Annotated in this window: 102 protein-coding genes and 14 pseudogenes (2 of these 116 only partly in view); 66 read left to right on the plus strand and 50 right to left on the minus strand. The window is 62.5% G+C overall.

Annotation, left to right across the window (positions count from 1 at the left end; genetic code table 11):
* A protein-coding gene (pdxA, locus tag QFZ33_RS11645; RefSeq protein ID WP_307027608.1) for a 4-hydroxythreonine-4-phosphate dehydrogenase PdxA crosses the window boundary here: on the minus strand, window positions 1-73 show its 5' end (the start). 2,294 nt of this gene lie to the left of the window's left edge; the window shows 73 of its 2,367 coding nt (coding positions 1-73); its start codon is at window positions 71-73; its stop codon lies off the left edge, out of view.
* A 195-nt stretch (window positions 74-268) separates the two neighbouring features.
* Between pdxA and QFZ33_RS11650 the strand changes: the two genes are divergently transcribed.
* The 10 genes from QFZ33_RS11650 to QFZ33_RS11695 all read left to right on the plus strand — a co-directional run bounded on the left by QFZ33_RS11650 (window position 269) and on the right by QFZ33_RS11695 (window position 10,385).
* Window positions 269-1,843: an ABC transporter substrate-binding protein gene (locus QFZ33_RS11650; RefSeq protein ID WP_307027610.1), complete on the plus strand. Its 1,575-nt coding sequence runs from the start codon at window positions 269-271 to the stop codon at window positions 1,841-1,843.
* 2 nt (window positions 1,844-1,845) lie between these two features.
* Window positions 1,846-2,781 carry an ABC transporter permease gene (locus tag QFZ33_RS11655; RefSeq protein ID WP_307027611.1) on the plus strand — a complete coding sequence of 312 codons (936 nt, stop codon included), beginning with the start codon at window positions 1,846-1,848 and terminating at the stop codon, window positions 2,779-2,781.
* A complete protein-coding gene (locus QFZ33_RS11660) occupies window positions 2,778-3,722 on the plus strand; it encodes an ABC transporter permease (protein WP_307027613.1) in 945 nt (314 codons plus the stop codon). The genes QFZ33_RS11655 and QFZ33_RS11660 overlap by 4 nt, the downstream gene beginning before the upstream one ends.
* A gap of 1 nt (window position 3,723) precedes the next feature.
* A complete protein-coding gene (locus tag QFZ33_RS11665; RefSeq protein ID WP_307027615.1) occupies window positions 3,724-4,665 on the plus strand; it encodes an ABC transporter ATP-binding protein in 942 nt (313 codons plus the stop codon).
* Window positions 4,658-5,491 (plus strand): ATP-binding cassette domain-containing protein, encoded by an 834-nt coding sequence (locus QFZ33_RS11670; RefSeq protein ID WP_307027618.1) that lies wholly within the window; start codon window positions 4,658-4,660, stop codon window positions 5,489-5,491. The genes QFZ33_RS11665 and QFZ33_RS11670 overlap by 8 nt, the downstream gene beginning before the upstream one ends.
* A 61-nt stretch (window positions 5,492-5,552) precedes the next feature.
* Window positions 5,553-6,542 (plus strand): aldo/keto reductase, encoded by a 990-nt coding sequence (locus tag QFZ33_RS11675; RefSeq protein WP_307027620.1) that lies wholly within the window; start codon window positions 5,553-5,555, stop codon window positions 6,540-6,542.
* A gap of 57 nt (window positions 6,543-6,599) precedes the next feature.
* Window positions 6,600-7,388, plus strand: a complete 789-nt coding sequence (locus QFZ33_RS11680) for an HpcH/HpaI aldolase family protein (RefSeq protein WP_307027622.1) — start codon at window positions 6,600-6,602, stop codon at window positions 7,386-7,388.
* 5 nt (window positions 7,389-7,393) lie between these two features.
* Window positions 7,394-8,656, plus strand: coding sequence for a sialidase family protein (locus QFZ33_RS11685; protein ID WP_307027624.1), 1,263 nt, complete (start codon window positions 7,394-7,396; stop codon window positions 8,654-8,656).
* A complete protein-coding gene (locus QFZ33_RS11690) occupies window positions 8,649-9,326 on the plus strand; it encodes an SDR family NAD(P)-dependent oxidoreductase (protein ID WP_307027626.1) in 678 nt (225 codons plus the stop codon). Before QFZ33_RS11685 ends, QFZ33_RS11690 begins: the two co-directional genes overlap by 8 nt.
* 327 nt (window positions 9,327-9,653) lie before the next feature.
* Complete coding sequence (locus QFZ33_RS11695; RefSeq protein ID WP_307027627.1) at window positions 9,654-10,385, plus strand: sulfite exporter TauE/SafE family protein; 732 nt, start codon at window positions 9,654-9,656, stop codon at window positions 10,383-10,385.
* A gap of 189 nt (window positions 10,386-10,574) precedes the next feature.
* On the opposite strand, the gene QFZ33_RS11700 is transcribed toward QFZ33_RS11695, so the two are convergent.
* The 7 genes and pseudogenes from QFZ33_RS11700 to QFZ33_RS11730 form a co-directional block, all read right to left on the minus strand.
* A complete protein-coding gene (locus tag QFZ33_RS11700; protein WP_307027629.1) occupies window positions 10,575-11,141 on the minus strand; it encodes a recombinase family protein in 567 nt (188 codons plus the stop codon).
* Between the two features lie 209 nt (window positions 11,142-11,350).
* On the minus strand, window positions 11,351-11,776 hold the full coding sequence (gene panD / locus QFZ33_RS11705; RefSeq protein WP_307027631.1) for an aspartate 1-decarboxylase: 426 nt from the start codon (window positions 11,774-11,776) through the stop codon (window positions 11,351-11,353).
* 95 nt (window positions 11,777-11,871) lie between these two features.
* Window positions 11,872-12,099, minus strand: coding sequence for a hypothetical protein (locus QFZ33_RS11710; protein ID WP_307027632.1), 228 nt, complete (start codon window positions 12,097-12,099; stop codon window positions 11,872-11,874).
* Between the two features lie 154 nt (window positions 12,100-12,253).
* Window positions 12,254-13,390, minus strand: a complete 1,137-nt coding sequence (locus QFZ33_RS11715) for a bifunctional 2-methylcitrate synthase/citrate synthase (protein WP_307027634.1) — start codon at window positions 13,388-13,390, stop codon at window positions 12,254-12,256.
* A 28-nt stretch (window positions 13,391-13,418) separates the two neighbouring features.
* Window positions 13,419-14,324, minus strand: a complete 906-nt coding sequence (prpB, locus tag QFZ33_RS11720; protein ID WP_307027636.1) for a methylisocitrate lyase — start codon at window positions 14,322-14,324, stop codon at window positions 13,419-13,421.
* A gap of 2 nt (window positions 14,325-14,326) precedes the next feature.
* On the minus strand, window positions 14,327-15,847 hold the full coding sequence (locus QFZ33_RS11725; RefSeq protein WP_307027638.1) for an MmgE/PrpD family protein: 1,521 nt from the start codon (window positions 15,845-15,847) through the stop codon (window positions 14,327-14,329).
* Window positions 15,816-16,497, minus strand: a pseudogene (locus QFZ33_RS11730) (GntR family transcriptional regulator). The gene QFZ33_RS11725 and the pseudogene QFZ33_RS11730 overlap by 32 nt, the downstream one beginning before the upstream one ends.
* A gap of 366 nt (window positions 16,498-16,863) precedes the next feature.
* Between QFZ33_RS11730 and QFZ33_RS11735 the strand changes: the two are divergent.
* The 13 genes and pseudogenes from QFZ33_RS11735 (at window position 16,864) to QFZ33_RS11795 (ending at window position 26,365) form a co-directional block, all read left to right on the plus strand.
* Window positions 16,864-17,289, plus strand: coding sequence for an SRPBCC family protein (locus QFZ33_RS11735; protein ID WP_307027643.1), 426 nt, complete (start codon window positions 16,864-16,866; stop codon window positions 17,287-17,289).
* Window positions 17,290-17,361: 72 nt separating this feature from the next.
* Window positions 17,362-17,550, plus strand: a pseudogene (locus QFZ33_RS11740) (IS982 family transposase); the annotation flags it as partial.
* 247 nt (window positions 17,551-17,797) lie between these two features.
* Entirely contained in the window at window positions 17,798-18,103 is a 306-nt protein-coding gene (locus QFZ33_RS11745; RefSeq protein ID WP_307027645.1) for an acyl-CoA dehydrogenase family protein, read from the plus strand.
* A 216-nt stretch (window positions 18,104-18,319) separates the two neighbouring features.
* On the plus strand, window positions 18,320-19,609 hold the full coding sequence (locus tag QFZ33_RS11750) for an NADH:flavin oxidoreductase/NADH oxidase (protein WP_307027647.1): 1,290 nt from the start codon (window positions 18,320-18,322) through the stop codon (window positions 19,607-19,609).
* A 33-nt stretch (window positions 19,610-19,642) separates the two neighbouring features.
* Window positions 19,643-20,569 carry an alpha/beta hydrolase gene (locus QFZ33_RS11755; protein WP_307027649.1) on the plus strand — a complete coding sequence of 309 codons (927 nt, stop codon included), beginning with the start codon at window positions 19,643-19,645 and terminating at the stop codon, window positions 20,567-20,569.
* 114 nt (window positions 20,570-20,683) lie between these two features.
* Window positions 20,684-21,532 (plus strand): MBL fold metallo-hydrolase, encoded by an 849-nt coding sequence (locus tag QFZ33_RS11760; RefSeq protein ID WP_307027651.1) that lies wholly within the window; start codon window positions 20,684-20,686, stop codon window positions 21,530-21,532.
* Window positions 21,533-21,612: 80 nt separating this feature from the next.
* Complete coding sequence (locus QFZ33_RS11765; RefSeq protein WP_307027653.1) at window positions 21,613-22,371, plus strand: alpha/beta fold hydrolase; 759 nt, start codon at window positions 21,613-21,615, stop codon at window positions 22,369-22,371.
* A gap of 43 nt (window positions 22,372-22,414) precedes the next feature.
* Window positions 22,415-22,852 carry a nuclear transport factor 2 family protein gene (locus QFZ33_RS11770; protein ID WP_307027655.1) on the plus strand — a complete coding sequence of 146 codons (438 nt, stop codon included), beginning with the start codon at window positions 22,415-22,417 and terminating at the stop codon, window positions 22,850-22,852.
* The gene (locus tag QFZ33_RS11775; protein WP_307027657.1) at window positions 22,845-23,765 is read left to right on the plus strand and encodes an alpha/beta hydrolase; all 921 of its coding nucleotides are present in this window, start codon (window positions 22,845-22,847) and stop codon (window positions 23,763-23,765) included. Before QFZ33_RS11770 ends, QFZ33_RS11775 begins: the two co-directional genes overlap by 8 nt.
* A 44-nt stretch (window positions 23,766-23,809) precedes the next feature.
* The gene (locus QFZ33_RS11780) at window positions 23,810-24,403 is read left to right on the plus strand and encodes a CGNR zinc finger domain-containing protein (RefSeq protein ID WP_307027659.1); all 594 of its coding nucleotides are present in this window, start codon (window positions 23,810-23,812) and stop codon (window positions 24,401-24,403) included.
* 154 nt (window positions 24,404-24,557) lie between these two features.
* Complete coding sequence (locus tag QFZ33_RS11785; protein WP_307027661.1) at window positions 24,558-25,274, plus strand: flavin reductase family protein; 717 nt, start codon at window positions 24,558-24,560, stop codon at window positions 25,272-25,274.
* A 309-nt stretch (window positions 25,275-25,583) separates the two neighbouring features.
* Entirely contained in the window at window positions 25,584-25,892 is a 309-nt protein-coding gene (locus tag QFZ33_RS11790) for a hypothetical protein (protein ID WP_307027663.1), read from the plus strand.
* Window positions 25,889-26,365 (plus strand): hypothetical protein, encoded by a 477-nt coding sequence (locus QFZ33_RS11795; protein ID WP_307027665.1) that lies wholly within the window; start codon window positions 25,889-25,891, stop codon window positions 26,363-26,365. The genes QFZ33_RS11790 and QFZ33_RS11795 overlap by 4 nt, the downstream gene beginning before the upstream one ends.
* Before the next feature lie 184 nt (window positions 26,366-26,549).
* Here QFZ33_RS11795 and QFZ33_RS11800 read toward each other — a convergent pair whose 3' ends face one another.
* From QFZ33_RS11800 to QFZ33_RS11820, 5 genes are all read right to left on the minus strand, one after another.
* Entirely contained in the window at window positions 26,550-27,158 is a 609-nt protein-coding gene (locus QFZ33_RS11800) for a glycoside hydrolase family 3 N-terminal domain-containing protein (RefSeq protein ID WP_307027667.1), read from the minus strand.
* Window positions 27,070-28,347, minus strand: a complete 1,278-nt coding sequence (locus tag QFZ33_RS11805) for a PucR family transcriptional regulator (RefSeq protein ID WP_307027669.1) — start codon at window positions 28,345-28,347, stop codon at window positions 27,070-27,072. The genes QFZ33_RS11800 and QFZ33_RS11805 overlap by 89 nt, the downstream gene beginning before the upstream one ends.
* Window positions 28,344-29,792, minus strand: coding sequence for a phytoene desaturase family protein (locus QFZ33_RS11810; protein WP_307027671.1), 1,449 nt, complete (start codon window positions 29,790-29,792; stop codon window positions 28,344-28,346). The genes QFZ33_RS11805 and QFZ33_RS11810 overlap by 4 nt, the downstream gene beginning before the upstream one ends.
* Window positions 29,789-31,738 (minus strand): DUF3556 domain-containing protein, encoded by a 1,950-nt coding sequence (locus tag QFZ33_RS11815; protein ID WP_307027673.1) that lies wholly within the window; start codon window positions 31,736-31,738, stop codon window positions 29,789-29,791. The genes QFZ33_RS11810 and QFZ33_RS11815 overlap by 4 nt, the downstream gene beginning before the upstream one ends.
* Before the next feature lie 119 nt (window positions 31,739-31,857).
* Window positions 31,858-33,354 (minus strand): class I adenylate-forming enzyme family protein, encoded by a 1,497-nt coding sequence (locus QFZ33_RS11820; RefSeq protein WP_307027675.1) that lies wholly within the window; start codon window positions 33,352-33,354, stop codon window positions 31,858-31,860.
* A gap of 1,037 nt (window positions 33,355-34,391) precedes the next feature.
* On the opposite strand from QFZ33_RS11820, the gene QFZ33_RS11825 reads away from it, so the two are divergent.
* From QFZ33_RS11825 to QFZ33_RS23945, 13 genes and pseudogenes are all read left to right on the plus strand, one after another.
* Complete coding sequence (locus QFZ33_RS11825) at window positions 34,392-35,096, plus strand: TetR/AcrR family transcriptional regulator (RefSeq protein WP_307027677.1); 705 nt, start codon at window positions 34,392-34,394, stop codon at window positions 35,094-35,096.
* A gap of 128 nt (window positions 35,097-35,224) precedes the next feature.
* Window positions 35,225-36,481, plus strand: coding sequence for an acyl-CoA dehydrogenase family protein (locus QFZ33_RS11830; RefSeq protein WP_307027679.1), 1,257 nt, complete (start codon window positions 35,225-35,227; stop codon window positions 36,479-36,481).
* Between the two features lie 79 nt (window positions 36,482-36,560).
* A complete protein-coding gene (locus tag QFZ33_RS11835; protein ID WP_307027681.1) occupies window positions 36,561-37,763 on the plus strand; it encodes an acetyl-CoA C-acetyltransferase in 1,203 nt (400 codons plus the stop codon).
* Entirely contained in the window at window positions 37,760-39,886 is a 2,127-nt protein-coding gene (locus QFZ33_RS11840; RefSeq protein ID WP_307027683.1) for a 3-hydroxyacyl-CoA dehydrogenase NAD-binding domain-containing protein, read from the plus strand. The genes QFZ33_RS11835 and QFZ33_RS11840 overlap by 4 nt, the downstream gene beginning before the upstream one ends.
* Window positions 39,883-40,857, plus strand: a complete 975-nt coding sequence (locus QFZ33_RS11845) for a quinone oxidoreductase family protein (RefSeq protein ID WP_307027685.1) — start codon at window positions 39,883-39,885, stop codon at window positions 40,855-40,857. Before QFZ33_RS11840 ends, QFZ33_RS11845 begins: the two co-directional genes overlap by 4 nt.
* 219 nt (window positions 40,858-41,076) lie before the next feature.
* Window positions 41,077-41,325 (plus strand): annotated as a pseudogene (locus QFZ33_RS11850) (FCD domain-containing protein); the annotation flags it as partial.
* 90 nt (window positions 41,326-41,415) lie between these two features.
* A complete protein-coding gene (locus QFZ33_RS11855) occupies window positions 41,416-42,306 on the plus strand; it encodes an enoyl-CoA hydratase/isomerase family protein (protein ID WP_307027687.1) in 891 nt (296 codons plus the stop codon).
* Window positions 42,307-42,323: 17 nt separating this feature from the next.
* On the plus strand, window positions 42,324-43,166 hold the full coding sequence (locus QFZ33_RS11860) for an SDR family oxidoreductase (RefSeq protein WP_307027689.1): 843 nt from the start codon (window positions 42,324-42,326) through the stop codon (window positions 43,164-43,166).
* Window positions 43,167-43,618: 452 nt separating this feature from the next.
* On the plus strand, window positions 43,619-44,539 hold the full coding sequence (locus QFZ33_RS11870; RefSeq protein WP_307027691.1) for an alpha/beta hydrolase: 921 nt from the start codon (window positions 43,619-43,621) through the stop codon (window positions 44,537-44,539).
* Between the two features lie 45 nt (window positions 44,540-44,584).
* Window positions 44,585-45,178, plus strand: a complete 594-nt coding sequence (locus QFZ33_RS11875) for a CGNR zinc finger domain-containing protein (RefSeq protein WP_307027693.1) — start codon at window positions 44,585-44,587, stop codon at window positions 45,176-45,178.
* A gap of 520 nt (window positions 45,179-45,698) precedes the next feature.
* The gene (locus QFZ33_RS23935) at window positions 45,699-46,571 is read left to right on the plus strand and encodes a glycoside hydrolase family 3 C-terminal domain-containing protein (protein WP_373427264.1); all 873 of its coding nucleotides are present in this window, start codon (window positions 45,699-45,701) and stop codon (window positions 46,569-46,571) included.
* Window positions 46,544-46,917: pseudogene (locus QFZ33_RS23940) on the plus strand (glycoside hydrolase family 3 protein); the annotation flags it as partial. The gene QFZ33_RS23935 and the pseudogene QFZ33_RS23940, both read left to right, overlap by 28 nt.
* 67 nt (window positions 46,918-46,984) lie before the next feature.
* A complete protein-coding gene (locus QFZ33_RS23945) occupies window positions 46,985-47,440 on the plus strand; it encodes a fibronectin type III-like domain-contianing protein (protein ID WP_373427265.1) in 456 nt (151 codons plus the stop codon).
* Between the two features lie 520 nt (window positions 47,441-47,960).
* On the opposite strand, the gene QFZ33_RS11885 is transcribed toward QFZ33_RS23945, so the two are convergent.
* Complete coding sequence (locus QFZ33_RS11885) at window positions 47,961-48,113, minus strand: hypothetical protein (RefSeq protein ID WP_307027695.1); 153 nt, start codon at window positions 48,111-48,113, stop codon at window positions 47,961-47,963.
* 91 nt (window positions 48,114-48,204) lie between these two features.
* A complete protein-coding gene (locus QFZ33_RS11890) occupies window positions 48,205-49,878 on the minus strand; it encodes a PucR family transcriptional regulator (protein WP_307027697.1) in 1,674 nt (557 codons plus the stop codon).
* A 2,123-nt stretch (window positions 49,879-52,001) separates the two neighbouring features.
* Here QFZ33_RS11890 and QFZ33_RS11895 point away from each other — a divergent pair.
* Complete coding sequence (locus QFZ33_RS11895) at window positions 52,002-52,538, plus strand: hypothetical protein (protein WP_307027699.1); 537 nt, start codon at window positions 52,002-52,004, stop codon at window positions 52,536-52,538.
* Window positions 52,539-52,727: 189 nt separating this feature from the next.
* A complete protein-coding gene (locus QFZ33_RS11900; protein ID WP_307027701.1) occupies window positions 52,728-55,091 on the plus strand; it encodes a PAS domain-containing hybrid sensor histidine kinase/response regulator in 2,364 nt (787 codons plus the stop codon).
* On the opposite strand, the gene QFZ33_RS23950 is transcribed toward QFZ33_RS11900, so the two are convergent.
* Window positions 55,058-55,564 carry an MFS transporter gene (locus tag QFZ33_RS23950; protein ID WP_373427266.1) on the minus strand — a complete coding sequence of 169 codons (507 nt, stop codon included), beginning with the start codon at window positions 55,562-55,564 and terminating at the stop codon, window positions 55,058-55,060. The genes QFZ33_RS11900 and QFZ33_RS23950 overlap by 34 nt on opposite strands.
* A 207-nt stretch (window positions 55,565-55,771) precedes the next feature.
* Here QFZ33_RS23950 and QFZ33_RS11905 point away from each other — a divergent pair, with 207 nt between their 5' ends.
* Window positions 55,772-56,668, plus strand: a complete 897-nt coding sequence (locus QFZ33_RS11905; RefSeq protein ID WP_307027703.1) for an AraC family transcriptional regulator — start codon at window positions 55,772-55,774, stop codon at window positions 56,666-56,668.
* A gap of 45 nt (window positions 56,669-56,713) precedes the next feature.
* Here the strand turns inward: QFZ33_RS11905 and QFZ33_RS11910 are convergent, their stop codons facing one another.
* Window positions 56,714-57,085, minus strand: a complete 372-nt coding sequence (locus QFZ33_RS11910) for a tautomerase family protein (RefSeq protein ID WP_307027705.1) — start codon at window positions 57,083-57,085, stop codon at window positions 56,714-56,716.
* A 146-nt stretch (window positions 57,086-57,231) separates the two neighbouring features.
* On the opposite strand from QFZ33_RS11910, the pseudogene QFZ33_RS11915 reads away from it, so the two are divergent.
* A pseudogene (locus tag QFZ33_RS11915) lies at window positions 57,232-57,621 on the plus strand (IS21 family transposase); the annotation flags it as partial.
* A 27-nt stretch (window positions 57,622-57,648) separates the two neighbouring features.
* Here the strand turns inward: QFZ33_RS11915 and QFZ33_RS11920 are convergent.
* Window positions 57,649-59,004, minus strand: a pseudogene (locus QFZ33_RS11920) (IS256 family transposase).
* Window positions 59,005-59,062: 58 nt separating this feature from the next.
* Here QFZ33_RS11920 and QFZ33_RS11925 point away from each other — a divergent pair.
* Together QFZ33_RS11925 and QFZ33_RS24075 are read left to right on the plus strand one after the other, a co-directional pair.
* Window positions 59,063-59,414, plus strand: a pseudogene (locus QFZ33_RS11925) (IS21 family transposase); the annotation flags it as partial.
* Between the two features lie 1,095 nt (window positions 59,415-60,509).
* Window positions 60,510-60,881, plus strand: a complete 372-nt coding sequence (locus QFZ33_RS24075) for a response regulator transcription factor (RefSeq protein ID WP_444861226.1) — start codon at window positions 60,510-60,512, stop codon at window positions 60,879-60,881.
* A gap of 37 nt (window positions 60,882-60,918) precedes the next feature.
* On the opposite strand, the gene QFZ33_RS11935 is transcribed toward QFZ33_RS24075, so the two are convergent.
* The 3 genes from QFZ33_RS11935 to QFZ33_RS11945 all read right to left on the minus strand — a co-directional run bounded on the left by QFZ33_RS11935 (window position 60,919) and on the right by QFZ33_RS11945 (window position 65,628).
* Window positions 60,919-61,833: a LysR substrate-binding domain-containing protein gene (locus QFZ33_RS11935; protein WP_307027708.1), complete on the minus strand. Its 915-nt coding sequence runs from the start codon at window positions 61,831-61,833 to the stop codon at window positions 60,919-60,921.
* A 208-nt stretch (window positions 61,834-62,041) separates the two neighbouring features.
* Complete coding sequence (locus QFZ33_RS11940) at window positions 62,042-63,433, minus strand: MFS transporter (protein WP_307027709.1); 1,392 nt, start codon at window positions 63,431-63,433, stop codon at window positions 62,042-62,044.
* A gap of 383 nt (window positions 63,434-63,816) precedes the next feature.
* Complete coding sequence (locus tag QFZ33_RS11945) at window positions 63,817-65,628, minus strand: helix-turn-helix domain-containing protein (protein WP_307027712.1); 1,812 nt, start codon at window positions 65,626-65,628, stop codon at window positions 63,817-63,819.
* Between the two features lie 167 nt (window positions 65,629-65,795).
* On the opposite strand from QFZ33_RS11945, the gene QFZ33_RS11950 reads away from it, so the two are divergent.
* From QFZ33_RS11950 to QFZ33_RS11985, 8 genes and pseudogenes are all read left to right on the plus strand, one after another.
* Entirely contained in the window at window positions 65,796-66,530 is a 735-nt protein-coding gene (locus tag QFZ33_RS11950; RefSeq protein ID WP_307027714.1) for a 3-hydroxyacyl-CoA dehydrogenase family protein, read from the plus strand.
* Entirely contained in the window at window positions 66,443-66,730 is a 288-nt protein-coding gene (locus tag QFZ33_RS11955; protein WP_307031780.1) for a 3-hydroxyacyl-CoA dehydrogenase family protein, read from the plus strand. The genes QFZ33_RS11950 and QFZ33_RS11955 overlap by 88 nt, the downstream gene beginning before the upstream one ends.
* Before the next feature lie 87 nt (window positions 66,731-66,817).
* A complete protein-coding gene (locus QFZ33_RS11960; protein ID WP_307027716.1) occupies window positions 66,818-68,839 on the plus strand; it encodes an acetoacetate--CoA ligase in 2,022 nt (673 codons plus the stop codon).
* 52 nt (window positions 68,840-68,891) lie between these two features.
* Complete coding sequence (locus tag QFZ33_RS11965) at window positions 68,892-70,091, plus strand: acetyl-CoA C-acyltransferase (protein ID WP_307027718.1); 1,200 nt, start codon at window positions 68,892-68,894, stop codon at window positions 70,089-70,091.
* 6 nt (window positions 70,092-70,097) lie between these two features.
* Complete coding sequence (locus QFZ33_RS11970; RefSeq protein ID WP_307027720.1) at window positions 70,098-70,964, plus strand: 3-hydroxybutyryl-CoA dehydrogenase; 867 nt, start codon at window positions 70,098-70,100, stop codon at window positions 70,962-70,964.
* Between the two features lie 355 nt (window positions 70,965-71,319).
* A pseudogene (locus QFZ33_RS11975) lies at window positions 71,320-71,532 on the plus strand (malate synthase A); the annotation flags it as partial.
* 95 nt (window positions 71,533-71,627) lie between these two features.
* Window positions 71,628-72,260, plus strand: coding sequence for an oxidoreductase (locus QFZ33_RS11980; RefSeq protein ID WP_307027722.1), 633 nt, complete (start codon window positions 71,628-71,630; stop codon window positions 72,258-72,260).
* Between the two features lie 746 nt (window positions 72,261-73,006).
* Entirely contained in the window at window positions 73,007-73,432 is a 426-nt protein-coding gene (locus tag QFZ33_RS11985; RefSeq protein ID WP_307027724.1) for a hypothetical protein, read from the plus strand.
* A gap of 242 nt (window positions 73,433-73,674) precedes the next feature.
* On the opposite strand, the gene QFZ33_RS11990 is transcribed toward QFZ33_RS11985, so the two are convergent.
* A complete protein-coding gene (locus QFZ33_RS11990) occupies window positions 73,675-74,928 on the minus strand; it encodes an MFS transporter (protein WP_307031782.1) in 1,254 nt (417 codons plus the stop codon).
* 88 nt (window positions 74,929-75,016) lie between these two features.
* On the opposite strand from QFZ33_RS11990, the gene QFZ33_RS11995 reads away from it, so the two are divergent.
* On the plus strand, window positions 75,017-75,595 hold the full coding sequence (locus tag QFZ33_RS11995) for a TetR/AcrR family transcriptional regulator (RefSeq protein ID WP_307027726.1): 579 nt from the start codon (window positions 75,017-75,019) through the stop codon (window positions 75,593-75,595).
* Between the two features lie 57 nt (window positions 75,596-75,652).
* Here QFZ33_RS11995 and QFZ33_RS24080 read toward each other — a convergent pair.
* The 5 genes and pseudogenes from QFZ33_RS24080 to QFZ33_RS12015 form a co-directional block, all read right to left on the minus strand.
* Window positions 75,653-75,859 (minus strand): annotated as a pseudogene (locus QFZ33_RS24080) (IS5/IS1182 family transposase); the annotation flags it as partial.
* Window positions 75,860-75,874: 15 nt separating this feature from the next.
* Window positions 75,875-76,386, minus strand: a pseudogene (locus QFZ33_RS24085) (IS5/IS1182 family transposase); the annotation flags it as partial.
* 281 nt (window positions 76,387-76,667) lie between these two features.
* A pseudogene (locus tag QFZ33_RS12005) lies at window positions 76,668-76,859 on the minus strand (transposase); the annotation flags it as partial.
* A gap of 173 nt (window positions 76,860-77,032) precedes the next feature.
* Window positions 77,033-77,326, minus strand: a complete 294-nt coding sequence (locus QFZ33_RS12010; protein WP_307027728.1) for an antibiotic biosynthesis monooxygenase family protein — start codon at window positions 77,324-77,326, stop codon at window positions 77,033-77,035.
* A gap of 26 nt (window positions 77,327-77,352) precedes the next feature.
* Window positions 77,353-78,054 (minus strand): SDR family oxidoreductase, encoded by a 702-nt coding sequence (locus tag QFZ33_RS12015; RefSeq protein WP_307027730.1) that lies wholly within the window; start codon window positions 78,052-78,054, stop codon window positions 77,353-77,355.
* 180 nt (window positions 78,055-78,234) lie between these two features.
* Between QFZ33_RS12015 and QFZ33_RS12020 the strand changes: the two genes are divergently transcribed.
* From QFZ33_RS12020 to QFZ33_RS12030, 3 genes are all read left to right on the plus strand, one after another.
* Window positions 78,235-78,768: a TetR/AcrR family transcriptional regulator gene (locus tag QFZ33_RS12020; protein WP_307031784.1), complete on the plus strand. Its 534-nt coding sequence runs from the start codon at window positions 78,235-78,237 to the stop codon at window positions 78,766-78,768.
* A 207-nt stretch (window positions 78,769-78,975) separates the two neighbouring features.
* The gene (locus QFZ33_RS12025; protein ID WP_307027732.1) at window positions 78,976-79,149 is read left to right on the plus strand and encodes a hypothetical protein; all 174 of its coding nucleotides are present in this window, start codon (window positions 78,976-78,978) and stop codon (window positions 79,147-79,149) included.
* A gap of 1,089 nt (window positions 79,150-80,238) precedes the next feature.
* Window positions 80,239-80,556, plus strand: a complete 318-nt coding sequence (locus tag QFZ33_RS12030) for a hypothetical protein (protein WP_307027734.1) — start codon at window positions 80,239-80,241, stop codon at window positions 80,554-80,556.
* A gap of 560 nt (window positions 80,557-81,116) precedes the next feature.
* Here the strand turns inward: QFZ33_RS12030 and QFZ33_RS12035 are convergent.
* The 4 genes from QFZ33_RS12035 to QFZ33_RS12050 all read right to left on the minus strand — a co-directional run bounded on the left by QFZ33_RS12035 (window position 81,117) and on the right by QFZ33_RS12050 (window position 84,579).
* Entirely contained in the window at window positions 81,117-81,458 is a 342-nt protein-coding gene (locus QFZ33_RS12035; protein ID WP_373427268.1) for a DUF202 domain-containing protein, read from the minus strand.
* 4 nt (window positions 81,459-81,462) lie between these two features.
* Window positions 81,463-81,864 (minus strand): YidH family protein, encoded by a 402-nt coding sequence (locus QFZ33_RS12040; RefSeq protein WP_307027738.1) that lies wholly within the window; start codon window positions 81,862-81,864, stop codon window positions 81,463-81,465.
* Between the two features lie 301 nt (window positions 81,865-82,165).
* Window positions 82,166-83,509, minus strand: coding sequence for an MFS transporter (locus tag QFZ33_RS12045; protein ID WP_307027740.1), 1,344 nt, complete (start codon window positions 83,507-83,509; stop codon window positions 82,166-82,168).
* Window positions 83,510-83,511: 2 nt separating this feature from the next.
* Entirely contained in the window at window positions 83,512-84,579 is a 1,068-nt protein-coding gene (locus QFZ33_RS12050) for an MBL fold metallo-hydrolase (protein ID WP_307027742.1), read from the minus strand.
* A gap of 113 nt (window positions 84,580-84,692) precedes the next feature.
* Between QFZ33_RS12050 and QFZ33_RS12055 the strand changes: the two genes are divergently transcribed.
* Window positions 84,693-85,607 (plus strand): LysR substrate-binding domain-containing protein, encoded by a 915-nt coding sequence (locus tag QFZ33_RS12055; protein WP_307027743.1) that lies wholly within the window; start codon window positions 84,693-84,695, stop codon window positions 85,605-85,607.
* Window positions 85,608-85,955: 348 nt separating this feature from the next.
* Here QFZ33_RS12055 and QFZ33_RS12060 read toward each other — a convergent pair.
* The 7 genes and pseudogenes from QFZ33_RS12060 to QFZ33_RS12090 form a co-directional block, all read right to left on the minus strand.
* Window positions 85,956-86,123: pseudogene (locus QFZ33_RS12060) on the minus strand (helix-turn-helix domain-containing protein); the annotation flags it as partial.
* Window positions 86,124-86,303: 180 nt separating this feature from the next.
* Window positions 86,304-86,612, minus strand: coding sequence for a hypothetical protein (locus tag QFZ33_RS12065; RefSeq protein WP_307027745.1), 309 nt, complete (start codon window positions 86,610-86,612; stop codon window positions 86,304-86,306).
* 471 nt (window positions 86,613-87,083) lie between these two features.
* Window positions 87,084-87,242: a hypothetical protein gene (locus tag QFZ33_RS12070; RefSeq protein WP_307027747.1), complete on the minus strand. Its 159-nt coding sequence runs from the start codon at window positions 87,240-87,242 to the stop codon at window positions 87,084-87,086.
* 555 nt (window positions 87,243-87,797) lie between these two features.
* On the minus strand, window positions 87,798-88,568 hold the full coding sequence (locus tag QFZ33_RS12075; RefSeq protein ID WP_307027748.1) for a maleylpyruvate isomerase family mycothiol-dependent enzyme: 771 nt from the start codon (window positions 88,566-88,568) through the stop codon (window positions 87,798-87,800).
* Window positions 88,568-89,392, minus strand: coding sequence for a fumarylacetoacetate hydrolase family protein (locus tag QFZ33_RS12080; RefSeq protein WP_307027750.1), 825 nt, complete (start codon window positions 89,390-89,392; stop codon window positions 88,568-88,570). The genes QFZ33_RS12075 and QFZ33_RS12080 overlap by 1 nt, the downstream gene beginning before the upstream one ends.
* Window positions 89,393-90,520: a cupin domain-containing protein gene (locus QFZ33_RS12085; RefSeq protein WP_307027752.1), complete on the minus strand. Its 1,128-nt coding sequence runs from the start codon at window positions 90,518-90,520 to the stop codon at window positions 89,393-89,395.
* A 92-nt stretch (window positions 90,521-90,612) separates the two neighbouring features.
* Entirely contained in the window at window positions 90,613-91,407 is a 795-nt protein-coding gene (locus tag QFZ33_RS12090; protein ID WP_307027754.1) for an IclR family transcriptional regulator, read from the minus strand.
* 244 nt (window positions 91,408-91,651) lie between these two features.
* Between QFZ33_RS12090 and QFZ33_RS12095 the strand changes: the two genes are divergently transcribed.
* Together QFZ33_RS12095 and QFZ33_RS12100 are read left to right on the plus strand one after the other, a co-directional pair.
* Window positions 91,652-92,899 (plus strand): FAD-dependent oxidoreductase, encoded by a 1,248-nt coding sequence (locus QFZ33_RS12095; RefSeq protein WP_307027756.1) that lies wholly within the window; start codon window positions 91,652-91,654, stop codon window positions 92,897-92,899.
* A gap of 200 nt (window positions 92,900-93,099) precedes the next feature.
* Window positions 93,100-94,575 carry an aldehyde dehydrogenase family protein gene (locus tag QFZ33_RS12100; protein WP_307027758.1) on the plus strand — a complete coding sequence of 492 codons (1,476 nt, stop codon included), beginning with the start codon at window positions 93,100-93,102 and terminating at the stop codon, window positions 94,573-94,575.
* Window positions 94,576-94,664: 89 nt separating this feature from the next.
* Here QFZ33_RS12100 and QFZ33_RS12105 read toward each other — a convergent pair whose 3' ends face one another.
* A complete protein-coding gene (locus tag QFZ33_RS12105; protein WP_307027760.1) occupies window positions 94,665-95,591 on the minus strand; it encodes a LysR family transcriptional regulator in 927 nt (308 codons plus the stop codon).
* Window positions 95,592-95,662: 71 nt separating this feature from the next.
* On the opposite strand from QFZ33_RS12105, the gene mdlC reads away from it, so the two are divergent.
* The 5 genes from mdlC to QFZ33_RS12130 all read left to right on the plus strand — a co-directional run bounded on the left by mdlC (window position 95,663) and on the right by QFZ33_RS12130 (window position 102,523).
* A complete protein-coding gene (gene mdlC, locus QFZ33_RS12110) occupies window positions 95,663-97,288 on the plus strand; it encodes a benzoylformate decarboxylase (protein ID WP_307027761.1) in 1,626 nt (541 codons plus the stop codon).
* A gap of 28 nt (window positions 97,289-97,316) precedes the next feature.
* Window positions 97,317-98,822, plus strand: a complete 1,506-nt coding sequence (locus tag QFZ33_RS12115) for an aldehyde dehydrogenase family protein (protein ID WP_307027763.1) — start codon at window positions 97,317-97,319, stop codon at window positions 98,820-98,822.
* Between the two features lie 74 nt (window positions 98,823-98,896).
* A complete protein-coding gene (locus QFZ33_RS12120; protein ID WP_307027767.1) occupies window positions 98,897-99,805 on the plus strand; it encodes a ketopantoate reductase family protein in 909 nt (302 codons plus the stop codon).
* A 147-nt stretch (window positions 99,806-99,952) separates the two neighbouring features.
* Window positions 99,953-101,248 carry an MFS transporter gene (locus QFZ33_RS12125; protein WP_307027769.1) on the plus strand — a complete coding sequence of 432 codons (1,296 nt, stop codon included), beginning with the start codon at window positions 99,953-99,955 and terminating at the stop codon, window positions 101,246-101,248.
* 45 nt (window positions 101,249-101,293) lie between these two features.
* The gene (locus tag QFZ33_RS12130) at window positions 101,294-102,523 is read left to right on the plus strand and encodes an alpha-hydroxy acid oxidase (RefSeq protein WP_307027771.1); all 1,230 of its coding nucleotides are present in this window, start codon (window positions 101,294-101,296) and stop codon (window positions 102,521-102,523) included.
* Between the two features lie 904 nt (window positions 102,524-103,427).
* On the opposite strand, the gene QFZ33_RS12135 is transcribed toward QFZ33_RS12130, so the two are convergent.
* Together QFZ33_RS12135 and QFZ33_RS12140 are read right to left on the minus strand one after the other, a co-directional pair.
* On the minus strand, window positions 103,428-103,715 hold the full coding sequence (locus tag QFZ33_RS12135; protein ID WP_307027773.1) for a hypothetical protein: 288 nt from the start codon (window positions 103,713-103,715) through the stop codon (window positions 103,428-103,430).
* 379 nt (window positions 103,716-104,094) lie between these two features.
* Window positions 104,095-104,769, minus strand: coding sequence for an alpha/beta fold hydrolase (locus QFZ33_RS12140; RefSeq protein WP_307027776.1), 675 nt, complete (start codon window positions 104,767-104,769; stop codon window positions 104,095-104,097).
* Window positions 104,770-106,052: 1,283 nt separating this feature from the next.
* Here QFZ33_RS12140 and QFZ33_RS12145 point away from each other — a divergent pair.
* Both QFZ33_RS12145 and QFZ33_RS12150 read left to right on the plus strand, forming a co-directional pair.
* Entirely contained in the window at window positions 106,053-107,360 is a 1,308-nt protein-coding gene (locus tag QFZ33_RS12145) for an MFS transporter (protein ID WP_307027778.1), read from the plus strand.
* 39 nt (window positions 107,361-107,399) lie between these two features.
* Window positions 107,400-107,545, plus strand: a pseudogene (locus QFZ33_RS12150) (3-hydroxybenzoate 6-hydroxylase); the annotation flags it as partial.
* Window positions 107,546-107,620: 75 nt separating this feature from the next.
* Here QFZ33_RS12150 and QFZ33_RS12155 read toward each other — a convergent pair.
* Both QFZ33_RS12155 and QFZ33_RS23965 read right to left on the minus strand, forming a co-directional pair.
* Complete coding sequence (locus QFZ33_RS12155; protein WP_307027780.1) at window positions 107,621-107,974, minus strand: hypothetical protein; 354 nt, start codon at window positions 107,972-107,974, stop codon at window positions 107,621-107,623.
* 61 nt (window positions 107,975-108,035) lie between these two features.
* A pseudogene (locus QFZ33_RS23965) lies at window positions 108,036-108,434 on the minus strand (DeoR/GlpR family DNA-binding transcription regulator); the annotation flags it as partial.
* A gap of 92 nt (window positions 108,435-108,526) precedes the next feature.
* Between QFZ33_RS23965 and QFZ33_RS12165 the strand changes: the two are divergent.
* Window positions 108,527-109,174 (plus strand): bifunctional 4-hydroxy-2-oxoglutarate aldolase/2-dehydro-3-deoxy-phosphogluconate aldolase, encoded by a 648-nt coding sequence (locus QFZ33_RS12165; RefSeq protein WP_307027784.1) that lies wholly within the window; start codon window positions 108,527-108,529, stop codon window positions 109,172-109,174.
* A gap of 127 nt (window positions 109,175-109,301) precedes the next feature.
* Here the strand turns inward: QFZ33_RS12165 and QFZ33_RS12170 are convergent, their stop codons facing one another.
* The 4 genes from QFZ33_RS12170 to QFZ33_RS12185 all read right to left on the minus strand — a co-directional run bounded on the left by QFZ33_RS12170 (window position 109,302) and on the right by QFZ33_RS12185 (window position 111,927).
* Window positions 109,302-109,931, minus strand: coding sequence for a methylenetetrahydrofolate reductase (locus tag QFZ33_RS12170; protein WP_307027786.1), 630 nt, complete (start codon window positions 109,929-109,931; stop codon window positions 109,302-109,304).
* Window positions 109,924-110,169 carry a hypothetical protein gene (locus QFZ33_RS12175; RefSeq protein ID WP_307027788.1) on the minus strand — a complete coding sequence of 82 codons (246 nt, stop codon included), beginning with the start codon at window positions 110,167-110,169 and terminating at the stop codon, window positions 109,924-109,926. The genes QFZ33_RS12170 and QFZ33_RS12175 overlap by 8 nt, the downstream gene beginning before the upstream one ends.
* Window positions 110,170-110,377: 208 nt before the next feature.
* Window positions 110,378-111,712, minus strand: a complete 1,335-nt coding sequence (locus tag QFZ33_RS12180; protein WP_373427347.1) for an aminotransferase class V-fold PLP-dependent enzyme — start codon at window positions 111,710-111,712, stop codon at window positions 110,378-110,380.
* A gap of 20 nt (window positions 111,713-111,732) precedes the next feature.
* Window positions 111,733-111,927 carry a hypothetical protein gene (locus QFZ33_RS12185; RefSeq protein WP_307031789.1) on the minus strand — a complete coding sequence of 65 codons (195 nt, stop codon included), beginning with the start codon at window positions 111,925-111,927 and terminating at the stop codon, window positions 111,733-111,735.
* A 106-nt stretch (window positions 111,928-112,033) separates the two neighbouring features.
* On the opposite strand from QFZ33_RS12185, the gene QFZ33_RS12190 reads away from it, so the two are divergent.
* On the plus strand, window positions 112,034-112,510 hold the full coding sequence (locus QFZ33_RS12190) for a MarR family winged helix-turn-helix transcriptional regulator (protein ID WP_307031791.1): 477 nt from the start codon (window positions 112,034-112,036) through the stop codon (window positions 112,508-112,510).
* Window positions 112,511-112,947: 437 nt separating this feature from the next.
* Here QFZ33_RS12190 and QFZ33_RS12195 read toward each other — a convergent pair whose 3' ends face one another.
* The 3 genes in view from QFZ33_RS12195 to QFZ33_RS12205 are tightly spaced (at most 11 nt apart) and all read right to left on the minus strand, a layout consistent with a single transcriptional unit that may run on beyond the window.
* The gene (locus QFZ33_RS12195; RefSeq protein ID WP_307027789.1) at window positions 112,948-113,235 is read right to left on the minus strand and encodes an ATP-binding cassette domain-containing protein; all 288 of its coding nucleotides are present in this window, start codon (window positions 113,233-113,235) and stop codon (window positions 112,948-112,950) included.
* The gene (locus QFZ33_RS12200) at window positions 113,211-114,248 is read right to left on the minus strand and encodes an acyl-CoA dehydrogenase family protein (protein ID WP_307027791.1); all 1,038 of its coding nucleotides are present in this window, start codon (window positions 114,246-114,248) and stop codon (window positions 113,211-113,213) included. Before QFZ33_RS12200 ends, QFZ33_RS12195 begins: the two co-directional genes overlap by 25 nt.
* 11 nt (window positions 114,249-114,259) lie before the next feature.
* Window positions 114,260-114,748 carry the 3' portion of a DUF4242 domain-containing protein gene (locus tag QFZ33_RS12205; protein ID WP_307027793.1) on the minus strand. Its footprint extends 42 nt past the window's final position, so the window shows 489 of its 531 coding nt (coding positions 43-531); the start codon falls outside the window, past its right edge; its stop codon occupies window positions 114,260-114,262.

Genomic DNA, 114,748 nt, shown 5'->3' on the forward strand with positions numbered 1-114,748 from the left:
CGTGTTGGACAAAGCAGTAGCCAACCTCTGCGGCGCCGGAGAAATCGTCGGCTTGAACAACTACCGAAGCCACGTTGCTCCTCTCCACATCAAAGTCGGCTGGAACCCGCTGGGGTGCGGGATGCTTTCCAACATCATGACACGGTTGCGCTAATCACGCTAGAGGGCTTGCGCAATTTGCGCAGGAGTGGCAAAGTGATGAAAACAACATTCGGCGCAGCCAGTCAGTCCGGCCGGCAGCCGTCCCCGATCTACCGAGAGGTCAACGATGACCGTTCTTCCTCAAGGAAGTGAGATTTCCCGTCGCCGCCTGCTGCAGTTCGGCGCGGCTGCAGGGTTCCTGCTGGGCACCGGCAGCCTGGCCGGTTGCGCCGGCCCGACCGGGCTGCCGGGACCCAGCACCCTGACCCTGGCCCTCAACAGGTCACTGGTCAGCCTGGACAACAAGCTCAACCAGTTCGACGCCGCCGTCACTGTCCAGCGCTCGGTCCGCCAGGGCCTCACCGCCATCGGGCCCGAAACCAAGCCCGTCCTGGTCCTGGCCGAACGCTTCGAGATGACCGGCCCCACCGAATGGACCGTCACGCTCCGCGAAGGCATCCGCTACTCGGACGGCAGCCCCGTCAAGATCGAGGACGTGTCCACTGCCCTGAAGATGTATAAGCAGGTGCAGGGCTCCTTCGTGGCCGGCTTCTTCCCCGAATTCCCCGCCGTGGTGCCGGTGGATGACCGCACCTTCAAGATGGTGTCCAAGAAGCCCGTCCCCATCCTGGACTCGCTCATGAGCATGATCCTGATTACCCCCGCAGCGCAGAACAAGCCGGAGGAACTGCAGGAAGGCGTGGGCACCGGCCCGTACATGGTCACCAAGTTCAACCGCGGCGCCGGCACGTACAGCCTCAAACGCAACGAAAACTACTGGGGCCCCAAGCCCGAGATCGAGAACGTGGAAGTCCGGTTCCTCCCCGAGGAGTCCAGCCGCGTCATCGCCCTGCGCAGCGGCGAGGTGGACATCATCGACTCCATCACGCCGGATTCCCGCGAACAGCTCGCCGGACTTCCCGGCGTCAAACTCAAGGAAGCGTCCAGCCTCCGGCTTAACCAGATTTTCTTCAACTTCCGCAAGCCCGCCGGCCACCCGTTGGCCGATCCCCGTGTGCGCCAGGCGCTGAGCATGGCGATCGACGGCGAAGCACTGGTGAAGGACGTGCTGGTGGACTCCGTCACCCAGGCCGAAGGCGTCACCCCGTCCAGCCTCACCGGCTACCACAAGACCGGCGAGTACGTTTACGATCCCGAAAAGGCCAAGGCCACCCTCGCCGAGCTGGGCGTCAAGAACCTCACCCTGAAAATCATCTGGGAAACCGGCGAGTTCCCATCCGACACCTCCGTGATGGAGGCCCTCGTGGAAATGTTCGGCGCCATCGGCGTGAAGGCCGAGCTGCAGCAGTTCGAACCCGGCGGCAACATCCTGGCCTGGCGCCAGGGCAAACAGGGGGACTGGGACCTGCTGGGCAACGGCTACCCCAGCCCCACCGGCCTGGCCATCACCATGCTGCAGGGCATGTACTCCGGCACCCCGGAAAAGGAAAAGACCCGCGACACCTACCAGGGCTACGTGATCCCCGAGGTCGCCGCCAAGATCCAGGCCGCCTCCGCCGAAGCGGATCCGGCCCGCAGGACGGAACGCCTGAACGACGCACAGCAGGCCGTCTGGGACACCTGGCCCTGCGCCTGGGCGTTCGTGCCCAAGTCCGTCCTTGCCCACCGGGAGCGGGTGTCCGGCATCAACCTGGCACCAACCAACTCCTACCCCCTCGTTGATGTCCGGCTGGAGGCCTAAGCATGACGAACTACATCCTCAAACGCCTGGGACAGGGCCTGCTGACCGTCTTCCTCACGGTCTCCACCGTGTTCATCCTCATCCGGCTGGCCCCCGGCGATCCCGCCGTGTCCTACGCCGGCCCGCTGGCCACCAACGAACAGCTCGCTAGGGTGCGCGAACAGTTCGGCCTGGACCGCCCGGTGCTGGAGCAGTACTGGATCTTCCTGCAGCAGCTCTTCACCGGCAACCTCGGAACGTCCTACTCGTTCCAGGCCCCCGCCATGCAGGTGGTGGCGGAGCGGATGCCGTACACGCTGACCCTCGCCACCGCGTCCATCCTGCTCACCGCCGTCGTAGCCATCCCGCTGGGCGTGTGGATGTCCCGCCGCCCGGACACCGGCAAGGAACTCGGCGTGAACGTGCTGACCATCGCCGGGCAGTCCATGCCCGACTTCTGGACCGGCATCATGCTCCTGACCGGCTTCGCCGTCCTGATTCCCATCTTCCCGGCCTCCGGGTTCGCCACCTGGGGCGGGCTGGTCCTGCCCACCATCACCATCGCCATCCTGCAGATCGCCCTGATCTCCCGGATGGTCCGGCGGGAAATGACCGCCAACTTCGCCGCCCCGTACCTCACGGTGGCCCGGTCCCGCGGCGTAAAGAACTCGGTGCTGACCTGGCGCTACGCCATGGCCAACTCCGCCATCCCGGTGTTCACCGCACTCGGCACCCGGTTCGCCGCGATGCTCAACGGCGTGGTGGTAGTGGAAGTGGTGTTCGCCTGGCCCGGCGTCGGCTCCCTGATTGTGCGGGCACTCGAAACGCGCGACTACCCCCTCATCCAGGCAACGGTCCTCCTCACCGCGCTGCTGGCGGTAGCCGTCCAGCTGGTCATCGACCTCGCCTACCCGCTACTTGATCCCCGCGTTCGTCTTGGAAAGGCGGCAACAGCATGAGCCTCAGCGACACCGCAACGCCAACCGCTGGTTCTTCCGGAAACTCAGCGCAGCCCGCCCGAGAGCCCAGCCCCAGCGCCGTCACCGAAGCAGACATCGCTAAAGCCGGCGCCACCCGCCGTCGTAACGCCTCCAAGTGGAAGCTCATCGTGGGCACCGTCTGCACCCTGCTGGTGATCATCCCGATTATCCTGGCCCAGGTGCTGCCGCTGCCGGACGCCAACTTCCAGGACCTCGCCGCCCGGCGCCTGCCGCCGTTCACGGACGGGCACCTGTTCGGAACCGACCAGCTGGGCCGCGACCTGCTCTCCCGCGTGCTGCACGGCGGCCAGGTCTCGCTGACCATCGGCCTGCTGGCAGTCCTGGTCTCCGGCGCCATCGGCGTGATCCTCGGCTCCGCCGCCGGCTACTTCGGCGGCTGGGTGGACACCATCGTCTCCCGCGTCCTCGAAGCGCAGATGTCCCTGCCGCTGCTCATGATGCTGCTGCTGGTGGTGGCCCTTTTCGGCCCCTCGATCCCGGTGATCACCTTCGTGATCGCCATCGCCCAATGGCCCGAAGTAGCCCGCCTCACCCGCTCCATGGTGCTGGTGGAACGCGAAAAGCCGTACGTCTCCGCGGCCCGGATCCTGGGCCTGCACCGGGTCCAGATCCTGATCCAGCACATCATCCCCAACGTGATCAAGCAGGCCACCCTGGTGGTCCTGCTCCTGCTGGCCCAGGCCGTGCTGCTCGAGTCCGCACTCAGCTTCCTCGGCGCCGGCCCCCAGCGGCCCTTCGCCACCTGGGGCCGGATCATCTCCGACGGCCAGGACTACATCACCACCTCCTGGTGGATGGTCACCCTGCCCGGCCTGGTGATCGTGCTCATGGTGGTAGGCGTGAACCTGCTGGGCGACGGCCTCCGCGACCGTCCCCGCCGCAAGAAGAAGGGTGCCTGACATGACCGCACAACCGCAAACTTCTGCCCACCGTGAGCAGCCGCTCCTTGAGGTCCGCGACTTCCAGGTGGAACTGATCACCGACGCCGGCATCATCCGGGCCGTTGACTCCGTCAGCTTCAGCATCCACCGGGGCGAGACCGTCACAATCATCGGTGAGTCCGGCTCCGGCAAGTCCACGACGGCGATGGGCATCCTCCACCTGCTGCCCGAGGACCTGGCGGTACTGTCCGGCACCGTGCTGATTGACGGCGTCGACATCAGCGCCGATCCCAAGGCCATCAACAAGGTGCGCGGCAAAACCCTCGCCCTGATCCCGCAGGACCCCATGACGGCGCTGAGCCCGGTCCACTCGATCGGCAGCCAGCTCTTCGAGGCCATCCGGATTGCGGGTGCCGCCGAGGCCAAGGACAAGGCCGCCCTGCAGGCCCGGGCCATCCGGCTCCTGGAACAGGTGCACATTCCTACTCCTGAGAAGCAGCTGAAGAAGTACCCTCACCAGCTCTCCGGCGGCATGCTCCAGCGTGTGCTGATCGCCATCGCGCTGGCCAGCGAGCCGCAGCTGTTGGTGGCGGACGAGCCGACGTCAGCCCTGGACGTTACTGTCCAGGGCGGCATCCTGGACCTGCTGCTGGAACTGCAGGAGCAGCGCGGCATCGGCATCCTGATGATCACGCACGATCTTGGCGTGGCCCGGCTGATCTCGGACCGCATCCACGTGATGAAGGACGGCTCGTTTGTGGAGTCCGGCGAGGTCCAGCAGATCGTGGACCACCCGGCCACCGAGTACACCCGCACACTGCTGGCCGCAGTGCCCGTGCTGGGGCCGTGGGATGAAACCCCCGCCGCCCCTGCGTCCCATGGTGCGCACGCCGCCGGTTCTTCAGCCACCGGCGCCGCCACCGACCCAGCCCTGACCCAGACCGGAGCAAGCCATGAGTAAGCCGTTCCTCGCCGTCGAAAACCTGGTGGTGGATTACCACGTCCCAGGCGGCACCTTCCGGGCCGTTGACGACGTCTCCTTCTCGGTGGACAAAGGCAAGACGATCGCCGTCGTGGGTGAATCCGGCTGCGGTAAGTCCACCATCGCCAAGGCACTCATGCGGCTGGTGACCCCCACCAGCGGGCGGATTGACCTGGACGGAACAGACATCGCTTCCATGAGCGAAGCCAAGCTGCGTCCCATGCGCTCCAAGTTCCAGATGGTGTTTCAGGACCCATACGGCTCACTGGACCCGCACATGACCGCCCAGGAAATCGTGGCCGAGCCGCTGAAGCTGCAGGGCGTCCGGTCCAAGGCTGAACGGCACAAGGCAGCCGCGAAGCTGATCGACCAGGTGGGCCTGCCCGTCCGGTCACTGGACAAGCACCCGGCCGAATTCTCCGGCGGCCAGCGGCAGCGCATCGGGATTGCCCGAGCACTCGCGTCCAAACCTGAACTCCTGGTCTGCGACGAAGCCACCAGCGCCCTGGACGTATCCGTGCAGGCACAGGTGCTGCGGCTGCTGAAGTCCATCCAGGACGAAACCGGCATCACCTACGTGTTCATCTCGCACAACCTCGGCGTGGTGCAGGAAATCAGCGATAGCGTCATGGTGATGCAGAAGGGCAAGCTGGTTGAACACGGCACGACCGCGTCCGTCCTGACCGCCCCCAAGGAGGACTACACCCGCAAACTCCGCCGCGCCGCGCTGGACCCCTCCACTATGGAAGGCCTCAAGCCGCGGCACCTGGTCCGCTCCCTGGCACTCTCCAACCAAGCAAATTAGCCCAGTCGGCTGGACACCTTTTTTTACGAACACAACGAACGCAACCACGAGGAATTAACGCATGAGCAAGCAGCCCGACAGCGCCACGGTGGACGGCCTGAAACTTCCCATCTCCCGGCTGGTCCTGGGAACAATGACCTTCGGCGACACTGTCGATGAGGCCACCGCGGGCCGGATGGTGGAGGAGGCGCTCGACGCGGGCATTACCACCATCGACACCGCCAACGCCTACGTGGGCGGTGTGACCGAAGAGATGCTCGCGCGTCTCTTGAAAGGAAAGCGCGACGGCGTCATCCTGGCTTCCAAGGCCGGCATGCCCCATGCGGACCACGGGTCCAATTCGCCCCTTTCGCCTGCGGGGCTGCGCGCCAGCGTGGAGGGGAGCCTGCGCCGGCTGGGCGTGGAGAGCATCGACCTGTTCTACCTGCACCAGCCCGACCGCGCCACGCCTTTGCACGACACCCTGCGGACCGTTGCCGAGCTGGTTTCCGAGGGAAAGATCGGGGCGCTGGGTGTGTCCAACTTCGCCGCCTGGCAGATCGCCGACGTGATCCACACGGCGCGGGAAGTGGGGGCGCCGCAGCCCGTCGTCGCGCAGCAGCTCTACAACCTGGTGGCGCGCCGGCTGGAGGAGGAATACCTCGAATTCGCCGCCACCCACAACGTGCACACCATGGTCTACAACCCGCTGGGCGGCGGGCTGCTCACCGGCAAGCACAGCTTTGACGCCAAACCCACCGAGGGCCGCTACGGCGATTCCAAGCTCGCCGCCATGTACACGCAGCGGTACTGGGACAAGCAGCTGTTCGATGCCATCGGTGAGCTCTCCCGCATCGCCGACGGTGCCGGCGTCACGCTGGCCGAGCTGTCGTTGCGCTGGCTCGCCTACCGTGACGGTGTGGGCTCGATGCTGCTGGGCGGTTCCAAGGTGGAACAGCTTCGCGCCAACATTGCCGCCGTGGCCAACGGCCCGCTTCCGGCAGACGTTGTGGAGGCCTGCGACGCCGTTGGCAACTCGCTGCGCGGCCCGATGCCCGCCTACAACCGCTGACCTCTTTCCTTGCCGACTGAACCGACTTCTTTCCTGAACCGACACTGAAGGACTCTGATGACTTCCGAACTGGCCCTCGAATTCGCCCGCAAGATCCGCGCCCGTGAGCAGGCGGTGGGCTACTGGGCGGTGCTGGACGCACCCGTGGCCACCGAACGCATCGGCCGGATCGGCTACGACTACGTGGCCCTGGACGCGCAGCACGGGCTGCTCGGCTATTCGGGCGTGCTCAACGGCCTGATGGCCATCGACGCCGGGCACACCGCCGTCGGCATGGTCCGGGTGGAGGCCAACGACTTCACCGCGATCGGCAAGGCGCTCGACGCCGGAGCCGTGGGCGTCATCGTCCCGCTCATCAACAACGCCCAGGACGCCGCCGCCGCGGTGGCCGCAGCCAAGTACCCGCCGATGGGGGGCCGCTCGTACGGTCCCATGCGGTCGGCGCTGCGGATCGGGCCGAAGCCCGCCGACGCCAACGGCACCACCCTGGTGTTTGCCATGATCGAGACGCCGGAAGGCCTGGCCAACGTGAAGGAAATCTGCGCCACCCCGGGCCTGGACGGCATTTACGTGGGGCCGTCAGACCTCGCCATCGCCGTGGGCGGGGCATTCCCGGGGGATCCGCAGGTCGAAGCGGAGTTCAACGCCGCGCTCGAGACCATCGCCGAGGCTGCCGCCTCCGCCGGAATCGCCGCCGGTATCCACACTCCTGCCGGGACGGTGGCGGCGCAGCGGCTGCAGCAGGGGTACACGTTCACCACTATCGCCTCGGACCTGACGCACCTGGAACAGATCGCCAAGTCCCACCTCGACGCCGCGCGCTCCGACGCCACCATGAAGGACTAATTCCCATGCAGAACACCACCACCGACGCGTATAGCACCATCACCCCGGACGGGGCCGTGAAGCGGGCGGACGGCGCCGACTTTGCCTACCTCCCGGCACCCACCGTGCAGAGCCACGCCGCCAACCTGCTCACCCTGCCGGACGGCCGCCTCGGCTGCGTGTGGTTCGGCGGCACCCAGGAAGGCGTGCCGGACATCTCCATCTGGTTCTCCACCCTCGAGCCGGGCAGCAGCCAGTGGTCCGAACCTTCGAAGCTTTCGGATGACTCCACCCGCTCAGAGCAGAACCCCATCCTGTTCACCGCCCCTGACCAGACGCTCTGGCTGCTGTACACCGCGCAGAAGGCGGGCAACCAGGACACCGCCGAGGTCCGCCGTCGTATTTCCACGGACAGCGGCCGCACCTGGGGCGACGTGGAAACGCTGTTCCCCGCGAACGAAACCGGCGGCGTGTTCGTCCGCCAACTGCCCGTGGCGCTGCCCTCCGGCCGGTTGATCATCCCGATCTTCCGCTGCATCACCACACAGGGGGAAAAGTGGGTGGGCAACAGCGACGACAGCGCCGTGATGATCTCCGACGACGCCGGCGCCACCTGGAGCGAACAGGTCCTGCCCGGCAGCCTGGGCTGCGTCCACATGAACATCCAGCCCCTGGCCGACGGCTCGCTGCTGGCCCTGTTCCGCAGCCGCTGGGCCGACTCGATCTACGAATCCCGCTCCACCGACGACGGCACCACCTGGAGCGAGCCCGTCCCCACGGAACTGCCCAACAACAACTCCTCCATCCAGTTCACCGCCCTCGCCGACGGCCGCCTGGCCCTGTTGTACAACCACCGCCGAGCAGAGGAGAACACCGAACGCCGACTGTCCCTCTACGACGAAATCGACGACGACGGCCTGGCCGAGGAGCAGGGCCAGCTCGCCGAGCCAGTGCCCGGTGCTGCTGTTACTGATGACGGGGCACGCAAGGCGTTCTGGGGGACCCCGCGGTCTCCCATGACCCTGGCCATCTCCGAGGATTCCGGACGTTCCTGGCCGATCCGCCGGAACCTGGACGTGGGGGACGGCTACTGCCTGTCCAACAACTCCCGCGAGGGGCTCAACCGCGAATACTCCTACCCGTCCATCCACCAGGGCCCCGACGGTGCACTGAACATTGCGTACACGTACTTCCGGCAGGCCATTAAGTTCGTCCGCGTTGACCCGCAGTGGGCGTACGAGGGCAGTCAGACGCCCGGCGGCCTGGAAGACGACTCGCTCAATGCCTGACCAGCATGCCGTAGTGACCGGCTGCAGCTCGGGCATCGGACTGGCCATCACCCGCCGCCTGTTGGCCGACGGGTGGGCCGTGACCGGTGTGAGTAGGACCGCGAAGCCGCTTGACGGGAAGTTTGAGTGGCTCCAGGCTGACCTTGCCGAGCCCGAATCTTTGGCCGATTCCATCGCCGGGTTACGGCCCGTTGATGCGCTTGTTCATGCTGCCGGGTTCCAACGGACGGCTCCGCTGGGGGAGCTGGACCCTTCAGCTTTATCCGCTATGTTCGATGTCCATGTGTCCGCGGCCAGCATACTTGCCAACGCTTTGGTCCCGTCCATGCCCGACGGCGGCAGGATAGTGCTGCTCGGCAGCCGCACCGCCACCGGGTCACCGGGCAAAAGCCAATACGCCGCCACCAAAGCCGCCCTGATGGGGTTGGGACGGACGTGGGCGCAGGAACTTGCACCGCGGGGAATCACAGTCAACGTGCTCTCCCCAGGCCCCACGGACACTCCGATGCTGAATGACCCCGGCCGGGCTGCCACCCCGGTGCGGATGCCGGCCCTCGGCGCCTTGGTGGACCCTGACGACGTCGCCGCACTGGCGGCCTTCCTGCTGGGACCCCACGGAAAGTCCATCACCGGTCAGAACTACGTCATTTGCGGAGGGGCCTCGCTCTGACTTTGCAGCGGCGTCATTTGCACAGTAGGGCTGCCTGTCATTCAGATCTTCGTCTACCACTGCAGGTGCTGGACTTCGATGGCAAGGGAATTGCTGATGTGGACAGCATTACCGCCATGCTGCCCTGGACAGCGAGAACTTCACCAATCTTCGGAATTGCGGAACTAATGCTGGTAGAGCTGCCGCGTTGCGAGTTCGGACTCAAGAGTAATAAGGCAGCTGTTAGTCCATTGCTTCAGGGATTCCAGAAGGCGTCACGAAGTGCGGCTCCCGACCGCGCTTTACCTTCAACCGCATGGGTGCGGGCATCAAGGAGAGACTCATAAGGTGACTGTGACTGTCCTGGAATTTTGTGTCCTCGCATCCGTCCTGTTTGCCGCCGCATGCCTGCAGGGATCTATAGGCTTTGGTTTAGGCATGATGGCGGCCCCAGTAATCGCCTTAGTCGATCCCTCACTCCTGCCAGCCTCGTTGATCCTGCTTTCTGTTGTGCTGACTTTGATCATCACGGTAGGGGAACGCCAACACCTGGATCTCCGCGGAGTGGGTTGGGCGTTGGTTGGCCGCGTTCCGGGCAGTATTGTCGGGGCCTGGCTAGTCATCACGCTTACTCCAGACGGTTTGGTATGGCTGGTAGCGTTGGCAGTATCTGCCGGGATATTGGCGGCTTTCGTCGGGTGGGTGCCGCCACCACTACGGCGAAACCTCATCGTTGCTGGCGCCGCCTCAGGAATTCTGGGGACTGCCACGTCCATCGGGGGTACTCCCATGGCAATCATCTGGCAGCGCGCCGAAGGCCCAGAGCTGCGCGGAACGATGAGCGCCTTCTTCCTGGTCGGTTCGTGCATGTCGCTCTTCGCCCTGGCGTTGGCCGGTGCCATCAACGAAAAAGTACTCCAGGTAGCCTTCGCCATGGTTCCGTTCGTGCTCGCGGGATTCTTCCTCTCGCGCTTCCTCACCAGGTTCCTGGAGCCACAGCTGACACGTCTCGTAGCACTGGCTGCGTCCTCCGTGGGAGTTCTTTTGCTCATCGGCCAGCAACTACTATCGCAAAACTAAGGTTCGGAGATGGTGTAGACGGGCTCAATGCGGCCCGCTCGCCCTCAGGAGTCCGCGACGTGACGTAGCTGCTGCGGCTAGACCTGTATTTTCGGCAATTCTAGCCAAGTCATAACGCTGACGACGGAGATGCGGTCAAACTGGCTTGGCGGTTGTTTGCGCCGGCGGCTGGCTCGACAGGTGAGGGTGTCAGGGCAGTTTGGCCTGGCGCAGGTACTGATACACCGTTTCCCGGCTGATGCCGTAGTCGCTGGCGAGGACGGATTTGGGGATTCCATTCGCTGCCCGCTGGACCAGCTCGGCCGCCCGTTCCGGTGTGAGGGTCTTTTTCCGCCCTTTGTAGGCACCGCGCTGCTTAGCCAGGGCGATGCCTTCTCGCTGCCGCTCCCGGATCAGCGAGCGTTCGAATTCGGCAAAGGCCCCCATGACGGAGAGCATGAGGTTGGCCATGGGGGAGTCCTCCCCGGTGAAGACCAAACTCCCTTTGACGAACTCCACCCGGACCCCTTTGCGTGTGAGGCTCTGGACGAGAGCCCGCAGGTCATCGAGGTTGCGGGCGAGCCGGTCCATGCTGTGCACGACGACTGTGTCCCCGTTACGGGCGAACCGCAGTAGCTCAGTAAGCTCCGGTCTGGTCGTGTCCCTGCCCGAGGCTTTGTCCGTGAAGACCCGGTCCAGAACCTGACCTTCGAGCTGGCGTTTCTCGTTCTGGTCCAGCGTGCTTACGCGCACGTACCCGATCAGCTGTCCAGCCACCTAAGCCTCCAAACCCTCAACCTGTCAGTCTGAGTTCTATGACCTTTATTGGAGCAGGTCAAGATACTTGGAACATTTGATGTCAGAGTGGGGTGTACTTCAACCTGTCACTGTATGGAGGTGACGTCACGCAAGCCGCTGGGTGCATGAGAAGGAAATGAGATGGTGTGGGCTCACGGTCCCTCCCAGGCTCGGCACCGCCGGTCCGGTCAGGGTGCGGTGTTGTTCACGGCGTACGGCGGGCGGAGGAGCCCGGGGGTGAGGCCCTCGGCCGGGTCGTTGCCCAACTGGAGCACGTTGTTGTTTTGGTCGACATGGACTACCCGGGGCTCGTAGGCCTTGGCTTCCTCGGTGGTCATTGCCGCGTAGGTAATCAGAATGACAACGTCATTTTCGTGCACCAAGTGGGCTGCCGGGCCATTGATGCCGATCACGCCTGAGCCGCGTTCACCGGCGATGGTGTATGTCTCCAGCCTGGCGCCGTTGGTCACGTCCACGATGGCGACAAGCTCACCGGGAAGGATGTCAGCAGCATCAAGCAGGTCCAGGTCAACGGTGACTGAACCTACATAGTGAAGGTCAGCGTGCGTGACGGTGGCCCGGTGAATTTTCGACTTAAACATCGTTCGATTCATAGGAAGCTCCAGTAGTAGGACTTGTGCCGAGGCGCCGGCCAGACACTAGATCCGGCACGAACGCAAGTCTCTTGGAGGAACTGGACCCTAGTTTTCTAGTGGTCGTTCTCGGGCGACGGCGGCAGGAAATGCGTGAAAACCTGATATCCGTCTTGACGGGAAATCATTCTTCTTGGTGAGATTCCTTCCGCTGAAATCCAGAGAAGCGAATCGTCAGGCATGACGGCCTCCACCGTTCCTTTGCGGACCAGTTTCCCGCCTCTCCAAACTTCTACCCGTTGCCCGAGAGCACGTTGCCAATCTGGTTGCAGGTGAAGGTCCATCGTTTGCTCCTGTGTGCACGCTGATGAGATTTGGAAGAGCTGCACGGGGTTGTTCGGCCGGCCGGCGGTGAGGTGTCACATGCGTTGCGATAGTTGATGATCCGGGTGATCATCCGACACCTCACCGCAGAAATTGGGGCAGTTGAGATGCCGGTTACAGGGAGCGCTGGTCTGGGCCGTTGTATTCGCTTAGCGGGCGGATGAGGGAGTTGGACGCCGCCTGTTCCATGAGGTGGGCAGTCCAGCCGGTGATGCGGCTGGCGACGAAGATCGGTGTGAAGGTCGGAGTGTCGAAGCCCATGAGGTGGTAGGTGGGTCCGGCAGGGTAGTCGAGGTTGGGTTTGATGGCCTTGGCCTCCTCCATCGCCTGCTCGAGTCCGTTGTACAGACCGAGGAGTTCCGGCCGGCCGTAATGGGCGATCATCTTGTCCAACGCGGCCTTCATTGTCGGAACGCGGGAGTCCCCGTTCTTATAAACGCGGTGCCCAAAGCCCATGATTTTCTTCTTGTGTGCCAGGGCACCTTCCATCCACGCTTTAGCCCGGGTAGCGGCTTCCTCCAGGGATTCCTCGGGCTCGATGCCGATCTCGTCAAACGTGTGCATGACGGCTTCGTTGGCCCCGCCGTGCAGCGGGCCTTTGAGCGCCCCAATGGCAGCAGTCACGGCCGAATGCAGGTCCGAGAGAGTGGAAGTGACCACCCGGGCGGTAAACGTTGAGGCGTTGAAGGAGTGTTCGGCGTACAGGATCATCGAGACGTTGAACGCCTCGATGACCTCGTCCACAGGATCTTCACCGAAGGCCATCCAGAGGAAGTTGGCCGAGTAGCCCAGGTCGTCGCGGGGTTCCACCACGTCGAGCCCGTGCCGGCGGCGCTGGTCGTACGCCACGACAGCTGGCATGGCCGCCCACAGGTCGATGGCCTTCTTCATATTGGCCTCGGGCGAGGCGTCTTCGGCCAGTGGGTGCCGTGCTCCCAGCACGGATGCGGCCGTGCGGCAGAGGTCCATGGGGTGGGCGTCCGTGGGCAAGGCGTCGATGATGGCCTTGAGTGCCGGTTCGAGTGGCCGGCCGGCCCTTTCGCGGGCGGTGAGCCCGGCCAACTGCTCCTGCGTGGGCAGTTCGCCGTTCCAGAGCAGATAGGCGACCTCTTCGAAGCTGCATTTGGCGGCGAGGTCTTGGACCGGATACCCGCGGTAGAGCAGCGAGTTGGTCTCTGCATTGACCTTTGAGACCGCGGTGTAGTCCACCACGACGCCGGCGAGGCCCTTCTTGATCTCTGTGTCAGTCATGCTGAACTCCTTCGTTGCAGTTCTTGTATTAGTGGATGTTGGGGATCTGGAAGTTGAAAACGCCGGAATCGAACTTGTTGTAGGCCTCGTAGTCCACGAGGTCATAGAGGCGTGCCCGGGTGAGCATTTCGGGCACGCGTACCTGCTGGGTTCCCAGGCTCTTGAGTGTGTCCAAAACGCGTTCGGCGGCGCCCATGGCGCTGCGGAGCAGTGTGACGGGGTAGATGACCATGTTCACGCCCACATTCTGCAGTTGCTCCGTGGTGAAGAGGTCGCTTTTGCCGAACTCTGTCATGTTGGCGAGGATGGGCACGTCCACGGCGTCGCGGATGGCGCGGAACTCGTGCAGATCACGCATGGCCTCGGGGAAGATCGCGTCAGCGCCGGCATCGACGAGGGCCTTTGCACGGTCTTTGGCGGCCTGGAGTCCGTCGACTGCCCTGATGTCGGTGCGGGCCATGATGAGGAAGTTCGGGTCACGGCGGGCGTCGGCGGCGGCGCGGATGCGTTTGGTGGCGGTGGCCAGGTCAACGACGTTTTTGCCGTCGAGGTGGCCGCAGCGTTTGGGGTTGAACTGGTCCTCGATGTGGCAGCCGGCGAGTCCGGCGTTTTCGAGTTCCTGGACGCTGCGGGCCACGTTCATGGGTTCGCCGAAGCCAGTGTCCGCGTCCACGATGCACGGCAGGTCGGTCATGCGGGCGATCTGCCCTGCCCTGGTGGCTACCTCAGTCAGGGTGGTCAGGCCGATGTCGGGCAGGCCGAGGTCATTGGCGAGGACGGCGCCGGAGATGTAGACCCCTGCGAAGCCTTTCTCCTCGATCAGCCGGGCCGAGAGCGGGTTGAACGCCCCCGGGAACTGCTGAATAGTGCCCGAGGCGAGGATCTCGCGCAGCCTGAGGCGCTTCTGCTCGGGCGTGGCGGTGGAGTACAGCATTTTTAGAACAGTCCCTTCGGGGCAGCGTTAAGGTCGATGACGCCGGGCGCCGCGGTGATGTTGAGCTGGTCGAGTTCGCCGGCGCCGAGTTCGGGAAGGCGTTCGACGGCGGCGAGGAACCTTTCGATTTCGTCCTCCTCCACGAGGCCGGCGGCGAGGGTGCGGAACTTGTTCACATACTGTTCCCGTGTGAACGGGCGGGCGCCGAGCGGGTGGGCGTCGGCCACGGCGATTTGGTCCCGGATGACGGTGCCGTCGGTGAGGGTGATTTCCACGGAACCGCCGAAGGCCTTTTCGTTGATGTCCAGGGAGTGGTACCGGCGGGTCCACCCCGGGTCCTCCACCGTGGACACTTTCTGCCACAGCTCCACGGTGTCCGGGCGGGCGGCGCGTTCGGGGGCGTAGGAGTCCACGTGGTGCCAGGCCCCGTCCTGCAGTGCGACCGTGAAGATATAGGGGATGGAGTGGTCCAGGGTTTCCCGGGACGCGGTGGGGGAGTACTTCTGCGGGTCGTTGGCGCCGGAGCCGATCACGTAGTTGGTGTGGTGGCTCGTCTTGATCAGGACGGACTTCACGTTCGCCGGATCGGTGGCCTCGGGGTGTTCCCTGTTCAGCTTGCGGGCGAGGTCGATCCAGGCCTGGGCCTGGTACTCGGCCGAGTGTTCCTTGGTGTAGGTGTCCAGAATGGCCCGCTTGGCCTCACCGGGCATGGGCAGCGGAACCTCATAGGAGGCGTCCGGACCGTCCAGCAGCCAGGCGATCACGCCGTCCTCACCCTCGTAGATCGGCACCGGGGAGGTCTGCCCCCGCATGGACCTGTCCACCGCTTCGACCGCCATCTTGCCGGCGAAGGCGGGGGCGTGGGCCTTCCAGGTGGAGATCTCGCCCTTGCGCGACTGGCGGGTGGCCGTGGTGGTGTGCAGGGCCTGGCCGACGGACTGGAAGATGGTTTCGACGTCGAGTCCCAGTAGGGTGCCGATGCCGGCGGCCGCGGAGGGGCCGAGGTGGGCGACGTGGTCGATCTTGTGCTTGTGCAGGCAGATCGCCTTGACCAGGTTGACCTGGATCTCATAACCGGTGGCGATGCCACGGATCAGGTCCGCACCCGTGGAGCCGACGTGCTGTGCGACGGCCAGGATCGGCGGGATGTTGTCGCCGGGATGGGAGTAGTCCGCGGCGAGGAAGGTGTCGTGGTAGTCCAGTTCCCGGACTGCCACGCCGTTGGCCCAGGCCGCCCACTCCGGGGAGACCCGCTCGCCGATGCCGAAGACCTTGGCCCCCTTGCCGCCGCTGGACGGGCCGTGAGTGAGGGCCTGAGCCCGGGCAGCGACAATCGGAGCCCGGTTCAACGACGCAATGGCCACCGAGGCGTTGTCGATGATCCGGTTGATCACCATCTCGGTCACTTCGGCCGTCACGTCGACGGGGTCCGCGGCGACCAGAGCGATCTTGTGGGCCAACTGTTCCTCCCGGGGGAGGTTCTCTTCGCTCCTATAGACGCGGACGTGGTTGTTCTTGCCCATGGTGCTCCTTATTGAGGCGTGTGTGTGGCCTTGAGATGAGTAAGACTGCGGTGCAGATGAAGAGTGGTGGCTGCCGCGGCAACCCTGGGGTTCCCCGCGGCGATGGCCTCGGCAATGGCAGCGTGCTCCGCGGCCGCGGTTGTCAGCCGAGTCTGGTCGTCGGCGGCCAGCCGCCGAACCCGCACCAGATGCACCCGCAAGCTCCGCATGGCCTGGGCCAAGTAGGAGTTGGAGATGGCGGCATCGATGGCCTCATCCAGTCGGCCAACAAGTCCGTAATAGTCATGGCGGGCAGGATCGGCGCCGCTGATCAGCGCAGGCGCCGCCAGCAGTTCTTCCTGCAGCTCCCGGAAAACTGCGGAGTCGCCCCGGACAGCAGCCAGCCCGGCGGCCTTGCCTTCAAGCGTTTCCCTCAGTTCGAACAGCTCGTCGATGTCCTCAAGCGAGATGTCGGTGACGACAACGCCGCGACCCCGGGCAGTCTGGGTGAGACCTTCGGCGCTTAGCCTGCCAAGCGCCTCCCGTAGCGGAGTTCGGGAGACGCCAAGCCGTCCGGATTGTTCCACTTCGGCCAGAACCGTTCCCGGCAGAAGACGCCACTCCACGATCTCTTCACGGAGGGTTCTGTAAGCCCGTTCACTGGCACGCATGCAGCGAGTGTATACACAGCGCCGCCTGAGTGGCAAGAAAAGGACAAAAACTTGTTTCCATGTATACATTTGATCCGCCCTGGGGGCGCGGGGCCTCGTGGCAGGGAAGCCGGCGAAAGGTGCCGCGCTGCCCCCATGGTGGCCCTAGCGAGGAGAGCCTGCCAGGCCGCACGGACGGAAGGCCCTGCATCTGGCTGGTGGTTTCCTTCGCGGGGGTGCCCATCACGGCGCCGAGCGTTAGTTTAGGGCGCCATAAAGGCCGCCCCATGTGGCTCCCGGGTTGAGGCGAGACCTATCGAAATCACCGGGCGGCCCGATATATGATCCGCTTATTCAGCCCAGATTGTGTACTTGACGGGGCATGCTATGAAAATCGAGGTTTCCGTTGTCATCGATAGGCCGCCTGCGGTGGTGTTTGAGTTCTATGTGGTGAACCATGTGCGGAACCATCCTCGCTGGGATCCGAACATCCAGCTGACGCAGCTCACCGAAGGACCTGTGCGGGTCGGCACTCGGATCGAACGCAGGCACACACGGGCTGGCACTCCCATCGAGGGCATCATGGAGGTGGTGGAGTTGGACCCCGGAAAGTCCATGAAGGCCGTCATCGTGGACCAAACGCCCGACGGACCCCTGGAAGTCCATGGCCGTGTATCATTCGAGGCCGTTGACGGTGATCGGACCAAGCTGACCCTCGAGCTGGACATGCCCCACTTTCACAGCTCAATGGAGCCAAGCCTGATCGAGGGCGGCTACCGGCGAATCAAGGAACTCGTAGAAGCCGAGACCTAGATGAGTAAGTCCTATTGCCGTTGCGGGGCGCGGGAGCTTTTAAAGTAAGGCGGAGAGTGTTAAGCCGGGGTTGTGAACACGCAACTAAACACTCTCCTGACCACACTTTACGTCTATTTGGATGACCATGTGCTGCCGGACCTTGGTGTGTCCAGGGCTCGCCGGCCGGGCCGGAAACAGGTGCTGAGCGACGCCGAGCTGCTCTGCCTGGCCGTGGCACAGCACCTGCTCGTCTTCTCCTCGGAGACCAGGTGGATACAAGGTTCCCTGCCGGTTCGTCATCATTGCGTCCCTGCCCAAGAACTAGGTCGGCAAGATCGTCAAGGCCGGGCTGACCTCGTGCTGAATCCTCGGCCTATCGCAACAGAGAGGTCTACCGCCGGCCTCGGAATCTTCCCGGTTGGAACCGTTGAGCCCGCTTATGTGCTCCGGGACGGCGTCGATATGGACGGCTTTGCTCCCATGAGCAAGTTGGCCGCCGGGTTGGTCATGATGGAACTCGGCCGCGGTGAGAGCTACATCGGAACAGCCTTCGCTGTGCAGGGGCGGGTCTGGCCCGAGGTCCATTGCCTACTGGGGTTCGGACGAGCAGAAGAACCGGTGGCTTCCCGCGCTGGCAACGGCGCAGCAGTACGGAGCCTTCGCCCTGACGGAGCCCACACACGGTTCGGATTCCGTGGGTCTGGAAACTTCGGCCACAAACACGGAAGGCGGTTTCCTGCTCAACGGGAAGAAGTGGATCGGCGACGGCTCATCGGCGGAATCACCGTCGTGTGGGCCCGCGGGGACGACGGGCAGGTGCACGGGTTCGTAGACGGACGCGCATCAAGAGCCGAAGGAATCAAACCCAGAGGCTTGTGTAATAGTCATCACCCGTGTGATTATTACAACATCGAGTTAGTGCCCTGATCCAGAGAAGGTCACTAGTGAATCTTCACAGTTTTGGAAAAGCAGTAGCAGTAGTCAAGAAACCGTCAGCCGCTTCTATGGGCGCGGATGAAGCCATTTTGGAGCAAGGGAGCCCAAACAAATGACTGAGCAGACTTTGATTGAGAACGACATCGCAGCTGTTGAAGCTGAATGGGATAACGACACCACCAGGAGCGGGATATCCGCTGACCGGATGGTTGCCGAGGATGCGAAGCTGCAGGGTCGAGGCCAGGAGAACAGAGCACTCGTCGAGGGTGATAAGAAGTGGCAACAGATGCCCGCAGACGCAACTGCTCTGTTCACGCCTGTGACCATTCCGACCCGCTCCGGCTCCGGCCTGACACTGCGTAACCGTGTCGTCTTGGCCCCCATGTGCCAGTACGCCATCGACAAGACTGACGGTGTGCCGACTGACTGGCACCTGGTACACCTTGGCTCGATGGCCAATGGCGGGTTTTCCCTAATCGTTACCGAAGCCGCTGCAGTCACGGCTGAAGGTCGGATCTCCGATCGGGACGCCGGTATCTGGAACGACGAGCAGGCTGCCGGCTGGAAGCGCATCACCGACTACGTGCACTCGCACGGTGCGGCTATCGCTATCCAGTTGGCCCACGCTGGTGCGAAAGCTTCGACTTACGGCTGGCTAAAGGACCTCGAAACCGAGGGCAAAGTCGGAAGCATTCCGGAAAACATGGGCGGTTGGTCAACTGTCACGTCCACACCCAGTGACATCTACGGTTTGGAACCCGCCGTTGAAATGACCGAAGAGCAAATTGCTGTTTCCGTTCAGTCCTGGGCTGAGGCCGCCAAACGAGCCGATGAGGCCGGCTTTGACATGATTCAAATCCACGCCGCCCATGGATACCTGATCCACCAGTTCCTTTCCCCGTTGTCGAACAAACGCACCGATCGGTATGGTGGCAGCTGGGAAAACCGCACCCGCTACTTGCGCGAAATCGTGCACGCCGTCGCAGCAGTGTGGCCGGAAGACAAGGCGCTGGGCATCAGGTTCTCCGGTGAAGACTGGGTCGAGGATGGGTGGCGTACAGCGGACACCATCAAACTGGCGCAAGAGCTCTACTCCTATGGCGTGCGCGCCTTTGACCTGTCCAGTGCGGGTCTCGGCCCTTACTATGGCCCGAACGGTTTCGGCTATCAGGTTCCACTGGCCCAGGCCGTCAAGCACTCGCTGCCTGACGATGCCTTTGTAACCGCTGTGGGTAAGATCACCGAAGCGAGCCAGGCCGAACAAATACTCGTAACCGGTCAGGCTGATGGGGTCTCCATTGCACGGGCCGCCCTGGGCGATCCGCAGTGGCCAAACCGGGCAGCGCAAAAGCTTGGCGCCACCAAAGCGCACCCAGCACATTACTGGCAAGGTCGCTGGTAGAACATCACCAAAACAGGATTTGGGAGTATTTGGATGACCTCCGCAACTGAATTGGCATCGCCGGAAACCTTGGCTGATAGCGACGTGCTCAAGGATCTCTATACCGACTGGTCGGAGATCATGGCGACCACGCCCGGCATGACAACCCGACTGCTGCGCAGCATTTTCGACGAATTGCACCAGTCCACCAAGGAACCCGAAGACGTTAGCTACAAGGAGGAGGCAGTGGGAGCGGTGGCGGGCATCTGGGCCCTGCCCAAGGATGCGGACACGTCACAGGTCCTGCTCTATACCCATGGTGGCGGATTTGCGGTCGGCTCCGCCGCCAGCTACCGAAAAGTGGCAGGCCACGTGGCCAAGGCACTCGGTGTGACTGCCTTTGTCCCCGACTACCGTCTGGCTCCGGAGAACCCGCACCCGGCGGGCCTCGAAGATAGCGTCGCGGTCTACGAAGCCCTGCTGGAACGGGGCGTCCGGTCTGAGGACATCACGTCCATTGGTGATTCAGCCGGCGGGAACCTGGCAATCGCAACCTCGTTGGTCCTTAGGGACAAAGGACTCCCGCTTCCCGGCCGCGTCATCGTTTTCTCTCCGTGGCTGGATATGGAGAACAACGGTGAAACTATCGTCACCAACGATGCCACTGATGCCCTGTTCTCGCTCCCACTGCTGCAAGGCATGGTTGCCGGAGTCCTCGGCGACACGGTGGACCCGAAAAACCCGTTGGCGAATCCGCTGCACGCCGATTTCGAGGGCTTCCCCAAGCTGTACATCACCGCTGGATCAGACGAAATGCTTCTTGACAATGCCACCAGGCTGAATGACGTAGCTAGGTCAGCCGGTGTGGACGTCACGCTTTCCGTTGCCGACGGGCAGCAGCACATCTTTCCGATGTCGGCCGGACGTTCCGCAGTAGCAGACGAGACTATCCGCAAAATCGCCGATTGGCACCGCAGCTAGACAGGCAAATATCAACGCGGAGGAAATCGCGCGCAAAGATTTGTGTAATAGGCATAGCCTATGTGATTATTACACCATCAGTTAGTCCCCTGATATGGAACGGAATTACAACGCATGACAACTCTGTCCTATGAAGTTTTGGTGCTCGACGGCACTCCACGTGCCGGAGACCAGCGACTTCCCAGCGGCGAAGCGATAGTCTCTTCACCTCTATCGATCACACTGATTTCCGGAGAAAAAGACGCCGTACTCGTTGACGCCCCCTATACCTTCGGGCAGATCGAGCGCGTACGGAACTGGATCGAAGACTCGGGTAAGACACTTCGGCACGTCTACATCACCCACGCTCACGGAGATCACTGGTTGGGCGTTGGAGAGCTGCTTTCCAGCTTCCCCGGCGTGACAGTGTATGCGACACCGGGGACCCTCGGCCGCATGGAGCACGAAGCGACTGTCGGTCGCGAGAAGCTGTGGGATGCAGTCTTTCCGGGGCTCATCCCGCCGTCACCCCTGATCGCCGAGGCGGTTCCCGCCGATGGCTTCGAAATTGAGGGGAACCGGCTCGTTCCCATCGAGCTGGGGCACACCGACACCGACGACACAACGGCGCTGTGGGTTCCGTCGCTGGAGCTCGTTGTAGCGGGGGATTCGGTCTACAACGGCGTCCACCAAATGTTGCTCGAATCTTCCGAGGAAGGATTTGCCTCATGGCTCGCGGCGCTTGACACCATTGCAGCGCTGAAGCCCAAGTTCGTCGTCGCGGGCCACAAGGCCCCCGGCGCATCGGATGATCCCGCCAACATCGAAGAAACGCGTACCTACCTCAAGGACGCGCAGCACCTTCTCGCGACGGTGTCCAGTCCGGAGGAGTTCTACAACGCCATCATGCGCCGCTACCCCTTCCGGATGAATCCAGGGCCCGTCTGGTATGGCGCAGTGGGACTTTTGAGCCGCACCCCTTAGAACCAGGCTTCAAGCGTTTCCTGGACAGCTTTTCCCCCAACCCAATAACTGCACAGCTGATGACAAAGGAGTCACTACGCATGTCCAATGACCAGAACCAAGCGCCGCGGACCAAGATCATCTTCGTTCACGGATTCCTCGATGACCGGACCGCCTGGGAGAACGTTCTGTCCCTCCTCGGGGAAGACTTCGAAGCGGTTGCCCTTGACCTGCCCGGCGCCGGCGCCCACGTGAACGACGAAGGACCCTTCACGCTCCGGCGACTCGCGGAGTCGGTGATCGCCGAGATCGACCGCTCCAACGGACCAGTAGTCCTCGTGGGGCAAAGCATGGGAGCCCAACTGAGCGAACTCGCAGCCGCCGCCCGCCCGGGAAGGGTAGCAGGACTGGTGCTGCTCACGCCTGTCCCCCTCGCGGGCGTCCACCTCACAGGGGACGCCGCCAACTCCTTCCGCTCCCTGGGAGGCGACGCCGACGCCCAACGGCAGGGACGACTCGGCGTCTCCGTGTCCCTCACCCCGGATGCTCTTGAAACCTTGCTCGCCTCCGGAACAGCAATCCACCCCACCGTGGTCGCTCAGGTGTTCGATGCCTGGAACAACGGTGACGCAGCCGGGACCACTTCCTCAGCCTATGCCGGACCCACGCTCATCGTGCGCGGTATGGGTGATCCCTTCGTCACCGAAGAGGTGATCGGCGCCGCCGTGCTTCCGCGCTTCGCAAACGCCCGGCTGGTGGGCATCGCCGACGCCGGACACTTCCCACATCTCGAGAAACCGGAAGAGGTTTCGCGGATCGTGAGTGACTTCGCCCGCTCGTTGGACCGGGTGAAGGCCTAGGAACCGACCACGCACCGCACTCTAAAAAAAGGAATCAAGAACAATGACCCCAACAAACAACATCAAAACAGACGATGTCACTGAGGAAAGCTGGACCGGCGCGTTCGCAGCTAAGTCCGCGGAAGCGTTCGGAGAGGCGTTCGCGGATGACGTTGTGCTCGAGGCGGCGGCCCTCCTGGTCCCCGTCAAAGGCCGGTCCGACGTAAAGACCGTGATGTCCACAGCCAGCAACTACTACCAAGCGCTTCAGTTTACCCACGAGGCCACAAATGGCCCCCGGACCTACGTGGAATGGGAGGCCGCAGGCGCTTCCGGAGTCCAGTTCTCCGGCGTCACGGTTCTCACCCGGAACGAGGAAGGACTGATCCAGCACATTTCAATCAGCCACCGCCCCCTCGCAGCCCTCCTGGAGTTCTCGGGTGAGATGAACCGCCGTACTCAGGGCAAACTCGAATCAGGACACTTCCGCGCAAATGACTAAAGCTCAGGACAAATACACGATCGAACGGGTTGGCTTCCGTGCCGACGGCAACGTTGAGCTCCGGGGCAACCTCTACATTCCCACGACAGGTGATGGCCCGCATCCGGCACTGACACTGTCCATGGGGTACGGAGGGGTCAAGGAACAGGGCGCCCTTCCTTATGCCGAAGCCTTCGCCAACGCCGGTTTCGTCGTGCTCTTCCACGATCACCGGGGATTCGGAGAAAGCGACGGAATACCCCGTCAGGACATCAACCCCTGGCAGCAAATCGAAGATTGGCGCAGGGCCATCACTTACCTCCAATCCCGGCCGGAAGTAGATCCGGAACGGATCGGCCTTTGGGGCTCAAGCTACTCGGGAGGCCACGCACTCGTCCTCGGCGCCACCGAACCCCGGCTAAAGGCGATCGTCTCGCAGGTTCCTACCATCAGCGGCTATCAGCAAGGACTCCGGCGGGTGAACCCGGACAAATTGGCAGCATTGGAGGCCTCATTCGCGGCCGATGACCGGGCACAACTCGCAGGCAAGGAACCGCACCGTATTGCCTTGGTCTCTGACGGGTCCGTCCCTGCAAGCTACACGGATCCGGAAGCCGTATCGTTCTACCTGCAACCAATCCCGGACGGGCTCTGGGAGAACAACGTCACCGTACGCTCAACGAGGGCGGCGCGGGCTTACGAACCAGGGATCTACGTAGGACGCGTTTCACCGACGCCTCTTCTGATGATCGTCGGGGACAACGACCGGGTAACGCCCACTGACCTGGCACTGGAGGCCTACCAGCGCGCCCTCCCGCCCAAAGAGCTGCTGGTCTTCCCCGGAGGACACTTCGACGCCTACCTCGGAGAATTCGAAGCGACCTCCGGTGCAGCCCTGCAGTGGTTCACCAGGCACCTAATGCAGGACAAGTAGAGTAAGGAGAACTGATCATCATGCCCAAAGGATCCGGACGTTACATGGCTTGGCCCGCTACAACCCGATACGGGCTGCCTGTTGCGCCCGGAAACCTCGGTCTTGTTCAGGATTTCCTCAACACCATCACGGAGGGAACGGTAGCTCCTCCTGACCTGCTCGCTACCTTAGCCTCCGCGCAGGAATGGGCCGACCAGGTGATTGAGCAGTGGATATCCATCGACGACCTGGGCTGGGCGAAGACCCTGCCCCGGTTGACGGAGAACGACCGCAAAGCTTTGGTGGCTTTCAGGGACCAGCTGTTCGAAGGCCTCTTCGGACACTCCCCCTCGGAAACCCCGGCCGGACTTGGCCGGAACACCCTCACCTATCATCCCGTAATGACGGTTTCCGCCGGAGGTATCGAGCTCCGGCCCGGCGTGGAGGGCTGGAAGTACTTCGAGACGGCGCTGCTGCTCATCTGCCACCAAGGGCAAATCGAGGGCGTCCTGCGGCGCATGAAGTCATGCAAGAGCGAGACGTGTGATGTCGTCTTCTACGACCGCTCCAACAACAACAGCGGCGTCTGGCATGACGTCAAGCTCTGCGGCAACCGGGCCAACGTCCGCGCCCACCGAGCACGCTCAGCAGCCGTCTAAAGCCGCCACCAGAAGAGCGCTAATCTTCCCTGCAACAGAGTGGTCCAGTTCGCTCGCCCGCCGCTATTTGGCTAACGGCAGTTCTTATGTACCTGCATCCTGCTCTGTCGATACACCAGATAAACCTCTAACGCCATCAAGAAAGCCATTAATTATGATCATCTCCACCGAGTCCCTCTCCGAAGCAGCCGCCTACAAACTGCTGATCGGATCGATCCTGCCTCGACCCATCGCCTGGGTCAGCACCATTTCTCCCCAAGGGATCGCGAACATCGCCCCCATCTCTTTTTTCACGGCCGTCGGCCGCCGCCCACCTATGATCTCCATTTCCCTGCAGCCCCGGGCTGACGGCGTGTCCCTCAAAGACACCTTCATAAATATCCGCGATACCGGCGAGTTTGTGGTCAACATGGCCACCGTTCCCAACTCCGATGCCGTGCACCGTTCCGCTTACGAATTCGGGCCAGAAGAGGACGAATTCGATCTCCTTGGACTTGAAAAAGCCGAATGCGAGGTGATCTCCGTGCCGCGGGTAGCGACGGCGCCTATCGCTTATGAATGCAAAGTCAACAGGATCATCCCCGTCAGCGAGTCCGAAAACGTGGTGTGGGGAGAAATAGCACGCTTCCACGTACGCGACGACCTCTACCTCGAACGCGGACGCATCGACACCGCCGCACTCGCGCCGGTAGGCCGTCTCGCAGCCGAATACACCTACGTCGAAAACGCGTTCACCACACCCCTGCCCGAAGAGACCCTGGCAGCCGTCAACGGCACCAGAATGCGGCGCATTGACGGACTGGACACCAACTTTTCCCCGATTGACACCCCGCTCTGGTCCCCGTCAGGATCCACCAAGCCTTCTGAGTAGGGGCACTGGCGACATCCCTCGTAACCACGGATGCTGACGGACCTCGCCAGGACGCGACGGTCCGACGCAACATGCCGGCGGACAGCGAGTGGTGTTTTTGGTGACACCCGGACCACGCCGATTTCAGCGGGACCAGCAGCCAACCCGTTGTGTGGAGGCGAGGGGAAACCAGACGCCACCGACAGCGCGGGTAGCTGTACGCGTTCTCTTCCAACAAATTTCCGGAAGCGAGCACGCGCGGCTCCGTGCAGGTGCGCGTTCCGCTCCTGCCCCAAAGCGCATGCTCCCCGACAATGATGCGGAGGCTTCGTGAGCGAACTGGTCGTGAGCACCACTCCTGACCCTGTAACTGCACACGTGATCGAGGTCGGAGCCGTGCTAAATTCACGGCTCTCCGACATCGTCGCCCAGATGCAAAGCAGTTTGGTCGAGCGGATCACCGAGCTCGGTGGTGATACCGACCTCATCGGCCTGCTGGAGGCCACTGCCGCAGGCAATGTTGATAACATCGTGCACGCCCTGCAGCACGGCATACGCGGTGAACAACTCGAGCCCCCTTCCGCGGCCTACGAGTATGCGCGCCGGCTTGCTCAGAGGGGGGTTCCGTCAACGCGTTGATCCGGGCCTATCGGCTCGGGCAGCAGTACGTCCTGCGAGACGCATTCGACGTCTCATGCCGAACCGAGACAGCAGCTGAAGTCCGGGCCGGGGCGTACGACCGCATGGTGACTGAGGTGTCCGAATACATCGACTGGATTTCCCAAGGTGTGGTTGCGGTCTACGAAGAGGAACGTGAGTCATGGCCGGCCGGCCAGGCCAACAGCCGCAACGCCAAGGTGCGGGAGTTGCTCGCCTCACCGGGGAACGACCTTGACGCTGCCGAAGCCACGCTGGGCTACCGGTTGCGGGGCCGCCACATCGCGGTCGTAGTGTGGGTCGACCAGCACGGCACGAACCAGGACCAGCTCAGCCGGTTCACCAAGGCAACCCGCGCGCTGGCTGAGCGAGTCCACAGCACCGGTCCGCCGCTGCTCGTCGGCGTGGACGGAGCTACGGCATGGGGGGCCGTAAGGACCCGGTCAAGAGTCTGACTTTCGAGCAGGCGTTTCTCGTTCTGGTCCAGCGTTCTCACGCGCACAGTCCCAATCCGCTGCCGGCCCCGAATCGCAAGCCCCAGACCTGTCGGGTTGAGTTCTAGAGCCATCCCAAAAGAAAACCAGGAGTACAGGTCGCGTTCGTCAGGTTGGGGTGTACTCCAAGTGGGCGTTGACGTGGTCAGTTGGGCCATCCGTCGATGGCCTGGTAGCCGAGCATGAAGGTGCGGCACCCGGCTTCGACTGCTTCCTGGAAGGGGGAAGGCCCACGAACGCAGTCTCCGGCGGGGCTGATATCTGCTTCGCTGGCGTCGCGGCCGCCCTGGGTTTCGGAGTAGCCGACGAAGTGCTTGGTGGTCGCGAGGATGGCGGTGGGGTCGGTCAGTCCTTGCCCTTGGTATCCGCGGATCATGGCCTTTTCGAGTGCCCCGATCAGGTGGGGATCCATTCCGAACGTTTCGTTCACGCGCCCCCACCGCAGGTCACAGCTGATGCAAAGCACGGGGCGAGAAGGTCCAGTGAAGTCCCGTGGAACGACTTCGACGGCGGTAGCCCGGGGCCCTTTTCCACCAAGCCGGGTCCCAGGTGCTTGCCATGCCCAGCTGCGTGGAAAAATAGTGGCTCCGGGCCAGAACGAGTGACCGTGGATGCAGTCATCGGCCATAAGCAGGGGGATCTGCAGCTTCTGCAAGAGGGGTTGGTCAGCTGCCGTCCCCCAGCAGTTCGAATAGTTTGAGCGCCAGGGAGATCTCCAGGCCGTTGATGCGTTTCGTGCCCCGCCCCGCCTCAAACCGCCCCACTCGCTGCCGCACTGTGTTCCGGTGGAGGCCAAGCAGCTCGGCTGTCTTCGAGACGTTCTCGCCGCTCGCGTAGAAGGTTGCAAGGGTTTCACGGAGTGCCGCGTTTGGTTCCCCTGGCAGTGCGACGTCGCCCAGTACCTCCCTGGTCCAGATGAGCGCGCTCTTCGTATCGTGCATGATGAGCGATAGGAACCCCACGTCTGGGTCACCAAACGCCACCAGCCGCTCCTCGCGGTAGCGCTGCGCGCCGAGGGCCACGAGTCTGGCCTTCGCCGCTTGTTCGTGACTCCGTCGGAAGCCCGCGACCCCGCTGCCGGGCGCGCCCATCGCGACGCGAATATTCTGTGCATCCGAAGCAGCGAACGCTGAGATACGCCGCATCACCTCTGTGCTAACTTCCGTGGACGGCATCGCCGCCCACGCCCACGCGGTCGACCGGTCTGAGGCGGTGATCAGGGGCGGTTTCGACGAGTGCACGATCGACGCCATTCGCCGCAGCAGCTGATCGATCCGTTGCTGGTCCTCTGTGTCGGGGGTGCCGAACTCAAACCACGCGATGAACGCAACGTGATTCTGTTCGAGCGAGTACTTCGTCTTTGCTTCGAATCCCGCCGCCGAGATCGCCTCGTCGCGCAGCACCTTCATCACCGCGGCGGCATTCGTCACCGCGCGCGTTGTCCACCACCGCTGCTGCTCTGCGACGTGCACTTCGGTGACGTATTGCAGAATCCAATCGATGTAGTTGTGGGTCACGTCGGTGACGACCCGCACGAGGTTCATCTGGACGTCTTTGTCTTTGAGCTGCAGTTGGTCAACGGCGTCGATGACTCGGCGCACGAGCATGGACTGCCCAAGGTAGTAGGCACGGGTGAGCGAGCCGAGCGGCACATCGCGCTGGGCGAGCCGCATGGCATACTCCACCGCTCCCGTGCTGGGCTGGATCGAATCAGTACCGATGTCATTCGTGAGAATATGGCCCAGGGTCCAGACGTTTCCGTCGATGCTCGCATGCAGCATTTCGATGAGTTGGGGGTCTTGATCCAAGCCGGATACACGAGTTGAGAGCAGCTCTGTCATGTCGTCGACGATTCGTGGACCCATTTCTTGCAGTTTGCGCCCCGCTTGCGCCACGAGCTCGCGCATCTGCTGATCACCGTCCGTGAATCCTGGTGTGGTCAAGGTATGGAGACCTCCCTTCTTCCTGCGGCATGGTGAGTCAAGTACCGGAGCGCGCGCTGCGCCGAGTTGTATCCGCCCATGCCGTGGATGCCGGGCCCGGGCGGCGTTGCTGCGGAGCACAGGTAGACGCCGGGTACGCCGGTATCGTAGGGATGGGCGCTCAGCTTGGGGCCGAGGAGAAACTGCAGTGGTGATTTGGCGCCGGTGAGAATATCGCCGCCAACGAAGTTCGGATTCTCGGCCGAGGTCTGGGCCGGAGTGCGCACGCTCAGCCCGACGACCCGGTCCCGGAACCCGGGAGCAAAGCGATCGATCTGGGCGATGATGTGCCCAGTCGCGTCCCCCGCGTAGCCATTCGGCACATGGGCATAGGCGTAGATCGGAACGATCGAGCCGTTCGCTCGAGCAGGGTCAGCGACGGCCTGCTGCCCGACAAGTACAAAAGGCCGCTCAGGCATGTGCCCGGAGGCGACCAGTCGCTCGGTGGCGATGATCTCCGCAGAGTTGCCACCGAGGTGCACGGTGCCTGCAAGGCCTACTTCCGGGTCTCGCCACGGCACGCCCCCGTCCACCGCGAAGTCAATCTTGAACGTAGCGGGCCCGGACCGGAACTTCCGGTACGCGCGCCGGACACTCTGCGGCTGTTGCTCGGCCAGTATCTTTGCAGCGTCATGCGGGTGCACATCGAGAATAGTGATGTCCGTGGGCGGGAGCTCGTACAGCCGATTGATGCGCTGCCCGGTCTCGAACCGAACCCCCTGCGCCCGAAGCATGCTGATGTGCGCTTCAGTGAAGCGGCCAGTGCCGCCCTCGACCACGGGCCAGCCCATCGCGTGACCGGCGATGATGATCCCGGCACCGATGCCCGTGACCAGGGGCAGAGTGAGCGGCTGGAGGGCATGCGCTGCCACACCCATGAAGAGCGAGCGCGCCCGCTCGTCCCTGAACCACCGTGCAATGAGCGCGGGTGGTGGGCCGGCGACGGCTCCCATCCGCGCGAGCAATAGTGGGTGCTTCGGGATCCGGAGAAGCGGCGACATGATGATCGGAGAGAGTCGGTCGAAGGATCGCGACAGCGATCCAAACGCTGTCTCCCATTTCCCTCCGTCTCGTCCCAACCCCGCGGCCGTGTCCGTAATCGACCTGTGAAGAAGCCCCGGTTGGCCGGAGTCGAGCGGGTGCGCGGCATCGATGGGGGCGTAGGCCCAACGGACCCCCATCGCTTCCAGATCGAGCGTCTGAAAGAATGGGGATCCGGGAGCCATCGGGTGCACCGCTGCGCAGTGATCCTGCACCAGCCCGGCGAGGGGTGACTCGGTTGAGCGGGCGCCCCCGCCCAACTGATCCGCGGCCTCAACAACGGTGACTTCGACGCCGGCGCGAACCAGCACGGTTGCGGCTGCGAGCCCGTTGGGCCCGCTTCCGACGACGATTGCACTCGTCATCGAGCCATTTCCTCCGCGCGCGCTTCGGCTTCGACCAACTCTTCGAGTGGCTGGGGAGCCGCATCTGGCCCAACAATATCGGTCGCGGTGAACTGCAGCTTGTCGAAGTCTGGCGAGCGCCAGGTGACGGTGAGGGGAATGGGCCCGTTCGGCAGCCAGGGCTGCTCTTCGACAGCATCTTTCACCTGCCATTTTCCCCGCTCAACGACGCCGAGTGCGGCATCGATTAGTTTGTATTCCTGGTAGCCGTGCCAGAGCGCTTCAGACTCCACCCAGGCCACGATGAATTCCCCGGGCTCGAACTGCGCCTCTTCCTGGATCGCGGCGATGAGTTCTTCGTTGTGGAAATGTCCCTCGCCGAAGTTGAAGCCGATCATCGCATTACAGGCGAATTCTGCCTCGCGGATGCGTCGGTGGTCGATATCAGGCACGTCCTTCAACAGCAGCGAAAACAGTCCACGAGCTTGGCTGTGAAGTGAGCGCCAGCCGAGGGACATCTCGAGGAAGGCCTCTGCCAGTGGATAGGGCAGCCCCATCGCCTGAATTTGATCAATCTGGTCCTTTGTGGGGCGGTACACCCGGTGAAGCTTCTTTTCGGCATCCGGGTGGATGGCCCAGAGTGCTGTGGCCCAGTTGCCGCCGTACTGCCTGAGCGAGGCGAGGAACGATACCTTGTCGGGGCGAATGCTTCCGAAGATCACGAGGAACAGCGGAATAGCGATGACCGCGAAAGGCATCCACGGCTCCGACATATCGAACGCACTAAACCCGGCAGAGTTCGGGTAGCCGATGAAGAAGATCACCGCGCAAATCGCGAACAGTAAGTTCCACTCTAGCGGCACAGCGACCGGGAACGTCGAGATGATGAAGAAGCAGAAACCGACCATGAGCAGCGTTGCGAGGGTTACCGTTGTCTGGCCTCCAAACGCGGTGCCAACGACGAAGAGCATCGTGAGGGGTGCGCTAAGTTCGACGATCGTGCCGAGCACGTGCGAGAAGAAGTGAGCCAGGTGCCCTGGGCGTAGATCATCGTTGTCGAAATCCTTGAACGTCCTCTTCTTGAGCCACCGCGGCGGCCAGAACGGCGTGTTGGCGAGCATCGGGGGGATCACCAGGCTGAAGTGTCGGTTCATTTTCGAGAAGCCTGCGCCCACCCAAACCGTGACCAGGAAGATCTTCAGCGCGATGATCATGTCGGTGACCTCGAACAGGTTCGGGAATACGATGAAGAACACCACTGGCAAGAGGTACTGCTCCGACCGCGCGGCAAGGAAGATGATCTTGTCCCGCAGTCCGACGAGCACGAGGAAGATCACCGCAAAGATGAGCGGCGTCGTCTGAATCAGCAGGAAGCTCTCGGCATTTTGTGAAAGCCAGCTCGGCACACCGTTAGCCGGGTCGGCGAGGAACTGCTGGAATCGCGCAAGGGCGGGCAGCTCCGCCGCAGATTGTCCCGGCAGGAAAAGCGCCGCGCTCAAGGAGAACAGGAAGCCGTAGTAGAGAAACACATCGACCACGGTGCGACGGCTGCCACCGGTGAAGGGCACCCACTTGTAGGGGCTCAGTTTGATCGTGCCGGGGCGTGACCAAAACAGGATCCCGCCTGTTAGCGGGCCAAACTTCCCTGCGAGCGGACCCCAGGAACCCGCGATTCCGATGGCCTCGAGCAGCATCGTCATGACGACGAGCTTTTGGTAGACGATCGGATTCGTCCCCCATGACCCCACATCGAGTGGGTTCAGGCGCGAGGTGAGGGTGATGAGGAGCGCGCCGCCGATCAGCCACGCCCCGAATAGCTTGGCCAGGTACATCACGGAGATTTTGCGTGCTGCGCCGAACCCCCACTCACCCCACTCCTTCGACAGGAACTTCAGACGTTTCTGTAGCGGACGGCGAATCAATTCTTCGGGATCCGCATTCGGAAACCGTGGAACTTTATAACCCATGACAACTCCTTTGGTGGCAAATTTTGGGCATGACTCAGCGCGGGTACGGGTTTTCGGCACCGAGAATCCCGGTGTTATCCGGCGTCAGGCCAGGGAAAATAGAGGCTGGGGCGGCGAGGCTAGACGCCGACCATCCCTCGGGCGGGAGATGAGAACGGCGCTGTTCGCCGCCTCAGCTCGGGTTTATCGATCTTGCCGACGGGGTTTCTCGGCAAAGACTCGAGGACATCCAGGCGGGCGGGAACTTTGATCTTCATCAGCCCAACCGAGCAGTGTGCGAGCAGTTCCTCGACTGTCGGGTGCGCCCCCGGGTGGGCGACGACGTAGGCGACAGGCACCTCCCCGAGCGTCGGGTGCGCGGCTCCAACGACAGCAGATTCCAACACCGCGGGGTGCGTCGCGAGGTGGCTCTCGATCTCTTTGGGGTAGATGTTCTCGCCGCCGCGAATGATCATGTCTTTGATGCGATCAACGATGCGCAGGTAGCCGTCCTCGTCGAGCACCCCCACGTCACCGGTTCGCAACCAGCCGTCGACGATCGTCTCGGCGGTCGCCTCCGGGCGCCCGTGGTATCCCCGCATGACCGTCGGCCCGCTTATCCGGATTTCACCGCGTTCACCGGTCGGCACCGGATTACCCGATTCGTCCGTGAGCCGGATCTGCTGGCCCGCAAGCGCCGGGCCTACCGTGCCGAGCTTGTGCGGGCCATCCAGCGGGTTGCAGGCCGAAGCGCAGCTTGCCTCCGTCAAGCCGTAGCCCTCAATGATTCGAAGCCCAAATCGTTGTGCGCTCAGCCGCAACAGTTCCTCGGATACGGGCGCGGCGCCGCAGAGTACGAAGCGCACGGAGCTAAAACCTGGCGACACTTCCGCGGGCAGTTCGACAAGCCTCGCCAAGATCGCCGGCACAGCACAGAAGTAACTCGGTCGGTGCCGCTCGATGGCTTCAAGGAAGGGCAACGGCGAGAACCGCTTCATGAGCACTGTGGAGCCGCCGACCGAGATCGGCGCGAGCAAGCTCAGGCAAATGGCATTCACATGAAATAGCGGGAGCACGAGCAGCGCACAGTCGCGTGCGCTCATCGCGACGTGCTCGGCGAACGCATGTGCCATCGCGTTGAGGTTGGCGTGGTCGAGCATGACACCCTTGGGCTGACCGGTCGATCCGCTCGTGTAGATGAGCAGCGCGAGCGCGGTCGCCGGGGTCACACGAGCGCGGGGGCTGCCCGTTGCCACGGTTCGCAGCTCGGCAGCGTTGAGCGCGGGAACACGAAGGTTCTGGAGCCGCGACAGCACCGCCTCATCGGTGAGCAGCAGCTTTGCGTTCGAATCGTCAAGCTGGTACTGCAGCTCGCGTTCAGTGAATGTGGGGTTGATCGGCGTTGCGACTGCGCCGAGGAGCCAAGCGCCGAAGACTCCGACGACGAGCTCGATGCTGTTGCCGAGCATCACGCCCACGACGTCGCCCTCACCGATGCCCCGCTCAGCCAGATCCTCGGCTGCCGCACGGACGAGCGCCTCGACCTCGACGTAACTCAGCATGCGGCTCTCGTCGCCGATGCAATCGAGGCCGGTGCCGGCGGAGGGAGACTCCCAGAGCAGGTGATTCAGCGTCATTGCTGTCCTTTCGGATTTCGGAGGTAGGTCTGCGATGACCCTTTGAGAGGTAGGTCTGCGATGACCGTTTGCCATGTGACTGCGCTCACGCTATCAGTACTCCGCCGCCAATATTCGGGCCGTTGTTGGCCCAACTCATTCACGCCAGTGTGCACTTTGCATGCGGACGAGGGAACGAACGGGGCTTTCGGCGAGAACCAGCCCTACTGCCAGCGAGAAGTGTAGAGCGAAGCAGTTCAGGAACTGGTTCCGGCCGCCGACAGAGCCCCTGGGACCGGCGTTGTCGATCAGGAGAAGGCAACCGAAGTTGCTGAACACCTCATGTCAGATGTACACCGGGGGGCTCCGTACGCTCTCCAGCGAGATGAACGCATACAACCCGGCGAGCTTTCGCAACGGTTCAGTCTGGCCGCATGACAGCGCCATTGCTGCAGCAGGACTGATGGGATAGGGCTTCGTCGAAAAACGCAGGAGCTCTCGTACACGATGCTGGAGGCCGCAGACTTACTTCGCAGGTCGACTGCCCGAGTTGTTCTGCCGGCTGGACCGCGCGAACTATCCAGGGCCAGTCCCTTACCCCGCTTCATGCTCCCGGCAGGCTTGGGCCTCCGCTGCACCGCGTGCATCTGATCAGAGTGCTGCTCCGATTTAACCCCATACTTATCTGGAATGAGTTGTGGCCTGCTCCCGCTCTGCCACCGGGTACCCGCCGGTTGGAACTCCGTCCGTCACTGACGCTGGGAGGTGTGCATGCATACTGCAAGTGGAGGACGCGCCGGCCCCGATCCAGACCGAACGCCCGGTCACGACCATCACCGAAATGTACAGCAGGATAGCGCAGCCCGCGGGCCGGCGAGGCCGCCCAGATTAATCGAAATAAACCGCGCTGCCGGAATCTGCCGTCCTCACAATGATCTAAGCCTTTCCCCGTGACGATTCATGTCGAGATGCTCTCGAAAGTGTTGGGCGTGCCCCATTTATTTCTGCTCTAGACCACTGGTGAGAGTTGAACACGTTCCCGTGCTAGATTCACGCCCATGCTCAAGAACCCAGCAGCCCAAAATCCCGGCCCGGCACTTGCTGCCGCCCTCGAACTGCTGATCCGGCAGGGCTACAATTCGACCCCGGTGGAAGAACTGGCGGATGCGGCCGGCGTCAGCCGAAGCACGTTCTTCCGTAAATTCGGCTCTAAGGAGGACATGGTCTTCGCCGACCACGAGCGCCTCCTGGCCCGAGTCGAGGCCGACCTTGCCTCCGCGACGGGGGATCCGCTCACTGCGGTGGTAGACGCTGCGCTGATCGTCTTCGATCAGTATGTCCGCAACCGCGAGACATCCCTGCTCCGGAACCGCCTGCTGCACCAAGAGCAGACCCTGCGGGACCGCGAGCTGGTGACCACGCACCGCTACGAGCGGTCGTTCCGTCGGCACCTGCAGTCTGCCCTTCCCGAAGCGGGCCAGGAGTATGGCGCCGTGGCCTTCGCCGCGGCCGTGGTGGCTGTCCACAACAGGGCGCTGCGCCAGTGGCTGCAGGAGGCCGAAGCAGGTTTCAATGACCGCCTGGACCACGAATTTACTTCCAGGCTCGGCCGCGAGCTGCGGTCCTTGGTGAGCATTTTCCGGCCCTCCCTGCTCCCTTCGGCAGTCCTGGAACAGGTACGCCCTGCTGTCATCGTCACCGTCCTGGATCCGGGGACAGGCACCGACCAGATCCTCGACGCCGTCCGGGAGGCCTTGAGGTGACACATAAATGGGGATGGAACTTAGTCTCTTGACGTGAGACCCAGTGTCAGGCATTCTTGATTCCACGTGGGCCCGCCACGACTTCCCGCCTCTGTGGAAGACCTTTGGAAATCTCTAAGGACTGCCCGATGACAATCTTGGTCCCCGCTTCCGTGCCCGGCACCACCGACGTACCCGAAGGCTTTCCCGCCGGCACCATTGAACCCTCCTACCTCCTGACGGAGGCCCTGGACCCAGATCCAGCTGGCGTGTTCGACAGCCTCAGCACGGTGGACCGGGCATACCAGAACCGGGCACGGGGGTTTGTCCAGGATGACGTGCTGCAGGTGATTGCCGGGTATTGGGAACGAGGTGAATACCCGCTGCACCTGCTCAAGCGGCTGGGCGAGCTTGATCTCTTGCGCGACGGCGTGCAGGTGGAGGGCTTTGCCCCAATGTCTACGATGGCCGCGGGCCTGGTGAACATGGAGATCAGCCGCGGCGATGGCTCCATGGGCACCGTCGTCGCCGTGCAGGGCGGCCTGGCGCTGCGTTCGGTGGCGATGTGCGGCTCCGAGGAACAGAAGCGGCGGCTGCTTCCGGCCCTGGCCCGCGGCGAGGAGTACGGCGCCTTCGCGTTGACTGAACCTACGCATGGGTCCGACTCAGTGGCACTGGAAACCACCGCCAGGGCAACGGCTGGCGGTTTCCTGCTTAACGGCGAAAAGAAATGGATCGGTAACGGCTCCATCGGGGGCACCACAGTGGTCTGGGCCCGTGCAGAGGACGGCCAAGTGCATGGCTATCTCGTGCCCCAGGACTCCCCGGGCTACTGTGCGACAACCATCGAAGGAAAGTCGTCCCTCCGGGCCATCTGGCAGGCACATCTCCGGCTGGAGAACGTCTTTGTCCCGGCCGAAAATGTTCTGCCGGGCGCCAACTCCTTCAAAGACACCACCCGGGTGTTGCTGGCTACCCGGCTCGGTGTGGCCTGGTCCGCCGTCGGTCACGCTACGGCTTGCTACGAGACTGCCGTGCAGTACGCGGCGCAACGCACCCAGTTCGGCCGCCCCCTGGCCGCCTCACAGATCGTTCAGGAACGCTTGGCCAGAATGCTCTCCGAACTGGCCACCATGCAGCTGATGGTGGTCCAGATGACCCGCCTGGAAGAAGCCGGGAACCTGACCCCGGTGCAGGCCTCGCTGGCAAAATACACCTGCACCCGAACGGCACGTTCGGTCGCCGCCAACGCCCGCGATCTGCTCGGCGGCAACGGCATCCTGCTCGCCAACCGCGTCGCCCGGCACATGGCCGACATCGAGGCAATCCACACCTACGAGGGCACCGAAACCGTCCAGGCCCTCATCATCGGGCGCTCCATCACCGGCACCTCCGCGTTCAACTAATACCGCGCCCCTGCGCATCGGGATCCGCATCATTTCCCTTTGCCATCTCATTTTCCGAAGTTTCCCCGAAAGGCCCACCATGAACTCAGACAGCAGGACACCAGTCATTCTCGGCGGGGCACGCACCCCATTCGGCCGCTTCCGTGGCGCCCTATCCCCCTTGTCCGCCAGCGACCTCGGCTCCCACGCCATCCGCGCGGCCCTGGAACGTGCAGCGGTGGCCGCCGAACAGATCGAGGCCGTGGTCGTTGGGCAGGTCATCCAGGCGGGGGCAGGACAGGGCCCTGCCCGGCAGTCCAGCCTCGGCGCCGGGATCGGCTGGGACGTGCCAACTGTCACCGTCAACAAATTGTGCCTCTCCGGGCTGACTGCTGTCATTGATGCCGCCCGCATGATTCGGGCGGGCGAGGCTGACTTTGTGGTCGCAGCCGGCCAGGAATCCATGACCAATGCCCCGCACCTGGTCAAAGGGCTGCGCGCCGGCGTCGCCATCGGGGACTCTCCCATGGTCGACTCGCTCAACCACGACGGGCTGCAGGATCCGTTCAGCGGCGACCTGATGGGTGCCGCCACCGACGCCGGCAACGCCACCCGCGGCATCAGCCGTGAGGAGCAGGACCAGGTCGCCTCCCGCTCACACCAGCGTGCGGAAGCCGCCCGCGCCGCCGGGATCTTCGAGACGGAAATCGCGCCCCTCACCATCCCCCAGCGCAAAGGCCCCGCCCTGACGGTCAGCGCGGACGAGGGCGTCCGTCCCGACACGACGCCCGAAACCCTGGCGGGGCTCAGGCCCGCCTTCTCTACGGCGGAGAACGCGACCATCACCGCAGGTTCCTCCTCACCACTCTCCGACGGAGCCGCCGCCCTCGTCATCGCCAGCAAGGCCGTGGCCGAAGCTGCCGGACTGACGTGGATCGCCGAGATCGGCGCGCATGGCCAGACGGCCGGGCCCGACGGTTACCTTCATTCCCAGCCCTCCCGGGCCATCGAAGCCGCCCTCAAACGTGAAGGCTTGACCGTCGACGATCTGGACTTCATTGAAATCAACGAGGCCTTCGCCTCAGTGGTTATCCAATCGGCCAACGACCTGGGAATAGACACGGACCGCATCAACGCCGACGGCGGAGCCATCGCCCTCGGACATCCGGTCGGCGCCTCCGGCGCCCGGCTCGTACTCCACCAAGCACTCGCCCTTCACCGCGCGGGAGACGGAACAGGCGTCGTTGCCCTCTGCGGCGGCGGCGGACAAGGCGACGCATTGATCCTCAAGGCAGCCCAATGAGGGCCGCAACTACAGGCGCTCCGGCGGGCAGCGTCAGCACTACATATTCGTCCTTGGAAGAAATCCAACTCCCCGGGGTGGGCACCTTCGCCCTGATCACGCTGACTGGACGCGACCGCAAACCGGCCACCTTCAGCCCTGAGTCACTGAACGAACTCGGCACACTCCTGCAGCGCGTTGCCGATCGTGCGGCGGCTGGTGAATTTGTCGGCGTCGGCATCACCGGGCAGGGCAGGATTTTTGTTGCCGGCGCCGACCTGACCGCCATGCGGGACCTCACCGATGCGGGCGCAGCACGGGAGATCGCCGCTCTTGGCCACGAGGTCTTCGGTGTCCTCGCCGAGATGACGGTGCCAACCTTCGCGTTTATCAACGGTGCAGCCATTGGTGGAGGCCTGGAAATAGCCCTCGCCGCCGACCACCGCACCGTCTCGTCCGCCGCGAACGGAATCGCTTTGCCCGAGGCGTATCTGGGCCTCGTCCCCGGATGGGGCGGGGTGTACCGGCTGCCGCGGCTGATCGGCCCCCGCAACGCGGTCAAGGTCATGATTGAGAACGCGCTCAGCAACAACAGAACCCTTAGCGGCACGGCCGCCCATGACCTGGGGATCGCCGACACTGTATGTGGCTCAACCGATTTCCTGGCCGAGTCCCTGGCCTGGGCGGGCTCGATCATCGCCAACGACCGTCAGATCCTCACTGCAGTGGCAGCCCGGCGGACCGAAAAAGACCACGCCGCCGACGTCGATTGGGACACTGCCCTGGGTGCGGGCCATGCCTTCCTAGCGGCGCGTAACACGGGCACCCCGGCCCCCTTGCGTGTGCTGGAACTGCTGGAACGCGGCCGAACCCTGAGCCAGGCCGAATCCGCCGAACTGGAGATCCATGCGCTCACCGAACTGATCCTGACGCCGCAATTCAAGAATTCGGTGTACGCACTCCTGGATCTGCTCCAGCGCCGGTCCAAGCATCCCTCCGGGGCACCTGATCCGGATCTCGCACGCCCCGTACGGAAGGTCGGCGTCGTCGGGGCGGGCCTGATGGCCAGCCAGTTGGCGCTCCTTTTCGCCCAGCAGCGGAAAATGCCGGTGGTCATGAGCGATATCGATCAGGCCCGTGTGGACAAAGGAATCGCCTATGTCCACGCCGAAGTGGACAAGCTCGTCTCCAGGAAACAAATCTCTGCCGACGAGGCCACGCGCACCAAGGCACTGGTCACCGGCTCGGTCACCAAGGACGTCTTCGCAGACGCTGACTTTGTCATCGAAGCTGTCTTCGAGGAACTCGCTGTCAAGAAACAGGTCTTCGCCGAAGTCGAAGCCATCGTCTCGGACGACTGCATCCTCGCCACCAACACCTCCTCCCTGTCCGTGTCGGACATGGCGGCGGAGCTGCAGCACCCCGAACGGGTGATCGGTTTTCATTTCTTCAACCCCGTAGCCTCCATGCCTTTGGTGGAAATCGTCGCCGCATCCACCACCAGCAACACAGTCCTTGCCACAGCGTTAGCCCTTGGGCGGAGCCTGAAGAAGACTGCTGTGCTGACGCAGGATGCCACCGCCTTTGTAGCCAACCGCTTGCTCCTGCGGCTGATGGGTGAAGTCGTCCGTGCCTTCGACGAGGGCACCCCCGCCGAAACCGCCGACAATGCGCTGAAACCCATGGGACTGCCGATGACGCCATTCACCCTCCTGGCGATGATCGGCATTCCGGTGGCCCAGCATGTTACCGAATCCCTGAATGCAGCCTTCGGTGACAGGTTCCCGGTCTCGGCGAACCAGCAGAAGCTCATTGACCGGGGGATCAAGGGGATCTGGGCCACCGACGAGGACGGCCTCCCTTACGTGCCGCAGTCCACGCTGGACGTGTTGGAGTTCGGCACGTCACCGATCACCTCTGGAGAACTCTTGGAACGCGTGCAACTCGCGTTGGCGGAGGAGATTCGGCTCCTTCTGTCTGAAGGAGTTGTTGACGCACCCGAAGACGTTGACCTGTGCATGATCACCGGCGCCGGCTGGCCGCTGCATCTGGGCGGTATCACGCCGTACTTGGACCGGACGGGCGCCTCCGAAAGAGTGAACGGTCGTTTGTTTCACCCAAAGGAAGATGGAGAGAACCAGTGAGAGCAGCAGTCATACGTAGTTGGGGCGGTGCAGAAGAATTTTCCGTCGAAACAGTGCCCGATCCGGAGCCCGGACCCGGCGAGGTAATCGTCGAACTTCACGCCAGCGCCTTAAACTGGCACGACGTCCTCGTCCGGCAAACCGGCCGGGGGTTCACAACCCCCAGCATTCTCGGCATCGACGGCGCCGGAATCCGCCAGGATACGGGAGAGAAGACTGTCATCTTCCCAGGGCTGAATTGGGGAAAGAATGCGGCAGCGCCCGGAAAGGATTTCTCCATCCTCGGTGACAGCACAAACGGAACCTACGCCCAACTTGTTGCAGTTCCCGTCGAAAACCTATTCCCCATGCCCCAACACCTCTCGTGGACTGAGGCGGCGGCGCTTCCTTGTGCGGGGCTTACCGCGTACCGGGCACTCTTTATGCGGGCTGGGTTGCAGCCAGGTGAGACCGTGTTGGTCATTGGCGCCGGCAGCGGCGTCTCGACGTTCGCCATCATGTTCGCTGCCGCCGCCGAAGCCCGTGTGCTGGCGACGTCATCGAGTCAGGACAAGCTCGACTCTGTCCGTGCCATCGGTGTGGATCAGGGATTTCTCTACACAGACCCCGACTGGATCCAGCAGGTACTCGAAGCCACCGGCGGCGGCGTGGACGTCATCATCAACGGTGCCGGCGCCAACCTGCGCGATTCCATTGCATGTCTGAAGCCAGGGGGACGGATTGCCGTGTTCGGCGCATCTGCAGGAAGCACAGCGACGATCGATATTCCGGACCTCTATTGGGGCCAGGTATCGGTTCTCGGTACGACACTCGGAAGCCCGGATGATTTCGGACACATGCTCGAGATGATCGACAAGTACCAGATCCGCCCGCTAATCGACTCCGTCTATCCCCTGGCGGAAATTGTTGAGGCACACCGCCATCTCGAATCCAGAAAACATCTCGGAAAGCTCGTACTGAGCCTCAGATAAGACGCTCCAGGCCGTGGACGCAAGCACAGATGGCACGTGTACTCCGGGCCTGCTGGTGGCCGTAGCCGCAGATCTGGGGCCGGTCGTGGGTAACGCCGCCCCACTGATCACTTTGCGGGAGCGGGGTCCATTAGGAGGAGCTAGCGGTTCTTGGTGCACGTCGGCGGGGGAGAGGTTCCGCACGGCCAGTTCTTTAGCCCGGGATCTCACCCGGGGTCAGTTGACGCCGCGATCTCTAATGCGTACTTGGTGCAAGCCATGCGCGGCCTACGTGTGCATCTGGTCCGCGTTCGCAGACTTGCATCCGATGACACCGATCGTTTGACTGCCGCTGCGGCCGAGCATGCTGCCATCGCTGAGGCTATCGCCCAACGAAACCCGCGACTTGCTCATGCCGCTACCACGCTGCATCTGCACCGCAGTCTTTCACACACTAAAAGCCACTCATCGAGGGGAAATCATGGTTAAGGAACACCACGTCCGCGTGTATAGGAGCGAGGAAAACCTGGCTCGCGAGGGCCAACTCGCTTACAAGATCGCTGCGGTGGCGGCTGATCCATGCACCACTACAAGAAGGAGCAACCGGTGGAACCCCGCTGGAACAAGACCGTGAGGACGGCGACGATGGTTGATTGCGGCGACTCGCCGGTTCTATTCAGCGTCGAGAACGGACTTGGGCGCATCACACTAAACCGGCCCGCACGGCTCAACGCGTTCAACACCACAATGGCGGAGGAATGGTCACGGGTCGCCCAAGAGGCAACGGCCCGCTCCGACGTGACAGCGGTCCTCATCCAAGCCACAGGTAACGCATTCTGCGCTGGCGGGGACGTTCTTGCGATGGCAGAGACCATGCGATCAGGCGCGGAGCTTCGTAACCTCGCGAGTACGATCAATGTTGGTGTCTTGGCTCTGATAAACGCGCCGATTCCTGTCATAGCGGCTGCCCAAGGCACAACAGCCGGCGGGGGTCTGGGGATCCTCCTTGCCACTGACTACGCAGTCGTCGCGACCAACTCCAAGCTAGGTGCGCTCTACGGAAAGATTGGCCTGACACCCGACCTTTCCGTCTCCGCTCACCTCGCACGGGCCGTGGGAGAGCGCCGTGCCTTGCAACTCGTTCTGAAGGACAGGCTCCTTTCTGCTCAGGAAGCACTGGATTGGGGGCTCGTCGCTGAGGTCGTCGCACCAGAGGACGTCAATGATCGGGCGTCCTCAATAGCATCCGCATGGATAGCGGGCGCAACCGGCGCCTATGGACAGGCCAAGCGATTGGTACGACAGTCAGCCGGAAGCAGCATCTTCGATCAGCTCGACGAAGAAGCGCGCACGATCGGAGCTGCGTTCGATACCAGGGAAGCCGCTGCTCTGATCGGTGCCTTCGCCGCACGATCTCTCCGCGTACGCTCGCACCAGTCAGACGCGAGCAGACCCAACCGACCTTATTAACCGAAGGAAAAGACGACATGTCCACCAACTCGACCCTCGCGGGAAGAACCATCCTAATGTCCGGCGGCAGCCGGGGGATCGGCCTGGCCATCGCCCTGCGGGCCGCCCGTGACGGAGCGAACATCGCACTACTGGCCAAGACCGCGGATCCACATCCAAAGCTCCCAGGCACGGTCTACACTGCCGCCACTGAGATTGAGAAGGCCGGCGGGCATGCCCTTCCGATCGTCGGCGATGTGCGGCATGACGATGATATTGCTCAATCCATCGATGCGACCAAACAAGCATTCGGCGGTATCGACATCGTCGTCAACAACGCATCCGTTATCGACTTGGCAGGCTCCGTTGATCTCGCCGGCAAGAAGTACGACCTGATGCAAGACGTCAACGTCCGGGGTACCTTCATGCTGTCGAGAGCTGCGCTCCCTTATCTGCGCAAATCCAGTAATCCCCATGTCCTGTCCCTCTCACCGCCGCTGAATCTGTCGCCTAAATGGCTCGGCGCCCACGTAGGCTATACGCTCGCGAAATACGGGATGACGATGGTGACTCTCGGTCTCGCCGCAGAATTTGACGCTGATGGAATCGCTGCCAACGCATTGTGGCCGAAAACGACGATTGCGACCGCTGCGGTGAAATTCGCACTCGGGGGTGAAGAAATGATGCGCACCAGCCGCACGCCGGAGATCTATGCTGACGCCGCCTATGAAGTACTAACGCGGCCGGCGAGAGAACAGACAGGACAAGCCCTGTTGGTTGAAGACGTACTTGCCGAGGCTGGCGTAACCGACTTCTCCGGCTACGCTGCGACACCCGGCACCCCGGAATCAGGGTTCACCGCTGACTTCTTTCTCGACTAGGGCGTGTCTCCTAAAGCTGTAAGCCAGATGCTGATGGCCCGGAGGACGGCTCCTCCACGGTAGGTGAGGGCGATTTGTCGTAGCGCGTTGCCAGGGCCCGCCACCGCTTGAAGACGTTGAAGTTCCGATCGACGACGTTCCTGCCCTTGTAAGTCCTCCTTGTTGAAGGCGGGAGGTCTGCCGCCGATGGATCCACGTCGTTTCCGGTGACCGATCTGGTCCTGGCTGCGGGATGACAGCCACGATGCCGCGGTCGCGCAGGTGTGTGCGGATCGCCTTGGATGAGTAGGCCTTGTCACCGCGGACACGGTCCGGGCGGGTTCGTGGCCTGCCCGGACCGGCGCGGTTGATCTTCAACTGTTCCATCAGGTGAGGGAACATCGCATCTCCACCTTGGCCGGGCGCGACCCGCCGCACCCAGGGCAAACTCGAATCAGGACACTTCCGCGCAAATGACTAAAATCCAGGATAAGTACACGATCGAACGGGTCGGCTTTCGTGCCGACGGCAACGTTGAGCTTCGGGGCAACCTCTACATTCCCACGACAGGTGATGGCCCGCATCCGGCACTGACGTTGTCTATGGGGTACGGAGGAGTCAAGGAACAGGGCGCCCTGCCTTATGCCGAAGCCTTCGCCAGCGCCGGTTTCGTCGTGCTCTTCCACGATCACCGGGGATTCGGAGAAAGCGGCGGAACACCCCGCCAGGACATCAACCCCTGGCAGCAAATCGAAGATTGGCGCAGGGCCATCACCTACCTTCAATCGCGGCCGGAAGTAGATCCGGAACGGATCGGCCTGTGGGGGTCAAGCTACTCGGGGGGCCACGCACTCGTCCTCGGCGCCACCGAACCCCGATTGAAGGCGATCGTCTCGCAAGTCCCTACGATCAGCGGCTATCAGCAAGGACTCCGGCGGGTGAGCCCGGACAAATTGGCAGCATTGGAGGCCTCATTCGCGGCCGATGACCGGGCACAACTCGCAGGCGAGGAACCGCACCGTATTGCCTTGGTCTCTGACGGGTCCGTCCCTGCAAGCTACACGGATCCGGAAGCCGTATCGTTCTACCTGCAACCAATCCCGGACGGGCTCTGGGAGAACAACGTCACCGTACGCTCAACGAGGGCGGCGCGGGCTTACGAACCAGGGATCTTCATAGGACGCATCTCACCGACCCCTCTTCTCATGATCGTCGGAGACAACGACCGGGTGACACCCACTGACCTGGCACTGGAGGCCTACCAGCGCGCCCTCCCACCTAAAGAGCTGCTGGTCTTCCCCGGAGGACACTTCGACGCCTACCTCGGAGAATTCGAAGCCACCTCCGCTGCAGCCCTGCAGTGGTTCACCAAGCACCTAATGCAGGACAAGTAGACTAAGGAGAAACACCTCAACATGCCCAAAGGATCCGGACGATACATGGCTTGGCCCGCTACAACCCGATACGGGCTGCCTGTTGCGCCCGGAAACCTCGGTCTTGTTCAGGACTTCCTCAACACCATTACAGAGGGAACGATAGCGCCCCCTGACCTGCTCGCCACCTTAAATGACGCACAGGAATGGGCCGACCAGGTGATTGAGCAGTGGATATCCGTCGACGATCTGGGCTGGGCGAAGACCCTGCCCAGGTTGACGGAGAACGACCGCAAAGCTTTGGTGGCTTTCAGGGACCAGCTGTTTGAGGGCCTCTTCGGTCACTCCCACTCCGAAACCGCCGGCGGACCCGCCCGGAAAAACCCTACGTACCATCCCGTGATGACGGTTTCCGCCGGAGGTATCGAGCTTTGGCCCGGCGGGGAGGGCTGGAAGTACTTCGAGACGGCGCTGCTGCTCATCTGCCACCAAGGCCAGCTCGAGGGCGTCCTGCGGCGCATGAAGTCATGCAAGAGCGATACGTGTGATGTCGTCTTCTACGACCGCTCCAACAACAACAGCGGCGTCTGGCATGACGTCAAGCTCTGCGGCAACCGCGCCAACGTCCGCGCCCACAGAGCACGCTCGGCAGTCAACTGAAGCACCAACGAGCCTGATCTCCGCCGTATACACTGAGCCAGTTCGGCTCCCGCGTACAGCAATTATGGCCGACAGCCGTCCATATCCATCGCATCCTGCGTGGCCAACGCCACGACAGGTCAGCACACAGCGGGCAGAACCCTCGCATGTCATCGCTGTTCGCCGGGCGGTCCGGCCCGCAGTTCCATGGACCAACGGAAACCCCAACAGCCTACGACAGGAGAATTGTCCTGCCATCCAAACCCAACCATTGGAAATGAACCAGAAACATGACCCGAACCCAACCCTTGAGCAACTCGACAACAGCCGCGTCCAAGCGGCCCCTCAGCAGTCCAGTCCTGGACTGGAACGAACTTGCGCTCGGCGAGAACGTCATAATCGTCGACCGGACGGGACATCTCACATTTCCTGCGTCGGCATACCGCGCATAATCCAAACGTTCTGAGTAAGGGAAATTCCTGGCCTTCGGTTTCGTTTTCGTAGCAGGACGCGCTCCGCACGGGCCTCCGGGGTCCGCTCTGTGGAGGCCGCCGACACCCGCCAGGACTTCAAAATGCCGGGCCCGGTGGGCCATTGGGGCACGAAGCTGCTCGCCGCCGTCGAAGATGGCCGCGTCAGCCGGGAGGCGATCGCGGAAAAGGTCACCCGCATCCTGCGGCTCGCCGCCAGGGTGGGTTCGCTCGACGGCTTTGAGCCGGCCATCGCATTCCCCACGGAACTCGACGGGGCCCAGGTGGCCCGCGAGGTGGCGGTTCGCGGCGCGGTGCTGGTCCGCAACGAGGGCGGCCTGCTTCCGCTCGACGCCAGGGCGCTCGGCAGCGTGGCCGTCATCGGGCACAACGCCGAGGAAGCATGCACGCAGGGCGGCGGCAGCGCCACTGTCATGCCCAAGTACAACGTGTCCCCCTGGAGGGGCTGCGCAAGGCACTGCCCGACGGCGTCACGTCACCTACGCCCGCGGCGCCAAGGTGGCCGAGGGGCTGCAGCCGTTCGCCCGCCAGCCCTGCACAACCCGGTCAGCGGCGTGCCCGGAATGCGGGTCACCTTCCTGGCCGCCGACGGAACGGAGATCTCCGGTGAGGACCGGCTTGCTTCCCACCTGATCTGGTTCGGCGTCGGCATTCCGGAGGGCACGGCGGCCATCCGCATGCAGACCGAGTGGACGGCCGAAACCGCCGGCGTCCGGCACCTTGGCGTGGGAACGGTGGGCCACATCACCGTTTCCATCGATGGCACCGAGGTCTTTAACGGCGAACTGGAGGACGACACCGATGTCCTGGGCGCCGCGCTGTTCGACCCGCCCCAGACATCCACTCCTTCGAGGCCACGGCCGGCCAGCGGTTCGCCATCGACGCCCTGTACCGGTTGCCGCAGCAGCAGGAAATTCCGCTGACGGCCATCCTGCTCGGCGAGGAAGCCATCGTCGCCGACCCCCAGGCCGAGACCCGGGCCGCCGTCGAGGCGGCCCGGACGGCCGACGTTGCCGTCGTAGTGGTGGGCACCAACGCCGCCATCGAATCCGAGGGCTTTGACCGCAAGGACCTTGACCTCCCCGGCCACCAGAACGAGCTCGTCGAAGCCGTGGCGGCGGTCAATCCGCGCACCGTCGTGGTGGTCAACTCCGATCACCGGTGCTGATGCCGTGGCTGGACAGGGTCGGCTCGGTGCTGCTGGGTTGGTTCGGCGGGCAGGAGTTTGGCACCGCCGTGGCGGACATCCTGCTGGGCAAGGAAGAGCCAGGCGGCCGGCTGCCCACCACCTGGCCGGCCGCGCTCGGGGACGTTCCCGTCCTGAACACCACACCGGTTGACGGCAAGGTTGGTCTACAGCGAGGGCGTCCACGTCGGCTACCGCGCCTGGCTCAAGCAGCAGTCCGCGGGCGGCGCCGCGCCGCTGCTGCCGTTCGGTTTCGGTCTGGGCTACACGACGTTCGAGCTCGGCACAGCGCACGCGCCGCAGTCCGTTCCGGCTGGCCAGACAGACACCATTGAAGTGCGGATCCCGGCCCGCGCCTTTGAACATTACGACGGCGGATGGCAGGTCGAGCCCGGCTCCTTGCGACTGCTGGTGGGCCGGAACGTGGCCGACGACTTCCAGACGCTGGAAATCGAGGTCCGCTACCCCTCAACTACCTTGGAGTTTTCGTCCCGACATCGCGGGTTAGACTGCCGTTTGGGCCCAACATCTCTCCAAAAACTCCGCCTCAAGGTCAACGATGGCCGGGCTGGGTCCCCTTCGGGGCCCAGCCCGGCTTCTTTGTAGTAGCCGCGGATGTGGGCCTGCAAGCTCGGGCGATGGCTTAGGTGTGGATCTGTTATCCGGGGGAGATCCCAAGAAAATCGTTCTCCTGGCTTACGCCAGGGCGGCAGGTGCGACGTGGGTTGTCACGGTTTGGTGTCCGTAGACCATTTTCAGGAAGCATTCTCACGGCTGATTCTTGCTCCTTCCGCATGGCTTTCGCCAGCAAATCCGGTGATACGAGTGACAGCCACCCGTACGGGGGTTAGCCTTTGGCCCTCGGAAAACGTATACCTCTCCAAGGAACGGAAGCATCGCGTAACTCCTGCAAATCACCTCTACTTCAAATCGCCAATAGGCGTGGTTCCGTCAAGCCCTGCGGGTGGAGACGTCAGGTTGGGGGTGTAATTCAACGTGACGCCCCTCTGCTGGGTAGTGGGAATCCTCAGTTGTGTACTGAGCCGCCATGTGAATCGCAGTGCTTTGACCGTGCCTATTCGTCAGCGCATGTGTCGCCCGATGTCGGCTGCGCCTTGAGTTCGCTCTAGAGTGCGCGGGCGTCGAGCTGCAGCATCTGACCCACCTTCTCTTCGAGGGTCATCTTCTGCAGAAGGTTCTCCACCCGTTCCGAAACGGGGAGGGGGGGATTGGTGAAGCGGGCCGTGCTGAGCTCGACGTCAGCGTGTGCGGATGTCATCGGCCCGAAGCAGGTCCACGATGAAGTTGACCCTTTTGCGGTGGAGGGTGACGGTCGGCACGTTATCTGCAGCTTCTGCAAGAGGGGTTGGTCAGCTGCCGTCCCCCAGCAGTTCGAATAGTTTGAGCGCCAGGGAGATCTCCAGGCCGTTGATGCGTTTCGTGCCCCGCCCCGCCTCAAACCGCCCCACTCGCTGCCGCACTGTGTTCCGGTGGAGGCCAAGCAGCTCGGCTGTCTTCGAGACGTTCTCGCCGCTCGCGTAGAAGGTTGCAAGGGTTTCACGGAGTGCCGCGTTTGGTTCCCCTGGCAGTGCGACGTCGCCCAGTACCTCCCTGGTCCAGATGAGCGCGCTCTTCGTATCGTGCATGATGAGCGATAGGAACCCCACGTCTGGGTCACCAAACGCCACCAGCCGCTCCTCGCGGTAGCGCTGCGCGCCGAGGGCCACGAGTCTGGCCTTCGCCGCTTGTTCGTGACTCCGTCGGAAGCCCGCGACCCCGCTGCCGGGCGCGCCCATCGCGACGCGAATATTCTGTGCATCCGAAGCAGCGAACGCTGAGATACGGCGCATCACCTCTGTGCTAACTTCCGCGGACGGCATCGCCGCCCACGCCCACGCGGTCGACCGGTCTGAGGCGGTGATCAGGGGCGGTTTCGACGAGTGCACGATCGACGCCATTCGCCGCAGCAGCTGATCGATCCGTTGCTGGTCCTCTGTGTCGGGGGTGCCGAACTCAAACCACGCGATGAACGCAACGTGATTCTGTTCGAGCGAGTACTTCGTCTTTGCTTCGAATCCCGCCGCCGAGATCGCCTCGTCGCGCAGCACCTTCATCACCGCGGCGGCATTCGTCACCGCGCGCGTTGTCCACCACCGCTGCTGCTCTGCGACGTGCACTTCGGTGACGTATTGCAGAATCCAATCGATGTAGTTGTGGGTCACGTCGGTGACGACCCGCACGAGGTTCATCTGGACGTCTTTGTCTTTGAGCTGCAGTTGGTCAACGGCGTCGATGACTCGGCGCACGAGCATGGACTGCCCAAGGTAGTAGGCACGGGTGAGCGAGCCGAGCGGCACATCGCGCTGGGCGAGCCGCATGGCATACTCCACCGCTCCCGTGCTGGGCTGGATCGAATCAGTACCGATGTCATTCGTGAGAATATGGCCCAGGGTCCAGACGTTTCCGTCGATGCTCGCATGCAGCATTTCGATGAGTTGGGGGTCTTGATCCAAGCCGGATACACGAGTTGAGAGCAGCTCTGTCATGTCGTCGACGATTCGTGGACCCATTTCTTGCAGTTTGCGCCCCGCTTGCGCCACGAGCTCGCGCATCTGCTGATCACCGTCCGTGAATCCTGGTGTGGTCAAGGTATGGAGACCTCCCTTCTTCCTGCGGCATGGTGAGTCAAGTACCGGAGCGCGCGCTGCGCCGAGTTGTATCCGCCCATGCCGTGGATGCCGGGCCCGGGCGGCGTTGCTGCGGAGCACAGGTAGACGCCGGGTACGCCTCAGCTTGGGGCCGAGGAGAAACTGCAGTGGTGATTTGGCGCCGGTGAGAATATCGCCGCCAACGAAGTTCGGATTCTCGGCCGAGGTCTGGGCCGGAGTGCGCACGCTCAGCCCGACGACCCGGTCCCGGAACCCGGGAGCAAAGCGCTCGATCTGGGCGATGATGTGCTCAGTCGCGTCCCCCGCGTAGCCATTCGGCACATGGGCATAGGCGTAGATCGGAACGATCGAGCCGTTCGCTCCACCAGTTAGCACACGCGCGCCTAGCATATTCGGTGAAGCATGATTGGGTCTGTTCTGAGGTGGAGGGTTCTGTGCCCTAGGTGCTGGGGTTTCAGCCACACGATAGTTCCGTCGTCGTTGAGAGTGTCAACGGTCGCAGGTGTCAGGTTTCCCCTCCTGTCAACGATTATGACGTTATCGCCGATCGTGAGCTCATTCCAGTCTAAGACGGGGCTGCTGAGGGGACGTCTATACGCGCCCACTGTCGAGTTGCTCGAAGGTTGGGTCCAAGTCATGATTTCCGGTTCATTTCGTATGGTTGGGTCGGCGGGGGGGCGGGAGGATGAGTTTTTCCGGCTGTAGTCGGTTGCGGATTCCGCTTGGTCCATGACATAGCGATGCCCGACGGCCCAGCCAAAAAGCGATGAAATGCGATGGGTTCGCGCGCAAGGCTGCAATGGAAAAGAGTCCTGGTGCCGACTGTAAGGACGCTGCGGTGGTGGCGCCAGTCATTCACGGACCGATTCCCAGCTGTACAGGGTTATCGGCTGGGAAAATTCAGCCTGCGCCTCGTACTGATGAAGGGCGGTGGGAGGGTCGATTGTGAGCGGCTCCGTTGCGACGAACTCGACTGCGCCGTTACTCGGAGGGCTTGGTGGATTCTGACGGGGACCAAAGGGGGTGTGTCAATTGGGGAGAGTCGGTGTCGAGTCCGTCGATGCGCCGCATTCGGGAAGGTGTTGGTCTCCGGCACGCGGAGTGCCCTCGACTACCAAAACTTCATAGGACAGCGTTGCCATTCGTGTGTTGCTCCGTTCCAGATCAGTGGAATTGGTCTTGTAATAATCACACGGTGTATGCCTATTACACAAGACTCCTGCCAGCGCATTTTTGCTCTTAGCCCTGCTTGCAGCGAGCACCGTCAGTACTGATCAGCATCGGGGACCCTGACTGCGAGCGGAGGATGAAGTTATACCTACTGCCGCATTGGTGAGCGTTCAAGACATTCGTGGTTTACCGTTATCTTCCTGTTGGCATGGACAGGGTGAGGAACTACGACCGCTCTGGACCGCATGCGGCAACGCAGGCAGGCGCCCATAGCGGTGGGTAATTGAAGTTCCTGTTTGGGTGAGCACTGGGCTTCTCCTTCTCTCTTCGTGTTGGCTTTGCTGCTTCTTCATGGTGGGTCCGGGGGAGTGCGACATGACTTGTACCGAGTTGTTCGGGAATCGGTTCCGTTGGACTCCCTCGGATGCTCTGGGGCGCATTACCGTGGCCGACTGAGAGATTGCATTGCCGTGCATGTGGCTCATGAAGCTCACGCCGCCTTTCATCCCTGCGTCTTTGGTTTTCGCGTCGTTGCCTGCTCATGGGTACCTACGGCGTCTGCTGCATGATCCGGTGGACGTTTCTTGGCGCGACGTAAGGAAGTGAGGTGTCCGCTGGCTGGTCTTTCATACTCCTTCATGGCCAACCTGCTGGATGACTCCCGCCGTCGCCGGGTGCCGGGAACAAGCGCGAAAAGTCAGGTTGAAATCCAGGACGTTCGCAACATAGCGTCACCACTACGGAATAGAACCCCTAACTGCCAGACCGGCTCCGAGGAAAAGGGAGTTCTGGACTTGTGACATTTCACGTACAACAGCAGAGGCGCTTTAGGTACGGGCAGTTACAGTACGCAACGAGTCGTAGACAACTGCCGGGCAAGGCCGGCAGCCGGCGAGGTCACCCAACCCAGGGGCTCCCCTAGCTACCCAACCCTCCTCCAATACCATCCGGAGATGTTGCTATCCGCCATGGTCGACAGCATTCGGCCTCTCGTCAGCCTTTCTCACAGCCTGCGGCCGATGGAACACGGTGCAAACGGGATAACAAACTCCTCAGCGTCGAAGGCGCCACGCTCAACCCTGCATCGTGGTTAGACCCCCTCAGAGAATCCGCACATAGTCCGAAGCAGTTTCTTGTGCGATGATGCAGCAAAGTCCTGTCCTGGGAGGGGATTCAACCGGGGGCTGTGCTCCCTCTGGACTTGTTGGCGTTCTCGCTGGGGGATCGCTTGGGGGTGCTGTCTGGCGTGTCCATTGGGGACCGGGCGCGCGGAGGCAGCTGTGGAAGGGACGCGTGTGTTTCCGTTCTCCGGTCTCAGGAAACGTAGGGTGTCGGTCAGTGGCGGCAGTATGGGATTGCCGTGGCTGGTTCCGGGTGGCGCGGTGCTGGTTGCCGTGTTGGCCGTCTTTTTTGTTGGCAACAGCGGCTCGCCCCATGCGATGGCGGTGGGAGATTTTGCCATTCTCGCCTCGTCCATCGTTGCCGCGATAAGCTGCGGGCGTGCGGCGGCGGCCGGTGCGGCCAACGGCAGGGCGTGGGCCTTTATGGCGGCGGCGGCGGGTACGTACGCCGCCGGGATGGCGGTCTGGACGTTCTACGGGCTGACGTTGAACCATGCCTATCCTTTTCCGTCGCTGGCCGACGCGGGGTTCCTGGGGTTCTACGTTCCGGCGGCGATCGCGCTGTTCTCGTTCAGGCGGCCGGGAGCCACGCAGGTGGCTTTGTGGCGGACTGTGCTGGATGCCGCTGTGATCGCCGTGTCGGGTGTTGATCGTCAGCTGGTATGTCGTGCTGGGCCCTGTATTAACGGTCCGGGGTGTGGATCTTCTGGCCACGTTGACGGGTTATGCCTACCCGGTCGCTGACATCCTGGTGACGTCATCGGTGCTTGTTCTTGCGATGCGCCGGCAGCCGGGGGAGCGGATGCCGTGGCTGTGCTTTGGCAGCGGCCTGCTCATCCTGACGGTGACAGACAGTATCTATGTCAGGATGACTTTTAAGGGTGTATCGGGAGCAACGGCTCACCTCTGGCGCTGGGATGGATCACGGCATTTTTGTTGATCGCGCTGGCGCCGCTGACGCCTCAGGGGCAAACGGTCCGTCCCGAATCAAGGGTGTACGCACTGGCTCTGGAGCTGTTGCCCTACCTGCCGGTCATTGGCGCCGTTTTGGTGTTCGCCGGCCCACATGTGCATGAGCTGGACCCGTTCCTGGTGGTCGCGGGTACGGCCGGGCTGGTGCTTGTGCTGGCACGCCAGATGCTGATCATTTTCGAGAATAACCGCCTCACGACCGGCCTGGAGCGTGACGTCGTTGCCCGGACCAAGGAGCTGGAGGGCCTGGCCGCGATTGTGAATTCATCGGCGGACGCGATTATTGGACTGAACCCGGAAGGGGTCGTTACCAGCTGGAATCCTGGGGCGGAAAAACTGTACGGATACAGCGCAGCAGATGTGATTGGGACGGATGTCGGGTTCCTTCTTCCGGAGCATCGTCGGCCAGGAAAGCTGCGGGCTCTGGCCGCTATCGCTGAGGGTCTGGGTTCGAGGAGCTATGAGAGTGAATTCCTGCGTCAAGACGGCAGCCTGGTTCCCGTTTCCCTTACCATTTCCCCGATCCGTGGTGCCAAGGGCCTCAGCGGCATCGCGACGATCGCCCAGGACATCACGCAGCGCAAGGCGGCCGAGCAGGAGCTGCAGGCGGCGCGCGAAGCAGCGCTGGAATCCAGCCGGCTGAAGTCCGAATTCCTGGCCACGATGAGCCATGAAATCCGCACTCCCATGAACGGCGTCATTGGCCTCACTTCGCTGTTGATGGAAACACCTTTGGATGAGACGCAAAGGCAATACGCCGAGGGGATCAAGGGCGCCGGGGAAGCCCTCGTTGCCCTGATCAACGACATTCTTGACTTCTCGAAGCTGGAAGCGGGCAAGGTCGATCTGGATGTGAGGCCCTTTGACGTTCGGCTCCTGGTTGAGGAAGCCGCGGGTCTGCTCGCGGAGCCGGCCCAGGCTAAGGGTCTGGAGCTGACCGCCTTCTGCGCGCCGGAGGTTCCGGCGAGGCTGAGCGGCGATGCCGGCCGGATCCGGCAGATCCTGCTGAACCTGGCGACGAACGCCGTGAAGTTCACGGAGGCTGGGGAAGTTGCCATCCAGGTAACCTCAGCCGAGGACGGCGTGGGCAGGGCCATGGTCACTTTCGAGGTGCGTGATACGGGTATTGGCATCGACCCCTCCGATCAGTCCCGGCTTTTCCAGTCCTTCATCCAGGCGGACGCCTCTACCACGCGCCGCTACGGGGGGACAGGCCTGGGCCTGGCCATCTGCAGCCGCCTGACCGAAGCGATGGGTGGAACGATCGGACTGGACAGCATGCCGGGCGAAGGCAGCACGTTCTGGTTCAGCCTGCCCCTGCCCGTCGCCGAACGAACGCCGCCTTGCCCGGCTCCGGAGGCGCTCACCGGTCTGCGTGTGTTGGTCGTGGATGACAACGCCACCAACCGCCTTATTTTGGAATCCCAGCTGCGCAGCTGGCAGTTGCGGCCCGACACGGCGGCGGACGCCCGGGCGGCCCTCAGCCGTGCCAAGGAAGCGGCCGGGACTGCGGACCCGTACGAGATCGCCGTCCTTGACCTGTGCATGCCAGACATGGACGGACTCGAGATCGCCCGCGCCATGACGGCCGACCCCGCACTGGCATCCATCCGCATAATCCTGCTGACCTCAACCAGGCGGATCGATAAGGACCAGTTCACCGCCGCCGGAGTCCGGGAGTGGCTGATGAAACCGGTGCGCAGCTCTGAGTTCTACAACCGGCTCATCCGCCTCATAGCCTCACCGAACCCGGTGGCCAAAGCCCATACCCCCGCCGTTGCAGGTCCTCCCCAGGAGCAAGGCGTTGCTGCGCGGGGACGCATTCTGGTCGTGGAGGACAATGAAGTCAACCAGCTCGTCGCCCAGGGCATGGTCAGCAGGCTCGGGTTCGCCGTCGATCTGGCCTCCAACGGAGCAGAAGCAGTAGCCGCAACAGCGGCGACCGAGTACGCGGCCGTGTTGATGGACTGCCACATGCCCGTCATGGACGGCTACGAAGCCACCAGACTCATCCGGCGCAGGGACACCGGCGCCGCCCGCATCCCGATCGTGGCCATGACGGCCGGAGCGCTGGACGGGGACCGGGAGAGGTGCCTGGCAGCGGGCATGGACGACTACCTCGCCAAACCGGTCGATCTAGGGCAACTCGCGGCGTTGCTCGAACGTTGGGCCCCGGGGACACCTACCCCCCGGACCGGCAGCATGTCCCTGGACCCTGACCGCCTGGCCGTTCTGCGCGATCTGGGACCCGATGACGGGCACGGGCTGCTGCCGGCGATGCCCGAGGCCTTTCAACGGGACCTGCCGGGAGGGCCGCGAGAATGATGAAGATTTCGACGGTGGGAAAGGCCGCGACCGTTGTCAGGGCCGCTGATCCGAGTGCGCCCACTGCCATGCCGACCACCGGGGACACGCTGTTGACGAGCGGAGCCTTTGCAGGAGCCAGATCCGTCAGCCCTGGCCGCCAATGCTGCCGTGCCCGCACCCGTCGCCAGCCCTTGGATTGCTCGTGCCGTAATCAGTTCCGCTGCATTTCCGGCAAAAATGAACAAGATCATCGCTGCGAGTTGAATGGCCAGAGCATCAATAATGACGGTGCGTCGGCCCACGTGGTCGGACAGAGCCCCGACGATCAAGAGTGCCAGCAATCGCGTACGCCGCGAAGATGATCGTGACCAGCAGCGCTGACAGGTGCAGCGACGAATGATAGATCGCGTAGAGCGGTGTCGGCGCGCTCGAGGCCGCGGAGATGGCCGCCTACAGGACGAAGGCAGCCCTGGGGTCAAGACGGCGGACACGACGTTGGTGGGCTGTGCCGGGAGAACTTAACGCTCCTAAGGCCTGGCTTGAAACATCCGTGGACATCATCCCTCTTTCATAAAGCAAGCGTTTTGCTTTACTCAGCGTAAGACATTCAAGTGTTAAAGCAATATTTTTGCGTTAGACTTATTTAATGACACCTTTGATGGCTCTCGCCCGGGGGCAGTGAAGAAATGAGGCGCGCTGTGGTTGAAGCACAGTCCGACAACATGTGGAAGCGACAGGTAGGAGGCGAACTTGTCTCTTCGATAGTCGCGGAAAGCGCCAGCGCCAACGTAGAGATCATTCGTCGGAGGTCCAAAGGTCCGATCAGTTGGAGTTTCCAACAGCCACGCCCCGCACTGTTCTGGTTTCGCAGCGGTGTGGAAAGTCTGCACCTCGTCATCGACGGGGAAAAGGTCGACAACAAGGTCAATCCCAGGCACGATCTCGGCCTGATACCAGCGGTTCACCAAGTCGTCGGTGAATTCGAGGTCAGCGAATACGTCGACTATGTGGTCGCATTTCTTGACGTCAATAGGCTCGACCACGACCTTCCGGGGGTCTTCTCTCGGGCGGTTGTTGGTTTCGGTCATCCGAGCATTCGTCGAAGTCTTGCCGGACTAGCCTCCGAGGCCGTCCATCAGGATCCTTACTTCGACTTGTACGCCGAGGGTTGGGCGCTGCAAACCCTGGCGCAGCTCGCCCGGATGAGCAGAACATCGCCTCGCCGGGGAGACGAGTACTTCGGCGGATTGAGTGCTCTCAATCTTCGCGTCGTCCGGGAGTTCGTGAGTGCTCACCGTGCGGAGTCGCTGACCGTCGCCAAATTGGCCGCGTTGTGCGACCTGAGCCCGCGACATTTCCTGCGTGCGTTCAAGCAGAGCACGGGGCTGTCGCCGATGCGATATATCATCGAGACGAGAACCGAAGAGGCGAAGCGACGCCTCGCGGGCTCGAACGCGAGCGTCACGACGATTGCCTGGGAGAGCGGTTTCACCCATTCGCAGCATTTCACGACACGGTTCAAGAAAGAGACGGGAATGTCGCCGAGCGAATTTCGACTACTCGCCCGCGGTGAACGCGAAGACAGGGCCTTGTGAGGAGTAGCGATAGCAACCTCCTCACAAGGACCTGTCTCAGTTCATCTACACGATCGGCGGCTCAGGCAGCGGTACCCCTCCGCGGAGCGTGAACTTTGCCGGGTATTCGGCCACCAGCAGCTCGATGTTGTCTTCGGAGGTGTCCGTGATTTTCGCCCATGTCGCACTGACCGCAGCCAGGAGTCGGTTGATTGCCTCGTCGCTACGCCCCTTGCGGATGTGGCAGAAGATCAGGGTGTCATCGGTTGACTGCCCTGACCTGTAGGTGCTTTCGGCAGGGAGGTCGGCAAACGTCACACTGATCAGGTCCGTCGGTGACTTGATGACGTTGCGAACCTCTGTGGTGATCTCCTCGGCGAGTCGGGCTTTCGTCTCAAGAGATAGGCCTGCACGATTCTTGCAGTCGATTACGGGCATGTGGGTAATCCTTTCGGGTCTTGGAACCACTCCACGATAGGATTTTCGTCCGCCATTTTCTTCCGCGGAACCGCCGCGAAATACGCGACCGCGACATGACTGGTGGTTCGCGTCACGCTGCTACCTGGCGGGCAGACGGTCACGGGAAGATCGAGGAATGGATCGAAGCCTCCAAGGGCCGGATCCGGGCTGATAGGGCGCATGAGAAGCTCCTCGCCCTGGGTTACATGGGTTCGGAGCGCTCCACCCGCCGGACGATCGCGCAGGTTAAGGCCGCGTGGCGGCTGGGCCACACGCGCGTTCACCGGCCGTGGATCACCGAGCCGGGGATGTGGTTGCAGTACGACTTCGGTGACGGGCCCCGGATCGGCGGGGTGAAGACGATCCTGTTCGTGGCGTGGCTGGCGTTCTCCCGGTTCCGGATCGTGATCCCGTTGCGGGACAGGACCGCGCCGAGCGTGTTCGCCGCCCTGGACCGGTGCTTCCGGATCCTGGGCGGGGCACCGACGTATGTGCTGACGGAGAGCTTGTCAACTTATTTGTGTAAGTGGTCAAAGTCTTTTTTAGGTCAGGTAGGGTTCGAGTCGTTCGGGGTAGGTGATGCTCAGGACTCCCAGGGCCTGGATCCAGCAGGGGGTGGCTGAGCCTTCGACGAGATGGTTTTCTGCTGATTCCTTCTCAGTGGTCCTGCTCTTGCGGCGTTCCCTGGCGCGTTTATCTTCGATGTTGCAGATCGCCAGAGGAGCTTCACGGCGGCCTGGTCGTTGGGGAAATGGCCGCAGTTCTTGATGATCTTGCGCAGCTGGTAGTTCAGGGACTCGGTCGCGTTGGTTGTGTAGATGACCTTGCGCAGCGCCGGCGGGAAGGCCAGGAAGGGAATGAACCGTTCCCACGCGTTTTCCCAGGTTTTGACCGCGGCCGGGTACTTTCGCCCGAGTTCTCCGGCGGCGAAGTCCTCGCGGGCGGACACGGCCGCCTCGATGGTGGGGGGCGGTGTAGATGAAGCGCAGGCAGGCGGCGACTTTTTCCGGTCCCCGTAGGCGACAAAACGCATGGAGGAGCGGCTCAGGTGCACCACGCAGGTTTGCACGGTGGTGTTGGCCCAGGTCGCCTGGATCGCCTCGGGGAACCCCGTCAGCCCGTCACAGCAGGCGATCAGCACGTCTTTGATGCCGCGGTTGGCGAGCTCGGCGCAGACGCCGGCCCAGAACTTCGCCCCCCTCGGTGGCCTGGATTCAGACCCCGAGCACGTGTTTGACGCCCTCGAGATCCACGCCCACGGCGATGTGGGCAGCCTTGTTCTTCACCTGGTGTCCGTCCCGGATTTTCACGACGGTCACGTCCAGGTACAGGATCGGGTAAATGGGGTCCAGAGGCCGGGACTGCCAGGCCAGGACCTCTTCGAGGACGTCGTCGGTGATCTTGGAAATCGTCTCTCGCGAGAGTTCGGTGCCGACCGTGGACTCCAGATGGTGGGCGATGTCCCGGATCGTCATGCCGCCGGCGTAGAGGCTGATGATCATGTCATCAAGGCCGCCGGTACGCCGTGAGCCCCTGGGAACCAGCTGCGGGGAGAAGGTGCCCGCCCGGTCCCGGGGCACGGCCAGGCCGACGTCTCCAACCGTGGACGCCACCGTTTTGGGGTAGCTGCCGTTGCGGGAGTTCGGCAGCACCCGGGCGGCGGGATCACCCTTTTCATAGCCCAGGTGCTCGCTGAGCTCGGTCTGCAGGCCCCGTTCCAGCACGGCCTCGATCATCAGGTTCAGGAACCCGTCCTTGCCATCGATCTGCAGCCGGCCGGCAACTATCTGCTCCATCAGCTCGTCAGAGGCGCCCGAGGCCTGGAAGGCCTCCATGTCCCCGGCCGCAGCGACCCTGTCGGCGAGCTCCGCGCTGAGCTCCTCATGGGAATCAATCATGGACAAGTGTTCTCCAATCACACGAAGACCGGAACCCCTACACAAACCATCTGACACCCTCCTGACGGACAACGAGAAAACCGTGACAACAGCCATGTTGCGCGTCCCGGTCCGGAACCAGCAGACCCTGGACTTCGCCCGGCGCTACGGGATCACCGTGCTGACCTGCCAGCCCGCGGACCCGGCCAGCAAGGGCGGGGTTGAAGCTTCGGTGAAACTCGCAAAGGCCGACCTCGTGCCGAAGGACACCAACCTCCGCGGCGACTACGCCACCTTCGCCGAACTCCCAAGCAGCGTGCCAGGCGTTCATGGACGAGGTAAACAATCGTGAGCACCGGGTGACCCGGCGCAAACCCGTGGCGATGCTCGCCGAGGAAGCCTCACGGTTGCACCGGATCCCGGACACCGCCCCCTCGCCGCTGCGCTCGTCCGTGCTGGGCTACCTCTCCACAGCGTCGGGGCATAACCATAGCGCCCAAACCCAGTTGGAGATGGCCTGGCGAACAAGCAACCCGGAACGGGACCCGGCGGCCGCCGCGCAGGTGGCCCAACGCTTGGTTCTGCACGGGGTGGCGTCCTGGGACGGCCCCCTCATCACCCGCTGGGCGGAGCAGGCCATGTCCCTCACGAAGCCGGGCACTCCGGCCAACATCGAATCGGAGGCCATCTACGGGCTGGGTCTGTACGCACAGGGCCGGTTGGCGGAAGCCGAGGCCTCCTATAACCGGGCCTTCGAGCACGCATCCGAGAACGCCCAGAAGCAGCGCGTGCAGATGGGTGCTGGGTGGCTGGCCCTGCGCCTGGACGACGCCGAGACAGCACTTGTGAATTTCGAAGCGGCAGCCCCGACTGAGTACCGGGGCGGATCCCTGCGAATCTCCCTGTGGGCCGAGGCATGGTTGGCCCGCACCCACCTCGTGCTCGGTAACTGGGATGCGGCCGCCGCTACCGTTGCCCGCGCTTCGGTGCGGCTCGAGACTTCGCGGATGCCACTGATCCGCCCGTTGTTGTACTGGACCGCCGCTGAACTATGGTCCATGCGCGGCGACTGGGACCAGGCGCGATACCACGTCTCCCAGGGGGCCGTGCAGCCCGGCACCTATCGGGCGATGCAGGTCCCCGCCAGCCTGGCCCGCGCGCGTTTCCATGAGGCGCGCCCGGACTACGAAAGCGCTTTGGCCGTGCTGCAGCCTCTGACGGAGCTGGACCCTTGGACAGACGTCAGGGTGTCCTTCTGGCCCTGGCAGGACACCTACGTTAACGCCCTCGTCATGACTGACCAGCTTGACATGGCGGACTCGTTCCTCAGCGCCTTCGAGCAGGTACGGCGAGAACGGGCAATACCATCAGACTTGGCGCGGATGGCGTGGGCCAGGGGCCGGCTCGTGGCCGCCCAAGGGGATCCCGATACCGCCCGCGAGCACTTCGAAGCGGCGCTGGGGCATTTGCGCGGGCTTAACCGGCCATATCTGCGGGCTCGAGTGAGCTTTGCGTTCGGGCAGAGCATGCGACGGGCTGGCAAAAGGCGCCTGGCCTCCTCAGTGCTTCGGGTGGCAAGGGATCTCTACGATTCCCTGGGCGCGGCTACTTATGTGGACAGATGCGACCGGGAGCTGAAGGCGACAGGTCTTGACGTTGGCAACCTGCCCGACCCTTCTGGCGCCGTGCTCGCTGCCGTAACGCGTCCGCAGGTCCAGCTCACGGCCAAGGAGCAGGCCGTGGCCGAACTCGTAGCGGCCGGGGCCACCAACAAGGAGGCTGCGCGCGCCCTGTTTTTGGCCGAGAAGACTGTGCAGTACCATCTAATCCGCATCTACGGGAAGCTGGGGATCCGCTCCCGCAGTGAACTTGCGGCACGGTTCCGCCTCACGGACTGAGGACACGAGTCACCTGCCATAGGGCGGCGCCTCATCGTCATAGGGAACCGGGAGGGGTGGGAGCAGGATTAGGGAGTCCTGCAGTCGCAGCGCGAACGACGTCGAGAAAACTTTGGAGCAGCGCTGACCGGTCGTCACGCCGCCAAGCGACGGCCAGCTCCACCTCGGGGGCTTCTTCGATATCGCGATAGACCACGCCCTCAAGCTGAAGGGCGCGGATGCTGGCTGGAATGATGGCAATACCACCACCGGCAGCCACAAATGAGAGCATCGTGGGGGTCTCACTGATCACTTGGGCGATCCGTGGCTGGAAACCGGCCGGGCGGCAGATGCCTGCGGTGGTTCGGTAGAGCACCGACTCCGGCGGGTAGGCGACAAACTCCTGGTCTTGAAGTTCGCGCACGGCCAATGGTCGGTCTACGGCAAGAGCGCTGAAGGAGGGTAACGCTACGATCAGCGGCTCGCGCCTCACAACGTGGTAATCGATCTCCTGGGATGCGAGGGGCGGGCGCAGCAGCGCCGCGTCGAGGGTGCCATCCCGAAGTCCTGCCTCCATAGCCGGGGTAAGCATCTCGCCGTGCAGCTCGAGCGATAGCCCCGGAAGTACCTGCTTGGCGCGGCGGACGATCGGGGGCATAACCCCGTATGTAGCCGAGCCGGAGAAGCCCACACGCAGCACACCGGCCGCGCCCTGCCCAACCTGGTAGACATCGGCGCGGAGCGTTCCGACCGCGTTGACGATCTGCCGCCCCCGGTTCAGCAATTCCTGTCCGGCTGCGGTGAGTTCTACCCTGCGTGTAGTGCGATTCAGCAACCGCACACCCAGCTGTTCCTCCAGCTGACGGATTTGCTGGGACAGGGGCGGCTGGGCCATGTGCAGGCGTTTGGCGGCACGGCCAAAGTGGCGTTCCTCCGCAACGGCAATAAAGTAGTTGAGCTGCCTGATCTCCATTGGTAAAGCCGTTCCTCCGTGTGGCGCCTCCGGTCCGATGCCGAACACCATTGATTCACGGAGTTAGTCCACTAATAAATGCATCAGACATAATGGCGGGAGCGGCAGGCTAGCGGGGACCGGCAGCAGCCGGCCGGTTGCCTAGGCCTGTCCTGGACACTGTGTTCCTGGATCATGGCTCACCTGGGCAACGGCCGGCAGCTCCGGGTCAGAGGCGGACTGGAGGAGCGCTGCTGAGGTCCCCTTCCGTGGAGTGCTCCACGATTTCCTCGGCCCTGTGCCCGGCTTCTTCCAGCTTGCGCTGGTGGGGGACCAAAACCGTTACGATCGCACCCAGCAGGGCGACGCCGCCATAGATATAGAACGCGGTAGCCCCGCCGATTCCTGCAGCAGCCAACCAGCCGCCGATGATTGGGCCCAAAATACCGCCCAGGCGGCCCACACTCGCACACCAGGCCACCCCGGCCGCCCTGGCGTTGGTGGTGAAGTAGTTGGACTGGAACCCGTAAACCAGCACCTGGGTGCCGAGGGTGCCCACTCCGGCGATGGCGATGCACAGGAACAACATCGGCAGAGGGAAGCCGAAAGTCATAAGCACCAGGGTGATAGTGGCCAGCACGAAGGTGCCCGCAATGACCCGCTGAGGGCCCGCCTTGTCAGCGAAGCGCGAGAGCAGCAAACCTCCCGCCACAGCGCCGAGGTTCAACGCCAAGGGGAAGAACAGGGCGTACGTTCGCCCGTAGCCGTATCCCTCCATGATTTTCGGCAGCCACGTGTTCAAGCCGTAGGTCAGCAGCAGGCCCGAGAAAGACATCAAACCCAGAAGAACAGAAGCCACGGCGAACTGTTTGGAGAACACAGCCGCGAAGCCGGTCTTCTGCGGGGCGGCGCCTATCTGCCGAATGACCTGTTCTTCAATGAGCGAAACGCCGGTCCGCTGCGCAGCAGCCTGGGCCTCCTCCTCACGGCCGCGGGCCAGCAGCCAGCGCGGGGACTCTGGGAGCTTGAACCAAGCGATGGGCAGGAGCAGGACGAGGGGGAGGGCGCCGATCATGAAGAGTCCGCGCCATCCGATGTTATTGAGGAGCATAATGCCCATGACGGAGGCGAACACGCCGCCGGCGGGGACACCGGAGTAGACGATCGCGTTGTAGAACTGACGCCGGCCGGCCGGCGCAAATTCAGCCATGGTGGCGCCTGCGGTGGCAAGGATGATGCCGAGGCCCACGCCGGTGATGAAGCGCATGGCGCCGAAGGCCGTGACGGTAGTGGTCAGGGCCGTGATGAACATGCCTGCCGAGAACCAGGCGATGCCCAGGAGTATGAGTCGGCGGCGGCCGAAAAAGTCGCCGACCGCGCCGCAGATCAGCGACCCGACCAACACGCCAACAAGCGCCCACGAGCCCAAGAGGCCAGCTGCGGCGGCATCGAAGGCGCCAATCTGACTTGGGTCGGCAAGCAGTCCCGGCAGGACGGTGCCGTATACGACAAGGTCGTAGCCATCGAATAAAAGTGCGGCGCAGATGACGAAGGCCACCCAGTTTGCGGTGCGCGCCTCTTTGCGCGGGTCTTCGGCGATGACGGTTTGGGGCTGAGCCATATGCCTGTCCTCTCTGACGGAGCATGGAAGAAGTGCCGTGGGGTGAACCTGTGTCCCCTGCCTTGGCCCAGTGTCTGCAGTGCGTCGCTCGCGTTAAGGGAACGCATGTAAGTCCTTTCATACCGAATATCGGCGAGCATCACGGCTTCAGCGTTGAAACTACGCAATGCGGGTTGGAAGGCAAGATGTGTGCAGTGATGTGACTCACATAAGGTTAGCCATTCTTGGCTCCAAACTTGAGGTGTATTCTCTACACCGTTGAACGGCGGAGGTGTCAATAACCTACATCGACAGTGGGGTCGGAGCTAAAAGCCTTACGGCGCGGCTCCATCACTGGTGCCGCTGCTTTCCCTGTGGCCCTGCCGGATAAAAACATCAGGTACTTATGCTTTGCCTTCGCTTCGGGTCAGCATGCTCAACTGGGCGGCGAGCTGCAGGGGCAGAGCCCTGGGGGGCTCCTGCCAGTCCGGTCCGATCACGGAACTGATCCGGTTCAGGCGTTTGACCAACGTATTGAGGTGCACGTGCAGGGCTTCTGACGTCTTGGTTAGATTGGTTGAATTGTTGAAGTATGCGGCGAGGGTCTGCACGAGGTCGGAGTTCCGTTGTGCGTCGTAGTCGAGCAACGGCCCCAGCGTCTCGGTGAGGAATTGTTGCAGATCGTCCCCGCGGTCGGGGTCGAAGGCCAAGGCATAGACACCCAGCTGACTTGCAGAAACGGCCCGGTCTTCGATGCCGAGGCGGCGAAGGATTTTGATGCACCTTGATGCGATCTCGAAAGGGCGTTGCAGACTTTGGTGAGTGGCTTGCACGGCAGCTGCACTGACGATGACTGGCGCCCTCAGGCTTGCGCGAAGCGACCGATGCACTGCTGCCGTCGCCTTGTTGACGTCCTGGGTGTCCAGAACCATCGTGGCTTTTCCCTGATGAAGGCCCACCAGCGCGGGCCATTCTCCAGCCACGGTATGGAGTTGGCGAACGAGCGCGCCAGGCTGAATAACCTCGCAGGCAACGATTACCACGGCATTGACCCGACCTGCCGGCAGGCCCCGCGAGTTGGCCCGCGCGAGGAGCTCGGCACTGTAGGGCCGCAAGGAGGTGATCACATCGGCCAGCAACTCGCCCCGGACGCGCTCTTGCGCTTCCACCAGTGCATTCTGTTTCAGGGTCAAGAGTGCCAGGATCTGTCCGGCCCGCTCCAGAGCGCGCTGCTCTGCGTCGAATAAATGGGATGGGGCCGATTGCACCACAAGCCCAAGATAGGCATCACCGGCCAGGATGGGGGCGATAGTGTGGTGCGCGCCAGCGGAGTCGGTGGAGGTCACGCAGCGGCCACTCCGACGGCTGTCTTCCAGTGTCGAGGCGAGATCCTTCGAAGGAAAGGAGGGCTGCTCGTCTGCCGCGCTGGTGTTGACCACGAGCTGATTGTCACGGTCGTAGATCGCAACAGTGCCTCCTAACGAGGCTGCCAAAAGTTCGGCAACTTCCCCGGCCCCGCCGCCTGTCAACACGACTCTTGTCAGGGCGTCGTGCATATGTTCAGAGCGTTCGATCGTTGCGTATGCGTCACGAAGGTCAGCCAAGGCGCGTTTGCTTTCCTCATATAGCCGTGCGTTTTGAAGCGCCACAGCCGCGTGATCGGCAAAGGCGCTGAGCAGGGCTACCTCGTCGATACCGAAGGGTCGTTCGATACGGTCGGCTGCGTAGAGTATCCCAAAGACCTCCTGGCCCTTCCGGAGCGGCACCCCTAGCAGCGCCATTATGCCTTCGGCCCGCAGGACTCTGTCGAAGTCCGCGTCATGGACCAGGGAATCGTCGGCGAGATAGTTCTTTACCCACACCGCCGCTTGTGTCTGAACAACCCGGCCGCCGACACCGGTGTTCGCCGGGACGTGTGCCGAGCGAAAGGCCGGCGACAGCGAACCGTCCACCGCGCGCAAGGTCAGTGCCGTTCTGCCTTCATCGAAAACAGAAAGGTAGGTGACGTCTGTTCCGATAAGGTCGCGGGCGTGCCGCACGATCGAAGCCAGCACGGTATCGACATCGACCAACGCTGTGAGGGAGCGGGCGGTCGCATACAAACTGTGCAGTTCGCGTTCACGCCGATGCTGGTGGTCAGCGCTGCTGGTAGCGGCTGATGAGGCATCCACTGTGCGCACCGGCTGCTCGGCCCGTGGTGTTTCTGACTCTCTCATGTGGCTATGGTAGCAAGGTCACTGTTGTTATTTACCACCCTATTTATTCAATGGTGGCAAAAGAAACCATCGTAATTGCGATCAGGATTTAGTAGTGTGACTCAAACAACAGTGCACTGCTATTCGTTTTGGCCAGCTGTACGTGACCTGAAGGACTGCAAAGTCGCATGATCCAGTCGGAAAATTTTGAGTTGCCCGAGCCAATCTCAGATCTGAACGTGCTTGTCATGGGTGCGGGCCTGATGGGCCACTCGATTGCCGGAGTCTTCGCCGGGGCCGGTGCGTCGGTGACGGTACACGATGTCGATCCGAGGGCTTTGGAAGCAGTGCCGGAGAAGCTTGGCAAGCAGCTCGTAACCGTGGGCGCCGACCCTGCAGCCGCCAACCGGGTTCGCCTGGCGGCAACGCTTGAGGCAGTTGCTCCTGGCATTCATCTGGTCATCGAGGCCGTGGCCGAGGTCCTTGACGTAAAACAGGAACTCTTCGCACGGCTGGGGACGTTGCTTCCGCATGCGGTACTGGCAACGAATACTTCTGTGTTCAAAATTGGCGAAGTGGCGCGCCATACCTCTCACCCGGAACGGGTGCTTGGCACACATTGGTGGAACCCGCCGCACCTGATTCCTCTCGTGGAGGTCGTGCACGGGGACAGTACCAACCCCGCCGTCGCTGATTCAGTCGCCCGGCTATTGGGCAGTGTCGGCAAGGTCCCGGTCCACGTACGCAAGGACACGCCAGGGTTTATCGGCAACCGACTACAGCATGGCTTGAGGCGCTGTCGCTCGTCGAAGCCGGAGTATGCGACGCGGAGACGATCGACCTCGTGGTCCGCAACAGCTTTGGGCTGCGACTGCCGGTCATGGGACCGATGGAAAATGCCGACTATGTGGGGCTGGACCTGACGGCAGCCGTGCACAACTACCTCTTTCCTACCCTGAACAATGACTCTAAGGCTTCTCTCGTGGTGACGGCATTGATCGAAGCCGGTCACCTCGGCGCCAAGACTGGATCCGGGCTGCTGCAGTGGGACAGTAACGCCCGGGCTGCCGCCGCAGAACGCTTGGAGCAGCATCTGCTTAAGCCCGTCTCCGGACCGAGCTAGGGCACTGCCTCTTGTTTTCGCCGCCGCGCTCTGCCCGGCGGCGCTTTCTCCTAACCGATTTTCTTCGTTGAAAGGTGACCTCGACCTATGGTCCACGTACTTCCGCCGGTCACACAACCGGCTCCGCTCTGGACGCCGGACCCGGCCACCGCTGGGCAGTCCACGCTTGCCAGCTTTACCGATTTCGTGAACGACCGCTATCAGGTGGGTTTCGCAGACCCATTGGATTACGACGCGCTGTGGAGGTGGTCCACGAATAACATCGAACAGTTTTGGGAGGCGGTTTGGAAGTTTTTCAAGATCGACTCTGCCACTGAATACACGTCTGTGCTGACCGCGCAGAGAATGCCAGGGGCTGAATGGTTTCCCGGGTCAACCGTGAACTTCGCCCAGCATGCTCTGACCAATGGGCACGACAGTAAAGATGCACTGGTCTGTATCAAAGAGGATGGTCGCAAGGAAAGCGTGACCTGGGATGAGCTGCGCGTGCGTGTCGGAGCCTTGGCACATACGCTGCGAACTCTCGGAGTCAGCCGGGGCGACCGGGTCGTCGGTTATCTGCCTCCTGGCCAGCACGCCGTGATTGGGCTATTAGCCACGGCATCCATAGGAGCGATTTGGGCACAATGCGCGCAGGATTTCGCCGCCACCGCTGTAATAGACCGGTTTGAGCAGCTTGGGCCTGTCGTGCTGCTCGCCGCAGATGGGTACTCCTACAACGGAAGAACGTACGACCGGCGGGAAGAAGTCGAAAAAGTTCGTGCTGGTTTGACTTCGGTCCGCCACACGATTGTAGTGGATCACCTTCTTCCGGGGGCGTTCGATGGCTCCTTGACCGGTTCGTCGATGATCGGCTGGGAACAGGCGGTCGCGAATGCTGCCCGGCTGCGGTTCGAGAAGGTGCCCTTCGACCAGCCGCTGTGGGTATTGTTCTCCTCTGGGACGACCGGCCTTCCCAAAGGAATCGTCCACAGCCACGGGGGCGTCATGCTGGGCCTGCTGTCACTGACCGGCCTTCATATGGACCTGCGGGCCGACGACACGCTGTTCTGGTATACGTCCACGAACTGGATGATGTGGAACGTGGTGGTTTCGTCGTTACTCACGGGAGCTACGGCCGTGATCTACGACGGCAGCCCGACCTATCCGGACTGCAACCGGCTGTGGCAAATCGCCGACCAGTTCAACGTCACCTTCATGGGCACAAGCCCCGGACACCTCCAGGCCTCCGCCCGAGCCAACGTCGAGCCGGGCGCCGACTTCGATCTCAGCCAGCTGCGCACTATCGGATCGACGGGATCAACCCTTCCCGCGAGTTGCTACCACTGGGTGCACGAACATGTCGGAGCCCACATCCAACTCTCGTCGACGACTGGCGGAACCGATGCAGTCACCGCTTTTGCCTGCAGCGCCCCCACGACCCCGGTATGGCCCGGGGAACTGAGCGCCCGAAGCCTTGGCGTGGCCCTTGAGTCATGGAATAGCTCAGGGACTCCTGTCATCGGCGAAGTTGGGGAACTTATTATCACCAAACCCATTCCGTCCATGCCGGTGTTCTTCTGGAACGACCGAAGCGGGGAACGGTACCGGGACGCTTATTTCGCTACATTCCCGGGGGTATGGCGGCACGGTGACTGGGTCACTGTCACCGATTACGGCAGCGTGATCATGCACGGCCGATCCGACTCCACGCTTAATCGCCACGGCGTCCGCCTGGGAAGCTCAGAGATCTACCAAGCAGTCGAAAAGCTGCCCCAGATCCAGGATTCGCTGATCGTCGGAGTCGACGAAAACGAGGGCGGATACTGGATGCCCCTGTTCGTCGTGCTGTCACCTGATGCCGACCTCGACGACGACCTGCGGGAAACGATCATCACGAGCATCCGCACCAACGCCTCTCCGCGCCATACGCCAGACGAGATCATTGCCGTCCCGTCTCTGCCGCACACTCGAACCGGCAAGAAGATCGAAGTGCCCGTCAAGCGCATTCTTCAGGGTGCAGACCGGGACCACGTCCTGAGCCTTGATGCGATCGATGACCCGCTATCAGTAACGCAGTTCGTCGAAATTGCACGCACCCGCAGGGCTGCGCGACTCCAGATGCCGTGACCATCCTCGGCATGCCTAGACATTAAAATTCATTCAGTTGATAAGGACGATTGTGACTAGAGAAGCTGTCATTGTTTCTACTGCCCGGACGCCGATCGGTAAGGCCTACCGTGGCGCGTTTAACGACACGACCCCGCAGCGGCTTGCCGCCCATGCCATCAGTGCCGCGGTTGAGCGTGCCGGTGTGGGGCCGGAAGAGGTTGAAGACGTTGTCCTCGGCTGTGCCATGCAAGAAGGGGCATCGGGGTTGAATATCGCCCGTCAGGCTGCCCTGCGGGCCTCGTTGCCGGTGACGGTGCCCGGAATGACCTTGGACCGGCAGTGCGCTTCTGGATTGATGGCGATCGCGACGGCGGCCAAGCAGATCGTTGTGGACGGCATGAACATTGCTGTGGGCGGCGGTGTCGAATCGATTTCTCTGGTGCAAAACGAACACGCCAACGGGTACCGGGCCCGGGATCCCTGGCTGGTGGAGAATCTGCCGGAGATCTATTTGCCGATGCTCCAGACCGCCGAGATCGTTGCTGAACGCTACGGGGTGTCGCGGGAAGCCCAGGATGCTTACGCGCTGCAGTCACAGCAGCGAACCGCCGCAGCGCAGCGGGCCGGTCTTTTCGATGCTGAAATTGTCCCCTTGACGACTACCAGGGTGGTTACCGACAAGATCACCGGCCTAACCAGCCGGGAGGAGATCACCCTCAGCAAGGATGAAGGCAACAGGCCCGAGACCGATCTGGCGTCGCTGGCCAGGCTACGGACGGTACTGGCTGACGGCCAGGTCACGGACGCAGCGTCGGTCACTGCCGGGAACGCTTCCCAGCTCTCCGATGGGGCCTCCGCCTGTGTGCTGATGGAGAGCGGACTTGCCCGGCAGCGGGGACTTGAGGTGCTCGGGACGTACCGGGGAATCGCGGTCGCCGGATGTGGGCCTGACGAGATGGGCATCGGCCCGGTATTCGCCATCCCGAAGCTGTTGGAGCAGCACAACCTCAAGATTGACGACATTGATCTGTGGGAGCTCAACGAGGCCTTCGCGTCCCAGGCGCTGTACTGCCGCGACATTCTCGGCATCGATCCAGACCGGTTCAACGTCAACGGCGGGTCCATTTCGATCGGCCACCCGTATGGGATGAGCGGATCCCGGATGGTCGGCCACGCCCTGCTCGAGGGCCGGCGCCGCGGCGCCCGGTTTGTCGTGGTCAGCATGTGTGTCGGTGGCGGCATGGGTGCTGCCGGACTGTTCGAGATCTGAACCACCATGAGTACGGAACAAGATTTCAAGAGGGTCGGAGTCATCGGTGGCGGCACCATGGGAGCGGGCATCGCCGAGGTCATCGCCCGCGCCGGGGACTCGGTGTTGATCCTCGAACGTGACACTGACGCAGCATCAGCTGCCCGGGCCCGCATCAAAAATTCTTTGTCCCGGGCGGTGAAGTCCGGTCGTCTCGACGAGGCAGGCGCGGCGGCGGCTTTGGGCAGAATCGATACAACCTTGGATATTGGGGACTTTGCCGATCGGCAACTGGTCATCGAAGCCGCCCCCGAAATTGAGGCCGTGAAGATCGACCTGTTCAAACAGCTGGACAAGGTCGTAGCGCCGAACACCGTCCTGGCCACCAACACTTCCTCCATCCCGGTCATCAGGATCGCGAAAGCGACGTCCCATCCCGAACGTGTGGTCGGTGTGCACTTCTTCAATCCTGTCCCTGTTCTTCCTCTCGTTGAGATCGTCGTTAGCCTGGCTACCGCCCCCCAGGTGGCAGATGAGATGGCCGACTACGCACAGAACCGACTGGGTAAGAAGACGATCCGCACAGGTGACAAAGCGGGGTTCGTGGTCAATGCGCTGTTGGTGCCCTATCTCATCAACGCCATCCGCATGTTCGAGTCCGGCTTCGCCGACAAAGAGGACATCGATGCTGGCATGATCCACGGATGCGGGCACCCCATGGGACCGCTGCGGCTCAGCGACACCATTGGTCTCGACGTTGTGCTCGCCGTCACCGAGTCCCTATACTCCGAATTCCGCGAACAACAGCACACCCCGCCACCACTGCTGCGTCGCATGGTCGAAGCCGGCCACCTCGGCAAAAAAACTGGACAAGGCTTCTACACCTACCCATGAATCCGCGACGGGCCGAATAGCTCATCACTCAGAAGGGCCGCCGCCGTGCGCTGTTCTGAATTCCGTGATGACGCCGCCAGCCTGTGACCCCATGCGCTGGCCCAGGCGGGTTCCGGGTCCTTCGCAGACTGAGCGTTTCGGCCCTAGCCCATTCTCCTCATCAAGCATGCCCTGCCGAACTAGCTGCGACGTCCCTGCGAAAACCCGAGAGTGGCCGTTGTGGGCCGATTGCCTGCCGGAGCTGTCAAGGATCCCCCGCGGCCTGAAATCGTGGTGATTCCCAATTTAAGAAGCCTTGCGGCTAAGCCCACAACATGGACGCAGCGCGCATTCGTGGACTTCAGTGGTGACTATCTTGCGACGAATCGACTTCACCACCCCCGAAGGCAAGGAATACGAACTCCGCCCCGCCGGGAACCTGCCCACCATCGTGGTCCGCCCCCGCGGCTGGCACCTGCCCGAGAAACACATGCTCATCGACGGCACCCCGATCGCCGGCGGCATCGTGAACTTCGGCCTGTACTTCTTCCACAACGCCCGCCGCCTCCTGGCCCAGGGCAAGGGCCCGAGGGCAAAGTCGGAAGCATTCCGGAAAACATGGGTCGTTGGTCAACTGTCACGTCCACACCCAGTGACATCTACGGTTTGGAACCCGCCGTTGAAATGACCGAAGAGCAAATTGCTGTTTCCGTTCAGTCCTGGGCTGAGGCCGCCAAACGAGCCGATGGTGCGGGCTTTGACATGATTCCAATCCACGCCGCCCATGGATACCTGATTCACCAGTTCCTTTCCCCGTTGTCGAACAAACGCACCGATCGGTATGGTGGCAGCTGGGAGAACCGCACCCGCTACTTGCGCGAAATCGTGCAGGCCGTCGCAGCAGTGTGGCCGGAAGACAAGGCGCTGGGCATCAGGTTCTCCGGTGAAGACTGGGTGGAGGATGGGTGGCGTACAGCGGACACCATCAAACTGGCGCAAGAGCTCTACTCCTATGGCGTGCACGCCTTTGACCTGTCCAGTGCGGGTCTCGGCCCTTACTATGGCCCGAACGGTTTCGGCTATCAGGTTCCACTGGCCCAGGCCGTCAAGCACTCGCTGCCTGACGATGCCTTTGTAACCGCTGTGGGTAAGATCACCGAAGCGAGCCAGGCCGAACAAATACTCGTAACCGGTCAGGCTGATGGGGTCTCCATCGCGCGGGCCGCCCTGGGCGATCCGCAGTGGCCAAACCGGGCAGCGCAAAAGCTTGGCGCCACCAAAGCGCACCCGGCACATTACTGGCAAGGACGCTGGTAGAACAGCCGGCTTAGTCGACCGTCCAACTCATTCGGGGTGGAGATGCCCATTCCTGATGCTGGCACTGTCGGTCAGGAGGGTGCGAGTGCAGCTGGAGGTGAGAGCCGTTCGTTGCCGGCTCCGACACGCGGGGCATTGAAGGTTTCGAGGTCGTCGACGCGCCCATCCAGGCGCCGCCGCCGGATCGGGCATGACCCTCGCGTCCTCGTCGTCCATGCTGAGCAGGTGATCGACCTCGTGCGCCCAGCCCGTCCGGGCCCGTCGGCCCATTTGGTGTTCACCCTCCGGCACCCGGCCGGGGGCTCGACCGGACGAAGACCGCACGGTGCCGTGCCGGACGTGCTCGCAATTTTCCTTTCGGTTCGGCCCGGTGCTCCGGATGGGCCCGCGGGCGTGGGCGAGGAACTGGAGGCCTCTCGTCCACGCATGGGACCGGGGAAGGCGGGTCATAGGGCCGCTGGTAGACGACCCTTGGCATCTTCAAGTGCCCACGACTGGTGCCTCCTATGAAATTGGACCATGTTCAATTCCAAAATCCGCAGGGCCACCGTCACGTACGCTGACCTGCATTTCATAGATGGGGCGCCGTCGACTTGGACTGCTCGATGCTGCCGATATCGTTCCCGACGAGCGTGGGCAAACAAACCCAGTAGGGTCTCACTGGTCTTACAGGCGCCACATATTCGGATCAATTGCTCGCTAACAACATTCGATACGTCAACAGAAAAGCATTTAGGAGTATTTTGATGACGTCCCCAAGTGAATTGGCATCGCCGGAAACCTTGGCTGATAGTGCCCTTCTCAAGGATCTCTATACCGACTGGTCGGAGATCATGGCGACCACGCCCGGCATGACAACCCGACTGCTGCGCAGCTTCGACGAATTGCACCAGACCTCCAGGGAACCCGAAGACGTAAGCTACAAGGAAGAGGCAGTGGGAGCGGTGGCAGGCATCTGGGCCCTGCCCAAGGATGCGGACACGTCACAGGTCCTGCTCTATACACATGGAGGCGGATTTGCGGTCGGTTCCGCCGCCAGCTACCGAAAAGTGGCAGGCCACGTGGCCAAGGCACTCGGCACGTGTAGTCTGGGTCCTTGGTGCACGCCGGCGGGGGAGAGGTTCCTCACGGCCAGTTCTTTAGCCCGGGACCTCAGCCGGGGTCTGACGTAGTCCCTCAAATGCACCATGGCGCTCAAGTAATTCTTCCGGTAGAGCTCTTTGGATCGATGGCTTGCGCTTGTCGGAAATGGTGAGTTCAACAGCGCATCAAGTGAGGCCTTCTCAATGGAGCAGCCAGAGGCGGGGGTACGTTGGTCAGCGCCAGGTTTCGGGGCGTTGCTGACTGCTGTGATGTCTGTGGCGCTGGGGGCGTGTGGGTGTGCCGTTGGCAGGGGCATGTGGACTGTCAGGACCTAATGAGCCGCCACGTCCCCAGCAGGGATAACAGCCGTACCGGCCGTTGGTTCCTTGCGTGGTATCAACGTCCCCACGAGGGCGGCGAGGCTGAGCAGGATGACCACCGTGCTGTAGGCGGTTGCTGTCATGCGGATGCCGAGCAGAGGCACTGCGATGCCGGCAGCAACAGCAGGCACGCTTGTCGCGAGGTAGCTGATCACGTAGAAGGTGGCCAATAGGTCCGCCCGCTGATCGGGTTTGGCCTGAGGGAGAACGTTTCGCATGGCCCCCTGGAAGCCGGCACCGAAACCTATTCCCGCGATAGCTGTTCCAGCAAAAAAGAGCCAGCCACTACCGATGTTCGTCCCCACCAAACTGACGGCAACGCCCACGGCCAAGGCAACCGTGCCGGTCCTCAGCACCGCTGCCGCATTAAACGAACGAAGCAAGAGAACGGCAATGCTGCCGGTCACCGTCAGTGCAAAGACGGTCCAGCCGCCCGTAAGCGCGGACGAGGAGCCTGTGACATCGGCCGCCAGTGAAGGGCCCAGCGAGAAGAAAAAGCCGCCCAGCGCCCACACTGCAATGAGCGCAGGAGCAGCCGCGAGCATGGGCGCCCTGGCTGCAGCGGGTACGTTCAGCCGTGGACGGAGCGAAGCGAGTGCCCCGACAGTCTTGCGCCCCCGAGGTGCCGAAAGGGCGGTTGCGATGACCAGTAGGACGAGCACGGCGAGCAGCACCATATAGATGAGGCGAAGGGGTGATGGCCCAAACTGGACCAAGGCCGCGGAACCAAGTGCTCCCGCCCCGAGTCCGGCAACGGGTGACACGCTGTTGATCACCGGTGCAAGACGACCGTTTAGGTCTGCCAGGCCAGCGCCAAGCGCGCCTGTTGCAGAGCCGGTCGCGAAGCCCTGCACTATCCGGGCGAGGATGAGTACCGCCACATCGTCGGCGACAAGAAAGATGACGATGGCGGCGACCTCAAGCAGCAGTGACGCCAGAATGACACTCCTGCGGCCCAGATAGTCGGAGAGCGATCCCACTGTCAACAGGGCGACCAGGAGGCTTACTGCATAGACCGCAAACACAACGGTCATGAGCGCAGGCGTTACGCCCCAATTGCTTTGGTAGAGCCGATACAACGGCGTGGGTGCGCTTGAGGCAGCCATGAAGGTCATCAGGCCGGTTGCGTAGACTGCAAAGGCAGTTGAGCTTCTTCCGTCGACAGCCGAATCCGTCAGGGAATCTGATAGGGGTATCCTCGCGATTTAAGCTCCTAAAGTAGAAATATTAGCTTTTAGGAGCATACCGGGCTCTTTGTCGTTAATGCAACATATTTGCTTTAGTATGGAAGGCGTGGCAACAGAGAATCGGACCCGGCCGGGCGGAAGAAGCGCCCGCATCCAACAGAACGTGCACCTCGCCGTAAATGAACTGCTCAACGAGGGCAGGAGGGAGGAACTGACAGTTCCTCTGATTGCTGCCCGTGCCGGCGTGACCCCGTCCACCATTTATCGTCGCTGGGGTGATATATCTATCCTCTTGTCTGACGTCGCCGCCCAGTATTTTGAAGTTGACGAGGTCCCTCCCGAGACGGGTGCCTATCAGACAGACCTCCGCGCCTGGGCGCATCAGTTCTTTGAGGAAATGTCCTCGCCTACAGGCGTGCAGTACATCAACGACGTCCTGGTGGGTAACCAAGGAGGAGGTAAGTCGGGCGCCTGCGCGGCGTACGCGAACGCCCAGATTCAGCAGATCCACGTGCGATGGCCCGGCACACAGAAACCGGCCCCGGGGGAAATCGTGAACCATGTCGTGGCCCCGATTTTGTACGCGATCGTGTTCGGCGGGAACTCTATGACTGACAAAGACGTAGACGCGCTGGTTGACCGCCTTCTGCAAGCCACCGCCAACCATACGGAGGCCGACACATAGAGGGGCCGTGACGAGTCATGCTCTTGGCCAGCGGCGCGAGTCAGAATCTGGATTCGATCACCGGTGAGCTACTTCGCGAGAGGTGCCGTAGGCCGAATCCGCCAGGATCTGAACACCGCTGCTGCCGGTGATTGCAGGGTCTTTCGTGATCAGCCGGACGCCTACGGCTCCGTCGCTGTTCTCCGGCCCGGCCGCTTTCGTCAGTTTCGCTGTGGTGATGAGCCCGGTGTCCGGCTCGATCACGATGTGGGCCTTGAATCCGTCCTGCTGGCGGGCCTGGGTCTTATGGGCGTGCCAGGTGTCCGGGTCAACGGTGGAGATCATCCGGTCCGGGGCGACGTTGCGGGCGATCCGCCACCGGCCGTCGGTCCCGTCGGAGTCCTCGGCCGGTTCCACGTCCTGCCCGGCGACGAGGGCCAGCAGCGCGTACGCGTCCGCGGCCTTACCCTCCACGGTTTCGGGATCGGCCGCGGCCAGGAGCGCCCGGGCGTCAGGGACCAGTGCCGAGATCAGCCCGTCTTTGGCGTCCTGGTCATCCCAGGCGGTGTCGGGTTTGCCTGTGCGGGTGTAGTAATACCCGGTAGCGCGGACGGGGACCAGTTCTTGCCCCCGGGGATTTCGCGGCCGAAGCGCCGGATGCCGGCGATCAGCTGGGTGACGGTGTCCTGCCTGACGACCGCGTCATCCAGCACGCTTGAATCCACCGCCCGCCGGCGTTTGCCCTGCAGGACCCCGGTCTCTGCCACGACCTCGGCGATCGCTTCCATGATCCGGTGAGAATCCCCGGACGCACCATTGATCTTGGCGATCGGTTCCTCCATCCGGACTTCCCGAAACGAGCATTAGCGTTCTTGCTGAATTAGTCGTTGGTTGGGCGCGTCGGCTGAACTGGTGTGGTTGGTGGTTAAGACTGGTCGTATGCAGGGACGCGAGGACACGCAACGCGGGTATTTGGACGTGGAGGCACTGGCCGGGGAGTTCTTGGCCCCGGGTAGTGTTTTCGCCTTTCTGGCCAAGCACAGGGGGCGGTTGTTTCCGGATTCCATGATGGAAGACCTGTTTCCCTCGCAGGGGCCAGACGCCGACGCCAATACGTCAGCGTGCTCGGGTGGAATGCCGTATCCGTCAGACCGTACCCGCACGCAGCCTCCACCGCAGATCGTAGGTCAACGCCTCGGCCGTTTCCCGGTCCGAGACCCTGCAACGCCTGCAGCACCAACACCGAACCGATGACCGGCGCCGGAACCGAAGGCCGCACCCGGCGTTGCAACGCCGGCATCTCTGCGCGTCCTTTCTCCTGGACGGCCCCGAAGACGAGCACCGGCAGCAGATATCGAAGAACTAACGTGCTGGCCAGACACCCTCGTTACCTCAGCGATGATAGTCCCAACGGGACTGAGATGTTCGGCAACCGTGAAATCAACGGGACTAAATCGTCTAGAACGTGTTGCGGACGCCGAAGTGCCGGGATACGGCCGGGCCGGTGACGATCTCCCGGAGCCGGGTCTGCCCCTCGGGTGTCTGCCGCCAGGCCTTGTAGGCATCCATGTCGGACTGGGTGGACCACCGGGTCATAACGGTCAAACGGCTCGGGTCCTGGCTGTCCTGCAGAACCTCCGTGCTTTCGTTGCCCGGGAATGCTGCGGTGTGCGGCAGGTCGTGCTCGAAGATGGCGTCGAGGGTGGAAGCGGCGGGGTCGACGGCGATTTCAAGCATGGAGATGAAGCTCATGATGTTGTCCTTCCGGATAAGGATGGCTAGTTGCCGCTGACCGCTGCGACCAGCGCGCCGATAGGTCCGGACAGGCCGGCTCGGACGCGGCGGGTGGTCTCGTCGGCGAGGACTTCGTCCTCACCTGCTTCCACACCGTCGAGGATCTCGCGCACAACATCTGCGGGATCGTTTGCGTCCTCACGGACCTGCTGCGACATCGGCGTGTCGGTGTACGAGAGATACGCCCCGACCACGTGGACGCCGGTTTGCGCGAGGTCCAGGCGCAGCGCGTTCGTTGCCGACCATAGTGCCGCCTTGGAAGTGCTGTACGCGTTCGCTATGGGCAGCCAACTCACCACGGATGCGATGTTCACGAGGGCCCCCTGGGCGGCCCGCAAGGCTGGAGCGAATGCCCGAGTGATGGCGATCGGACCGAAGAAGTTGGTCTCCATCTGCTGCCGGAGCTCATCTTCGGGGCCGTCCACGAGAGAGGACGCGCCATAGATGCCGGCGTTGTTGATCACGATCGCGACATCACCTGCGGCCGCTGCGGCCCTGCCAATCGAATCCTGGTCGGTCACATCCAGGGTGAGGGGGACCACACGTGCATCCTCCCAGGTTCGAGGGGTGCGTGCGGCTGCATACACCTTTGCCGCTCCCCTTTCCAGGGCTTGATGGACGAACTCGGACCCGAGTCCGCCGTTCGCGCCGGTGACTAGTATGACGGTGTCTTTGATGTTGACCACGTGTGCTCCTGGGCCTCGAGTGTGCTGGGATCGATCCGTATGGAATTACGATCGTAAGCTAACGGTAGATGAGAGTATGATCGTAATGCAAATGGGAAGTTGGCCGGGTCGCGTAGCCGGGGAAGGGAATTGATCGTGCGTTACGGGAGCGAGCACAAGTCGGCCACTCGTCAGCGAATTATGGAGAGTGCTGCCGTGAGGCTTAAGCGTGACGGGGTCAACGGGGCCGGTGTGTCAGCGCTGATGGCTGATGCAGGCCTGACCAACGGGGCGTTCTACGCCCACTTTGCGTCAAAGGACGATCTCGTCGCTGCGGTCATAGTCGAGCAGATGCGCGGCGAGAAGGACCGCTTCTCGCTCGATCCCGAGGATGACGCCGGCTTAGAGCGCGTCATCCGCGCGTACCTGTCGTCCCGGCATCGTGATGATCGCGGTCACGGATGTCCGTCTGCCGCGCTCGTCGAGGACATAGTCCGGGCTCCCGAAGCGACGAAGAATGCATACACGGAAGGCCTGACGGAGAGTCTGGAAGGGCTGGCTGCGCGGTTCTCCTCCGATGGTCCCGACGCTGCGCGGGTCCGGGCAATCGGGGTGTTCTCCGTGCTCGTAGGTGCATTACAAACTTCCCGTGCCTTGAGTGACCCCGCCCTTTCCGACGCCGTGCTCGAGCAAGGAGTCCAGAATGCACTCCGTCTCGCACGGCGCGATCGGTAGCAGCCCGCGCATCCGTTCGGGACGGGGCTTTCGGGATCCGCCTTGGGACCGGTGCCGTGAAGGATCATGATAGTTGCCGGAGTATCGTGAGCGTCATGGCCAGGCTATTTGCGTACGTACTTGAGCTATGACGGCTCCGGCTGCGCTTGAATGGATGGCCGGATCGGGTTTGAAGTGACGCGTCGGGTGGATAACGACGGCGGGGGCATGATTCATTCCGAAGTGCGGATGGGCGAGGCGGTACTGATGATAGCCAGCAGCGATCCGGGCTATGAGACGCCGAGGTTGACGGGGTGGTCCACCGGACAGGGTCTGTACCTCCTGGTGGATGACGTCGAGAGTTGCTACTCCGGGGCTGTAGCGCTGGGGGATTGGCGGTGATCCCCGGCTGAGGATGCGGAGTGGGGCTCACGCCCGGCCAGGATCTTGGATCCTGAAGGTAGGGAATGGAGTTTTGGCACGTATGAGCCTGGTGCCTAGCTGCTAGCGCGGGGAGCCGCGCGGGCGGAGAACAGATGGCCCAAAGCTGTGCCCGGGACGGTGTGCCCATTCGAGCCAGCGATCGGCCATTGCGACTATGCGAGAGTCTGAGACCGGACATTGGATGACGACAGCTACTTCTGCTCTCCGGGGGCTAAACGCCGATAACCGGCCTTGCGTCATTCTGACGGAAGCGCGCAACCTTCGGTCCAAGTACAGGTTCTCTCGCAGGGGGATCAGGTTGTCGGGTTGGGCCTTGAATGGCAACTGCTGAAAACTGTGCCGGCCTGGCCCTCCGCGGCCGGTGCACCGTGGAGCCAGCGCCCTCGTCATGCATGTTTCCGTTCTTGCATTCATGAATGTCTGAGGGAGGTGAACGTCATGACTCTCGCTGATCCGGGTCCGAGACATGCCCTGCGCGCCGGTTTTGGGCTGTCGCTGCTTCCGGACTCACGGCCATCCTGCCGGAACGTGACGGCAGCGCGCGGAATGACGGCGGCAGCAGCAGGAGCTGCGGCGCCAGCCCATCAACGGTGCCCAAGAACGGCAAAAAGAGGGTGTACACAATGTGCACACCTTGGGCTTCGGATTCGGTTGTATCGGCGGTGGACTGGTTCGGATTGGGGATGTTGTCGGGGGAGTGGCGGTTTTTCAAGGGCTGGCGCCCGGTTCGAGTCCCATCTCGGGCACGTGTTTTCCCTGTTCAGGGGCCTTTTAGCCTCTGAGTGTGGACAATTTGTGTTGTGAAGGGGCCCCTTCGGGGGCCTTTTTCATGGGTGGCCGCTGCTGTGGCCTGGTGGCTCCTTCGTTGCCCGGTCGGCGGTCTTGGTGCTGGTTACTTGTTCATGGGCGTGACTGGCTGGGGCAACATGACCTGAGAAAAATTCTGGTGGGATTTCTTTTCTTGGTTGTTGGGTGTTCACCAGGTTTCTCCCTATCGGTTCGTGGTTGCTGTTCTGCCTGTTCATGGTGGGTCTGGGGGAGTGCGACATGACTTGTGCCCAGCTGTTCGAGAATCACTTCTGCCGGACTCCCGACTGCTCTGACACCGGTTACCGCGCCCGGCTTGGAGCCGGCATCGCCGTATATGTGGCCCATCAAGGTCGCACCACCTTTCATCCTGCACCCTGTGTTTTGGGGCGTTACCTGTTCATGGCTACGTTCGGCGTCTACTGCATGACGCTGTACGGTCGTTGCGCGCCGTCTTTGAGCCGCTGCTGGCCGGCTGGTCTTTCATATTCGTTCATGGCCAACCTCCTGGATGACTACATGACGGAAGGTGAGGCGCCGAAGCGCCCTTGGCCGTAAGAAGGCATGCTGCTGCCCCTGTCGCGCTGTCGTTAGGGAACGCGCCATAGGTGTCAGGCTGTCATCTGCAAATTTCTTGGGTCAGTGTCAGAAATGGATGAAGCGAGCCTTGTTCTGACGCTTCTAGGGCCTCTTCCTGACGTCAGGTTGGGGTGTGCCCTAGTGACAACGTGGGCACATGCCGTCATGACATAGCCAGTTGGCGGCGCGAAAACACTACAGGCTCCTATGGGGCAGGATGCCCCCGCAATCGGCGTGGGCTGGTACGCGGTGAGTGGTCCCGTCGATGGTGAGATCGGCTTTCATTTGCCCGATGACGAGTGCGGTGTCTCCGGTTAGCACGATGTTTTCCACAAGGTGGTTGATGCGGTGAACGGCCTGGAAGCGGCAGTTCGGGCTCTTTCACGATCTCTTGGGGCCTGGTCCCTGATGGCCAGCCGTGGCCGGGTCTTTCGCGTCATGAACTGTCCCTTGCTCGGTTTCCGATTGTCCTTTTTGTGGGTTCCGACCTCTGTGCGAACAATGCTCTTTGCGTCAGTCCTGGAATTAGCCTGCTTGCATTAGTCGGCGGTTAGGACGATTCCGATGCCCAGGGCACCAAGCGTGACCGCGGCGAAAGCTGTGGAGGCAACGGCAGTAATATCGGCGTCAATTCGTTCCCGTGAGATGCCGTTACAACTAGATCGGTAGCGCTGGCGCTGGGTGAAGTAGATAGCTGCGGCAGCCGCAACCGCAACGCCAAGGAGTAGCAGGATGGGAAATCCGTGACGGGGAAGCCAGCGCAGAAAAATGGCGCTCACAGTGGCTAGGGCAATCATCGTTCTGCCCCAGGCAAGAGAGGTCCGTTCCGGCTGAAGCCCCGGGTCGCCGTGGGTCTCTGCAGGCCGCCTGCTGGGCGTCATGTGCTCAGCGCCAAAGGATGGAGACCAGAACAACGGCGGCGGCCAGCGCGCCTGCTCCTGGGAGCAAGGGAACAACGAGTGGCAGCGGCAGCGGCTTTCTGTTACGCATGCTGCGCTCCACCCGGACCCATCGCCATGCTGAGCCGGCGCTCAACAGCATCCCGAGTAGCAGTAGAGCCACGGCAAGGCCCTTACGGACTGGTTCCAAAAACATATCTGCGGTGTACGCCTCGATGGCTATGCCCCCAGCCAACAGGGCAAGAGAGGTACGAACCCACGCCAAAAACGTCCTCTCATTGGCCAGTGTGAAGCGAGGGTCAGGTTCAACATTCCCAGGTAGCAGGCGTTCCGCCATTTTCCCACGCGACGGCGCAAGACTACCGGGCACTTGCTGGAGATTGCTCATTGTCCTAGTTCCGTCCTTGCTCCATTCGGGTGCACCCGGCCGTTCCCGGTCGCGGCCATTTCAGCCCACACGGCCATAAGGAAATCGTTTAGCTGTGTTCCGTCCGGGTCCAACGCGGTGGTGAAAGTCTCTATAAGGCCTCCCGCTCGTCGGAAGGCACGCGGCGCCTCAGCGGTCCAATCCCAAGTGATGTCATAGCCGGGTTCAATTTCGTACTTATAGAGGTCTCGGCGCCGGCTGAGGCGCCCTCCGGACCTTGGGCGCGTTGACCGGAGGGGCCTTTGCCTTGGTGCGATGACGATTAGGAAATCGACGCCAGGTCGCGGTTCCGGCCTTCCCTGGTAAGGAGCACTGCGACGGCGGCGACCAGGAAAGTGGCGACCCATACCCACCCCAGGAGTCCCAGGTTGCCGCCGCCAAGGAGCACCAGCCCGGCTGCCAGCGCGGGAGTGAACCCTGCACCGAAGGTCGAGGCGCTTTGATAGGCAAGTGACGCGCCGGTATAGCGCACTTCGGTGGGGAAGAGTTCGGCGGTGAAGGCCCCGAACGGCCCGAAGATCAGTCCCTGCAATGCCTGGCCCAGTACCACTGCGATGGTGAAGTTGAGCGTGCTTCCGCTCTCAACCAGCCAGAGAATGGGAAATGCACAAACCCCTGCGGCAAGAATGCCGGTCAGCATCACAGGCTTCCGGCCATATCTGTCGCTGAGCCGGGCGCCGATCATGGTGGTGAGGACCATCCCCAGGGCTGCGAGTGCCTTGGAGTTGAGCACAGCCGTTTTGTCTGCCCCGGCCTCAACCGCGTAGGAAACAGCCCAGACGGTTACCATGCCTGCGATGGTGTAGACGCTGGTGCCCGCAATGATGCCCAGAATGAGGTTTTTTGGGTGTTTGGTCAGGACCTGGGCGAGGGGAATCTTTTTCTTGGAATCGGCTTTGGCTTCGAGCTGCTTGAAGAGCGGGGTTTCGCTGACCTTGAGCCTGATGACCAGTCCGATGGTCACCAGGACAATGCTGATCAGGAACGGGATCCGCCAGCCCCAGGTGAGGAACTGATCCTCCGGGAGCAGTGTGAAGAGACTGACGGCCAGGGTGGCGAGCAAGGCGCCGGCGGGGGCCCCCATGTTCGCGAAGCTTGCCGCGAATCCGCGTTTCTTGGCAGGCGCGTGCTCCAGCCCCATGAGCATCGCCCCGCCCCACTCCCCGCCGACAGCCAGGCCCTGGACCACACGCAGGCTAATCAACAGGATCGGCGCTAGGACGCCGATCTGGGCGGTGGTGGGCAGCAGCCCGATGACGGTAGTTGCCACGCCCATGGTGATCATGGAAATGACCAGGACGGTCTTGCGCCCCACCCGGTCACCGAAGTGGCCGAAGATGGCGCCTCCCAGAGGGCGGGCGATGTAGCCGGCGGCGAGCGTCCCGAAGGAGGCGAACACCGCAAGCCCGGGCCCCAGATCGGCAAAGAAAACATGGCCGAAGACGATGGCCGCGGCGGTGGCGTAAAGCAGGAAGTCGTAGTATTCAATGGCGCTGCCGATGAAGCTGGAGGCCAGGATCCGCCGCATGTGTGTGGTGTTCAGGCTGTCATTCAGGCGGTCACCGTCCTGATCAGTGGTGATGGTTTGGCTGGGTGTTGTCGTCATTGTCACACCTTTTCTATGGTCAGTGATGGGATTTCGTGCTGTGCAAAGGAGATGATCTCCAGGTCGTCGGGAACGTACAGAGGGCCGTCGAAGGTTTCCTCTGCACGCCGCCACACTGCGGGGTCCGCTGTGCCGGGGACCAGGTGGTGCAGGGCCAAAGCTTTCGCGCCGGCGCGAGTGGCGATCTCCCCTGCCTGCCTGGCACTGGTGTGGGACTTGCGGTGATGGTCCACCGATGCCTGCGCGGTCTGCGGTTCCTCGTGGGCGTAGGCGCGGTCCACCCAGCCGAAGTCGATGGCCTCGTGCATCAGCAGGTCGGTTCCCTCAGCCAGCCGGACCAGGTTCTCGCACGGGGCCGTGTCGCCTGAAATGGTGACCGAGCCGTTGGCGGTCTGGAAACGGAACGCGAAAGCCGGGGCAACTGGCGGATGCTCGACCAGCGTAGCCGTCACCGTAACCAGCTCATCGCGGTAGATCACAAAGGGTTCCATCCCGGGAGTCGGGTTCTCGTTGGGGTGGAACCCGGACTGTTCGGGGACAACGATGTCCTCGGCCTGGAAGTGCTTCAGCGGCGATGGCCGGAGCGAATCTATCATCCGGTCGTTAACGTCAGTAGAGTACGCGTGCAACAGCGTCTGGACCATTTCCCGCGTACCGAGCGTGGGATTTTCGGGAAACAGCGGATCCACTGGCTTGGCAGCCCGCGGCGACTGCGGCGGAAGCATCCCCCGGTTTCCAGGGCCGATGATCCTGATGGGCGGCTGCTCCGGGTCAACAACGTGCAGGAAACCGAAGACCGTCATGCTGGCCAGATCAATGGTGTGGTCCGAATGCAGGTGCGTCAGGAACATCGCCCGGACGGAGGGGATGTCGATGCCGGCCATCATCAGTTGCCGCCCCACCCCGTGGCCCAAGTCCACCAGATAAACGGCGTCGCCGATGACGACGGCGGTGGCGATGCCCGCCCGTTCGCCCTGGCCCATACCCTTCCACCAGCGGGGACCGCCAGCGGTTCCCAGTGCGACAACATATCGGACCAGTTCCGGTTCAGGAACGAAATTGGCGCTCATCATTCTCCTTCGCAACGGCTTGTAGTGCAGGTCGCATCTCTTCCCTTTCACTATGCGGAGCTGTCATAATTTTGTAAATCACAAATAACTCAGCTTCTTGTTTAGGATTACTGATGAATGGCGTCACCCTGCGGCAGCTGGACTACTTCCTTGCGGTGGCCAAGCACGGGTCTGTGACCGCAGCGGCCACCGCCTGCCACGTTTCACCGGGAGGAATATCGCTGGCGCTCACAGAGCTGGAGGCCGCGCTCGGGGCGCAGCTGCTGCTTCGCCGCCGGGCCAAAGGCGCAACCCTGACTCCCGCCGGCCGGTGGGTGGCAGACCGAGCGCTGCCCATCGTCCAGGACCTCGGCGAACTCATGCACGCGGCGAAGCAGATGCAGGGGCAGCTGATCGGACCGTTGAGGATCGGCTGCTTCACCACGCTGTCCCCGTGGATGATGCCCCGCATTATCGAGCATTTCGCGGCCAACCACCCTGCTGTGGACATCGAGATGGTGGAAGGGTCCTCGGACCAACTTCAGGAGCGGCTGCTGGCCGGGGAGCTTGACTTATGTTTCATGTACTCCCTGCACGTAAGTACCCCCGTGGACGTCCAGACCATCGCGCCCGTCCGGCTCCAACTCCTGCTCAGCCCCGACCATCCGCTCGCGGCGCAGGAGGAAGTGGAACTGCGTGACCTGGCGGGCGAACCCGCCGCGGTCCTGGCCCTCCGGCCCGCGAGTGACCTCGTGGAGACCATACTTCGGAACGCAGGGTTCGAGCCGAACATCAAATGGCGCAGTACCAGCGTGGAGACCATCAGGTCCCTGGTAGCCCGAGGGCAGGCCTACTCAGTGCTGATGGGAAGACCCCTCGGTGACAGAACCTACGAAGGCCTGCCCCTGGCCTACCGCCGCATCAAGGATGACCTCCCGGAAAATGCAGTGGTAGCTGCCTACGCCGCCGGAACGAAACCATCGCTCAAAAACAGGACGCTGATCGAGTATTGCCGGAATGAATTCTCCGATCGATCACCGGTTCAGTAGACCTGAGGCAGACCCTCAAGTGGGCCATCCCTCCCGATTGGTCACCTCGGACTGACCTGACGACCTCCCGTGCATGCGCTCAAGAACAGTCCTCCCATCAGTAAAGCAGGGGCAGACCTACCGTGGATCCACCACCGTTGACGAGACCTTCCCAACCAAGATGCCCGCACCGAAAACTCGTCTGGGGCTTCCCATTGGCATCTGACCTGAGGAAAATTGAGATTATCCATGGAACGGGAGTTCTCGCATCCACTTCCACTCCCGCGCTTTGAACGCCGATAATGGAGGTTCCGTCAAGCTACGGCCGCGCGGACTATTGCACATCGACGGCGCAGGCAGGGGAGCGGCTCACTCCGGCTTGGCCTGGCGCAGGTACTGGTAGACAGTTTCCCTGCTGATCCCGTAATCACGGGCAAGAACTGTTTTCGGGACACCGCTGCCGGCACGCTGAACCAGCTCGGCCGCCCGCTCAGGTGCGAGGGTCCTTTTCCGCCCTTTGTAGGCGCCGCGCTGCTTTGTCCGCTGTCCAGCCATGGACGCCTCCCAACCCTCGTCTTGTCGGGTTGAGTTCTAGGCTCATTCCAGAAGGAAGTCAAGACCTGCAGCGCGGGTGCGTCAGGTTGGGGTGTGCTTCACCTTGGTAGGCGTAGAGCACCTGAAGCTCCCAGTAAGGAATGTCGATCGTTATGGTTGAGTTCATGATTCCCGGCAGATAGTACGAACCTGCCAGCCGTCCTCCCGGCGGTATGTTCGTCCACCTCTCCCATAGGAGAGCTTCAGCCGGACGATGCTTTGGTCCGCAGTCAGGTCTTCAATTACTCCTCGTGCAATGGCTAGGCGGTCATCCAGCACCTCAATCTCATCGCCGAGTCTGAGCCCGTTCCAGTCGAAGATTTTGATAGTGGTTCTGCTGTCCGAAGCTGATGGCGGTCGAGAGCTGGTGACCACCCGCGTTTTTTCTGACGAAAGCAAAGCCAGATCGCGGGCAACGGCTTTCTGGGCCATTATACGATTTACGTAACCATCACCCTCAGAAGTCCTTGGATACTTCGGGGCCTGGCGAACCTCGTCACCGGTCCTACTGGAAGACAGGGGGTCGTAAAAGACCACGTCCGCGCTTTGCCGGCCACTGTCCAAGCCTGGAGGTAGAGGTACCTGATCAGGGTGGGTGTCAGCTTCGACAGGCCGTGGGAGGACAGTTGGATACATGACGCCAAGGACAACCACAACACTGTCTGACTGGAAGTGCTGCGGAGGTCCAGGGCTGGCGAGGGGGGCGCGCTTGTCTTCATCACTGCACTGCCGTCTTCCATCAAGGGGCCTCACTGTCTTGCACCTCTCGCCACTCGTTGAGTGGAAGCTCGTCGCTGTCCTCATAACCTGCAAGGAAACTTCCTAGCCTCCAGCTGCTTCATGATGGATGAGATTGTGGATAACCCTCCAGTGGAGGGCCGGCAGCGCCCTCCTCTGAACTGCTCAGCGGTAGATCTGAACCTGCAGTTTTGGTTGCATCTCGACAAGTCGCCGCTGGCTGGCGCCTGCCTGCTGTAACCAGAGAAGGCTTCCATCCGGTGCGACAACTTCTACACGGCCCCGGTCGATGAAGTTCTCGGCATCGCGGATCTCGATGTCCATGCCTTGGAGTTGAGACCAGTCTTCGACAGCCCTCCATGGAACAAAACTGCCCGCTGGAGGCAAGCTCCTACTGCTGGCCCCGTGCATCTTCTCGGTTTCCTTCTTCACGTTCGCTTGCCCTGATTCTCTTCATGCGGTGCACATTACGCTTTGAAATGAGGGTAGAAGCTGGAATTGAATAAATCTAATAAATGCATGCGTACTAGCCATAGATGGTGTCTATATGATTAGCTCCGAAATTGGCCGCAGCACTGCCGCCGCTATGCGCACCCTGGCTGTCAGCGATCTGCCGGATTCTTCTCCTGTGTTCACCCCGTCCATGGTGTGGCCCGTTCAACGTGATGCGGATCCCGCGCACGTGTGGGCTTCGTGGCTTCATTCGGACACGCTTTCAACGCTTGCCTCTCGCAGGTTGACCAACAGGAAACGGAGTCCATGAGAGCACCGCAAGCCGGTGCCAATTGTTGCCGCCTGCCATCATGGGAAGAAGCGACTCACATTCCCTGTTGGGTTGAGTCGCTTCTTCCCGATGTGGGTCCGCTGTTGACCGGCAGGCTAGATCCATGCAGGAGCGGAGGGAATATCAGTTAGTGGTTCGTCCCCCCGGGAGGCCTCGAGATCCTGATACCGTTCATTCACAGCGCGGCCTGTGGACCATGCTGCAACCGCAGCGAGCGGACCGGAGACCACCAGCGGTGACTCCGCTGTCGTGTCACCAAACGTCAGCGTCGCCGGCTGGTCTGTCACTTCGACGACCAGGTCTTTGTCGGTGCCGCGGGCTGTCCAGGCGCCGGTGATGTCCTTGAGCAGGCGTTCCAGAACAGGGGCGGGGATGTCTTCGAAGGAAGCCCCGTTGTCCAGGTCGACGGCGTGTACCCAGACTTCCCGGGTGCGCATCCACACTGTTTCCTCGGCTGGTACCACCCTGCCTTGAACAGTCTTCACCTTGTTGTGCCAGTCGTCTCCGGGCAGGTCCCTCCACTCGACGTTCAGGTGCACCGCGGAATGGTCGAACAGGTTCCGCAGCGCAGTCGGGCTGAGCGTGGCTCCGAAGTCAATTTCGTGATTGCGGACTTCGGTGGAGGGATACATCGGCGTTTCCACCCCTGTTGCTGCCCATTCCACCAGTCGCGCGACGGCCCGTGCGTTGTAGCCGACGTGGGCCACGACGTGCCGGCGGGTCCAGCCCGGAAGGAGCGAGTCGCCGTCCAGCTCTGCGTCCGATAGTTCGTTGAGCTTGCGAGCAAAGAAGGCGGTGCCCCGCCGGGCCTGCAGGAGTGCTTCCTGCAGGCGCGGGTCGTCCGTCTGGTCGTGCCGGGCGGCCATCAGGCTTCCTTGATGACGCGGTTCTTCAGCTGTCCGAGCCCTCCAATGGTGGTGACGAGGACCTGGCCTTCCTGCAGGTAGCGTTTAGGGTCCTGCGCGTGGCCCACGCCGCCGGGTGTGCCGGTGGCGATCACGTCGCCGGGGTTCAGGGTGATGATCGTGGAAATGTAGGAGACCAGGAATTCGGGGGTGAACACCAGGTCCGAGGTGGGGGTGCTCTGCTGGATTTCGCCATCCACCGCGGAGGTCATAAGCGGGCCGGTGGTGAACTCGTCCTTGGTGACCAGGGCGGGGCCGAACGGGGTGGACTTCTCCCAGGTCTTGCCCTGCAGCCACTGGATGGTGCGGAACTGGTAGTCCCGCATGGACACGTCGTTCAGCACGGCGTATCCGGCGATGTGGCTGGCGGCATCGGCTTCGTTGATCCGGCGACCGGTTTTGCCGATGACGACGGCGAGTTCTGCTTCCCAGTCCACGGTGTCGGATTCCTGCGGCAGGGCCAGGTCGTCGTTGGGGCCGATGAGGGATTCGGTGTACTTGGCGAACAGGGTGGGGTACTCGGGGACTTCCCGGCCCATTTCCTTGATGTGGTTGCGGTAGTTGTGCCCCACGCAGATGATCTTGCCCGGGGAGGGCACGACGGCGGCAAGGTCGGCGCCGTCGAGCGCGTGCGTTGCGCCGTTGGCTACCTTGGCCTTGTCTTCCCACGCGGGGTCCTGCAGCAGGGCTCCGACGTCAGCGAAGCCGTCGATTTCGGTGAGGATGCCGCCGTCCTGGCGGACGGCCTTGGTTCCTTCAGGAGTGCGGAGGGTCAACAGTCTCATTTACTTGCGTCCTTCGGTGTAGGTGCGGTTGAAGTTCAGGCGTTCGAAGATGGGGGAGTCACTGAAGCGGAACAGGTCGAACTCGGTATCTGCCTGCAGGGACCATTCCTGCCATGACGGGACCACGAACAGATCGCCCTTGGCCAGCTGCTTGGTTTCGCCGTTCAGCAGCACCGTGCCTGTGCCTTCGAACACCTGCCACACACTGGAACCGACTTCGCGGACACCGTCGGTGGTGGCGCCGGCGCGGAGGCGGTGGAACTCGGCCCGGATGGTGGGCATGACATCGCCGCCCGTTGTTGGGTTGGAGTACCGGATGGCTGCGTGGCCCTGTGAAACGGTGGCCGGGTGTCCTTCGTCTTCCAGTAGCAACTGTTCGCGAAGGGCGGCGTCCGTGTGCTCCCAGCGGTAGGCGGCGATGGGGGAATTGGTGGTGTCCTGCAGTCCGGAGAGGGGGCGCAGCCCGGGGTGGGCCCAGAGCCGTTCCGAGCGGGAGATATCCGGCGTGGCCTCGTCGGTGACGCGTTCGGTGCCGAACTCGAAGAACCCGGCGTCGGCGTAGTGCACGAACGGGATGTCCAGCCCGTCGATCCACGCCATCGGCTGGTCCGTGTCGTTGTGGTGGCCGTGGAAGTTCCAGCCGGGAGTCAACAGGAAATCCCCTCGGGACATTCTGACGGGGTCACCGTTCACCACGGTCCACACGCCCTCGCCCTCCACCACAAAACGGAAGGCGTTCTGGGAGTGCCGGTGCTCGGGCGCTGTTTCCCGGCCGCCAAGGTACTGGATGGCCGCCCAGAGCGTCGGCGTCGCATAGGGTGTGCCGCCCAACCCCGGGTTCGCCAGTGCGATTGCGCGTCGCTCGCCGCCGCGGCCGACGGGGACCAGGTCCCCAGCGCGGGCGGCCAGGGGGTAGAGGTCGTTCCAGCGCCAGACGTGCGGCACTGCCTTGGGCGAGGGAACCATCGGCATCAGGTCACCGATCTCAGTCCACAACGGGATCAGGTTCTCGCGGTCGAAGTCGCGGTACAGCTGATCCAACTTCACGGCCTCTTCCGGTGTTGGCTCGGGGGCGACGTGCGCAGCGGCAATTGATTCGTGGGTCGTGTTCTCGGCGCTGATGGACACTGGGACCTCCTCGGTTAGTGGGCTTGGCGTGCCTTCGACTGTAAAGGCGCGTGCAAGGAGATCCCAATTACTTTCTGTCCAGCAGAATCTTATTATCCCTCCGTGGGAGTAGCAGCGATGTCCAACTCGATCTGCCTCCGCGTTTCCTCCATGATTCCGACCAGTCCGGCATCGAAAAGCGGACGGAAACGGCCAACGGGCGTGGCGACGCTCAGGGCCCCAACGACAAGGCCCGACGGGTTATGCAGCGCCATCCCCAGGGCGCTGATGCCCTCCTCGGTTCCTTCGAAATTGGCCGCGAACCCGTTGGTCCGGATTGTCTCCAGTTCACGCACAAGCAATGCCATGTCGCCGGGAGGCAGACTGTCGTCCCCGCGGTCGGAGCGGGACCCGGTATAGAGCTGGTCTACCAGCGCGGGATCAAGCTCCGCGAGAATGGCCTTGCCTCCGGATGCCTTGTTGGCCGGGAGTACCGCGCCCTGTCGGTCACCGACCCGTAGGGCATTCCTGCTCTCCACCGTTTCCAGGAACCTCACCTTCGTCCCCACCCGAATCATGAGGTTGACGGTCTCATTGACTCTTGAGCAGAGCAGCTCCATATGGGGGCGCGCGAGATCGCGAAGCAGCCTGCTCCAGCCCACTCCTGCCGGTCCGACGCTCATTCCTGGTCCGGGAACGTAATGTCGGGCCTCGTCTTGCACCGCGAAGCCCCGGTAGACCAGCATCGCCAGCAGCCTGTGCGCGGTTGAGGGCGCAACACCCAACTCCTGGGCGGCGTCCTTTAGCCGGAGGCGTCCGTGATCGCGCAGCAGTTGCACCAGCTGCAGAGCGTTATCGACTGCCTGAATGGAGTACGTGGGCTTCTCGTTGAGGCGAGTTTTCTGCATAACAGAATTGTATGGGCATTTTATGGTGTGTGCCCTCACAGTGGTGGCATGACTCACACCGCTTCCGATGCCCGGTCGAAGCGGCCGCGGGAAGCCATCCTAGGGGCAGCCGCAGCGCGGCGGCTCGTTGCAGGACCGGTTCCAACTGAAAGCCCCGGGCTGCTGCGATGCCATTCGTTCTGATGACGGCCGGCCTCGCAGACTAACTCTTTTCACGAATCACAACCCCACTAGGAGACTTGCAATGTCTGACCCCAAATCCACCACCGACGTTCTTGTTGTGGGCGGCGGGATGGCCGGCCTCGCAGGAGCCCTGGCTCTGCGCGAGAGCGGTGCCGCCGTCACCCTTGTGGAGCGCGCACCTGAATTCGGGGAGGTCGGCGCCGGGCTGCAGATGGCACCGAACGCCTCCCGTGTCCTGAAGCGCTGGGGCCTGCTCGAAAAGGCCTTGGAAGTGGGCGTTCAGCCCAAGCACCTCGTGTTCCGCGATGCCGTCACCGGCGAGGAACTGACACGGCAAAGCCTCAAGGGAGAATTTGAGGAGCGCTACGGCGCACCTTACGTGGTGATCCACCGCAGCGACCTGCACCGGATTCTCCTGGAGGCCTGCCAGGCCGCAGGCGTTGAGCTGATCAACGACGTGACGGTCTCCGGTGTCGAAACCGTCGACGGCCGCGGCATCGCAAAGACTGACGACGGGCGGGAGTACCACGCGGACGTCATCCTGGGCGCAGATGGTCTGAGGTCAACCCTCCGTGACGCCGTCTCAACCGATGGTCCCATCTCCTCCTCGTACGTCGCCTACCGGGGGACCGTGCCGATCACCTCCGAGACCCTGGCGACGGACCTGGAAGACGTCGTGGTTTATCTGGGCCCGGACTGCCACCTGGTGCAGTACCCGCTGCGCAGGGGCGAATTGCTCAACACTGTTGCAGTCTTCAAGTCGCCATCCTTCGAGCGCGGCGAGGAGCAGTACGGCGGCGTTGACGAGCTGCAGGCCGCCTACGCAGACTGTGTACCTGCCGTGCAGGAGGCCCTGAAGAACCTGGCCACCGGGATCCGCTGGCCCATGTACGACCGGGACCCAATCGAGAACTGGATTGCGGGACGCATGGTACTCATGGGCGATGCTGCACACCCGATGCTGCAGTACCTCGCCCAGGGGGCCTGCCAGGCCCTGGAAGATGCAGCCGTCCTGCAGGATGCGGCCACGGGCACCGTCTTCACCGACGAGGGCATCAATCCGGACGCCTGGGACGACGCCATCCGTGAATTCAACACTGTCCGTGCTGCCCGTACCTCCCGTATTCAGCGCACGGCCCGGATCTGGGGTGAATCATGGCATGTTTCCGGCGTCGCCGGCGTGCTGCGGAACCTCCTGTTCAAGAGCCGGAAGGAGAACGACTTCCAGTACAACGACTGGCTTTACGGCACAGACGGCGTGGGGACACCGTCCCCCGCCGGCGGACGGAACGCGGCTGTTTCCGCCTGACGTCAGGCCGGGAGCCGCTCGACTCTGCTGCGCCCTCAAGGCCTGATTGGTCCCTCAAGGACCACCCGACGTCGCCCTATCCTCCGGACAGGGCGACGGGTTCCCTTTATGAGTATTGAACACCGGTTCCAAGGCTTGGATTGCCGACGATGGCAAACCACAGGCACTGGGACATCTCTAACCCTTGGAAGGACTATCCAATGACATCTACTGTTTCCGAGACCGCGGCGACCTTCGCCGGGCAGGACACCACGCTCCAGTACATCGGCGGCACATGGCGCGCGGGCCGCTCCGAGCGTTCCCTGACCGTCACCAACCCTTACGACGACAGCGAACTGACCACCATCCGGCTCGCTAACTCGACGGACGTCGACGAGGCCTACAAGGCCGCCGAAGCGGCGCAGAAGGAATGGGCGTCGTTCACACCGGCGGCCCGCCGCGACGTGATCCTGCGCGCAGCCCAGATTCTTGAGGAACGCAGGGAAGAGATCGTTTCCTGGCTCATTAAGGAAGCCGGCTCCAGCGTGGCCAAGGCGAACGTCGAAGTATCTCTAGCCGCGGGAATCACCCTCGAGGCGGCATCCTTCCCCACCCGCGTGCATGGCCGAATCGTAGAATCCAACACGCCTGGCAAGGAGATCCGCGTGTACCGCCGACCAATCGGCGTCGTTGGCGTGATCAGCCCGTGGAACTTCCCGCTGCACCTGTCCCAGCGCTCAGTTGCGCCCGCCCTCGCCCTGGGCAACGCTGTGGTGGTCAAGCCGGCCAGCGACACGCCGGTCAGCGGTGGCCTGATCCTTGCCAAGGTCTTCGAGGAGGCCGGACTGCCGCCGGGAGTACTGAACGTCGTCATTGGAGCGGGATCCGAAATCGGTGACGACTTCGTCACGCATCCGGTTCCCGGGTTGATCTCCTTCACGGGTTCGACACCTGTTGGACAGAACGTCGGACGTCTTGCCATCGGCGGGAAGTACCTCAAGCATGCGGCACTGGAACTGGGTGGCAACAGCCCCCTGATCGTCCTTGCCGACGCCGACCTGGACGCGGCTGTGGAAGCTGCTGTGCTTGGCAAGTTCCTGCACCAGGGGCAAATCTGCATGGCGGTCAACCGCATCATCGTCGAAGCCCCTCTCTACGACGAATTCGTCGCACGATTCACTGCCGCCGCATCGTCGGTCCCGGCCGGCGATCCCTCCGACCCGAACACGCTCGTTGGCCCCGTGATCAACGACAGCCAGCTAAACGGGCTAAAGGCCAAGATTGACAGAGCTCTCGCCGAGGGGGCCCGTGCCGTCCTGGACGGGGAAATCAAGGGAAGAATCGTGCCTCCTCACGTCTTCGTTGACGTCACTCCCGACATGGAAATCGCCCGGGAAGAGATCTTCGGACCCCTGGTCGGCGTGCTCAAGGCCGATGACGAGGCGCACGCGCTGGAGTTGGCCAACGCCAGCGACTTTGGCCTCGCTGCGGCACTGTTCACCCAGGACGTGGACAAGGGCGTCCGGTTCAGCCTGGGAATCAAGTCCGGAATGACACACATCAATGAGATGCCCATTCAGGACGAGGCCCACGTCGCCTTCGGCGGGGAACGCAACTCAGGGCTCGGCCGCTTCAACGGCGACTGGGCAATTGCTGAATTCACGACCGACTACACCCTGGGCATCAAGCGCCTGTAGCAGCAAACCAAGATATGGCAGGAGCCGTCCTCATCCGCAAGCAGGGGGCGGCTCCTGCCAATTCTTCAACCGCGCCTCCAGGGGCTTCATTACACCTCGTCGGAGGGCTCCTGGAGGGCATCGCGGATGATCTCCCGCAACCAGTCGAGCGCCGGCATCGGTCCGGGACGGCGGTAGGTGTACAGGGCAACGTTGCCCGGGGGAACCGAAAATGGCAGCTTGAACATCTTGATAGGGCTTTCTGCGGCGAAAATTTGACCAACTACTTCGGGGACGATGCCGAGGTAGTTGGTGCTGCCGAGTACATGAGGCATGGCGGAGAAGTGCGGAAGCCTGACCGCTGGGGCCTGATCGTAGTTGAGCTCGCGCATTCGTTGCTGAATGTGCTCGTGGCCAAGTTGCTCACTGACCACCACCCGCCGCTCCCGCAAGAATTCCTCCACTGTTGGTTGAGCACCTATTCGCGGATGAGAGGCCGAGCAAATGCCCCAGTAGGACTGCACCAGGAGTTGATCCCTCACCAGATCAGGTGAGTCAATCCGCGGGGTACAGATGGCCGCATCTGCCTTGCCTTGGGTGAGGTGTTCCCGTGCAGTCCCGTAGACCAGGGGGAGGACCTCTACGGAAACAGCTGGTGCCAGGTCCTGGATCCGAGTCAGAACGGCGGGAAGCAGGGCGATCTCGCCGATGTCCGTTAGCAGCAGACGAAAATTGCGACGCGATGTTCGGGGGTCGAAGACGGTAACACCCTGAACTGCCTCATCAATGGCCTCCAGCGAATGGCGCAGCTGGGGGTAGACAGCTGTCGCCACATTTGTGGGGTTCAATCCGTCAGGTCCACGCAGGAAGAGTTCATCTTTGAGCATCCTTCGGAGCTTGCCCAGAGCGTAGCTGACGGACGGTTGGCTGATGAAAAGCAGCTCCGCCGCGCGGCTTACACTCCTCGTCTCATAGATGCGTACGAAGGTCCGCATCAGATTCAAATCGTAGTTCTCGAGAGGGACTCCAGTCTTCATAGAAACAGTCTATGCCCGGCATGGGTTTATCTATTGGATAAATGAGCGCCTGATTTCTAGTCTGTTAATAAGTGATCTATCCCACCAACCAGGAAATGAGGCTTTCGGTGACGCGCACCATCCGAGCAGAAACGATGGAAATTCTGCGGCAGAACAACCTGACCACGGTGTTCGGCAACCCCGGTTCCAATGAGCTCCCGTTCCTTCAGGACTTTCCTGAGGACTTTCAGTACATTCTCGGACTCCACGAAGGTGCAGTCATCTCTATGGCCGACGGGTTTGCGCAGGCGTCAGGCAATGCTGCTTTCGTGAACCTCCACGCCGCGTCCGGATCCGGCAACGCCATGGGCGGACTGACGAATGCCGTGTACTCCCATTCACCGCTGGTCATCACGGCCGGCCAGCAGGTCCGGTCGATGGTGGGCCTGGAGGCGATGCTGGCCAACATGGACGCACCCTCCCTACCGCGGCCGCTCGTGAAGTGGAGTGCTGAGCCGCTGTGCGCAGAAGATGTGCCGCGGACCATCAGCCAGGCCGTCCACATTTCACAGCTGCCGGCAAAGGGGCCGGTATACGTCTCCATTCCTTATGACGACTGGGACAAGACCTCCCCGGTGGAAGCACATCATCTTGCCGGCCGGACCACGGTCGCGGCGCAGGCGCTCAGCGCAGACCAGGCACAGGAACTGGTTGATCAGCTGAACGCCGCGACCAACCCGGTGATCGTCCTCGGTCCGGAAGTTGATGCGGATTATGCCAATGACTTCGCCGTTACGCTGGCGGACAAGCTCGCGGCACCAGTTTGGATCGCACCGTCGGCTTCCCGTTGCCCGTTCCCGACGCGCCACCGCAGCTTCAGGGGGGTCCTTCCCGCATCCATCAAGGACATCTCGGAGATGCTGCATGATCACGACGTCGTTCTCGTCGTTGGCGCACCGGTATTCCGGTACCACCAATATGTTCCAGGGGCCTACCTCAAGGACGGCACCCGCATCCTCCACGTGACCAGCGATGCAGGAGAGGCCGCCAGAGCTCCCATGGGCGACTCGTACGTGGCATCCGTCCGGGGAACGCTGCAGACCCTGGCTGAGGCCGTCGACCAGACCACCCGCAAACAGCTGCCGGAGCTGCCGGACTTCGCCGAACCGGCAGCGAGCACGTTCGACGCGATCCATCCCGAGTCCGTCTTCGAGGAACTGCGGACCACGGCTCCGGCCGACACCGTATATGTCAAGGAGTCCACGTCCACGTCGGCCGCCTTCTGGCAGCAGATGGACCTGCAGCAGCAGGGCAGCTATTTCTTTCCGGCTTCGGGCGGACTCGGCTTTGGCCTCCCGGCCACCGTAGGTGCACAGCTGGCGCATAAGGACAGGCGCGTCATCGGCATCATCGGCGATGGTTCGGCCAACTACGGCATCACGGCCCTTTGGACGGCGGCCCAATACAACATTCCGTGCATCATCCTCATCTTGAAAAACGGCACGTACGGGGCCCTCAGGGGCTTCTCCAGGCTGCTGGGAACGGGTGAAACCCCGGGGCTGGATGTTCCCGGCCTGGACTTCGTCCAGATCGCCAGTGGTTACGGCGTGGACGCGGAGTCCGTCAGCACCCGGGAAGCTCTTCGTGCCGCACTGCTAAAGGCCCTCGAAAGCCAGAAACCAGCACTCATCGAAATCCACACTCAGTTCGAGTCGTAGATTTACGACCATCCACTAAAGGATCGCTATGACCACCATCAGCGTCGACGACGTTGTCGGCACCGCAAAAGCTTCGTTCATGAACCCCGCCACTTGGCAGGGCAGGATCTTCACCGGCTCCTGGGATTGTGGAACTGCTGCCGATCAGCCTGTACTTGAACCTGCTACCGGTGAGTCCCTGGGGATGATTGGCTGTGGTTCCGCAACAGACATCGATCAGGCATGCAGGACAGCCAAAGCAGCACAGACGACTTGGGCTGAAACTCCGTATGAAGATCGGGCAGCTGTTCTGCGGCGTGCGGCAGCACTTTTCGAGGAGCACGCCGCAGAAATCGCCAACTGGATCATCCGTGAATCAGGTTCGGTTACAGCCAAAGCCCAGCTGGAAACCCGCCAGGCCGCGCTTGAATGCTATGAAGCGGCTGCTCTGCCCTCCAGGGCCCAGGGAGAGTTGTTCCCGGCTGGCGACCCCGGACGGATCAGCTTTAGCCGCCGTACCCCAGTGGGCGTTGTCGGTGTCATCGCACCTTTCAACTTTCCCCTCCTGCTGGCCATCCGTGCGGTGGCCCCGGCCCTGGCCCTTGGCAACGCAGTAGTCCTGAAGCCGGACACCCGGACCGCCGTCAGCGGCGGAGTTTCGATCGCCAGGGTCTTCGAAGAGGCAGGCCTGCCCGCAGGCGTCTTTCAGATGGTCCCGGGGGATGCCGAAGCAGGTGCAGCCCTGGTCGCAAACGACGCTGTCCGCGTCGTCGCCTTCACGGGCTCAACTACAGCGGGACGCCACGTGGCGGCCGCCGCAGCGAAACACCTCAAACGCGCCCACCTCGAGCTTGGCGGAAACAGTGCGATCATCGTGCTGGAAGACGCGGACATCGATCTGGCGGCATCGGCTGGGGCCTGGGGATCATTCCTTCACCAGGGACAGATCTGCATGGCCGCCGGTCGCCACATCGTGCACGAATCCGTTGCTGATGAGTACGTCGCCAAGCTCGCCGAGATAGCGCGAAACCTGCCGGTAGGCAACCCGGCGGCGGCGGCCGTGGCCCTCGGCCCCATCATTGATGCAAAGCAGCTGGAGAACGTGCACCGCCTGGTGCAGGACAGCGCCGCAAGCGGGGCAACGATCGTGGCCGGTGGCCACTTTGACGGGCTCTTCTATGCACCCACGGTGCTGGACAACGTGCGGCGGGACACCCCGGCGTACAGCGGGGAAGTTTTCGGCCCCGTTGCGCCGGTCATCCGGTTCAGCACCGTCCAGGAAGCTATCGACCTGGCGAAAGACTCGGAATATGGCCTGTCGTTGTCCGTGATCGGTGCGGACGCCATGAACGCCTGGGATGTGGCCCGGCAGATTCCTTCCGGACTGGTGCACATCAATGACCAGACGGTCGCCGACGAAGCCCATATTCCCTTCGGGGGTGTGGGAAACTCCGGAAACGGAAGCCGGATCGGCGGAGCCGAAGCAAACATCGAGTCTTTTACAGACATCCAGTGGGTCACGCTGCAGAAAGACACCGCCCGCTACCCCTTCTGAAATTCCACGACTGAGCAGGGAAACCAATTGCGAAGTCATCGAAGCACCCTCAACGTACAAGGCAGGAAAAGCACATGAAAATTGGCATTGTTGGCGCAGGAGCCATGGGACAGCTCTTCGGAGGACGCCTGCAGATGGCCGGCAACGAGGTCCGATTCATCGACGCAGCACCGGCAACCATCGAAACCCTCAACGCCGAAGGCATCACCATTACGGCCGCCGGAGAACCCCGCCACACGCCCGTGACCGCGGGAACGGCTGCGGACTTCAACGAGGCACTTGAGCTCATCATTGTCTTTACGAAGAGTTTCCACACAGAAGCAGCGGTGGCATCCATCAAACACCTGATTGGCGACGCCACCTTCGGGCTGACGCTCCAGAACGGGCTGGGAAACGCTGACCTGCTGGCGGCAACCTTCGGGGCAGAGCATACTCTGGTCGGCATCACCGACTTCCCTGCCGACCTGGAACGGCCCGGCCACATTTCCACCGGCGCGGGAGGCAAGGTCCGCGTGGGCAGTTTCACCGGCCAGCAGGAGCCTTTCCTGCAGGGCCTCGTCGATACCCTGAAAGAGGCAGGGCTCACCGCAACTCTTGAAGAAGAAATCCAGACACACATCTGGGAAAAACTTGCCTTCAACGCAGCTCTGAACACGCTTAGCGCCGTCACAGGCCAGACAGTCGGCCAGATAGCCGCAAGTGCAGCTGCCCTGGACATCGTGTCCCGGGTCGTCGACGAAACGGTTCTTGTCGCCGCAAGCCAGGGCGTGCAAGTCTCGCGGGAACGGATCCAGACCGCACTGGACGAAGCCTACGTCCATGCCAAGGACCACAAGACATCGATGCTCCAGGACCGTGAAGCGAAACGCCGTACCGAGGCCGACTACATCGGAGGCGCAATCGTCCGTCTCGGCGAAGAAACAGGCAACCCGGCACCCGTCCTTGGTGCACTGACACTCTTGGCCAGCGAAACCATCAGGTAGACCCACTCCGCCAGGCTGCAAGTACCACGGCCCGGTGCTTGTCCCCGGTTCGATGGAGGCCAGGGTTCCCGCGGCTCCATCGAACCCAGCGCTCTACCTCTGCGCCCTGGGACAATCCCACCAAACACAACTTTCGATAGGAAACTCATGTCCGTTCAAGTGCAACGAAGCACTAAAACCAAGTCAGGCAAAGCTGTCCTCGCACTCTGCTTTTTCTCCATCGTGGCCGAGGGCTACGACATGGTCGCCTACGGCACGTCTCTGCCCACGATGCTCGCCGATCCCACACTTGGCCTGACCGCGGTCACGGCAGGCTTGATCGGCAGCTATGTCCTGGTCGGCATGCTGGTCGGCTCTGTCGGCATGGGACTCATCGCCGACTTCGTCGGCCGCCGCAAGCTCGTCCTCGCTTCCACTGCCTGGTTCTCCGTGTGGATGGTAGTCTGCGCGCTGGCACCCAACATCACCGTATTCGGATTCGCCCGGTTCATGGTTGGCCTAGGCGTCGGGGCTCTCATCCCAACTGCGGCGGCATTGGCTGTGGAGTTTGCGCCCAAGGGACGCGGCAACACCTACAGCGCCATCATGTGGGCCGGATACCCCACCGGAGGCCTGCTCGCGGCACTGCTTGGCATCTTCGTGCTCGGACCTTTCGGGCCGAAGGGCATGTTCCTGATCGGCGCCCTGCCCCTGATCACCATTGTTCCGATCGCCCTGCGTTTCCTCCCCGAGTCCCCGGCATTCCTCAACGTCCGCGGTCGCCACGAGGAGGCCCTCGCGATTGCCGGGAAGTACGGGCTGGAGTCAACCCTGGACGAAGCGCCGGCAGAGTCAACCACTGAGTCCAAAAGCATCACTCGACGCGGCCCCCTGGCACTCTTCACCAGAGAACGCTGGCTCTCCACTGTCTTCATTGGCCTTCTCAGCGGCTGCGGGCTCTTCCTCACCTACGGGCTAAATACCTGGCTGCCGCAGCTCATGCGGGCCAGCGGCTACGAACTCGGCTCGGCACTGACATTCCTGCTGGTGCTCAACGCCGGCGCTATTATCGTTCCGCTGTTCGCATCCCGGATCGCTGACCGCATTGGCCCGCGTCTGGTCGTGGCAGCGGCATTCGGAGCGGCATCTGTGGCCATCTGCCTGCTCAGCATCAAGGGAGCCACCCCGTTCCTGCTGCTGCTTACATTCATTGCGGGCGCCGGGACCATCGGCGCACAGACGCTGGTGTACGGATTCGCGGCAACGCACTTCCCGACCTCGTGCCGCGCGGCCGGTACCGCTTGGACAGCCTCTGTCGGACGTATCGGCGGAATCATCGGTCCCTCGCTGACGGGCCTGCTGATGGCTGGCGGGGCACCGACGTCGACCGCGTTCTTTGCGCTTGGCGGCGTCGCCGTTGTGGGCGCCGCGATAGCGGCCACCGTTCCGCGCGTGCGCGCCTGACCTGCCCTGCCGCTTCACCGCCGACCCGCTGAAAGAGAGTAGTACATGGAAATCGCAGGCTTTCGGCTCTCACTCACTACGAGACCACGACCGCTCACTATCGAGGACTGGCGTCAGCGAGCTCGACGGCGGTTGCCGGACATGATGTGGAATTTCATCGAGAACGGTGCCGACGACGAACGGACGCTGCGCGACAATACAGCTGCCTTCGACGCTTGGGCGTTACGGCAGCGGGTGCTCCGTGGCGGCGGAAATGTTGACCTCTCCACGACCGTGGCCGGGGAGACGCTCGACCTCCCCATTTTATTTGCTCCAATTGGACTCTGCGGAGCCGCGCACTGGCATGGCGAGCTGGGCGCGGCCCGCGCGGCCGAGCAGATGGGCACCCGCTCTGTTCTGTCCAGCGCTTCCACCTACTCCATTGAAGAGGTGGCCGAGGGTACGTCCATCAGTCACTGGTTCCAGCTCTACCCCTGGGGAGATCGGGAATTGTCCCGCTCGATGATGGAGAGGGCAAAATCAGCCGGCTACAAAACGCTCGTGGTTACAGTCGACATGGCTGCCGTGGGCAACCGGCTCGGCGAAAAGCGCTATGGAATGGGCCTGCCGCCAACGCTCAGTCCCGCCCGTATCCTGTCGGCTGCCCTTCGGCCCAGCTGGTGCTGGGCATATCTGGTCCATGGCCGGACCACCATGAAAAACCTCAACCCCACAGGAGGTGGCGCGGTCAAATCCGCCGCCACCCAGCAGAGGGTCCTTGCAGCTCCCATGAACTGGGCCGACCTCAAATGGATGCGGGACGTCTGGGACGGCCCGCTCCTCGTCAAGGGGATCCTGGATCCGGACGATGCTGAACGCTGTGTAGATCTTGGAGCGCAAGGCGTCATCGTCTCCAATCACGGCGGTCGGCAGCTTGGGGGAGCACAAGCGACCCTCGAAGCCTTGCCTGCTATCGCCGACCGGATCGGGGACCGGGCGGACGTGCTGTTCGACGGTGGCATCCGCAGCGGCCGGGACGTCGTCGTCGCCCTTGCCCTGGGCGCCAAGGCCTGCCTTGTGGGTCGGCCGCTGACGTACGGCCTGGCCGGCGGCGGAACAGCCGGCGCCCGCGACGTCCTGCGCATACTTAGTGACGAGCTGACGCGAAACCTGAAGCTCATGGGTGTTGAATCCGTCCGGAACCTGGAACGCTCCGCGCTGCTTCCACGTGCATCCGGCACGCTCTTGGAAGTGGGGGATGGCCTCGCCCACGGAGAGTTGCAAGTCGCCCCGTAGGGCGCCTTTCGGCTGCGATCCGTAACCGGGGCCCTGCAAATACGACGAGGCTTAAATACAGACGGTCACTCATTGCGACGGTGAACTATTTACTGGCGCTTTCGCTTTGCGGCAGCAACCTGGCCGACGTCCCCAGGCCTAACTGCGCATTCTCTTGACGCGAATCCTTCGACAGGTCGCCTTCTTCCAGCGTCTCTCCGTATGGGGCTGTTTACGGGGATGGCGACGCTTAACGTCGTGTTCCAGTGCCGGGTAACCAGAATGCCGTGGACGCCTTCCTCCATAACGTACTGGACTGCCGTGTTCTATGTCGTGTTGTGCCCTAAGGTATTGCGTGAGCATCATGGGCCGCATTGAAAGAGGCACGCCCCGCGTTCATGTGTGCCGCTCACTTCTGCTGTTCTTGCAAGTAGTCGGTACTTTCCTTCGTCAATCAGGGCTTCCCTGCTGCCATTTTTCGGAGAAGCGCATTTATGGCTTTCGATTGCCTTCGCCCGCAGTGGCATAGATGAGTTGACGCTTTTCGTTTCTGTTGGCTTGGATCTCGGCATATCTTGAGGGCTTGATGCCGCTCAGTGTCCTTGCCGTGCCTTTGAGTGATCAGCGAGCGGATCCTGACGGCGCTTCGGGTCGTCCGTTTGGGTGGTAGGGGAAACCGACCGGCCTTTACAGTTCCGGGATGGCTGGTCTTTCAAGCATTGATGCTTGTCATCTGTTCTGCAGCCCAATCAGCTTGTTCTGCAGGACCAGGGACGGGGTTGAACCGTTTTGCTCCTGGGCTGCGGTGAATGTCCCCAGAGCGTACCGGGGGGCAATGCATTGAGTGGATACGCCACGCGTGCTCGTGGCGTATCCACTCTTGTGGATTAAAATCTGTCTGCGGTCCCGCTTGCCGGCGCCTTTGTCAGTGCGCGGCCGGTACGCCAGGCGTACTAGCCAGCAAGCGCTGGGTGTATGTTGCAACCGGCCGCTCGAAGATCTCTGTCGACACCCCCTCCTCAATGATGCGACCCTGGTCCAGTACCGCTACGCGGTCTGCAAGACTTCGCACGACGGCCAGGTCGTGTGTGACGAAGACCAGCGTGAGACCATCAGCCATCAGATCGCGCAGGAGTTCGATAACCGTTGCTTGAACCGAGACATCCAGCGCTGAGGTGACTTCATCGCAGAGTAAAACGTCGGGTTGTGCCACGATGGCCCGGGGGGAGCGGGACGCGGCCGTCGAGCAGCTGCAGCACATCAACTCCTACCGTCTCAGCGGGTACTGGTACTCATTTAGGCGCTAGGGAGCTTTCGATCGCGAAGACACTTTTTACCCGGCACTACTTTCAGCGACGTCGTAAGGCTTTACAACTTCGATGCGAGTCTCCGGACAGCAACCTTCGCCCTCCTACGCCACATGGATGCGGCGCTACCAAAAGGGTCTCGCGGAGTCGAAGGAAGACTTGTTAGGCACCACCATGCAAAGTACGCCGGAACTCTTCCCGTTTGGGCAGCGGTAGAAATTCTTGACTGGGGAGCTCTCGCGTACCTTTACGGGGTCTCGCTGGCGTGGTAGCGGATATTTCCGGTTACGCCGCAGCGAGCAGGGCTGCTGCGACCTCCTCGGGGTGCGTCAGCATGAGCGCGTGAGGACCATCGATGGACTGAACGGTGGCGTTCATGCGAGCGGCAAGCTCGCGCTGAGTTTCGGCAGGCAGCGCCTCGTCGCGCTCGGCGACGAGGAAGTGCGTGGGCAGGTCAGGCCAGGCAGCCTGCTCAAGAGGGGATGCATCCAGTCCCATGCGCACGTGCTTCTGGACGGCGGCAGCCACTGTGATGCGGTCGGGGTCCGCTCCTTCGGCCATGACGGCGCCGTACTGGTCGGGGTCGATGATCAGGTGCGTGTCGCCAACGACGCGGACGGCCTGTCCGAGCGCGCCGCCAGCACGTCGACCAGAGATATCCTGCACGGACTCACCAACGGCGGGTGCGAATGCGGCCACGTACACCAGGGACTGCACGTTGGGCAGGCCCGTGACAGCTTGCGACATGACCGCGCCACCGTAGGACCAGCCGGCCACAACGACCGGGCCGGGGATGCTCGTGATGGTCCGGCGCAGGGCGTCGACGTCTCCGGTGAAGTTCTCGAGCGGAAGCTGCGCGGCAATGGCGCTCCGGCCGCTGCGCGCCAGACTAGTGATTACGTCGGACCAGCAGGAGCCGTCAGACCAGAGCCCGTGAGTAAGGACGTAGGTGGGGTGCATCAGATTGCTCCATTCCTCGGCGCTCAAGCGCCAGCCAGGATACTCAAATTTAGTTACTGCCCTAATTATACGTGGACGAAGAGTACAACGAACTTGCTTCGCTGCGACGGGTGTGAGTAGCCCACGGCGCTGGGCTCGGCAGCCGCACGCCCGCAGGCCTGTGGGCTCGGCGCGCTGGCGGTCGAGAAGCATCGCTGCTCGGAAACCCCGGATTTAGGAGACACGCCCTAGGTGACTTGGTGAAGCCAGCCCATCGCGTCCTTGGCGTAACCGTGCCGGACCTCCGTTAAGGCGTTTTCCAGACGCTGGGTCAGGGGCCCTGCCCCGCTGGCCCATTTGCCGAGTTTAAGAAGGAACCGAGCAAGCCCCTCCTGTTTGGGGGTGCGTCTTCGATTTGTCCCTAATCGTTGGGGGAGGCACCTGGCACCGGGTAGGGAAAGCCAGCTCAGGCAAAGTTCGTGACGTTATAGAAGGCGGACGCAAAGGCAATGCTCCGGGCGGTACGGGGGCAGAATGGAACCATATACAAAACGGGCATTCCGGCGGCTCCACGCCCCCTTGAGAGGGGCACTAGTGGCTAGGAACAAGCGAGATAAACGACTCGCTTCGATCATCTTGCGAAGGCCAGTGCGTTTGTCCAATATCCACATAACAGTCTGCGTTGGGGCCATATCGATAACTACTCACTGGGGGACCCCATTACGTTCTCTTTGCGGGCACGAATACAGGAGCCGTGCAGAAATGCTGGCCACCTATGGGCAATTCTCAATGGCCGTTGACACAGGATGAGCAGTCCGTCTGACGTTCTGATTGAATGGCTAGGATCGTTCAGTGGCAGGCGGTGCTTTTCGCTGTTGCGGAAGCGAGGGGCCATGTCACCCATTTGGTGTCCTTCGGTCGTGGGGCGCGGCAGCCTAATTGCCCATTATGGTCCTCAAGCCAGCTTTCGGAATCGTCCGGTTGGGGTGTGCACTAGCTGGACGCGTACGACCATTGTGTGACTGGCGATGGTTATCATCCCGCTGCGGGAGGGGCCTTGCGGCCGAGGCGCGGCGGTGGTTTTCTCACGGAAGGGATCGCGCACTCGTGCCTTCCTGTGTACGGTGCTGCACTACGCCGGCCCTGTGAGGAGAGCGAAGCGGGAACCCCAATGAGGGACGGCGATCAGGGACTGCGTCAACGATATGGGTACCGATGGGGTACGTGGGCAGCCGCCGCGCGGGTGCATTCTGCATGACAGAATTTCATAGGCCATCCATCGAGAAGGCCAGCACAGTAGTGGGATGAACCACACACCTTCCGCTGCAGAGCCGCAGCGCCCAATGGCGGGTCCGGACTCCGGCCGGGGCGGAACCCCCGGCTCCACCCCCTCAATCTTCCCCAAGCGGTCCGTGCTGGCCGTCCTGGTCTGCTGGCTGCTGGTGGTTTTCGACGGGTATGACCTGATCGTCTACGGCACAGTCCAGTCATCGCTGATCAACGGAACCGACTGGGGCCTGACAAAAGCCACGGCCGGAACCGTAGGGTCCATGGCCTTCGTCGGCATGATGCTCGGCGCCATCTTCGCCGGCCGGATGTCCGACACCTGGGGACGCAGGCGCACCATCATCGGGTGCGCCGTGGTGTTCTCCGTGTTCACCATCCTTTGCGCCTTCGCGCCGAACGCCGTCGCGTTCGGTGGCCTCCGGCTGCTGGCCGGAATCGGGCTGGGAGGCCTGGTCCCCTCGGCCAACGCGCTCGTGGCGGAACTCGTGCCGGCAAAGTGGCGGTCCACCATCGCAACGCTCATGATGTCCGGCGTTCCCATCGGCGGCTCCATCGCCGCCCTCGTGGGCATTCCCCTCATCCCCGCCTTCGGCTGGCCCGTCATGTTCCTGATCGCAGTGCTGGCGCTGATGGTGGTCATTCCGCTGGGTATCCGCTACCTGCCGGAAACCCTACCGTCCGAGGAATCCGGAACGGCCAGGGATAAGGAGCCGGTGGGCTTCGGTTCCCTGCTCCGTCCGCCTTTCAGGGGCCTGAGCATGCTGTATGCCATTGCCACGCTGGTGACCCTGTTCGCCTGGTACGGGCTAGGCACCTGGCTTCCCAACCTCATGCAGCTGGCCGGGTACAACCTCGGGTCCGCCCTGACGTTTGCCCTGGCACTCAACCTGGGAGCCGTGGCGGGATCGGTCATCACAGCCTGGGCGGGCACCCGGTTCGGTCCCGTTCCCACGGCCATAGCGGCAGCGGCCGTCGCCGCCGCGGGACTCCTGGTCCTGGTCACAGGCCCGCCGGTCGCCGTCGTATACCTCATGCTGGTGCTCGCCGGCGTGGGTACGCACGGCACGCAATGCCTCATCATCGCCGCGGTGGCAACCCATTACCCGGCACACCTGCGGGGAACGGCCCTGGGCTGGGCGCTCGGCGTCGGCCGGATCGGCGCGGTCGCCGCGCCGCAGGTGGGCGGGCTGCTGCTCGCCGCCGGACTCGGCGTTAACTCGAACTTCCTGGCCTTCGCCGGAGCCGCCGCCGTGGCAGCCGTGCTGCTGGGATTCATCGGCATCAAAACCTCCTCATCGAAAGCAGTAGGAGCTACTCATGTCTAACGTAAAAAATCCACCGATGTCCTGGTAGTGGGTGGCGGCATGGCCGGCCTTGCCGGGGCCCTGGCCCCGAAGGAGAACGGCGCCGACGTCACCCTCGTGGAGGTGCCCCCGCCTTCGGCGAGGTGGGCGCCGGCCTGCAGATTGCACCCAATGCGTCCCGGGTCCTCAAGCGCTGGGGTCTGCTGCGCAACGTCAGGTTGGGGTGTGCCCTATATGGGCAACTTGTGAAACGGCGCCGCACACGTTTCGCAGGGTCGCGCCTACGAAAGGGCCGGCTTTCCAAGTCGGGCGACGTGGACGGTGACACCGAGGTCGCGGATGTTCTCCTGCATTTCCTGGGGTAGTTGTTCGTCGGTGATGACTGCGTCGAGTTTCTCGATTGGGGCCACCCGGAATTTTGAGACGGTTCCAAATTTTGTGCTGTCGGCCAGAAGGAAGCAGGAAGTCGAGGCTTGGAGGGCGGCGAATTTGACTTCCACTTTGTCCATTGATGAGGTCGTGACGCCTCGGGACATGTTCCAGGTTCCGGTGCTGAGGAAGAATAGGTCGATATTGATGCCCTTGATGGCGTCCGCTGCGATGCGGCCTGAGCTGGAGGCGCTGGAGGCGTCCACCCGCGCCGCCGGTGTGGATGACCTCGATGTGGGGGTGGATGAAAAGGCTGGTTACCACGTAGAAATCGTTGGTGACGACTGTGAGGTTCTGGCGCGCACTGAGGTAGGGCACCACGGACTGGCAGGTGGTGCCCGCGTCCAGGAATATCACCATGTCATCCTCCACGAACGTGGCAGCGAGCTCGGCAATGGCCTGTTTGCGGGGCAGCTCGAGCTGGGCCCTGAACTCCCGCTCCCGGGGAGGGGCCTGACCGGTCCATTCCGCCAGGCGTACCCCGCCCTGTACTGAGACGACCTGACCCGAATCCTCCAGGGCTGTTATGTCGCGCCTGACGGTCATGTGGGAGACGTTCATGTAATCGGTGAGACTGCGGATGCTCAGCACCCCTTCGCGTCGAAGCAGCCGGAGGATTTCCTGATGGCGCTGCTCGGGGATAAGCGGTCTGGCTGTCAGATTCACGTGCGGGCTCCTTCGATAGCAGGAACTACCACTTTAACAAATTTTCACTCAGCGTTCCCCGCGTGTGAAAATTTGGGATACAATATTATATTATGTTAACAAAGTTTGAAGTACTCGAGACCATCGTCAAGTCCGGCGCTCTGCTGATTGCCCGGCTTGATTCCGCTGACGAGGCCTACCGGGTCGCCGAGGCTGCGATCGAAGGCGGAATCCGTGCGGTGGAGGTTCCGCTGACCGTCCCGGGCGCGCTCGGAGTCATCGAGCGGTTGACGGACAAGTACGGCGAGCAGGGAATCGTCATTGGTGCCGGCACTGTCCTGGACGCCGAGGCGGCCTTCGCTGCCATCTCCGCTGGGGCGCGGCTGCTGGTCAGCCCGCAGCTGAACCCGAAGATGATCGCTGCGGCGAACCGGTATCAGGCGGTCACTGCCAGCGGCGCCTTCACCCCTACAGAGGTCGTGGACACCCTTGAGGCGGGGGCGGACATCGTCAAGTTGTTCCCCGCCGAACTCGGCGGACCCTCATACGTAAAGACCATCCTGGCCCCTCTTCCGCAGGCACCAATCATGCCCTCCGGGGGAGTGACCCCGGAGAACGTCAGCGCCTGGTTCGCAGCCGGCGTCACCGCAGTCAGCGTCGGCAGCTTCGTCACCAAAGCCACACAAGGCACCGGAGACTACGGGCTCGTGGCCCAGGCCGCCCGGACATTCCTCGACGCAATCAACGACGCCCGCCGCTAACGCCCGGTCATTTTCAGACCAGAACCGACAGCAACTGTCGGACCAAGCTCGGCGATAGCCGAGCCGGCACCTCTGTCCTGGTTTGGTTTTCACTGGCATGCGGCTATTCATGGCCGGGAGTCGCCGTTCACCTCTTGCGCATCAATCCTGCGTCAATGCGGACGGGCGCGTCGATTCCTTCGCTGCGGAGGCGCTCCATCCACTGGACAACGGCATCGGCGTCGAATCCGAACTGGGTCGTAATTTCGACCGAGCAACCCGCATCCTGGAGAAAGCCGAACTTCCATTTGATGCAGCGCCAGAGCGTGTCGGCGTCGACCTTAGGGTGTCCTTCTGGATACCCCACGATACCCACCTGGCGGATAAAATGGCGTTCCAGGAGGCCGCTTCTCAGGAGGGCCAGCGAGTCCTCAAAGGGGCCGGCAGGAACGGCCGGGTCACCGCCCACAAGGATTATCCGCGACGGGGCGGCTTCTGCAACCAGAGCGTCGAGAAGATAATCGCGGTCCCGCTCCGAGCGCAGGCGGCGCGAGGAAATAATTGGGACGGGCTCGAAACCGCATGCCCGTATTACCCGTGCAGCTTTGATGCGCTGGGCATGATCTTCATTTCCGAGGAACGCGATGTTGATCGGCGTTCCCGGTGGAATGGCAGCCTTGGCGGCCTCGACTTGCGCGATGTCTTTGGCTGCAACTTCCAGCGCGTAGGGCCCGTCGGACTCGGTGGCGGATCGGCAGTGGCTGTGGAGTTTAGACATCCCCATCACCTGACTTTTCTGAGTAGAAGCAGTTCAGCTTGACAGAGCAGAATCCGACGGCAGCCTGGGCCGTGAGGACGAGGATCAGGAGTCCGGTGCCGAACGCCTCCCAATGTCCGTACGGCGTGAAGTGCAGGAGGCTCTCGTGGCCTGTGGCGGATGCGGACCCGAAAGAAAACGCGAGGACCGCACAGGTGGACATGGAAGCAAGGAAACCCGCCCTACCAACAAGCTGCAATTTGGCTCCTCTCAGGGATGTCTTAGCCATGGAATGTCTTCTCCTGAAATGTTGGGTGGGCAAGGAGTGCCTGCCCGCTGCCGGTTAAGACGACAGGCTGAAAGTGAAAAGGAGGCCACGGCCCTCGTGCCTTCTTTTGGGCAATGCGCCAGGGCATGTCCTGACCGAAGATTCGGTGACGGGGGTTATCCTGCAGGCTGTCTGCGCGTTAGGCGCGGAAGTAGCTGCGGACTCCCGCGACGGCTTCGAGGAAGGTGTCGATGTCGTCCGTGGTGTTGTACAGATAGGTGCTGGCCCTGGTGGTTGCGGTCAGTCCAAGTCGGCGGTGGAGCGGTTGGGCGCAGTGGTGACCGACGCGCACAGCAATTCCCATCTCATCGAGGTACTGTCCGACGTCGTGTGGATGCACTCCTGCGACGTCAAAAGCTGCAAGGCCAAGGCGGGGTTCTCCGGCGCCGGGACCGACTATGCCTACTCCGTCAATGGTGATCAGTCCTTCGATGAGACGCCGGCCAAGTTTTGACTCCCACTGGTGGATCCGTTCCATGCCGATGGAGTCGAGGTACTTGACGGCTGCGGCAAGTGCGACGGCCTGGGAGATCCGCTGGGTACCGGCTTCAAACCGTTGGGGAGCGGGCAGGTAGTGGGCCTGTTCCATGGTCACGGTTGTGATCATGGAACCGCCGGTGAGGAAGGGCGGCAGTGCGTTGAGTAATTCGTTGCGTCCGTAGAGAACCCCGATGCCGGTGGGGGCGAGCATCTTGTGTCCGGAGAAGACGGCGAAGTCCACGTTGAGCTGGTGAAGGTTCAAGGCCATGTGCGGGGCTGACTGGCAGGCGTCAAGGACGGTCAGGGCGCCCACCTCGCGTGCCATTGATACCAGCTGGTCAACGGGGTTGATGGTGCCCAGGACGTTCGAAGCGTGGGTGAACGCAACCAGACGGGTGCGGGACCCTATCAGCGACCGGGCCTCGTCCATTTGCAGGGTCCCGCTGGCCGATACCGGTATGTGCCGCAGACGCGCCCCTGTACGGAAGGCCAGTTCTTGCCATGGGATGAGGTTGGCGTGGTGTTCCATTTCGGTGACGACGATCTCATCGCCAGGGCCGAGAAGGAAAGGGGCTAGTTCGGCCCCGCCTCTCTTCCGAGCCGCCCAGAGCGTTGCATTGGAGAAAGCGTAGCTTAGGGCGTTGATGGCCTCGGTAGCGTTTGAAACCCAGACGATTTCGTTCTCCGCAGCTCCCACGAACTGAGCCACGCTTTGCCGGGCCTCTTCGAACGCCTCTGTGGCTTCCACGGCGAGCGTGTGCGCCCCTCGGTGAACGGCGGCGTTGCGTTCCTGGTAGAACGCCCGCTCAGCTTCAATGACCGGGAAGGGGTTTTGGGAGGTGGCGCCGGAGTCCAGGTAGATCAGGGGTTTGCCGTTGACCTCTTGGTCCAGGGCGGGGAACTGGCTCCGGATGCGCAACACTTCGGCGTTATCGATGCCGGCACTTGATATGGCGGTCGTAGCGGCCGCTGCGTGACGCGCTCCTGCCCGCAGGGACGGAGTCGCTGCTGTCGTCACCTCAGCGACTGATCGTCAGGGTTTTTAGGGACCACGTAGGTGCTGCCGTCAGGACGGCGGAGGGTTTCCCACTGCTGGGTTTCCGCTTGGCGCTTCTTGAGCAGTTCCTGGTTTTCCTCGGTCATGTCGTGGTCCAGGGCGCTCTTGTTCGCCGGACCGAAGACTGCCCGCAATTTGCCCGTGGCGTTCATAAACTTGTGTACAAAACCCACTGTTCTTCCACCTTGCTCTAACTTTGTGCCTGTCAGATAGATCAAGAGTACACTAAGTATTAGCAGACTAATGATTGGAGCAATGATGACTGAGGTGGCGCGTCAGCAGGGGACTGAGAATGATCTTCTGCTGGAGAAGCAACTGTGTTTTGCTTTGAGCGTCGCGGCCAGGAGCGTGGTCGGGGCCTACAGACCCGTGCTGGAAAGGCTGAACCTCACTCATCCGCAATACCTGGTGATGCTCGCCCTGTGGGAGAGAAGCCCACAATCGCTTCGGGAGATCAGCAGTGCGCTGGACCTCGAGCCGGCGACGCTGTCGCCGCTCCTTCGCCGCCTGGAGACAGCCGGCCTGATAACACGACGGAGAGTACCGGGAAACGAACGCGCACTCGCCGTTGAGCTGACAGCAGCAGGTGTTGCCCTGCGGTCCGAAGCGCTGTCCGTGCCACAGACCATGATGCAGAGGCTCGGGCTCGACCGGGAAGATGTTATTCAACTCCATGCGGCAATGACGCGGCTTATCGACGCTACAAAGGCCAGCCGTCAGGGCACTGCCGACTAGTTGGCGATTGCCCTAGCTGGCAGGCTTGGGCGCCCTGCAACACCAGCTTGCCCTTCCAGGCCGCTCTCCGCATGGCTAGAACTCACGGGCTCCTCGCCGAATGATGTCACTGCCGTGCGCGGTTCCGGAGCAGGACCTTGGTTAGCGAGTCCAATCGACTCCAAGGACGTCTCCGCAGCCTGCCTCATGACAAGGAAGCATCCTTATAATTCCCAGGTCACGTGGCACTCCAAGTACCGACCACATGCCCGGGCGCGAGCAGCTCGGTAGCTGGCCAACAAGCACCGGCACACGGGCACGATTACGAGCAGCCACGATGCGAAGCATAGATTTGTCACTCGACAAGGAGAATTAAGGGCGTATGACAGACGGATGACAAGATTACTCACACCTTGACAGTTTGCAGCAAACGGTTGAGAAGCCACATTCCGCCCTACTTAGCCGGGGCCACAAGTAACCGTCCCTCTGGGGCCAAAAAAGCTTGACACAATCAACAACACCACCGCGTGGCGTTCGTTCGGGTTCTCGAATTCAATGCTGCCTGAATCTAGGGGTTCCAGGCCCGCGATGGCCCGTAGCAGTGTGGATTTTCCGCTGCCGCTGGGGCCAAGTACGGCCAAGACCTCGCCTTTGCCCAGGATCAGGTCGACCCCATCCAAGGTGGGGCCGGTCGCGAATGAGTAGGTCTTGGTGGCCCGGCTTACTGTGAGTGCTGTATTTCCCATCGCAGGTGTCCTTCCGTAGGGGATTGCACGGGCAGAAACGCTGCCTCGCGCAGGCGCCGGGCTGTGGCTGACGCCGACTGGTATCCCCGGCCACCCACCACTGCTGCTTCCAGTCGAGTGGCGGCGCCGGTCAGGTGGGCGCTGTCCAGCCGCAACTGCAGCAATGACAGCTTGGAGGGCGGGGACGGGTCTTCAGCCATGGCAATAAACTCGCGCTGCAGCCGCCTGAACTCCTCGGTCACCACGTCCGCATCTGGTTTGAAGCTTTCGTTAACTCCAGTGAGGCCATCTGCGGCGGAATTCAACGCAGCCGCCGAAAGGCCCAGGCAGAAGGCGGCCTGCAGCAGCAGGAACGGTTTCCGGATTGACGTCAGGAACGCGGGCACATCATCCGTCATGATGTCCGACGTCCGAATGAAGACGTTCTGAAACTCCAGCGACGCCGAACGTGTCGCGTTCAGGGCAAGGAGCTCAGTGAGATGACGTACGGTAAGGCCTGTTGCACCCGCCATCGTCCGCACGATCAGTGCCTTGCCGTCCTCTTCCACGACAGGCAGGACGACGATGGCATCGTCATAGATATTGGACGCCCACGGAATACTGCCGCTGATCCTGAGGCCGCCGTCGACTCTTCGGGCCAGAACCGGAATCTCACTGATACCGGCAGCGGCTTTGAAGGCGGGGGCCATGGCAGAGGCGGCCGGCCGCTCCGCCTCGAGAACGCCGGTGGGCAATTGGGCGCCTGTGGCGTCGTGGTATGCCACAGCCATGCGGTGCCCCCACAGCGAAAACGCGGAGGCAACACACTCTGAGGCCAGGTCGTATATAACGGCGGACATGGGCAACAGTGATCCGCTCCTGCCCAAGTCCAGCAGACCGATCTCTCCGATGCTTTGGAGCAGCGTGAAGGGTGAAATCTGGCCTGCATCAACATGCGCGGCGCTGCGCCGTGCCTGTTCCAGGAGTGCGCTGCGTTGCGGATACTGCAGCAGCGGTTCGGCGAGGGGTTCCATCTGGGCTGGGCTTACCCGAGTTTGTGGATGCGGTCGATCGGGGTGCTGACGACCTCACGGGCGTGCTTGACGGAAGCCTCGTCCGGAGCGTCATAGAAGCACAGGCACTTGACCGTGTCTTCACGGACGTAGGTGCGCAGGAAGCTGACCTCAGGTACCTCGGCGTATTTGGGCGAGTTGGCTTTTTTGCGGGCCAGGTAGGTTTCCATGTCAATGTCGGCAGGGATATCCCATTCCACCAGGTAGTCAGCGGTCTTGCGCAGGCTTTTGATGTCCTCAAGTTCGGCGCCGATAAGGCGGACCTCATCCGGACCTGTCAACTGATCGGCGCGGTCGCCGACCGCTCCACTGACAGCCGCTTCCAGACCGGGGTCTCCGGCAGCTTCGATGATGATGAAGATGCGCTCATTGCCGGCGGCGACCTGGCTCTCGATGACCTCTGCCTTGATCCTGGCGGCGGCGGCGGTGACTGCCTCGATGAGGCCAAAAGCTACTTCCTT

This window comes from Arthrobacter globiformis, assembly GCF_030815865.1.
In the GTDB taxonomy this organism is placed as follows: domain Bacteria; phylum Actinomycetota; class Actinomycetes; order Actinomycetales; family Micrococcaceae; genus Arthrobacter; species Arthrobacter globiformis_B.

Coding starts and splice junctions, on each gene's coding strand:
- panD (WP_307027631.1), bottom strand. CDS start 11,776: ATGAATCGAACGATGTTTAAGTCGAAAATTCACCGGGCCACCGTCACG.
- QFZ33_RS11755 (WP_307027649.1), top strand. CDS start 19,643: ATGACCTCCGCAACTGAATTGGCATCGCCGGAAACCTTGGCTGATAGC.
- QFZ33_RS12040 (WP_307027738.1), bottom strand. CDS start 81,864: ATGAGCAATCTCCAGCAAGTGCCCGGTAGTCTTGCGCCGTCGCGTGGG.
- QFZ33_RS11680 (WP_307027622.1), top strand. CDS start 6,600: ATGACTTCCGAACTGGCCCTCGAATTCGCCCGCAAGATCCGCGCCCGT.
- QFZ33_RS11875 (WP_307027693.1), top strand. CDS start 44,585: ATGGCTTGGCCCGCTACAACCCGATACGGGCTGCCTGTTGCGCCCGGA.
- QFZ33_RS11985 (WP_307027724.1), top strand. CDS start 73,007: ATGACGTCCCCAAGTGAATTGGCATCGCCGGAAACCTTGGCTGATAGT.
- QFZ33_RS11945 (WP_307027712.1), bottom strand. CDS start 65,628: ATGAGAGAGTCAGAAACACCACGGGCCGAGCAGCCGGTGCGCACAGTG.
- QFZ33_RS11770 (WP_307027655.1), top strand. CDS start 22,415: ATGACCCCAACAAACAACATCAAAACAGACGATGTCACTGAGGAAAGC.
- QFZ33_RS11670 (WP_307027618.1), top strand. CDS start 4,658: ATGAGTAAGCCGTTCCTCGCCGTCGAAAACCTGGTGGTGGATTACCAC.
- QFZ33_RS11780 (WP_307027659.1), top strand. CDS start 23,810: ATGGCTTGGCCCGCTACAACCCGATACGGGCTGCCTGTTGCGCCCGGA.
- QFZ33_RS12075 (WP_307027748.1), bottom strand. CDS start 88,568: ATGGCCGCCCGGCACGACCAGACGGACGACCCGCGCCTGCAGGAAGCA.
- QFZ33_RS11960 (WP_307027716.1), top strand. CDS start 66,818: ATGGTCCACGTACTTCCGCCGGTCACACAACCGGCTCCGCTCTGGACG.
- QFZ33_RS11715 (WP_307027634.1), bottom strand. CDS start 13,390: ATGACTGACACAGAGATCAAGAAGGGCCTCGCCGGCGTCGTGGTGGAC.
- QFZ33_RS12185 (WP_307031789.1), bottom strand. CDS start 111,927: ATGAACGCCACGGGCAAATTGCGGGCAGTCTTCGGTCCGGCGAACAAG.
- QFZ33_RS11815 (WP_307027673.1), bottom strand. CDS start 31,738: ATGGGTTATAAAGTTCCACGGTTTCCGAATGCGGATCCCGAAGAATTG.
- QFZ33_RS11665 (WP_307027615.1), top strand. CDS start 3,724: ATGACCGCACAACCGCAAACTTCTGCCCACCGTGAGCAGCCGCTCCTT.
- QFZ33_RS11855 (WP_307027687.1), top strand. CDS start 41,416: ATGCACCACTACAAGAAGGAGCAACCGGTGGAACCCCGCTGGAACAAG.
- QFZ33_RS12080 (WP_307027750.1), bottom strand. CDS start 89,392: ATGAGACTGTTGACCCTCCGCACTCCTGAAGGAACCAAGGCCGTCCGC.
- QFZ33_RS11870 (WP_307027691.1), top strand. CDS start 43,619: ATGACTAAAATCCAGGATAAGTACACGATCGAACGGGTCGGCTTTCGT.
- QFZ33_RS11810 (WP_307027671.1), bottom strand. CDS start 29,792: ATGACGAGTGCAATCGTCGTCGGAAGCGGGCCCAACGGGCTCGCAGCC.
- QFZ33_RS11950 (WP_307027714.1), top strand. CDS start 65,796: ATGATCCAGTCGGAAAATTTTGAGTTGCCCGAGCCAATCTCAGATCTG.
- QFZ33_RS11735 (WP_307027643.1), top strand. CDS start 16,864: ATGAAAATCGAGGTTTCCGTTGTCATCGATAGGCCGCCTGCGGTGGTG.
- QFZ33_RS12125 (WP_307027769.1), top strand. CDS start 99,953: ATGTCCGTTCAAGTGCAACGAAGCACTAAAACCAAGTCAGGCAAAGCT.
- QFZ33_RS12140 (WP_307027776.1), bottom strand. CDS start 104,769: ATGCACCCCACCTACGTCCTTACTCACGGGCTCTGGTCTGACGGCTCC.
- QFZ33_RS11940 (WP_307027709.1), bottom strand. CDS start 63,433: ATGGCTCAGCCCCAAACCGTCATCGCCGAAGACCCGCGCAAAGAGGCG.
- QFZ33_RS11825 (WP_307027677.1), top strand. CDS start 34,392: ATGCTCAAGAACCCAGCAGCCCAAAATCCCGGCCCGGCACTTGCTGCC.
- QFZ33_RS12120 (WP_307027767.1), top strand. CDS start 98,897: ATGAAAATTGGCATTGTTGGCGCAGGAGCCATGGGACAGCTCTTCGGA.
- QFZ33_RS24075 (WP_444861226.1), top strand. CDS start 60,510: ATGCGACGGGCTGGCAAAAGGCGCCTGGCCTCCTCAGTGCTTCGGGTG.
- QFZ33_RS12010 (WP_307027728.1), bottom strand. CDS start 77,326: ATGAGCTTCATCTCCATGCTTGAAATCGCCGTCGACCCCGCCGCTTCC.
- QFZ33_RS11760 (WP_307027651.1), top strand. CDS start 20,684: ATGACAACTCTGTCCTATGAAGTTTTGGTGCTCGACGGCACTCCACGT.
- QFZ33_RS12055 (WP_307027743.1), top strand. CDS start 84,693: ATGAATGGCGTCACCCTGCGGCAGCTGGACTACTTCCTTGCGGTGGCC.
- QFZ33_RS11980 (WP_307027722.1), top strand. CDS start 71,628: ATGACCGAAGAGCAAATTGCTGTTTCCGTTCAGTCCTGGGCTGAGGCC.
- QFZ33_RS12200 (WP_307027791.1), bottom strand. CDS start 114,248: ATGGAACCCCTCGCCGAACCGCTGCTGCAGTATCCGCAACGCAGCGCA.
- QFZ33_RS12145 (WP_307027778.1), top strand. CDS start 106,053: ATGAACCACACACCTTCCGCTGCAGAGCCGCAGCGCCCAATGGCGGGT.
- QFZ33_RS12170 (WP_307027786.1), bottom strand. CDS start 109,931: ATGTCTAAACTCCACAGCCACTGCCGATCCGCCACCGAGTCCGACGGG.
- QFZ33_RS11710 (WP_307027632.1), bottom strand. CDS start 12,099: ATGGACCTTCACCTGCAACCAGATTGGCAACGTGCTCTCGGGCAACGG.
- QFZ33_RS11655 (WP_307027611.1), top strand. CDS start 1,846: ATGACGAACTACATCCTCAAACGCCTGGGACAGGGCCTGCTGACCGTC.
- QFZ33_RS12195 (WP_307027789.1), bottom strand. CDS start 113,235: ATGGGAAATACAGCACTCACAGTAAGCCGGGCCACCAAGACCTACTCA.
- QFZ33_RS11885 (WP_307027695.1), bottom strand. CDS start 48,113: ATGACATCCGCACACGCTGACGTCGAGCTCAGCACGGCCCGCTTCACC.
- QFZ33_RS11675 (WP_307027620.1), top strand. CDS start 5,553: ATGAGCAAGCAGCCCGACAGCGCCACGGTGGACGGCCTGAAACTTCCC.
- QFZ33_RS12025 (WP_307027732.1), top strand. CDS start 78,976: ATGATTCATTCCGAAGTGCGGATGGGCGAGGCGGTACTGATGATAGCC.
- QFZ33_RS11830 (WP_307027679.1), top strand. CDS start 35,225: ATGACAATCTTGGTCCCCGCTTCCGTGCCCGGCACCACCGACGTACCC.
- QFZ33_RS11970 (WP_307027720.1), top strand. CDS start 70,098: ATGAGTACGGAACAAGATTTCAAGAGGGTCGGAGTCATCGGTGGCGGC.
- QFZ33_RS11650 (WP_307027610.1), top strand. CDS start 269: ATGACCGTTCTTCCTCAAGGAAGTGAGATTTCCCGTCGCCGCCTGCTG.
- QFZ33_RS12130 (WP_307027771.1), top strand. CDS start 101,294: ATGGAAATCGCAGGCTTTCGGCTCTCACTCACTACGAGACCACGACCG.
- QFZ33_RS11860 (WP_307027689.1), top strand. CDS start 42,324: ATGTCCACCAACTCGACCCTCGCGGGAAGAACCATCCTAATGTCCGGC.
- QFZ33_RS12050 (WP_307027742.1), bottom strand. CDS start 84,579: ATGAGCGCCAATTTCGTTCCTGAACCGGAACTGGTCCGATATGTTGTC.
- QFZ33_RS12190 (WP_307031791.1), top strand. CDS start 112,034: ATGACTGAGGTGGCGCGTCAGCAGGGGACTGAGAATGATCTTCTGCTG.
- QFZ33_RS11835 (WP_307027681.1), top strand. CDS start 36,561: ATGAACTCAGACAGCAGGACACCAGTCATTCTCGGCGGGGCACGCACC.
- QFZ33_RS12045 (WP_307027740.1), bottom strand. CDS start 83,509: ATGACGACAACACCCAGCCAAACCATCACCACTGATCAGGACGGTGAC.
- QFZ33_RS11820 (WP_307027675.1), bottom strand. CDS start 33,354: ATGACGCTGAATCACCTGCTCTGGGAGTCTCCCTCCGCCGGCACCGGC.
- QFZ33_RS12065 (WP_307027745.1), bottom strand. CDS start 86,612: ATGGCCCAGAAAGCCGTTGCCCGCGATCTGGCTTTGCTTTCGTCAGAA.
- QFZ33_RS12030 (WP_307027734.1), top strand. CDS start 80,239: ATGACTTGTGCCCAGCTGTTCGAGAATCACTTCTGCCGGACTCCCGAC.
- QFZ33_RS12090 (WP_307027754.1), bottom strand. CDS start 91,407: ATGCAGAAAACTCGCCTCAACGAGAAGCCCACGTACTCCATTCAGGCA.
- QFZ33_RS12105 (WP_307027760.1), bottom strand. CDS start 95,591: ATGAAGACTGGAGTCCCTCTCGAGAACTACGATTTGAATCTGATGCGG.
- QFZ33_RS12035 (WP_373427268.1), bottom strand. CDS start 81,458: ATGACGCCCAGCAGGCGGCCTGCAGAGACCCACGGCGACCCGGGGCTT.
- QFZ33_RS12100 (WP_307027758.1), top strand. CDS start 93,100: ATGACATCTACTGTTTCCGAGACCGCGGCGACCTTCGCCGGGCAGGAC.
- QFZ33_RS11685 (WP_307027624.1), top strand. CDS start 7,394: ATGCAGAACACCACCACCGACGCGTATAGCACCATCACCCCGGACGGG.
- QFZ33_RS12115 (WP_307027763.1), top strand. CDS start 97,317: ATGACCACCATCAGCGTCGACGACGTTGTCGGCACCGCAAAAGCTTCG.
- QFZ33_RS11765 (WP_307027653.1), top strand. CDS start 21,613: ATGTCCAATGACCAGAACCAAGCGCCGCGGACCAAGATCATCTTCGTT.
- QFZ33_RS11725 (WP_307027638.1), bottom strand. CDS start 15,847: ATGGGCAAGAACAACCACGTCCGCGTCTATAGGAGCGAAGAGAACCTC.
- QFZ33_RS11785 (WP_307027661.1), top strand. CDS start 24,558: ATGATCATCTCCACCGAGTCCCTCTCCGAAGCAGCCGCCTACAAACTG.
- QFZ33_RS12070 (WP_307027747.1), bottom strand. CDS start 87,242: ATGGACATCGAGATCCGCGATGCCGAGAACTTCATCGACCGGGGCCGT.
- QFZ33_RS11775 (WP_307027657.1), top strand. CDS start 22,845: ATGACTAAAGCTCAGGACAAATACACGATCGAACGGGTTGGCTTCCGT.
- QFZ33_RS11935 (WP_307027708.1), bottom strand. CDS start 61,833: ATGGAGATCAGGCAGCTCAACTACTTTATTGCCGTTGCGGAGGAACGC.
- QFZ33_RS11660 (WP_307027613.1), top strand. CDS start 2,778: ATGAGCCTCAGCGACACCGCAACGCCAACCGCTGGTTCTTCCGGAAAC.
- QFZ33_RS12020 (WP_307031784.1), top strand. CDS start 78,235: ATGGAGAGTGCTGCCGTGAGGCTTAAGCGTGACGGGGTCAACGGGGCC.
- prpB (WP_307027636.1), bottom strand. CDS start 14,324: ATGCTGTACTCCACCGCCACGCCCGAGCAGAAGCGCCTCAGGCTGCGC.
- QFZ33_RS11910 (WP_307027705.1), bottom strand. CDS start 57,085: ATGCCCGTAATCGACTGCAAGAATCGTGCAGGCCTATCTCTTGAGACG.
- QFZ33_RS12165 (WP_307027784.1), top strand. CDS start 108,527: ATGTTAACAAAGTTTGAAGTACTCGAGACCATCGTCAAGTCCGGCGCT.
- QFZ33_RS11750 (WP_307027647.1), top strand. CDS start 18,320: ATGACTGAGCAGACTTTGATTGAGAACGACATCGCAGCTGTTGAAGCT.
- QFZ33_RS12095 (WP_307027756.1), top strand. CDS start 91,652: ATGTCTGACCCCAAATCCACCACCGACGTTCTTGTTGTGGGCGGCGGG.
- QFZ33_RS11690 (WP_307027626.1), top strand. CDS start 8,649: ATGCCTGACCAGCATGCCGTAGTGACCGGCTGCAGCTCGGGCATCGGA.
- QFZ33_RS11840 (WP_307027683.1), top strand. CDS start 37,760: ATGAGGGCCGCAACTACAGGCGCTCCGGCGGGCAGCGTCAGCACTACA.